At 50.2% G+C, this 115,343-nt stretch carries 92 protein-coding genes, 1 tRNA gene, 4 pseudogenes and 1 CRISPR repeat array; of the genes and pseudogenes, 61 read left to right on the forward strand and 36 right to left on the reverse strand.

All coding sequences use genetic code 11. The features are described from left to right. Window positions 1-28: 28 nt before the first annotated feature. A complete protein-coding gene (locus tag EKM84_RS06415; protein WP_125764882.1) occupies window positions 29-388 on the forward strand; it encodes a hypothetical protein in 360 nt (119 codons plus the stop codon). A 500-nt stretch (window positions 389-888) separates the two neighbouring features. On the opposite strand, the gene EKM84_RS06420 is transcribed toward EKM84_RS06415, so the two are convergent. From EKM84_RS06420 to lepB, 4 genes are all read right to left on the reverse strand, one after another. After that, the gene (locus tag EKM84_RS06420; protein WP_125764884.1) at window positions 889-1,527 is read right to left on the reverse strand and encodes an HAD family hydrolase; all 639 of its coding nucleotides are present in this window, start codon (window positions 1,525-1,527) and stop codon (window positions 889-891) included. A gap of 172 nt (window positions 1,528-1,699) precedes the next feature. After that, complete coding sequence (locus EKM84_RS06425; RefSeq protein WP_125764886.1) at window positions 1,700-3,031, reverse strand: C1 family peptidase; 1,332 nt, start codon at window positions 3,029-3,031, stop codon at window positions 1,700-1,702. A 176-nt stretch (window positions 3,032-3,207) separates the two neighbouring features. Then, entirely contained in the window at window positions 3,208-3,666 is a 459-nt protein-coding gene (locus EKM84_RS06430) for a MarR family winged helix-turn-helix transcriptional regulator (protein ID WP_125764888.1), read from the reverse strand. A gap of 173 nt (window positions 3,667-3,839) precedes the next feature. Beyond that, a complete protein-coding gene (gene lepB, locus EKM84_RS06435; RefSeq protein ID WP_125764890.1) occupies window positions 3,840-4,433 on the reverse strand; it encodes a signal peptidase I in 594 nt (197 codons plus the stop codon). 353 nt (window positions 4,434-4,786) lie between these two features. On the opposite strand from lepB, the gene EKM84_RS06440 reads away from it, so the two are divergent. Further along, window positions 4,787-5,983 carry a multidrug effflux MFS transporter gene (locus tag EKM84_RS06440; protein WP_225418160.1) on the forward strand — a complete coding sequence of 399 codons (1,197 nt, stop codon included), beginning with the start codon at window positions 4,787-4,789 and terminating at the stop codon, window positions 5,981-5,983. An 838-nt stretch (window positions 5,984-6,821) separates the two neighbouring features. On the opposite strand, the gene EKM84_RS06445 is transcribed toward EKM84_RS06440, so the two are convergent. After that, window positions 6,822-8,063 carry a hypothetical protein gene (locus EKM84_RS06445; RefSeq protein WP_125764892.1) on the reverse strand — a complete coding sequence of 414 codons (1,242 nt, stop codon included), beginning with the start codon at window positions 8,061-8,063 and terminating at the stop codon, window positions 6,822-6,824. Window positions 8,064-8,326: 263 nt separating this feature from the next. Here EKM84_RS06445 and EKM84_RS06450 point away from each other — a divergent pair, with 263 nt between their 5' ends. Beyond that, window positions 8,327-8,839, forward strand: coding sequence for an acyl-CoA thioesterase (locus tag EKM84_RS06450; RefSeq protein WP_125765054.1), 513 nt, complete (start codon window positions 8,327-8,329; stop codon window positions 8,837-8,839). Between the two features lie 149 nt (window positions 8,840-8,988). Here EKM84_RS06450 and EKM84_RS06455 read toward each other — a convergent pair whose 3' ends face one another. After that, window positions 8,989-9,546: a GNAT family N-acetyltransferase gene (locus EKM84_RS06455; protein ID WP_125764894.1), complete on the reverse strand. Its 558-nt coding sequence runs from the start codon at window positions 9,544-9,546 to the stop codon at window positions 8,989-8,991. Between the two features lie 108 nt (window positions 9,547-9,654). On the opposite strand from EKM84_RS06455, the gene EKM84_RS06460 reads away from it, so the two are divergent. The 4 genes from EKM84_RS06460 to EKM84_RS06475 all read left to right on the forward strand — a co-directional run bounded on the left by EKM84_RS06460 (window position 9,655) and on the right by EKM84_RS06475 (window position 12,982). Next, window positions 9,655-10,302 carry an NAD(P)-dependent oxidoreductase gene (locus EKM84_RS06460; RefSeq protein WP_125764896.1) on the forward strand — a complete coding sequence of 216 codons (648 nt, stop codon included), beginning with the start codon at window positions 9,655-9,657 and terminating at the stop codon, window positions 10,300-10,302. Between the two features lie 111 nt (window positions 10,303-10,413). Further along, window positions 10,414-11,730, forward strand: coding sequence for a branched-chain amino acid transport system II carrier protein (gene brnQ, locus EKM84_RS06465; RefSeq protein WP_404819570.1), 1,317 nt, complete (start codon window positions 10,414-10,416; stop codon window positions 11,728-11,730). A 109-nt stretch (window positions 11,731-11,839) separates the two neighbouring features. Next, window positions 11,840-12,106, forward strand: a complete 267-nt coding sequence (locus EKM84_RS06470) for a hypothetical protein (RefSeq protein WP_125764900.1) — start codon at window positions 11,840-11,842, stop codon at window positions 12,104-12,106. Window positions 12,107-12,298: 192 nt separating this feature from the next. Then, complete coding sequence (locus EKM84_RS06475) at window positions 12,299-12,982, forward strand: YjjG family noncanonical pyrimidine nucleotidase (protein WP_125764902.1); 684 nt, start codon at window positions 12,299-12,301, stop codon at window positions 12,980-12,982. Here EKM84_RS06475 and EKM84_RS06480 read toward each other — a convergent pair. The 8 genes from EKM84_RS06480 to rpmH all read right to left on the reverse strand — a co-directional run bounded on the left by EKM84_RS06480 (window position 12,979) and on the right by rpmH (window position 20,477). Next, on the reverse strand, window positions 12,979-13,242 hold the full coding sequence (locus tag EKM84_RS06480) for a type II toxin-antitoxin system Phd/YefM family antitoxin (protein WP_191988070.1): 264 nt from the start codon (window positions 13,240-13,242) through the stop codon (window positions 12,979-12,981). The genes EKM84_RS06475 and EKM84_RS06480 overlap by 4 nt on opposite strands. A gap of 80 nt (window positions 13,243-13,322) precedes the next feature. Continuing rightward, entirely contained in the window at window positions 13,323-13,709 is a 387-nt protein-coding gene (locus tag EKM84_RS06485; RefSeq protein WP_125764904.1) for a hypothetical protein, read from the reverse strand. Window positions 13,710-14,091: 382 nt separating this feature from the next. Then, window positions 14,092-16,002: a tRNA uridine-5-carboxymethylaminomethyl(34) synthesis enzyme MnmG gene (mnmG, locus tag EKM84_RS06490; RefSeq protein WP_125764906.1), complete on the reverse strand. Its 1,911-nt coding sequence runs from the start codon at window positions 16,000-16,002 to the stop codon at window positions 14,092-14,094. Between the two features lie 62 nt (window positions 16,003-16,064). After that, window positions 16,065-17,459, reverse strand: a complete 1,395-nt coding sequence (gene mnmE / locus EKM84_RS06495; protein WP_125764908.1) for a tRNA uridine-5-carboxymethylaminomethyl(34) synthesis GTPase MnmE — start codon at window positions 17,457-17,459, stop codon at window positions 16,065-16,067. A gap of 305 nt (window positions 17,460-17,764) precedes the next feature. Further along, window positions 17,765-18,556 (reverse strand): RNA-binding cell elongation regulator Jag/EloR, encoded by a 792-nt coding sequence (jag, locus tag EKM84_RS06500; RefSeq protein WP_125764910.1) that lies wholly within the window; start codon window positions 18,554-18,556, stop codon window positions 17,765-17,767. Window positions 18,557-19,045: 489 nt separating this feature from the next. Beyond that, the gene (gene yidC / locus EKM84_RS06505) at window positions 19,046-19,879 is read right to left on the reverse strand and encodes a membrane protein insertase YidC (RefSeq protein ID WP_203640147.1); all 834 of its coding nucleotides are present in this window, start codon (window positions 19,877-19,879) and stop codon (window positions 19,046-19,048) included. Window positions 19,880-19,890: 11 nt separating this feature from the next. Next, window positions 19,891-20,247, reverse strand: a complete 357-nt coding sequence (gene rnpA, locus EKM84_RS06510) for a ribonuclease P protein component (protein ID WP_125583415.1) — start codon at window positions 20,245-20,247, stop codon at window positions 19,891-19,893. Window positions 20,248-20,342: 95 nt separating this feature from the next. Continuing rightward, window positions 20,343-20,477: a 50S ribosomal protein L34 gene (rpmH, locus tag EKM84_RS06515; RefSeq protein ID WP_081624573.1), complete on the reverse strand. Its 135-nt coding sequence runs from the start codon at window positions 20,475-20,477 to the stop codon at window positions 20,343-20,345. 535 nt (window positions 20,478-21,012) lie between these two features. Here rpmH and dnaA point away from each other — a divergent pair. The 11 genes from dnaA (at window position 21,013) to EKM84_RS06570 (ending at window position 34,453) form a co-directional block, all read left to right on the forward strand. Then, window positions 21,013-22,371 carry a chromosomal replication initiator protein DnaA gene (dnaA, locus tag EKM84_RS06520; protein WP_125764912.1) on the forward strand — a complete coding sequence of 453 codons (1,359 nt, stop codon included), beginning with the start codon at window positions 21,013-21,015 and terminating at the stop codon, window positions 22,369-22,371. Window positions 22,372-22,640: 269 nt separating this feature from the next. Continuing rightward, window positions 22,641-23,780 (forward strand): DNA polymerase III subunit beta, encoded by a 1,140-nt coding sequence (gene dnaN / locus EKM84_RS06525; RefSeq protein ID WP_125764914.1) that lies wholly within the window; start codon window positions 22,641-22,643, stop codon window positions 23,778-23,780. Between the two features lie 632 nt (window positions 23,781-24,412). Then, a complete protein-coding gene (yaaA, locus tag EKM84_RS06530) occupies window positions 24,413-24,640 on the forward strand; it encodes a S4 domain-containing protein YaaA (protein WP_125764917.1) in 228 nt (75 codons plus the stop codon). Beyond that, window positions 24,640-25,791: a DNA replication/repair protein RecF gene (gene recF / locus EKM84_RS06535; protein ID WP_125764919.1), complete on the forward strand. Its 1,152-nt coding sequence runs from the start codon at window positions 24,640-24,642 to the stop codon at window positions 25,789-25,791. Before yaaA ends, recF begins: the two co-directional genes overlap by 1 nt. A gap of 3 nt (window positions 25,792-25,794) precedes the next feature. After that, the gene (gyrB, locus tag EKM84_RS06540; RefSeq protein ID WP_125764921.1) at window positions 25,795-27,741 is read left to right on the forward strand and encodes a DNA topoisomerase (ATP-hydrolyzing) subunit B; all 1,947 of its coding nucleotides are present in this window, start codon (window positions 25,795-25,797) and stop codon (window positions 27,739-27,741) included. A gap of 88 nt (window positions 27,742-27,829) precedes the next feature. After that, the gene (gene gyrA, locus EKM84_RS06545; protein ID WP_125765056.1) at window positions 27,830-30,352 is read left to right on the forward strand and encodes a DNA gyrase subunit A; all 2,523 of its coding nucleotides are present in this window, start codon (window positions 27,830-27,832) and stop codon (window positions 30,350-30,352) included. A 292-nt stretch (window positions 30,353-30,644) separates the two neighbouring features. Then, complete coding sequence (locus EKM84_RS06550; protein WP_125764922.1) at window positions 30,645-31,424, forward strand: helix-turn-helix domain-containing protein; 780 nt, start codon at window positions 30,645-30,647, stop codon at window positions 31,422-31,424. A gap of 302 nt (window positions 31,425-31,726) precedes the next feature. Next, entirely contained in the window at window positions 31,727-32,023 is a 297-nt protein-coding gene (gene rpsF / locus EKM84_RS06555) for a 30S ribosomal protein S6 (RefSeq protein WP_125764924.1), read from the forward strand. A gap of 35 nt (window positions 32,024-32,058) precedes the next feature. Then, window positions 32,059-32,625, forward strand: coding sequence for a single-stranded DNA-binding protein (ssb, locus tag EKM84_RS06560; protein WP_125764926.1), 567 nt, complete (start codon window positions 32,059-32,061; stop codon window positions 32,623-32,625). Between the two features lie 28 nt (window positions 32,626-32,653). Then, window positions 32,654-32,893 carry a 30S ribosomal protein S18 gene (gene rpsR, locus EKM84_RS06565; RefSeq protein WP_048733694.1) on the forward strand — a complete coding sequence of 80 codons (240 nt, stop codon included), beginning with the start codon at window positions 32,654-32,656 and terminating at the stop codon, window positions 32,891-32,893. Window positions 32,894-33,622: 729 nt separating this feature from the next. Continuing rightward, window positions 33,623-34,453: a hypothetical protein gene (locus tag EKM84_RS06570; RefSeq protein ID WP_125764928.1), complete on the forward strand. Its 831-nt coding sequence runs from the start codon at window positions 33,623-33,625 to the stop codon at window positions 34,451-34,453. Window positions 34,454-34,519: 66 nt separating this feature from the next. Here EKM84_RS06570 and EKM84_RS06575 read toward each other — a convergent pair whose 3' ends face one another. The 4 genes from EKM84_RS06575 to EKM84_RS06590 all read right to left on the reverse strand — a co-directional run bounded on the left by EKM84_RS06575 (window position 34,520) and on the right by EKM84_RS06590 (window position 41,024). Beyond that, on the reverse strand, window positions 34,520-35,707 hold the full coding sequence (locus tag EKM84_RS06575; RefSeq protein ID WP_125764930.1) for a metal-dependent hydrolase family protein: 1,188 nt from the start codon (window positions 35,705-35,707) through the stop codon (window positions 34,520-34,522). 115 nt (window positions 35,708-35,822) lie between these two features. Further along, entirely contained in the window at window positions 35,823-37,430 is a 1,608-nt protein-coding gene (locus EKM84_RS06580) for a peptide ABC transporter substrate-binding protein (protein ID WP_125764932.1), read from the reverse strand. Between the two features lie 466 nt (window positions 37,431-37,896). Then, window positions 37,897-38,931: a metal-dependent hydrolase family protein gene (locus tag EKM84_RS06585; protein WP_125764935.1), complete on the reverse strand. Its 1,035-nt coding sequence runs from the start codon at window positions 38,929-38,931 to the stop codon at window positions 37,897-37,899. A gap of 518 nt (window positions 38,932-39,449) precedes the next feature. Then, window positions 39,450-41,024 carry a peptide ABC transporter substrate-binding protein gene (locus EKM84_RS06590; RefSeq protein WP_404819571.1) on the reverse strand — a complete coding sequence of 525 codons (1,575 nt, stop codon included), beginning with the start codon at window positions 41,022-41,024 and terminating at the stop codon, window positions 39,450-39,452. A gap of 618 nt (window positions 41,025-41,642) precedes the next feature. On the opposite strand from EKM84_RS06590, the gene EKM84_RS06595 reads away from it, so the two are divergent. Next, complete coding sequence (locus EKM84_RS06595; protein ID WP_125764939.1) at window positions 41,643-42,107, forward strand: VOC family protein; 465 nt, start codon at window positions 41,643-41,645, stop codon at window positions 42,105-42,107. A gap of 52 nt (window positions 42,108-42,159) precedes the next feature. On the opposite strand, the gene EKM84_RS06600 is transcribed toward EKM84_RS06595, so the two are convergent. From EKM84_RS06600 to EKM84_RS06610, 3 genes are all read right to left on the reverse strand, one after another. Further along, window positions 42,160-42,540 (reverse strand): type II toxin-antitoxin system HicB family antitoxin, encoded by a 381-nt coding sequence (locus tag EKM84_RS06600; protein WP_125764941.1) that lies wholly within the window; start codon window positions 42,538-42,540, stop codon window positions 42,160-42,162. Window positions 42,541-42,567: 27 nt separating this feature from the next. Then, window positions 42,568-43,329, reverse strand: a complete 762-nt coding sequence (locus tag EKM84_RS06605; protein ID WP_125764942.1) for a MerR family transcriptional regulator — start codon at window positions 43,327-43,329, stop codon at window positions 42,568-42,570. Between the two features lie 72 nt (window positions 43,330-43,401). Beyond that, entirely contained in the window at window positions 43,402-45,282 is a 1,881-nt protein-coding gene (locus EKM84_RS06610; RefSeq protein ID WP_125764944.1) for a DUF5776 domain-containing protein, read from the reverse strand. A gap of 597 nt (window positions 45,283-45,879) precedes the next feature. On the opposite strand from EKM84_RS06610, the gene EKM84_RS06615 reads away from it, so the two are divergent. From EKM84_RS06615 to dnaB, 5 genes are all read left to right on the forward strand, one after another. Then, entirely contained in the window at window positions 45,880-47,895 is a 2,016-nt protein-coding gene (locus tag EKM84_RS06615; protein ID WP_125764946.1) for a DHH family phosphoesterase, read from the forward strand. 69 nt (window positions 47,896-47,964) lie between these two features. After that, window positions 47,965-48,423, forward strand: coding sequence for a 50S ribosomal protein L9 (rplI, locus tag EKM84_RS06620; RefSeq protein ID WP_125764948.1), 459 nt, complete (start codon window positions 47,965-47,967; stop codon window positions 48,421-48,423). 110 nt (window positions 48,424-48,533) lie between these two features. Continuing rightward, a complete protein-coding gene (locus tag EKM84_RS06625; RefSeq protein WP_125764950.1) occupies window positions 48,534-48,887 on the forward strand; it encodes a hypothetical protein in 354 nt (117 codons plus the stop codon). Window positions 48,888-48,894: 7 nt separating this feature from the next. Continuing rightward, the gene (locus tag EKM84_RS06630; RefSeq protein ID WP_125764952.1) at window positions 48,895-49,254 is read left to right on the forward strand and encodes a hypothetical protein; all 360 of its coding nucleotides are present in this window, start codon (window positions 48,895-48,897) and stop codon (window positions 49,252-49,254) included. A gap of 109 nt (window positions 49,255-49,363) precedes the next feature. Next, entirely contained in the window at window positions 49,364-50,755 is a 1,392-nt protein-coding gene (gene dnaB / locus EKM84_RS06635; protein ID WP_125764954.1) for a replicative DNA helicase, read from the forward strand. Between the two features lie 870 nt (window positions 50,756-51,625). Here dnaB and EKM84_RS06640 read toward each other — a convergent pair. Beyond that, window positions 51,626-52,162 (reverse strand): flavodoxin family protein, encoded by a 537-nt coding sequence (locus tag EKM84_RS06640; RefSeq protein ID WP_125764956.1) that lies wholly within the window; start codon window positions 52,160-52,162, stop codon window positions 51,626-51,628. Window positions 52,163-52,600: 438 nt separating this feature from the next. Between EKM84_RS06640 and EKM84_RS06645 the strand changes: the two genes are divergently transcribed. The 4 genes from EKM84_RS06645 (at window position 52,601) to EKM84_RS06660 (ending at window position 56,846) form a co-directional block, all read left to right on the forward strand. Then, window positions 52,601-53,776: an MDR family MFS transporter gene (locus EKM84_RS06645; protein WP_125764958.1), complete on the forward strand. Its 1,176-nt coding sequence runs from the start codon at window positions 52,601-52,603 to the stop codon at window positions 53,774-53,776. Window positions 53,777-53,849: 73 nt separating this feature from the next. Further along, window positions 53,850-54,119 carry a hypothetical protein gene (locus EKM84_RS06650; protein WP_125764960.1) on the forward strand — a complete coding sequence of 90 codons (270 nt, stop codon included), beginning with the start codon at window positions 53,850-53,852 and terminating at the stop codon, window positions 54,117-54,119. Window positions 54,120-54,568: 449 nt separating this feature from the next. Continuing rightward, window positions 54,569-56,188, forward strand: a complete 1,620-nt coding sequence (locus tag EKM84_RS06655) for a peptide ABC transporter substrate-binding protein (RefSeq protein WP_125764962.1) — start codon at window positions 54,569-54,571, stop codon at window positions 56,186-56,188. A gap of 418 nt (window positions 56,189-56,606) precedes the next feature. After that, window positions 56,607-56,846 carry a hypothetical protein gene (locus EKM84_RS06660; RefSeq protein ID WP_125764964.1) on the forward strand — a complete coding sequence of 80 codons (240 nt, stop codon included), beginning with the start codon at window positions 56,607-56,609 and terminating at the stop codon, window positions 56,844-56,846. A gap of 60 nt (window positions 56,847-56,906) precedes the next feature. Here EKM84_RS06660 and EKM84_RS06665 read toward each other — a convergent pair whose 3' ends face one another. From EKM84_RS06665 to EKM84_RS06680, 4 genes are all read right to left on the reverse strand, one after another. After that, window positions 56,907-57,908 (reverse strand): matrixin family metalloprotease, encoded by a 1,002-nt coding sequence (locus EKM84_RS06665; RefSeq protein ID WP_225418162.1) that lies wholly within the window; start codon window positions 57,906-57,908, stop codon window positions 56,907-56,909. 437 nt (window positions 57,909-58,345) lie between these two features. Continuing rightward, window positions 58,346-58,657, reverse strand: a complete 312-nt coding sequence (locus EKM84_RS06670; RefSeq protein WP_125764966.1) for a hypothetical protein — start codon at window positions 58,655-58,657, stop codon at window positions 58,346-58,348. A gap of 158 nt (window positions 58,658-58,815) precedes the next feature. After that, a complete protein-coding gene (locus tag EKM84_RS06675) occupies window positions 58,816-59,487 on the reverse strand; it encodes a hypothetical protein (protein ID WP_225418163.1) in 672 nt (223 codons plus the stop codon). Window positions 59,488-59,656: 169 nt separating this feature from the next. Then, window positions 59,657-59,729, reverse strand: a tRNA-Lys gene (locus EKM84_RS06680). 1,040 nt (window positions 59,730-60,769) lie between these two features. Here EKM84_RS06680 and yycF point away from each other — a divergent pair. From yycF to rlmH, 7 genes are all read left to right on the forward strand, one after another. Continuing rightward, window positions 60,770-61,486, forward strand: coding sequence for a response regulator YycF (gene yycF, locus EKM84_RS06685; RefSeq protein ID WP_125764968.1), 717 nt, complete (start codon window positions 60,770-60,772; stop codon window positions 61,484-61,486). A gap of 39 nt (window positions 61,487-61,525) precedes the next feature. Next, complete coding sequence (gene walK / locus EKM84_RS06690; protein WP_125764971.1) at window positions 61,526-63,382, forward strand: cell wall metabolism sensor histidine kinase WalK; 1,857 nt, start codon at window positions 61,526-61,528, stop codon at window positions 63,380-63,382. Next, window positions 63,369-64,667, forward strand: a complete 1,299-nt coding sequence (locus EKM84_RS06695) for a YycH family regulatory protein (protein ID WP_125764973.1) — start codon at window positions 63,369-63,371, stop codon at window positions 64,665-64,667. Before walK ends, EKM84_RS06695 begins: the two co-directional genes overlap by 14 nt. Window positions 64,668-64,695: 28 nt before the next feature. Then, window positions 64,696-65,553 carry a two-component system regulatory protein YycI gene (locus EKM84_RS06700; RefSeq protein WP_125764975.1) on the forward strand — a complete coding sequence of 286 codons (858 nt, stop codon included), beginning with the start codon at window positions 64,696-64,698 and terminating at the stop codon, window positions 65,551-65,553. A gap of 673 nt (window positions 65,554-66,226) precedes the next feature. After that, window positions 66,227-67,054 (forward strand): MBL fold metallo-hydrolase, encoded by an 828-nt coding sequence (locus tag EKM84_RS06705; protein WP_125764977.1) that lies wholly within the window; start codon window positions 66,227-66,229, stop codon window positions 67,052-67,054. A gap of 567 nt (window positions 67,055-67,621) precedes the next feature. After that, entirely contained in the window at window positions 67,622-68,968 is a 1,347-nt protein-coding gene (locus EKM84_RS06710; RefSeq protein ID WP_164511338.1) for a S1C family serine protease, read from the forward strand. A 541-nt stretch (window positions 68,969-69,509) separates the two neighbouring features. Continuing rightward, a complete protein-coding gene (gene rlmH / locus EKM84_RS06715) occupies window positions 69,510-69,989 on the forward strand; it encodes a 23S rRNA (pseudouridine(1915)-N(3))-methyltransferase RlmH (protein ID WP_125764980.1) in 480 nt (159 codons plus the stop codon). 226 nt (window positions 69,990-70,215) lie between these two features. Here rlmH and EKM84_RS06720 read toward each other — a convergent pair whose 3' ends face one another. The 3 genes from EKM84_RS06720 to EKM84_RS06730 all read right to left on the reverse strand — a co-directional run bounded on the left by EKM84_RS06720 (window position 70,216) and on the right by EKM84_RS06730 (window position 75,489). Then, entirely contained in the window at window positions 70,216-70,680 is a 465-nt protein-coding gene (locus EKM84_RS06720; RefSeq protein ID WP_125764982.1) for a hypothetical protein, read from the reverse strand. Between the two features lie 361 nt (window positions 70,681-71,041). Then, entirely contained in the window at window positions 71,042-74,641 is a 3,600-nt protein-coding gene (locus EKM84_RS06725; RefSeq protein WP_164511339.1) for an SEC10/PgrA surface exclusion domain-containing protein, read from the reverse strand. Between the two features lie 467 nt (window positions 74,642-75,108). Further along, window positions 75,109-75,489: a MerR family transcriptional regulator gene (locus tag EKM84_RS06730; RefSeq protein WP_164511340.1), complete on the reverse strand. Its 381-nt coding sequence runs from the start codon at window positions 75,487-75,489 to the stop codon at window positions 75,109-75,111. A 70-nt stretch (window positions 75,490-75,559) separates the two neighbouring features. Here EKM84_RS06730 and EKM84_RS14480 point away from each other — a divergent pair. Then, a pseudogene (locus tag EKM84_RS14480) lies at window positions 75,560-76,269 on the forward strand (SDR family NAD(P)-dependent oxidoreductase). A 213-nt stretch (window positions 76,270-76,482) separates the two neighbouring features. Then, complete coding sequence (locus EKM84_RS06740; protein WP_125764987.1) at window positions 76,483-77,022, forward strand: plasmid pRiA4b ORF-3 family protein; 540 nt, start codon at window positions 76,483-76,485, stop codon at window positions 77,020-77,022. Between the two features lie 187 nt (window positions 77,023-77,209). Here the strand turns inward: EKM84_RS06740 and EKM84_RS06745 are convergent, their stop codons facing one another. After that, entirely contained in the window at window positions 77,210-79,096 is a 1,887-nt protein-coding gene (locus tag EKM84_RS06745) for a hypothetical protein (protein ID WP_125764989.1), read from the reverse strand. A gap of 618 nt (window positions 79,097-79,714) precedes the next feature. On the opposite strand from EKM84_RS06745, the gene EKM84_RS06750 reads away from it, so the two are divergent. From EKM84_RS06750 to EKM84_RS06775, 6 genes and pseudogenes are all read left to right on the forward strand, one after another. Continuing rightward, on the forward strand, window positions 79,715-82,261 hold the full coding sequence (locus EKM84_RS06750) for a BspA family leucine-rich repeat surface protein (protein ID WP_164511341.1): 2,547 nt from the start codon (window positions 79,715-79,717) through the stop codon (window positions 82,259-82,261). A 291-nt stretch (window positions 82,262-82,552) separates the two neighbouring features. Continuing rightward, window positions 82,553-85,219 (forward strand): SpaA isopeptide-forming pilin-related protein, encoded by a 2,667-nt coding sequence (locus EKM84_RS06755; RefSeq protein WP_164511342.1) that lies wholly within the window; start codon window positions 82,553-82,555, stop codon window positions 85,217-85,219. A gap of 2 nt (window positions 85,220-85,221) precedes the next feature. Beyond that, window positions 85,222-86,664, forward strand: a complete 1,443-nt coding sequence (locus EKM84_RS06760) for a SpaA isopeptide-forming pilin-related protein (RefSeq protein ID WP_125764995.1) — start codon at window positions 85,222-85,224, stop codon at window positions 86,662-86,664. Window positions 86,665-86,708: 44 nt separating this feature from the next. Beyond that, window positions 86,709-87,491 (forward strand): class C sortase, encoded by a 783-nt coding sequence (locus tag EKM84_RS06765; RefSeq protein WP_125764997.1) that lies wholly within the window; start codon window positions 86,709-86,711, stop codon window positions 87,489-87,491. Beyond that, window positions 87,492-88,184, forward strand: coding sequence for a class A sortase (locus EKM84_RS06770; RefSeq protein ID WP_125764999.1), 693 nt, complete (start codon window positions 87,492-87,494; stop codon window positions 88,182-88,184). 167 nt (window positions 88,185-88,351) lie between these two features. After that, window positions 88,352-89,670 (forward strand): annotated as a pseudogene (locus EKM84_RS06775) (replication-associated recombination protein A). Window positions 89,671-89,716: 46 nt separating this feature from the next. Here the strand turns inward: EKM84_RS06775 and EKM84_RS06780 are convergent. Then, a complete protein-coding gene (locus EKM84_RS06780) occupies window positions 89,717-90,145 on the reverse strand; it encodes a DUF4440 domain-containing protein (protein WP_125765001.1) in 429 nt (142 codons plus the stop codon). Between the two features lie 165 nt (window positions 90,146-90,310). On the opposite strand from EKM84_RS06780, the gene EKM84_RS14175 reads away from it, so the two are divergent. The 3 genes and pseudogenes from EKM84_RS14175 to EKM84_RS14520 all read left to right on the forward strand — a co-directional run. After that, window positions 90,311-90,475: a hypothetical protein gene (locus tag EKM84_RS14175; protein WP_164511343.1), complete on the forward strand. Its 165-nt coding sequence runs from the start codon at window positions 90,311-90,313 to the stop codon at window positions 90,473-90,475. A 291-nt stretch (window positions 90,476-90,766) separates the two neighbouring features. Then, entirely contained in the window at window positions 90,767-92,392 is a 1,626-nt protein-coding gene (locus EKM84_RS06785) for a MucBP domain-containing protein (RefSeq protein WP_125765003.1), read from the forward strand. 31 nt (window positions 92,393-92,423) lie between these two features. Continuing rightward, window positions 92,424-92,624 (forward strand): annotated as a pseudogene (locus EKM84_RS14520) (DUF5776 domain-containing protein); the annotation flags it as partial. Window positions 92,625-92,705: 81 nt separating this feature from the next. Here EKM84_RS14520 and EKM84_RS06790 read toward each other — a convergent pair. Then, window positions 92,706-93,875, reverse strand: a complete 1,170-nt coding sequence (locus EKM84_RS06790) for a DUF2075 domain-containing protein (protein WP_125765006.1) — start codon at window positions 93,873-93,875, stop codon at window positions 92,706-92,708. Between the two features lie 506 nt (window positions 93,876-94,381). Continuing rightward, window positions 94,382-95,233 carry a hypothetical protein gene (locus EKM84_RS06795; protein WP_125765008.1) on the reverse strand — a complete coding sequence of 284 codons (852 nt, stop codon included), beginning with the start codon at window positions 95,231-95,233 and terminating at the stop codon, window positions 94,382-94,384. Between the two features lie 235 nt (window positions 95,234-95,468). After that, window positions 95,469-95,740: direct repeats of the CRISPR family, unit length 28 nt; unit sequence GTATTCCCCGCGGATGCGGGGGTGATCC. 227 nt (window positions 95,741-95,967) lie between these two features. Between EKM84_RS06795 and EKM84_RS06800 the strand changes: the two genes are divergently transcribed. From EKM84_RS06800 to EKM84_RS06810, 3 genes are all read left to right on the forward strand, one after another. Then, window positions 95,968-96,399 (forward strand): hypothetical protein, encoded by a 432-nt coding sequence (locus EKM84_RS06800; RefSeq protein WP_164511344.1) that lies wholly within the window; start codon window positions 95,968-95,970, stop codon window positions 96,397-96,399. A 36-nt stretch (window positions 96,400-96,435) separates the two neighbouring features. Then, window positions 96,436-96,918: a hypothetical protein gene (locus EKM84_RS06805; protein WP_125765012.1), complete on the forward strand. Its 483-nt coding sequence runs from the start codon at window positions 96,436-96,438 to the stop codon at window positions 96,916-96,918. Window positions 96,919-97,299: 381 nt separating this feature from the next. Next, window positions 97,300-98,166 carry a hypothetical protein gene (locus EKM84_RS06810; RefSeq protein ID WP_164511345.1) on the forward strand — a complete coding sequence of 289 codons (867 nt, stop codon included), beginning with the start codon at window positions 97,300-97,302 and terminating at the stop codon, window positions 98,164-98,166. Between the two features lie 323 nt (window positions 98,167-98,489). Here EKM84_RS06810 and EKM84_RS06815 read toward each other — a convergent pair whose 3' ends face one another. Further along, entirely contained in the window at window positions 98,490-99,500 is a 1,011-nt protein-coding gene (locus EKM84_RS06815; protein ID WP_125765016.1) for an NADP-dependent oxidoreductase, read from the reverse strand. A 164-nt stretch (window positions 99,501-99,664) separates the two neighbouring features. On the opposite strand from EKM84_RS06815, the gene EKM84_RS06820 reads away from it, so the two are divergent. Then, complete coding sequence (locus EKM84_RS06820) at window positions 99,665-100,003, forward strand: ArsR/SmtB family transcription factor (protein ID WP_125765018.1); 339 nt, start codon at window positions 99,665-99,667, stop codon at window positions 100,001-100,003. After that, the gene (locus EKM84_RS06825) at window positions 100,000-100,683 is read left to right on the forward strand and encodes a type 1 glutamine amidotransferase domain-containing protein (RefSeq protein ID WP_125765059.1); all 684 of its coding nucleotides are present in this window, start codon (window positions 100,000-100,002) and stop codon (window positions 100,681-100,683) included. Before EKM84_RS06820 ends, EKM84_RS06825 begins: the two co-directional genes overlap by 4 nt. 40 nt (window positions 100,684-100,723) lie before the next feature. On the opposite strand, the gene EKM84_RS06830 is transcribed toward EKM84_RS06825, so the two are convergent. After that, entirely contained in the window at window positions 100,724-101,206 is a 483-nt protein-coding gene (locus tag EKM84_RS06830; protein WP_225418167.1) for a MerR family transcriptional regulator, read from the reverse strand. Here EKM84_RS06830 and EKM84_RS06835 point away from each other — a divergent pair. From EKM84_RS06835 to EKM84_RS06855, 5 genes and pseudogenes are all read left to right on the forward strand, one after another. Further along, window positions 101,090-101,374 (forward strand): annotated as a pseudogene (locus EKM84_RS06835) (SDR family oxidoreductase); the annotation flags it as partial. The gene EKM84_RS06830 and the pseudogene EKM84_RS06835 overlap by 117 nt on opposite strands. 125 nt (window positions 101,375-101,499) lie before the next feature. Beyond that, window positions 101,500-102,117, forward strand: coding sequence for a sugar O-acetyltransferase (locus EKM84_RS06840; protein ID WP_125765020.1), 618 nt, complete (start codon window positions 101,500-101,502; stop codon window positions 102,115-102,117). A gap of 138 nt (window positions 102,118-102,255) precedes the next feature. Further along, window positions 102,256-102,753 (forward strand): hypothetical protein, encoded by a 498-nt coding sequence (locus EKM84_RS06845; RefSeq protein ID WP_125765022.1) that lies wholly within the window; start codon window positions 102,256-102,258, stop codon window positions 102,751-102,753. A gap of 217 nt (window positions 102,754-102,970) precedes the next feature. After that, the gene (locus tag EKM84_RS06850) at window positions 102,971-104,398 is read left to right on the forward strand and encodes a carboxylesterase family protein (protein WP_125765024.1); all 1,428 of its coding nucleotides are present in this window, start codon (window positions 102,971-102,973) and stop codon (window positions 104,396-104,398) included. A 75-nt stretch (window positions 104,399-104,473) separates the two neighbouring features. Next, entirely contained in the window at window positions 104,474-105,640 is a 1,167-nt protein-coding gene (locus EKM84_RS06855; protein ID WP_125765061.1) for an MFS transporter, read from the forward strand. 99 nt (window positions 105,641-105,739) lie between these two features. Here the strand turns inward: EKM84_RS06855 and EKM84_RS06860 are convergent, their stop codons facing one another. Next, window positions 105,740-107,107 carry an FAD-dependent oxidoreductase gene (locus EKM84_RS06860; protein WP_225418165.1) on the reverse strand — a complete coding sequence of 456 codons (1,368 nt, stop codon included), beginning with the start codon at window positions 107,105-107,107 and terminating at the stop codon, window positions 105,740-105,742. An 86-nt stretch (window positions 107,108-107,193) separates the two neighbouring features. Between EKM84_RS06860 and EKM84_RS06865 the strand changes: the two genes are divergently transcribed. The 5 genes from EKM84_RS06865 (at window position 107,194) to EKM84_RS06885 (ending at window position 115,029) form a co-directional block, all read left to right on the forward strand. Further along, the gene (locus EKM84_RS06865; protein WP_125765026.1) at window positions 107,194-107,889 is read left to right on the forward strand and encodes an EAL domain-containing protein; all 696 of its coding nucleotides are present in this window, start codon (window positions 107,194-107,196) and stop codon (window positions 107,887-107,889) included. Between the two features lie 615 nt (window positions 107,890-108,504). Next, complete coding sequence (locus EKM84_RS06870) at window positions 108,505-110,499, forward strand: Ig-like domain-containing protein (RefSeq protein WP_125765028.1); 1,995 nt, start codon at window positions 108,505-108,507, stop codon at window positions 110,497-110,499. Between the two features lie 484 nt (window positions 110,500-110,983). Continuing rightward, window positions 110,984-112,915 carry an Ig-like domain-containing protein gene (locus EKM84_RS14320; protein ID WP_125765030.1) on the forward strand — a complete coding sequence of 644 codons (1,932 nt, stop codon included), beginning with the start codon at window positions 110,984-110,986 and terminating at the stop codon, window positions 112,913-112,915. 140 nt (window positions 112,916-113,055) lie between these two features. Further along, on the forward strand, window positions 113,056-114,105 hold the full coding sequence (locus EKM84_RS06880; protein WP_125765032.1) for a hypothetical protein: 1,050 nt from the start codon (window positions 113,056-113,058) through the stop codon (window positions 114,103-114,105). Window positions 114,106-114,123: 18 nt separating this feature from the next. Continuing rightward, the gene (locus EKM84_RS06885; RefSeq protein WP_125765034.1) at window positions 114,124-115,029 is read left to right on the forward strand and encodes a hypothetical protein; all 906 of its coding nucleotides are present in this window, start codon (window positions 114,124-114,126) and stop codon (window positions 115,027-115,029) included. Window positions 115,030-115,343: the final 314 nt, after the last annotated feature.

Below are 115,343 nucleotides of genomic sequence, written 5' to 3' on the forward strand. Positions count from 1 at the left end.
ATGATAGGGCCAAAGGAGTGTGATACTGATGATGAAACACAAGTTTACCATGGACACTATGGACCCCGCAGAATTCAAGGAACACCGTGATCGCTTCAGCGCACTAATTGCTAAGAACCCCTGGCTGATTCCAACGGTCATTTCCCTAGAGATCATCCCAGTGACCACCATGCTGCACGGCTTCTGGAAGAATCGCCAACTCAAGAAACAACTCCAAATCGCACGTGAACAAACCAAGCAACTCCAGTTAGGTGGCGGCTGCCACCACGGCAAATGCTGCGGTAAGGGTGGCAAATGTCACCATCATCCAGACGGCAAGCCCCAAATGTTAGCGGATGACACCCCTGAACACGCACCCATGGGCCATTGCCATCACCACATGGATTAATCTAAGGAACGAAGGTAAAAATCACTTCCAGCTCACGGGCGGGAAGTGATTTTTTGATCTCTTAGTAAAATTTTATCGAAATGTAACATATATATAAAATTATGAATACAATTAGGTTTATGTATTTTAAGCAAATAAGTGGCGTCAAATTCTGCGAAATCACACAAAAATAGTGTGTAAACTATTAGTTAAAAGTAATCCAACCCCCTTTTAATCCCTAAAACGTCACTATTACGCCATCCATTTAGTAATATCTAATGAATTGCATTACTAATCGATAAATTCTCTTCACACTTTCTTCACAATTACCAGTTAGGATACAAGCATACCAATAAAAACCTATTAACCAACCTTTTTTCATTTTATTAATCAATAAAATGATCCACTTACCCTAACCAAGTATGTGGCCTGACCGTCCTCTAACCAGGGACGGTTTTTTGTTTTCTCGGGAACTAAAAAAGGAACATCCCGCCATCACTGACGAACGTTCCCAGCTAACATTAAATCGTTAATAATTCTGCCGGGGTACTTAACAAGTACGTCGGCTTTTCGGCCTTCACAGAGGCTGGGTCGGCGGCACCCCACATGGCTGCGGCGGTGGCGACACCGGCGTTATTTCCCATCTGCATGTCATACTTGGCATCCCCGATCATGACGCTCTCATCAGCCGCCAAGCCAAACCGGTCCAGCAAGCTTAAGATACCATCGGGCGCCGGCTTGTAATGGCTCACCGTGTCGGAGCCACTGATGGCTTCAAACGTTTGGCCCAAGCCGAGTTGGTCAAGGTTACGTTGCAGCGGCACCGAGTGCTTACTGGAAACCACGTATAAATGGTCTCCCCGCTGCTTCAAGGCCGTTAGCGTGTCCGCAATCCCATCAAATAAGGTGATACCGAGCTTTTCAGCCTCGTGATACTGGGCGCGAAATTCCGTGTAGAGTTCGGCCAATTCCGGCTCGCTGAGCGTCTCGGTCGCCATTTTTGCAAAGGATACCTCAATCGGCACCCCCATGTAGCTCACGACCGCCTCACGACTGGGCTGCGTCAGGCCCTTAGCGGCGTATGCCTGCTGGGTCGCCAGCACGGCCACGTCACGGGTATCGGCCAGCGTACTATCAAAATCAAACAAAAAATTGTGCATCAGATCACCTCATCAATTTGTCTTGCCAACGTCTCTCTTATTCTACGCGTTGCGGGTGCCTACTGGCTAGCGTTAACGCCTATCTTTTGAAAAAAGCCGCTGACCGATGTTTCATGTGAAACATTCTGACCACAAAAAAACAGTCGCCAAGGTGCACGACTGTTTTTAACGTTTATGATAAGGAATCCCAAGGAGCCAAAGCCTGTGGTGTCGTGGCTAAGACGGCTTGTTGTTCTGGCGTTAAGAAGCGCTTGTGCACGACCACTTCGTAGACGAAATCATCCATCCAGTCGTCGGTCATGACAAAGTACCCCTTGTCGCCGTTCTTCTCGCCCCAACTGTTTTCAACCTTCCAGCGGTTGGGTTCGTCATTAACCAGGTTGACCCCGGTCAGCGTCATGGCGTGAGACACACTAGCCTCACCCGTGGCGAGCCGTTGCGCCTTGGTCAAGCTCAGGTCAACGCCAAATAGGTCGCTGACTTGGAACAAGTGGCTGTCTAAGAAGCCGCGTTCCCGGCTCATTTGTTGCAAGACGTCGTTACCGAACCAGACCGATTCACCACTCTCAAGTTGGGCGATCGCGGCCTGCTTCATGTCGGCCAATGGTAAGTTGAGGAAGCTGATGTGCTTGCCACCGACGATGTTATCTTGGCTTGGCAGACTGTAGTGTTGGTTAAACGCCTTGTCTGGCGAATTGGCAATGACAACATAGTCATCGAGATCCACATCAAAGTAATCGTGGAAGAAGCCTTGGGGCGTTAACCCTTCGGCCCGGTGAACCTTTTGCTTGTCGTCCTTGAATTCCAGGTCAAACGTGGTCGGTGGTTCGCCGAAGGCATAGGCGGCCATCCGGTAAACTTCCTTTAAGGCTTGAGCGCGCGTTTCCGCGATGGCGTCCTCGTCCGCCCCGTCCGCGACCAATTGGCGCAGTGCCAGTGCATCCTTACGCAATTTCAGATTCAACGCGGCGCCGATACCGGTCGTATCATTGCTGTTGAATGATTCTGGCATGGCACTCACTGGCACGACCCCGTACTTCTGCACGAGTGCCGCCCCCATGGCCCATTGACCACCATCATTGTCGGGATGGCCCAGGTAGTAAGCGACTTCGCGGTCATCAAGTGGCTGATTGGCCGTACGTAAAATGTTGTCGAAGAACATGTTGGCCCGCTCCACGCGGTCCCAGAAGAACAGGTAGCTTTGAGACAATTCAAAGTCCTTCACGTCATACTTCGCCGCAAATTGATGGCGAATCGTGTTCAACGTGGCAAACAGCCAGCAACGGCCGGAATGCTTCTGGTTGGAGACCTTCCCCGTCGGTAATTCCACGGAGAACGTGCGGTTCAACCGCACGGCGGCTTGCGGATCTTCAGACGCTGCGAGGACCCCGTTTTTGATGACGGCCCGACTCACAACGTTGTGGGCGGGTTGTTTTTGTAAATCAGCACGTAAATCCGCCGTCTCAGCAGCGGTTAATTCATGATTGGTCTTGGTTTCTGGCATAGAACGAACTCCTCTCGCGATGACTTCATGAGAACTCTCATGAAAATCTCATAATTTACATAGATTCATTCTAGCCCTTTCGCTTTAGAAAGGCAATTAATTTTTGGTACGAAAAAACGTGATCAGGCCCACTCGCCTAACCACGTCAATCAACCTATGTATGCTGCTAACCGCCACTATGCCTGATCAGCCGGCCCAGTCTCATTACCCACGGCCCGCAACGCCAACTGCCGAATCTGCGCCACCAACGCATCATGCTGGTCTGCCGGCACGTCTGCGAGCAAGCTGTCGGCCACTTCCTGCCGCAACTGAACAATATCGGGATACAACGCTTCGCCCCGCTTGGTCAACGACAGCTCGTAAACGCGCTTGTCCGCCTTGGACTGACGCTTGCGGACGTAACCCAGATTGACCAGCTGATTGACCGCCCGGGTCACGTTGCTGGGGTTCAAGTAAGTTAAGCTGATCAACTTATCCTGCGTCAACCGCGGTTGTTCGTGAATCCGTAAAATATAGTAATACATGCTGGCGTTTAACCGGTACGGTTGGAGGCGCCGGTCAAGCGCGATACGCGTATAACGGTTGGCAATCGACAACCACTTTAAAATGTCGGGATCATTGCTACTGGTGACCATAAGCCGCCTCCTTCTCTAAAATTACGTGCGCAAGCATATACTAAATCGTGTAAATTGTCAAGCAAACACGCCAGTCCCCCGCCTTCGTGGAACCCGAAGGACAGCGGCCACGACACCGCCTGCAGGCAGTAAAAAAGCGTGGTCCCCATAACGGTCCCACGCTCTCATTTTAACTAGTAAGCTAAGCTATTCACATTAGCCCGGCGCGTCTTGCTAGACGTCCAGAATGGCACTTTAACGACCCCTAAGACCTTGTCCTTATCGACGAAGCCCCAGTACCGACTGTCGTTAGAAACGCTCCGGTGGTCCCCCAGCACGAAGTACTTGCCCTTAGGCACGACCGTGGTGATCTTCTTGCCATCATTCCACTTCTGCGTCTTCTGCAGGCTAGCCAGCGTCCAGTTCCCGGTCCCAGCAGTCCGTTCGCTGGTGGAAATGAAGCCCTGGTCAACCTTTTTCTTGTTGACGTAGATGTACCCGTTCTTGCTGGTCACCGTATCGCCAGGCAGGCCAATGACCCGCTTCACGTAGTTGGTGTTGGGCTTTGCGGAAGGATCCTCACCATGGGCATCAAAGACGATGACGCTCAGATGCTTGACGCTAGCCTGTTTCCAAGCAAAAACCTTTTCGTTGTTTTGGAGGTTCGGTTCCATGGATGGCCCGTCGACCCGCACCCGGGTGAAGACGAACGATTTAATCGCAAATGCGATGGCTAACCCAATGATCACAGGGATAATCCAACTCATGACTTCCTTTAATGCTTTCATGATTGAGCTCCTTATTTTCAGATATTAATATATTTTTATCATACACCCCGACTGCCCTTAGGAAAACTTTTTCTATCAGTGAGGGTCAAGTATCATCTTACCATTTACTGACTGAAAGTCCCACGTTTTCCCGTAATTTAATCCGCGTGTAACGTTTTTGTTGGCTGAAGGGGGCTAACAACCCGAATATTTTTCAAATGCCGCTTGCAAATTTACCCATTTCCAGCAATAATAAGGAAACGAACTTACGTCAACAAATGATGTTCTGGACCGCCATTCTGCCCGGCAGAGTAGCGGTCCAGTAGTGTTTCTAGCGCTAATTATTCTATTATTTATGAAAGGGCTGACTGTTTTTGAATCCTACGCTTTCTCGACGTCGTCAAATTTGGCTGACGCTGCTCCTGGGGACCGTGAGTGCGACCGGACCCCTGGCCATTGACCTTTACTTACCGGCCCTCCCCCAAATGAAAATTCAATTTGCCACCAGCGCCTCACTGATGCAATTGAGCATCACGGCCTGCCTGATTGGGCTGGCGCTGGGCCAATTGATTGCCGGCCCGCTATCCGACCAGTATGGCCGCCACAAGCCGCTGGTGCTGGGCTTCGTGATCTTCGGCTTAGTTTCCCTGGCCATGGCCTTCATCCATTCGATCACGCTACTGATCATCCTGCGGTTCATTCAGGGACTGGCGGGGGCGACCGGTCAGGTGTTGGCCCGAGCCGTGGCACGGGACCTCTTTTCCGGTAAAAAACTGACGCGTTTCTACGCGCTACTGAATACCGTCAACGGGGTCTTCCCCATCATCGCGCCCATTATTGGGGGCTTCATGATTCACTACGTCGACTGGCAAGCCATCTTCATCCTGCTGGCCATCATTGGGTGGGTGATTGCCTTGGCCGTGGCGTTTGGCCTCCACGAATCGCTACCGGTCAACCAACGGCAAACGGGGGGCTTTACCGCTTCTCTGGCAACCATGGGCAAATTGGTGGTCCAACCCGCCTTCTGGCCGCTGATTTTGGCCACGGGACTGGTCTACGGTGGGCTCTTCAGCTACATTTCCGCCTCGACCTTCGTCTTCCAAACGGGCTTTGGCCTGGCACCCCAAACGTTTAGCCTGCTCTACGCCTTCAACGGCCTGGGCATTGTGGTCGGGAGTAACTTGCCCGGCCAACTCGCCAGTCGCTTCACCAACCGCCAACAGGTCACCAGCCTCCTGACGTTGGCGGCCGGGGTCAGCGCCGTCTTACTGCTGACGCTCCTATTCCCAGCCAACGTCTGGGTCGTCAGCGTGCTGGTCTTGGCGCTGGTCATCCTGATTGGTGCACTACTCACACTGACAGTCACCATCATCATGGATCAAGCCACCAGCAACGCCGGCGGGGCTTCGGCCGTCATCGGTCTGGCGCAAAACGCTTGCGGTGGCCTGGCATCCCCACTGGTTGGCCTTTCCGGTAGTTCCTACGCCGCTATGGCTACCATGTTGCTGGTCTGCAACGTGGGCGCCCTGGGCCTGGTCCGCTACCAAGCCAAAACCGCGGTGGCTAAATAGGACGTGCTAAGCCAATCGTTCCCGGCGGTGGGCTCAAGGTCCCCTGCTGTGGTCACTGACGTTGATTTAACTGGTGCAATTTAGCTTGAATTAGCGTTAACACTATAATCCATACTAAAAGCTTTCAATAACCATCTGACAACTAGCCACATAATTGATACAAAGGGTCCAACCAAATCTGCGGTTGAGCCCTTTTTAATTACCGATAGTTAATCCCAACCTCGGCCCTATCGCCGTCAAACACCTCACCAGTAAGCTAACCACCAAACCACTGGGCTAAACCAGTGTCAGCCGCAGGGACGGTGAAAATGAACCAGTCGTGGTAGTGACCAGAGGCGAGCCAAGGCGACCAGCTGTGTCGGTGGTCTTAGTAGAGCGATTTTCTCTACTTAGAGCACGGGACGACCTTTGAGACCGCACTTCGGCTCAAAGTCGAGGTGCAAGCCCGCCCCTCAGGCTGAAACCGGCCCCACAGCAGGGCGGCTTGAGCTCGCCGCCGGGAACGGACACGACGAAGGTCATTTTCACCGGCCCGGAGGCGCAACCGCCGTTTAACCCGTTGGTTAGGTGATTAGGTTAACTGTGGGTGTTTTTTAGCCACTTCGGTCACTCTGGGTCACATCCAAGTCGCCCGCCACCAGCCAACCAGCGACCTATGCTACACTGCAAGTGAAACAACGTATTAAGGCCGTCCACTAAAAATGCAGATCACGCCAGTTAACGAATCGCACTCCCCCCAAAGGACGTGGCGTTACTAGCGGCACTCACCTTAATTGGATTGACAAAAGGGGCTGTGACAACCGTCACAGCCCCTTTTTCGTGCCTGCATAACCGCTAACTAGCCTTCATCAGCTAGCCGGCATTTATCCGGCACATCTTCACGTGCCCACTGTGTCAGCTGGGCGACGACGTTCTTTAAAATTTTAATGCCTAATTGATAGTCCGGCTCGGACCCCAGCATGCGGAAAGCCAGCGTCCAAGCGTCGTGGTACACGCTCACGGTCAGTTGGAAATGTGGCATCGTGCGGTAGGCTCCGGCAAAGTAAATCTGCGTGACTGCCACGCCGCCGAAATCCAAGCGCGTGTGATCGATATGACCGAAGTTAGCAAACGAAATCGCTGCTTGGGGCCGGTGCTTCTCGGCTAATCGCCGCACTAATTTTGGCGGTAGCGCCCGACTCATCCGGTTCAATTCGACTAGCGGCGGCAGGTAGGCCAACTCGTCACGTAGCTGACTGATGGTCGCTTGCGTGTGTTGGATCACGTCCCCCAGCCGATCGCCATCTTCAACCGTAATCGGGATGGGCATTTCGCTGGTCAGGTTGGCGACCTGAACCACGTTAGAAGCCGCCACTGGTCCGTGTAGCCGTAAATCGACTTGATAGGGAATAACCAGCTGCTTTTCACCGGTCAAGGCAAACAGCGACAACGCGTACGCCGACAAGAGCATGGCATTCATCGTCACATTTTCCGTCTGAGTCCGTTGCCGTAGCCGCCGACTCACTACCCGGGGAATGGTGGCCTCGCCACGGTGATGGTGCACATCGCCGTGGAGGCTCGGAAAGGTCTCATCCGAGTTGCCATTCAGCGTTGGTAGCGCCCGATGGGAATGGCGCAGGTGGGCTAAAATCTTGTGCACGCTGCGCTCATTGGTAAAGTTGGCCAGATCCTCGCCATCGTAGGCCGCGGCCAACAGATACAGGTAATGCTTGAAGCCCTCGCCATCCGTTAGCAGGCGGCTCATTGACAGGCGCAGGGCGTCGTAAGCCGGATGGTGAATGACCTGAATTTTTAATTGGGGCCCGGTCAAAACGTCCAGGTTGCCCCGCCCCGGGTCGTGAATCGCCGGGATTTCTTCAATCACTTGTTCCAGGGAATCCGCCGCATCTTCAAAGCGGTTCCAGCGTAAGTTATAGCGGCTCAACACTTGGGGGACCACTGTTTGGGTGGTCGCAACGGCTGTCTTTAGCCGCGCAACGTCAATGGGGTGCGTCAGGCTCAGTGTGCACTCGAGTAACGGGTACGTTTCCGCCAAATCCAGCGTTGGCATCAAGTCCAACGGTTCACCATGATAGATCATGCAAACACCCCTCCTTACTAATTTACGTTCAGTATAGCAAGCCGACCGACGTCATTCGCTTATTTCACATAGATATTGATAAAAATTAATAAAGCTGTAACTTGCGGCCCCTATCGCCGTTTACAGCCCACTCTGTTAGAATGGAGGAAGTGCAACGCCATTTGGCTGGGCGGTTAACCATAATCCACGAACACCGACTTCGCTCGCCGGGACCCAGCCAAAGGGTTATTCTATTAATGAGGTGAATCAATTTGACTAATGCAATGACACCCGTTTCCTGTAATGCCACGCTCATCGTGACCAGCCACCGGGTCTTCCAACCGGATTTAAACGAACACGAATCCGTCTTCGGCGGTAAAATTTTGTCGCTGGTAGATGATAGCGCTTCCGTGGCGGCTGTTCGTCTCACCCACAAGACCGTCGTGACCGCTTCCTTTGACCATGTCAGCTTCCTCAAACCGTTCCATTTGGACGACTCCATGTGCCTGGAAGCCTACGTTAGTGGCACCGGGACCCGTTCGCTAGAGGTCTTCGTGAAAATCATCGGCGAGAACCTGACGACTGGCAAACGCTTCGTTGGCTTTACCTGCTTCATCACCTACGTGATTGAGGATCCGACATCCACCAATCCACTACCACCAATGACGCCCGTGACTGATGAACAACGCTACATCTGTGGCGGCTATGCAAAACGAAATGCCCAACGGAAGGAACGGCGGAGTGAGCAGACGGACCTGAACGCCCACGTCTCCATCGAGTCCCCGTGGCCCATCTAAACATGTTCCACATGAAACATCCTATACTCTGACGTTTTAACCAAATGTCAGGAGCATCACCCAATTCAACAGCAGTCAGCCCCATTCTAACCACAAAACAAATGGTCGACATCCCCGTAATCCCGGGACTGTCGACCATTTTTCAATGCCTATTCTTCTGTTTCACGTGAAACATCCTGCCACTCACTGGCGAGGATCCCGTACGAATACAGGTCCAGCCAACGGCCATCCTGGTAGACGCCTTCGCGATTGATGCCTTCGCGTACGAAACCGACCGCCTGATAGGCGTGGATTGCCGGCACGTTATTGGCATTGACCTCTAACGTAACCTTGTGCAAGCCTAACTCGTTGAACGCAAAGGCTAACACCGTGTTCAGCGTGTCTTCGCCGAACCCCTGACCGCGATCACTGGCGACCGGCAGCGCGATGCCTAACGTTGCCCGCCGATTTTTGAAATACACATCATCTAACATGACCCAGCCCAACAAGCCGTCGTCTGCATTGGCCCGCACCATGAAAAAGAAGCGCTCATTGTTGTCTGGTTCCGCGGCCAGTTCACTGTATTCCGCCGCCGTAAACGGGTGAAAGGCGTCCGCCGACAAGTTACGTAGCAGGCCGGGCTCCCACTGCGTATCCTGAAGCCATTCGGCATCCCCGTCCCGCATTTCTGTTAAGTGTACCAAGCTACCTTGTACCACGTCCTTCATGGTCGTGACCCCCTCTGTTTTCTTTTACTCTACCACAGGTTAAAATCGTTGTCGCTACCAGTCAACTAGCCTATACTAAACGCAACGAAAAAAGGAGGATTCTCATCTATGAAAATTACTGTTATTGGTGCCACCGGGATGGCCGGCTCCGCCATTGTTGCCGAAGCCTTAAAACGTGGTCACAGTGTCACGGCCTTGGCTCGCTCAGAAGAAAAATTAGCGAAACTTCCCGCCAACGCCAACCTGACGACGCGCACGCAAGACGCCTTTCAACTGACGACCGCTGACCTCACCGCCAGTGACGTGGTGGTTGATGCGTTTGCGACCGCCCCCGCTCAGGCTTACCTACACGTGGACCTGGCCACTCATCTGGTCAGTCAGTTACGAGAAACCACAACGCCCCGCTTAGCCTTCATCTTAGGCGCAGGTAGCCTGTTGACCGGTGACGACCATCATTTATTCGTACACGACTTGGAACAGGCGCCTGAGGCCGCTAGTTTCATTAGTGTTCCCCAGAACCAGTTGAAGGAATTAACTTTCTTACGCGACGTCGACAACGTCAACTGGTTTGGCGTCTCCCCTGCCGCCAACTTCCATCCCGGTGAGGCCACAGCAGCTAAATTAGGCACCGACGAGCTGTTGGCCAACGACCAAGGCGAATCTGGGACTAGTGCCGGCACCATGGCCGTTGCCATCTTAAATGAAATCGAGAATCCTCAACACCACCAGACCCGTTTTACGGTGGCAGATAACTAAACCGCTACGCCGCCATATCATCTGGCGGCGTTTTTTGGTATGCTAGTCTGCGGTAAAACTCTGACATAGAAAGTTGCGATTACTTTGAAAACAAAATTAAATTGGCGGGAAATGTTGTTCATCGGCATGATGCTATTCGGACTGTTCTTCGGTGCCGGCAACTTAATTTTCCCCGTCTTTCTAGGCCAACAGGCTGGTAGTCACGTGGGGGCGGCCATCGTCGGCCTCCTGCTCACGGGGATTGGCCTGCCGCTCCTGGGGGTCGCCGGCATTGGGCTGACCCGTAGTGAGGGCGTCTTCGACCTGGCGACCAAGGTCAACCGGCCGTTTGCCTACACCTTCACCATCCTGCTGTACCTCACCGTAGGCCCGTTCTTTGCGCTGCCCCGACTCGCCACGACCTCCTTTCAAATTGGTCTGGCGCCGTTCGTCGATCCCGCGCAACAGGGCTGGGTGTTGGCGATTTTCTCCGTTCTCTTCTTCCTGGTCGCCTGGGCCCTAGCCCGGAATCCCGGTAAGCTAATGGTCTACATTGGCAAATGGCTCACGCCAACCTTTCTGGTACTGCTGGGCCTCCTGATGCTCGCGGCCTTCATCAAACCCATGGGCGGCTTTCACGCCGCGGCCCGCGGGGCGTACGTGGCCAGTCCCCTAGCAACCGGATTCACGGAGGGCTACAACACGTTAGACGCCCTGGCCTCCCTGGCATTTGGCATCGTCGTCATCGATAGCATTCGCCAACTGGGTATCACTGAGCCCGGCCAGATTGCCAAGGATGTCATCAAGGCCGGCATCATCTGCGTGGTCCTCATGGGCATCATCTACTCGCTGCTAGCCCTGATGGGGACCATGAGTCTCGGCCAGTTTGCCGCAGCGGAAAATGGGGGCATCACCCTCGCCCAGATTGCCGATTACTACTTCGGCACGTTCGGGAATCTCCTACTGGCACTGATCGTCATCATTGCCTGCCTGAAGACGGCGATTGGCTTGATCTCAGCCTTTGGCGACACACTCCATGGCCTGTTTCCCCGGCTATCCTACGTGGGTCTGACCGTCTTTGCCGCGGCGCTTCCCTGTTTATTTGCCAACATTGGTCTGACCAAGCTGATCAGCTATTCGACACCAGTGTTGATGTTCCTCTATCCACTGGCCATCGTCTTAATTATCCTGGCCGTGTGCTCGCCGATTCTGGGCACCAGCCGCTGGCTCTTTGGCCTGGGGATGCTCTTCACCCTGATTCCGGCGATTTTCTCCGCCGTGGCTGCGCTGCCTGCCGCCTGGCAACGGGCCGGTTGGGCCCAAGGAATTCTAGCAGTAAATAGTCGCCTCCCCCTGGCCGCACAAGGGTTTAGCTGGGTGGTTCCCGCACTGATTGGGTGTGTCCTCGGCTGGCTAATGAGCCGCCTCTTTGACCGCCGCGCCAATTAACGAAAAAATTATCGTCGTTTCACTCCCATTAAATGAGAAAATCTGGTAAAATAGACGTAAGTTCTAATCGTATGGCCATATTCTCATTAAGTGAAACGAGGTGTTCCGGATGACTCAAGTACGTTACCCAGCTACCCCACTCAAGATTGGCGTTATGATCCTAACATTGGTGATGCTAGCCGCGATGTTACTCGTTAGCAATCCCATCTTAGCCGCCTTTCTGTGTTTCAGTTCGTTGATTACGGCGATGCTTCACTTCAATGTCTTTGAAAGCACAGCCGATAGCCACTCGCTTAACCGTGTTGACCTCGGCATTCAAATTACGTTTCTGGTTCTCTCCATCGTTAAGGCGTTCGCCCTTGGTGGAGGCGCCTAACCACCAGGTCCCGTCATCCCCACGATGATGAGGCCTTTTTCTTTTGGCACAACAAAAAGACCGCGGGCCAGTCGCCACTACCGAGCTGCTTCAGTAGTCTTGACTGGTCCGCGGTCTTTTAAATTGGCCATTCCTTGCGAATCTCTGAATCTATGCTAAACTCAGAAAAAACGTTTCGAAAGGCGGCTCTTCATGAAAAAATACGCAATCTTTGACCTCGACGACACCCTCCTCGACTTTACGCGTGGCGAAACGGAAGGTGTGACGGCCATTCTCAATCAATACAGTGCTCCCGACGTGTCAGCCGCCATGGACACCTACCTGACCATTAATCACGGCATCTGGCAGCGCATCGAACAGGGCGCCGACCGTGGTCCCTTACTGGACACCCGGTTTGCCCGGACCTTCGCTGCATTTGGCATGACCGTGGACGGCCCCGCCATCGAGGCACAGTATAAGCGCATGCTCAACCACAACTATTACACGCTGCCCGGTGCCACGGCCTTTCTGACGCAGCTGGCCCAGGCCGGCGTGACTTTAATTGCCGGGACTAACGGTACCAAGTCCGTGCAGGAGAGCCGGTTAGCGGGGTCTGGCATTGCCGCGTTCTTTGATCAGATCTACATCTCCGAAGACGTCGGCTATGACAAGCCCGACCAGCGGTTCTTCGCGCCCATCAAGGCCGCCTACCCAGCCATGACGGCGACGAACACGCTTATGGTCGGCGACAGCCTGCGCTCTGACATCCAGGGCGCCATCAATGCCGGCTTGGCCAACGTCTGGTTCAATCCCCACCATACCGCCAATCCAGCAGCGTGCCGGCCCACCTTTGAGGCCGATTCCTACGCCGGGCTCACGCAGCTAATTCTCGCCTAACCCCACTCCATATTCTCCATGTCCACGTGCTCAAAGCGCCGCGGCGTTGGGGTGAGCTTAGGGGTCTTGTCGGTCACGCTGGGTTGTACCAAAAACGCCAGCTCGGCCATTGCTTCCCACTCCCGTTTGGGCAGCAGGACGGCGGCTTGCGTATCATCCCCATCCGTGGGGGTGATCACGACGGTCTCCTGAAGCCGGTGAACGGCGGCCAAAATGACATCTAAATCTTGTTGTGCAGCTAATGGTGTATAGTGTTTCACGAAAACGCCTCCTCTGGGGTAAAAAAGCGCCCGTTAATGTCGGCACTCCAACCCACTAACGGACGGCAATCTCATTTATTTTAGGTGTGGCTTAGCAGCGTTCCCAGCAAAACAGCGGCCAATAGGAGCTGACTGCCCAGGAGGTACCAAGCCTGTTGGTGCCATAATCGACGCGAAGCGGCTGGATAGTGGTGTTGCCGCCGCTGATACCAGCCAATCACGATAGCCACGGCGTTGACGACCGACAGCAGCCCCAGCACCCGGGCATTCAGCCACGTGGGGTGCCAGAGGCCCAGTGCCACGTACAGGACGCCCAGGTACAGCAAACCGTGGTAGATTATATGGTTGCGCGCCGACTGCCCTTTGAGCTGGCTACCACGTTGCTGTAACTGATTCATGACGCGATGATGCTGCCAATGACTGGTTAACGCTAAAATGATGCCGATGATCAACAGACTCGTTTGCATCCAAAACGCCCCTTGTTTGCAACCAGCGGTTCCCCACCGATTGCCCCTAGATGGTGTTGCTCAAGGATTTTTCCAATTTTAGGGGGGCACACAAGCCGAGTCGACCACCCGCATCAGTGCGCCACACTCTTGGTTGTCTCACTACATCCCCCACTTTACCGGACGACTGTTGTATTTCTGCAAAGAATTGGTAAAGGTCTTGTATACTACGCTTTTAATTATCAATATCTATATTTAATAATTAATTATTAATAACAAATAGGACCCGTATTGGCTAAGTCTTTAACCAATACGGGTCCTATTTTTATTTACTAGCGACTCACTCGGGTGACTAGACTTTTACTTAGAAAACCACCCACATCAATCGCTAGTTCCGGGTTAACTAGTCAACTTTGGCAATCTTCCCCTGTTCGATGTATACGCTCAGGATGGCGATATCAGCAGGGTTGACCCCACTGATTCGGCTGGCCTGGGCCAACGTCTCGGGTTGGATCTTCTTCAACTTTTGGTGAGCTTCCGTTGCGAGCCCGTCGATGGCATCGTAGTCGATCTTAGCAGGAATAGCCTTGGCTTCCATCCGCTTTAATTTAACCACGTTATCCTCGGCCTTCTTGATGTAGCCGGCGTACTTCAGGGAAATCTCGATTTCCTCAATGATATGGCGGTCTAACGGCTGTTCTGGTGCCGGAATGAACTGTGCCAGCGTTTGGTAGTCGACGTATGGCCGACGCAGGAAGACAGCTGCGAGAACGCCATCTTGTAACGGCTTGTCGCCATGGCTCTCGATGAAGGCATTGATCTCGGCACTTGGCTTGATACGGATGCTGTTTAACCGGTCCAGCTCAGCCTTTAAGGCGGCCTTCTTGGCTAAGAAATCTGCATAGCGTTCGTCGCTGATCAGGCCTAATTCGTGCCCCTTGGCCGTCAAACGCAGGTCGGCGTTATCGTGCCGCAAAATCAAGCGGTATTCGGCCCGACTCGTCAACAGACGGTAAGGTTCGTTCGTTCCCTTGGTAACCAGGTCATCGACCATGACACCAATGTAGGCGTCAGAGCGCTTCAACGTGAAGCCTGGCTTGCCTAAGGCCCGTAAACCGGCGTTGATGCCGGCTAACAGTCCTTGGCCCGCCGCCTCTTCGTACCCGGACGTCCCGTTGGTCTGACCAGCGGTGAACAGGTTCTTCAAAGGCTTCGTTTCCAGTGTTGGCCGCAATTGGTAGGGCGACACAACATCGTATTCGATGGCGTAGCCCGGCCGCATCATTTGGGCATCCTCCAACCCCTTGATGGAGTGCAAAATCTTCTGTTGCACTTCTTCAGGCATCGAGGTTGACAACCCCTGAACGTACCATTCGTCGGTGTTCCGGCCTTCTGGCTCCAAGAAGAGTTGGTGCCGGGGCTTGTCAGCGAACCGGACGATCTTGTCTTCGATGGATGGGCAGTAACGGGGGCCGACCCCTTCGATCACGCCGGTAAACATTGGGGCGCGGTCCAGGTTGGCCTTGATGATTTCGTGGGTCTTCTGGTTCGTGTAGGTCAGCCAGCAAGACAGCTGATTCTTCAGGTCTAAATAGGCACTGTCTGGCGTAGTGAAGCTAAAGTGGTTCGGCTCCACATCACCCGGCTGTTCCTCGGTTTCATCGTAATGAATCGTGTTCCCATCGACCCGTGGCGGGGTCCCCGTCTTGAATCGTTCCAGGTCAAAGCCGTACTTAGGCAGGTTAGCCGTCAGCTTAGTGGCTGGTTGAGAGTTGTTCGGACCGGAAGAATACATCAGTTCCCCGATGATAATCTTCCCCCGAGCAGCGGTACCGGCCGCAATGACCACGGCCTTGGCGCTGTAGTGGGCCCCGGTGTTGGTGATGACCCCTTTGCAGACGCCATCTTCCACGATTAAATCGTCCACGATTCCCTGACGCAAGGTCAGATTAGGTTCGCGTTCAATGGTGTGCTTCATTTCAGCGTGGTAGGCGTGCTTGTCAGCCTGTGCCCGCAAAGCACGGACGGCTGGGCCTTTACCCGTGTTGAGCATCCGCATTTGGACGTAGGTCTTGTCAATGTTACGGCCCATTTCGCCACCCAGGGCGTCAATTTCACGGACGACGATGCCCTTAGCTGGGCCACCGACGGACGGGTTACATGGCATAAAGGCCACCATGTCCAGGTTGATCGTCATTAACAGGGTCTTGTTGTCCATTCTAGCAGCGGCCAATGCGGCTTCGCTACCAGCGTGGCCGGCACCCACGACGATGACGTCGTAGTCCTGACCGGGATATGCAATTACTTCAGTCATGCTTCTTTCCCTCCAAGCCTAGTCGCTGATGGGAGCGGCCAAGCGGTCTCTTTTATGGTTTTTTATTTGCCTAAACAGAATTGACTAAACAACTGGTCGAGCAACTCGTCTTGGTAACTGTCCCCGGTAATTTCACCGAGCAAGTCCCAAGCCCGCGTCATGTCGATTTGCACCAGGTCGACGGGCATCCCCGCCGCAATGCCGTGTTGGACGTCATCCAGGGCGTCATTGGCCTGATGTAACAGCCCGATGTGCCGCGCGTTGGTGACCATCACAGTATTTTGGCTGGACTCGATGCCTTCATCAAAGAACAGGTGCGCGATAGTGGATTCCAATTGATCCATCCCGGTACTTTGTAAAATGGATGTCTCAATAATCGGGCTATCGCCGGCCGCAGCCTTCACTGCGGTCATATCAAGTTGTTTTGGCAGGTCCGTCTTGTTTAAAATAAGGATACGTTGGGTGTCAGCCGTGGCGGTCAATAGCTCACGGTCTTCGGCAGTCAGCGGTTCGCTGGCGTTCAGCACCAGCATCACCAAATCGGCGGTGTTAATAGCCTTCCGCGAGCGTTCAACCCCGATCTTTTCGACCTTATCCTGGGTATCCCGAATCCCCGCCGTATCGATCAGCTTCAACGGTACACCCTTGACGTTGACGTACTCTTCAATCACGTCACGGGTGGTGCCGGCAACGTCGGTCACAATGGCCTTGTCTTCGTGCAACAGGTGGTTCAACAGGCTACTCTTCCCCACGTTAGGGCGGCCAACGATTGCCGTGGCCAGTCCTTCGCGCAAGACCTTCCCCTGTTTGGCCGTGGACAAGAGCACCTTGATCTGCTTTTGGACCTCTTGGGCCTTCTCTAGCAGCATTTTGGTGGTCATGGTCTCCACGTCATCGTACTCCGGATAGTCGATATTGACCTCGACTTGGGCCAGAGCATCGAGGATGTCTTGCCGCAAATTCCGAATCAGTTTAGACAAATCACCGTCCAGCTGGTCTAAAGCGACCTTCATGGACTTGTCCGTTTTGGCCCGAATCAAGTCCATGACGGACTCGGCCTGGGTCAAATCGATTCGGCCATTTAAGAAGGCTCGCTTGGTGTATTCGCCGGGTTCAGCTAACCGGGCGCCATAGCTCAGGCACAGCTGTAGGATCCGGTTCGTGGCCACGATACCCCCGTGACAGTTGATCTCGATGATATCTTCCTTGGTGTAGGTCTTTGGCGCCCGCATCACGGTGACCATGACCTCATCGACCTCTTCGTTAGTTTCGGGGTCCATGATATGGCCGTAGTGAATCGTATGCGTCCCAACTTTAGTCAAATCGGCGCCCTTAAATAGCTTGCTGGCGACGGCGAAGACCTCTTCCCCACTCAACCGAATGATGGAGATGCCCCCTTCACCAGGCGGGGTAGAAATTGCCGCAATCGTATCAAATTCTGTTGTGGTGACTGCCATGAGCCATCCTCCTTTTTATCTACGGGTCAAGCAGAGTATCTGCTGCCTTGTCGGGCGAGAAAACTCGCCTGGTAGGCTGGCTAACTACCGTCTGACCCGGTTTGATGATCCTTGTATTGGTTACAGTGACTGTTTTCTTACCAAGCGCTAACGCACCGGGCGTATCATTTAACGCCATAAAAAAAAGCACCTACTCCACGCCACCTAACTGTGCGTGGATAAAGTACTTTCACTACTTTATCGTAAACTTGATAAGAATGATTGTCTTCACTATAAGGGCTAACGCCTCATTTGTCAAACAGAAACTAAGCCGGCTCAATCACAACGGCACGGTGGGGTTCCTTCCCCGCCGAATAAGTCGTGACGTAGCGGTTTTTTGCCAGGACGGCGTGAATCTGTTTGCGTTCAAACGAGGGCATCGGGTCCAAATAGATGGGTTTTCCGGTCGCCACAACCTCGCGGGCCGTGTTCTCAGCCAACCGCGACAACGTAATTGTCCGACGTTCGCGGTAACCCGCCACGTCCAACACCGCGTCCACGTGAGCGGCACCATGATGGTTCAGGTACAGTTGCGCCAGGCTCTGCAACGCGTTGATGGTCCGACCGTGTTTCCCAATCAGCAGGCCCTCCTTGTCAGTCGTAAAGGACAAGTGAATCTGCCGGTGCGCGGTGCTTTCGACCTCGAGGGTGGCATCGATTCCCAGCTGTTCAACGATGGTCGCCAAGTAATCCTGGACACCGTCTATGGCCGCCTGACGCTGCTGACGGCGTTTAGCGGGGTCGACCGGTTCCGCTTTAGGGGTAACCGGTTGTGCCGGCTCAGTCGCCGTTTTGGCCGCGACAGGCACCGGTTGACGCTTGGGTTCGGCGGCCGCTGACCGTGGCGCGGCTTTTACTGGCGCGGTCTTTTCTGCGGCTATTTCCTTGGCAACGGGCTTCAACGTCACGTCAACCATGGCGTCGCGCCGACCAATCCCCAGCCAGCCCTTTCGTGGAGCGGTGACCACCTTGGTTACGACTTGGTCGCGACTCGTATTCAAGGCGGTCAGTCCCGCCGCAATCGCTGCCTCTTCCGTTTTCCCCGTGTAGATCGTCATCGTCCATTCCTCCATGTCTTTTTTCGCTAAGCACTAGTATACCATAACGCGTCAGGTCCCCGTTACTCGGATGTTCGCTGCAGAGAGACACACACCTCACTGAAAGGAGGTGAAGGTGATTTTGTTAAGGCGAAGACGTGATGCCGAAAGGAAGGCTGTGACAAGCCCTATCAGTGCCAGCCACAACATTAGTGAAACTGGGTCCACCCACTCATTGTTAGTGACCAGAGGCGAATCAAAGTACCCTGCTGTGTCGATGGTCTTAGTAGAGCGAATTTCTCTACTTAGAGCACGGGACGACCTTTGAGACCGCCCTTTGGCTCAAAGTCGAGGTGGGAAGCCCGCTCCTCAGGCTGGAACCGGCCCCACAGCTGGGCACTTTGAATCCGCCGTCGGGAACGAATGATCTCTACCCGTTTTCACTCACGACGACAAAAAAGCCGCCCCAGCAACTTGCCAGGACGACTCAGAAATGCATTTTCATTGGTTTTACTTACGTTTACTTTGCTTGGCCCGCCGAACAGCTTTCTTAACGGCGCGGTCATGCTTGGACTTTTCTCTTTCTTTCTCATCGCGTTCCGCTTGAATCTTCCACGGATTTTGAATGAGTAAGGTTTGGCCCACTTGGAAAATGTAGGAAACCGTCCAGTACAGGGACAGTGACGAAGCCACGTTTAAGGCGGTGAAGAAGACCACCACGGGCATCCCGACGACCATCATCATGTTCATGGAGTTGGTTTCCGGTGCTGACTTGGTGGTTAACCACGAACTTGCGAACGTCGCTAAGGCCGCCAAGATTGGCAAAATGAAGTACGGGTCCTTGTGGCCCAATTGTAACCACAGGAAGGTCCCGGACCGCAGAACGGCCGTCCGCCAAATGGCCTGGTACAAAGCCCAGATGATTGGCAGTTGAACCAAGGCTGGCAAACACCCCATCACTGGGTTGATGCCGGCTTCCGAATACAACTTCTGTTGTTCGGACTGCAACTTAGCCATGGTTTCCCGGTCTTTAGACGAATATTTCTTTTGGAGGGCCTTCAGTTGCGGTTGAACCTCTTGGGTCTTCCGCATGCTGCGCGTTTGGAAGATCATCAGTGGTAACAAGATCACCCGAATGATAATGGTGAAGACGATGATCCCGACACCGTAACTGCCGCCGAACAAGTTGGCCAACCAGATAATCGCCCGCGAGAAGTTTAAGACGATTAAACCGTCCCAAATCCCGGTACTTTGATTGGTGATTGGCTTGTTGCTACAAGCGGAGAGGATAAAGACCAAACTCACAATGCCCAGCATAAGTAGGGTACGTTTGTACTTTTTCACGTTTTTCACGTTTATTCCTCGCTATAGTTGGAATCCAGTAGTTTCGCTAACTTTAACACGTGAATCATGCTGCTTTTCGCATCGGGCATACTGATACCGTCCGCTCGGGGCCGCGCAATCACGAGGAAGTCCACATCCTGTTTCAGGTATGGCTTCAACTCGAGAAGGCTCTGCCGGATCCGGCGCTTCACCCAGTTACGGTGAACGGCGTTACCAATCTTTTTCCCGACGGAAATGCCGACCCGAAAGTGCTTCTGGTTAGGTTTTTCCATTGAGTAGACCACGAATTGCCGGTTTGCGACTGAATTCCTGGTTTCAAAGACCTGCTGAAATTCCGCTTCTTTCTTAATGCGGTAAGATTTTCGCATGTGCATCTCCAAAATTCTCGATTTACAGTCCGCGCGGGATTGGTGTTCCAGTCTCCCCGCAGATAAAATAAAAAGACCACTGAAGCTTCAGCGGCCTATGCAGACAATACTTTACGTCCCTTTTGACGGCGACGTGCTAATACTTGACGGCCATTGCTAGTGCTCATGCGCTTGCGGAAGCCGTGGACACGGGAACGGTGACGTTTCTTTGGTTGGAAAGTGCGCTTCATCGTAAAATCTCCTCTCTTATCTATGACTATTTTTTATCTGGTGTTGCCAGACAAATACTAAATGCATTTCCTGAACATAATAGCATAAAGAAAGGAGAAATGAAACAGCAACTTGGCATTTCATAAAAAAAGTTGTTCCCAGCAAAATTTGTTTCATGCACTTTGCTTGTGGATAACTTGGATTTTTCGAAAAAGTTATTCCGGACTTGCCAACCGAGTTATCCACCGTTCCACAGCCTGTTTATTTCTAAAAATTAGGATTTGTGAATTCTGTGGATAACTTGTGAAACACTTATTGCTATCGTGTTTTAAGTCCACAGATAGGTGTGCATAACTATATCACATGGATTTTATCCACAGATTCTCACAACCCTGTGGATAACTCTATTCACTTCCTGTGAAACAATTATGCACACCCCAGAATACCCTGTGGAAAACTTTTTTTCTTCATGCTACACTGGACTTACGTTTTCGTTTGGTCGGAGTCCGTCCAAACGTCAAATGAGCATCTAAACTAAAATAGGGGGATACATCAGTGCCAGATATGTTAACTTTGTGGGCTGACATCAAAAAGCTGTTTAAAGAAAACAGTCAGACGACAGCCTACGCGACTTGGATTGAAACAGCCAAGCCGATTGCCCTGAACGGCAACAAATTAACGTTGGAACTCCCATCACCCCTGCATCGTGATTACTGGACCCATCAACACCTGGACCAGCAATTGGTAGAATACGCATACCAAGCCGCTCACGAAGATATTCAGCCCGTTCTTATTTTGGAAGGGGAGCGTCAGCAACAAGCAACGCTCAAGGCCAAGACCGCAACCCCCGGGGAAGCTGTCCCAACCGAACCCACGCCAACCTTTATGAAGGAAACGGCGCTGAACTCCCGCTACACGTTTGACACTTTCGTCATCGGAAAAGGCAACCAAATGGCCCATGCTGCGGCCTTGGTCGTCTCCGAAGAACCCGGCGTGATGTACAATCCGCTGTTCTTTTATGGTGGCGTTGGGTTGGGCAAGACCCACTTGATGCACGCGATTGGCAACAAAATGCTAGAAGATCGCCCAGACACCAAGGTCAAATACGTGACTAGCGAGGCTTTCACGAATGACTTTATTAATGCGATTCAAACCCGGACGCAGGAGCAGTTCCGTCAGGAGTACCGTAACGTTGATCTGCTACTGGTCGATGATATTCAGTTCTTCGCTAATAAGGAAGGAACGCAAGAAGAGTTCTTCCATACATTCAATGCCCTCTACGACGACGGCAAGCAAATCGTGCTGACGTCTGACCGCTTACCCAACGAAATTCCTAAGCTGCAAGACCGCCTCGTTTCGCGGTTTGCCTGGGGATTATCCGTGGATATCACGCCGCCAGACTTGGAAACGCGAATCGCTATCTTACGGAATAAGGCCGATGCCGATCAAATTGACATCCCCGATGACACGCTCAGCTACATTGCTGGGCAAATCGATTCCAACGTCCGTGAATTAGAGGGTGCGCTGGCCCGCGTTCAGGCTTATTCGCAGTTGATGCACCAGCCAATTACCACTGACTTGGCCGCAGAAGCGCTGAAGAGTTTGAACCTAGCCAATGCCAGTGATGCCATCACGATTCCCGTGATTCAAGACCGCGTGGCCGACTACTTTAACGTTTCCCTCAAGGATTTAAAGGGGAAGAAACGCAAGAAAGCCATCGTGATGCCCCGGCAAATCGCCATGTACCTATCTCGTGAGCTGACCGAGGCGTCACTGCCCCGCATCGGCAACGAGTTTGGCGGCAAGGACCACACCACGGTCATCCACGCTTACGATAAAATTACCGAATCGTTGAAGACCGACGCCGAGCTTCAAAAAGATATTGATAGTCTCAAAGATGAACTGCGGCGCTAGGACGGATCGTCCCGGGTCACCCAATTTTGGCAGACTCGCGACGGTCTTTTTGTGACCAACTGCGGTATGATTAATTAGGTCGCACCCAACACGGTGTGGATAAGAATCTAAAAACATCAAAGTTATCCACAAGTTATCCACAGGTGGAAAGACTAGTAACACAGGATGTTCCTCAAAGTTATCCACAGAATACACCGCTCTACTACGGCTACTATTTTTTTCTTTTAATTAAGTTAAACTACTCGCACCACGAAAAGGAGTGTCAGTTTATGAAATTCACCATCAACCGGGCTGCGTTCATTAAGGAACTGAACAACGTCTCCCGTGCCATCTCATCAAAGACCACGATTCCCATTTTGACGGGGTTAAAAATTGTTGCGAGTGACGCAGGGTTACTTTTAACTGGGTCCAATGCCGATATCTCTATTGAAACCCTAATTCGGGCCGATGATCCAGATATTGGTTTAAGTATTGATGAACCTGGTTCCATCGTCTTAACTGCCCGGTTCTTCAGTGAAATCGTCAAGCGGTTGCCTGAAAAGGAAATGACCGTGGCGGTTAAAGATGGTTTCCAAACAGAAATTACTTCTGGTGCCGCAGCCTTTAACATCAACGGCCAAGACGCCAACAACTATCCCCATTTGCCAGAAATTGATGCGGCTGATTCCGTCGTCCTGTCTGGCGCCGTCTTCAAGGAATTGATTGGCCAAACGGTTATTGCCGTTTCCAACCAAGAAAGTCGGCCGATCCTGACCGGGGTGCATTTCGTCTTATCTGAAGACCAGTTCCTAGCCGTCGCCACGGACAGTCACCGGTTGAGCCAACGTCAAATTGCATTGCCAACACACAGTGACGCCACCTTTGACGTGATTATTCCGGGGAAGAGTCTGACCGAATTGTCCCGGATGATCGGGGATGACAAGGCTGACGTGAAGATGCAATTCTCAGAAAACCAAGTCCTCTTCCTGTTGGGTGACACGTCGTTCTACTCACGTTTACTGGAAGGTAATTACCCGGACACGTCGCGGTTGATTCCCAAGGAAGCCTCCACGACCGTTGAATTCGAAGCACCAGAATTGTTGTCCGCCGTTGAACGGGCCTCTCTGTTGTCTCACGAATCCCGGAACAACGTGGTTAAGCTAACGTTGACACCCGCCGATAACCAGGTAACCATCTTCAGTAACTCGCCTGATGTCGGGAACGTTGAAGAAGAGTTGGCACCTAAGGCTCTTGACGGGGAAGATCTCGAAATTTCCTTCAACCCTGATTACATGAAGGATGCGCTGCGGTCATTTGGCCAAAGCACGATTCGCGTGGCCTTCACCTCAGCGTTGCGGCCATTCACGCTGGTCCCAACTGAAGATACCAGCAACTTCATTCAGTTGATCACGCCAGTGCGGACGTTCTAAAATTTCACAAGCAGTTTCACAAGCCAATTCACAAGCGCTGTTTTCCTTCGGGGAGACGGCGCTTTTTCTGTACGATGTTCGTGATAAGGGGAAGATATGGTCGAGCCGACGGGTATCCGAGACAAGACAGACTGAAGCAAGCGGGAAGAGGTTCTGCTAGGACGAATTTTGTTGGCCACAGTCTGTGGTTTTCAAAAATGCCGACCATTGCTTCTAAAATTTGCGGCCCACGGTCTGGTGGCTGGTTAGGAGACTTGCACATAAAATTTGTTCTCCGTGAGTTGATCGGAGCATTTCACGCGGGACCGTCTGACAATCAGGCAGGTAGACTTGCCAATTTTTGGCAGGGTACTCGTGAAACCAAGCTAAATTCGCGGCAAAAATAGCCCATTGCGTGCGCATTTGACCGGAGTCAGACGTTACATAACGATTTTTATTGAATTTAAAGCTAAAAATTATGGGATTTCGGCCATAACCGGGCTATTTTTGATTCTGAGCAAAGTTACCGGTTTTTTAGCAAAAATATCAAGAATGGTATAAATCGTCTCAGACGGCAAAAATAAGGTTGTTCATCTGTACCTTTTCGTTAAAAAGCGGTATAATATAAGAGAAGAAAATTAAGGGGTGAAATTGTGAAAAAAGAAGTTTTCATTGAGACGCCCTACATGACTTTGGGCCAGATGCTCAAAGAAGAATCCGTTATCAGTACGGGCGGCCAAGCCAAATGGTATTTGCGGGAAAACACCGTAAACGTTAATGACGAGCCAGATAATCGGCGGGGCCGCAAGCTGTATCCAGGCGATACGGTGGAAGTACCTGAGGTAGGATTATTTTTTATACGCTCAAAGCAGGGTGAATAATGTATTTGCAAGAGTTGCAGTTGCAGCATTTTCGCAACTACCCGACTGCTGATCTGCAGCTGGGCAAGGGCATCAACGTTTTGTTGGGAGAAAATGCGCAGGGCAAGACCAATCTATTAGAGGCCATTTACGTGTTGGCGCTGACGCGCAGCCACCGGACGGCTAACGACCATGATTTGGTCAACTGGCAAGCCAAAACGGCGAAGGTCAGTGGCCGCGTGGTCAAAGCTGCCGGGTCGGTACCGTTGGAGCTGACTTTTTCGCGACAGGGAAAACGCGCCAAGGTAAATCACCTGGAGCAGGCCCGCTTGTCCCAGTACGTGGGTCAGCTCAACGTGATTCTATTTGCGCCGGAAGACCTGGCCATTGTTAAGGGGGCGCCATCCGTGCGTCGCCGGTTCATGGACATGGAATTCGGTCAAATGAATCCCCGTTACCTCTACAACTTGAGTCAGTACCGCACGTTGTTAAAACAACGAAATCGCTACCTAAAGGATCTCCAGCACAAGCAAAAAAAGGACCTCCTTTTTTTGTCGGTGTTATCGGATCAATTGGCGGCGTATGGGGCTGAAATCATCGCGCAACGCTTGACCATGCTGCACAAGTTGGAGCATTGGGCCCAGGCGATTCATGCGGAGATTTCACAGCAACGTGAGGAATTGACGTTTCATTACGCCACACAGGTACCTGACGACCAGTTAACGGACGCCAAGACCATCTGTGCCGCGTTAACGGCACTTTACGCTAAGCAACGCGATAAGGAGCTTTACCAGGGGACAACGCTGGTGGGGCCGCATCGTGATGACTTGCATTTTCAGGTCAACGGCAAGAACGTTCAAACGTTCGGGTCGCAGGGCCAGCAGCGCACCACTGCGCTTAGTGTCAAGCTCGCTGAGATTGATTTGATGAAGGAAGAGACCGGGGAATACCCCGTGTTGCTTCTGGATGATGTGCTCTCTGAACTAGATGATGCCCGGCAGACCCACTTGCTGACGGCAATTCAGGATAAAGTCCAAACGTTTATTACCACCACCAGTTTGAGCGGTATCACCCGCCAACTGATTAAGGACCCAACCATTTTTCACGTGGCTGATGGGACCGTGGTGGCCGACGCGTCGCCAGATAACGACGCAGCAACAAAGGAGGATTAGGCAGTGGCTGATTACGAACATGAAACCAAAGCAGAACAGGCGAAGGAATACGATGCCAGCCAAATTCAAGTCTTAGAGGGCTTGGAAGCGGTTCGTAAGCGTCCCGGGATGTACATTGGCTCGACCAGCGCCCAAGGCCTGCACCATTTGGTCTGGGAAATTGTGGATAACGGGATTGATGAAGCCTTAGCGGGCTTTGCCAACGAAATCCACGTGACGGTCAACAAGGACAACAGTATTACCGTGACCGATAATGGCCGGGGGATTCCAATCGATATTCAAAAAAAGACCGGGAAACCAGCGTTAGAAACGGTTTTCACTATCTTGCATGCCGGTGGTAAATTCGGCGGTGGCGGGTACAAGGTCTCCGGTGGTCTGCATGGGGTCGGGGCTTCCGTCGTGAACGCCCTGTCAACTGAACTGGATGCCCAAGTTATTCGTGGCGGCAAGAAGTACGGGATGACCTTTAACCGGGGCCACGTGGTCTCTCCAATGAAGGTGCTCGAAGAGGGCTTGCCCGAAGAACAACACGGCACGATCGTTCACTTCCTGCCAGACCCAGATATCTTCCGGGAAACGACGACGTTTGATATCAAGACGTTGCGGACCCGGATCCGGGAACTGGCTTTCTTAAACAAGGGCTTACGCATCACCATCCGTGATGAACGTCCGGAAACGCCAACCGAAGACGATTTCCTCTATGAAGGTGGGATTCGCCACTACGTTGACTATTTAAACGAAAACAAAGAAACCCTGTTCGAACCCCCAATTTACGTTGAAGGGGAAGAAAACGGGATTACGGTTGAAGTGGCCTTACAATACACTGATGATTACCACAACAACCTGTTAACCTTTACCAACAACATCCACACCTACGAAGGTGGGACCCATGAAGAAGGGTTCAAGCGTGCTTTGACGCGGGTCGTGAACGATTACGCCCGGCAAAACAAGCTGATGAAGGACAACGAACCTAACCTGACCGGGGATGACGTCCGGGAAGGCTTGACCGCCGTGGTTTCCGTGAAACATCCGGATCCCCAATTTGAAGGTCAAACCAAGACCAAGTTAGGGAACTCAGATGCCCGGACCGCCGTGGATCACACGTTTGCTGACCACTTCATGCGTTTCTTAATGGAACACCCTGACGTGGCCCGCAAGGTCGTGGACAAGGGGACGCTGGCGTCTAAAGCCCGCGTTGCCGCTAAGCGTGCTCGAGAAGTTACCCGGAAGAAGAGTGGGTTGGAAATTTCTAACTTGCCTGGGAAATTGGCCGATAACACGTCCAAGGACCCGTCTATTTCCGAACTGTTCATTGTCGAAGGGGATTCCGCCGGTGGTTCTGCTAAGCAGGGTCGTTCGCGGTTGACTCAAGCTATCCTGCCAATTCGGGGGAAGATTTTGAACGTGGAAAAGGCCTCAATGGACCGGATTCTGGCTAACGAAGAAATTCGTTCGCTGTTTACCGCCATGGGGACCGGCTTTGGTAACGATTTTGACGTGTCTAAAGCAAACTATCACAAACTAATTCTCATGACCGATGCCGATGTCGATGGCGCCCATATCCGGACGCTCCTGCTGACGCTGGTCTACCGCTACATGCGGCCATTGCTGGATGCCGGTTACGTTTACATTGCTTGTCCACCGCTATACCGGGTGCGTCAAGGGAAGATGCAGCGTTACCTGGACAGCGACGATGAATTGAAAGAATTGCTGGGGCAGTTACCACCAGCACCAAAGCCTCAAATTCAACGGTACAAAGGGTTAGGGGAAATGGATGCCGAACAACTTTGGGATACCACGATGAACCCTGACAACCGACGGCTCTTGCGGGTTGACGCCGATGACGCCATCAACGCAGACCAAGTCTTTAGCATGCTGATGGGGGACAAGGTTGCTCCCCGGCGTGAATTCATTGAAGACAATGCCACCTTTGCTGAGTTGGATGTTTAGGCAGTGTTAGGCAAGAACGGAGGGTAAAAATTTGGCTGATGATCAAGATTATTTAGGTCGGATTACCGACGTTGACCTTTCACAAACCATGCGAACATCCTTCTTGGATTACGCAATGAGTGTGATTGTTCAACGGGCGTTACCGGACGTGCGGGATGGCTTGAAGCCAGTCCACCGCCGGATTTTATACGATATGCATGAACTGGGGATTACGCCCGACAAGCCATTCCGGAAATCTGCCCGGATGGTCGGGGATGTCCTTGGGAAATACCATCCACATGGTGATTCCGCCGTGTACGAATCCATGGTCCGGATGGCGCAGGACTTCTCATACCGGTACATGTTAGTCGATGGGCATGGGAACTTTGGGTCTGTCGATGGTGATGGGGCCGCTGCCATGCGGTATACCGAAGCACGCCTGAGCAAAATTGCGATGGAAATGCTGCGGGACATCAACAAGGATACGATTGACTTTCAAGATAACTACGATGGGTCCGAACGGGAACCCGTTGTCTTACCATCACGGTTTCCAAACCTCTTAGTTAACGGGGCTTCTGGGATCGCCGTGGGGATGGCAACGAACATTCCGCCGCACAACCTGACCGAAGTTATTAGTGCCCTGCACATTTTGATGGACAACCCAGATGCCAGCTTGGCTGACTTGATGGAGGCCTTACCTGGTCCCGATTTCCCAACTGGTGGGATTGTGATGGGGAAAGCTGCCATTCGCCGGGCTTACGAGACCGGGAAGGGCACCATTACGCTGCGGGCCAAGGTCGATATCGAAGAAGAAAAGAACGGCAAGCAACGGATCGTGGCCACGGAAATTCCGTACATGGTCAACAAGGCTAAGCTGATTGAACGAATCGCTGAATTGGCCCGGGACAAGCGAATCGAAGGCATCACGGATGTCAACGATGAAACCGACCGGACTGGGATGCGTATCGTGATTGATGTTCGCCGCGATGCCAGTGCTGAAGTCATTTTGAACAACCTGTACAAGATGACCTTGATGCAGACCTCATTTGGAATCAACATGCTGGCCATTGTTAACGGGGCACCCAAGGTATTGGGCCTAAAGGCTATTTTGCAATACTACTTGGAATTCCAACTGGAAGTTATTCGGCGGCGGACGCAGTTTGAGCTGCGCAAAGCTGAGGCCCGGGCCCACATCCTGGAAGGGTTGCGGATCGCCCTGGACCACATCGATGCCATCATCACGATCATTCGGCAATCACAAACGGCCGAGGTCGCTAAGAATGAATTGATGACGCGTTACAGCCTGTCAGATAAGCAATCACAAGCCATTTTGGACATGCGGTTGGTTCGTCTGACCGGTTTGGAACGAGAAAAGGTCGAGAAGGAATACAATGATGTCATGGCAGCTATCAAGGACGACAAGGAAATCTTGGCCTCCAAGGAACGCCAACAAGCCATCATTTACCAAGAATTACTCGATATTCAAAACAAGTTTGGGGATGCTCGTCGGACTGAATTAATGGTCGGTGAAGTCCTTAGCTTGGAAGACGAAGACTTGATTGCTGAAGAGGACGTCGTGGTTTCTTTGACCCACAACGGCTACATCAAGCGTCTGCCAACGTCTGAATTCAAGGCCCAAAACCGTGGAGGTAAAGGGGTTCAAGGCATGGGCGTGCACGATGATGATTTCATCGAGCACTTAGTCGCAACGTCGACCCACGACATGCTGTTGTTCTTTACCAACACCGGGAAGGTCTACCGGATGAAGGGGTACGAAATCCCTGAATACGGGCGGACAGCCAAGGGGATTCCGGTCATCAACCTGCTCGGCATCAACACCGACGAGCACGTTCAGGCCGTGATCAACGTGGCTAACCCTGGGAACAACGGCCAACGCGACCTGTTCTTTACCACTGTGCAAGGAACGGTTAAGCGGACGCCAGTTGATGAATTTGCCAACATCCGCAGCAATGGGCTGAAGGCCATCAACTTAAAGGAAAACGATGAACTGATCGACGTCGACATCATTGATGCCGCAGCCAACATGATCATCGGGACCCATTTGGGTTATGCTGTCAGCTTTGCCGCGCAGGACGTCCGTTCCATGGGGCGTTCCGCTACCGGGGTTCGCGGGATTCGTTTACGCGAGAACGATTACGTTATTGGTGCCAGCGTCCTCAAGCCGGACAGCCACGTGTTTGTCATTTCCGAAAAGGGTTATGGGAAGCAAACGGCCGCCAGCGAATACCCAATCAAGGGTCGGGGCGGTAAAGGAATCAAGACCGTGAACGTGACCGCCAAGAACGGTCCGTTAGCCGGGTTGACCACCTTGGATGGTGACGAAGACCTGATGTTAGTGACCAACAAGGGCGTCATGATCCGCTTTAGCGGGGCTGACGTTTCTGAAACGGGTCGGGCAACCTTAGGGGTTCACCTGATTCGCTTGGCCGATGACACGGCCGTTGCGACCATGGCGAAGGTTGCCAAGGAAGACGAGTCGACTGACGATGATGCCACGACTGCCGGCGAGACCACTGCACCAGCTGAGGATTCAGCTAGTGACGCGGCCACTACGCCAGTTACAGGCGATGGTCAGGCAACGACGCCGGATTCCGACGCACCAGAAGCCTAATTAAAGTGTTTTTTAGAGAGCTCTGCCAATTTGGTGGAGCTTTTTTTGTCGTTATGGCTTGCGGGTAATTCGAGTTGGCTATTTGTATGCATCTAACCAATTGTTAGCAGAAGTAGTTAATCTATTTAGTTAGTATCTATAGAAAATAAAAGGCTTAACTATCGCTTATATATCAGCAATCTGATATTAAATATTTAAATAATTGTATATGGTTTAATCTGTTTACTTTCTCTTGCCGATTTGGTATCTTAGCCTTAACGAAACTTGACGGAAATTAGACTGGAGGAGAATCATGACGTTTGAAATGGTTGGGAGCTACTTACAAAGATGTCGGCAACAACGGGGACTGGCGTTGACCGCCCTGGCGACGCGACTGTGTCCGTTAAATGTGTTGGCAGCCATCGAACAGGGGCAGCAAACCCCAAGTGTGGCGCAGCTGACGCAACTCTACCGGCAACTGGGTATCGTGCGTAATCAGCCGTTGCCACAGAGCTACCCCATTCAGCGTCTGCCGACGTTTAGTCAGCAACTGCAGTCTTGGTGGCAAAACCAGAAATACAGCGAGCTGGTCGCTAATATCGCCGCTGGTGACGTGCTCCACCGCTTGACGACGGATACGGATCGGCAGGCCGTGCTGTATTACTACGGCCGGTCACTAGCCATCATTGGGGATGTCGAGGCGGCCGAGCTCCATTTGCGCGCGGGCTTGATGTTCATGACGCCCCAGCACCCTAAGCAATACCGTTCATTAGACTTGTTGTTGATGGCTGCGGAAAATGCAGTGAGCGTGCAGATCAGTCAGACGCCCAATTTTGATGGATTCGAACGGGCGTGGACCATCATGCAACAGAAACGGGTACTGGACAATCCGGCTAATTTGCCAGCCGTTTATTATCAGTATGCCCAGAGTCTGTTACAGTGCAACGCACCCGCTGAGGCCAGTCGCGTGCTCCGGGAAGGTATTCAGTGGAGTCAGGAGCAGCGACTAGCTTATTTGCTGCCGGACAGCTACTTGCTGTTGGCGTTGGCTTTGAAGATGGTGCCTGGTCGAGTGGAAGCGGAATTATCATAGGCTGAGCGCAACGGGATGGTTACGCCGAGTGAGGTAAACGTCCCATTGCTGGTGCATGCGAGACGTTCCGTCCTGGCAGTTGCAAATTAATTGAAAAAATTTCAAAAATAAAAAAACATTTGGTCTTCTTTTACGGAGTTAACCTATGTAACGTAAGCAACCACCCATCGGTCGGCCCCGATTTGCTTAAGATTGCATTCTATGCTATACTACTAGCTTGTGAGTATCTGGCTTACGCTAGTGTCTCTCCTTGCTCCCACATTGCAGTGGGGGCCTGAAGTCCATAAGGAGGTGTAACATTCATGGAAACTACTAAATACGAAATCACCTACATCATTCGTCCAGATCTTGACGATGCCGCTAAAACCGCTCTGGTTGAACGCTTCGACAAGTTACTGACTGACAACGGTGCAGAATTGATCAACTCGAAAGACTGGTCAAAGCGTCGGTTCGCATACGAAATTGGTGGCTTTAACGAAGGTATCTACCACGTTATCACGTTAAACGCTACTGATGACGCAGCTTTAAACGAATTCGACCGTTTAGCTAAGATCAACGACAGCATCTTACGTCACATGATCGTTAAGCGCGAAGATTAATTTAAACTTTAACTATTGAGAGGAGTTATTCAGCAATGATCAACCGAGTAGTACTTACTGGCCGACTGACACGGGATGTTGACTTACGTTATACCCAAGGCGGTGCTGCTGTTGCCACCTTTACGCTGGCTGTTGATCGGCGGTTCACCAACAAATCTGGTGAACGGGAAGCTGATTTCGTAAGTTGCGTCATCTGGCGCAAGTCCGCGGAAAACTTTGCTAACTTCTTCCACAAGGGTTCCCTTGTCGGAATTGAAGGGCGCATCCAGACCCGGAATTACGAAAATCAACAAGGCCAACGTGTTTACGTGACTGAAGTTGTTGTCGAGGACTTTTCATTCCTTGAACCGCGTTCTCGTAACGCCAACAACGACGGTGGTAACTACAATGGTGGTTCTGCGAATAATGCTCCTCAGCAAAATCAGAATCAAAATGCCAACCCGTACACGAGTGGGAACACAGCTCCGGCTGCCCCAACTCAAAATACGAACCCGAACCCGGTTAACAACAATCAGGGGAACGCTGGGAACAATAACTCAGCCGATCCGTTTGCGAACTCCGGCGATTCAATTGACATTTCTGATGATGATTTACCGTTCTAAACACTAATTATCGAGGAGGGAATTCCACATGGCAGGACAACGTCGTGGCGGCCGTCGCCGTCGGAAGGTTGACTTTATTGCAGCCAACCACATCGAATACATTGATTACAAAGACACTGACTTATTACGTCGGTTTATCTCCGAACGAGGCAAGATTTTACCTCGTCGGGTTACTGGCACTAGTGCCAAGAACCAACGTAAGTTAACCATCGCTATCAAGCGTTCACGGATTATGGGCTTAATGCCTTTCGTCAGTGAAGAAGGTTAATTAAAACCGAAATGAGACTAACTACAGAGATGTGGTTGGTCTTTTTTTTAACTAATTTAGGTTGAGAAGCAAAGCTACAGTCTCTAGGATAGATAATTAAATCACGGAAAGTCGCAAAATGAGCCTCATACTTTAATAGTCGTTGAATAGGGCGTGGAGAAAGCCTATAATCATTAATTGTTTCAGGGGATAAACGATTAGTTGAAATGGGACGAATATTAAAAGAAGCTAGGCAGGGGATAGAGTGAAAAGAGTATGGGCACATGTGGGTAAGCTGAACGCAATTACCCGCGAGCAATTTAAGGATTATACCAAGTGGTTTAGGGCTTTGTCATATATTTCTGGACCGGTTACAACAATCGCCATCTTGTCATTTCTCATGCCTTTTCCGTTCAATGACATGTTCTTTGTATTAATGACAATCTACTATATTCTTTTCGTCGGAACCTTTTTCGTTGAGAGTATCATTCATGGAATCAGGTACTGTTACAATCAGCGAGGGCATAAGTAGACTGAAAATCATGCACAGCGGAACGGGATGAATCTGATTCCGCTACTGGGGCATGATTTTTTGTTGAGGAACACCTTTTATGCGAAAGGTTTCTTTTCGGCGTCCAGGCGTTACTTAATCTTTATGTCTAACAGGTAAAAGTTACAATGTAAATAGGTAACAATCTGCCCAATCCTGCTAATTCATGCTAAAATGGCGGGTATGAGGAGATGATGTACATGAAACAACGGGGATTTAAATTAGGTGTGAGTTTGGCATTAGTCGGGTTAGGCATCAGTCAGCCGGCCACGGCCCACGCGAAGAGTTGGTTAAGTGGGACCACAACGCATCAGTTACTGACGCAGCCCAATGGGGACGCCAATTCACCGAGTCTGTATGCGACCAGTGTGACGACGAAAAAAGCCTATATGTGGAATTTAAAACACACGAAGAAAATTCATAATCTGAACAACTATCCGAAGACGTCTTGGTATTTGGTTGGCAAGGTTACCAAACCGGGGAAGGGCGTTTACTACCAGGTTACGACCTATGACAAGAAGATTAAGGGGCTGGTTTGGAACAAGTACCTGACGGCCTATAGCCAGAAGACACCACGGAACTTCAAGAGCGCTGCGGCGTATACGAAATTCATTCAGACCGATCCGTCACAAAAACTCACGCGAGCGATTCTGAAAGTCTTTCCCAACGTTCCGTTAGATTTCCAGTTGTCTAAGTACACGGCAACGCGCTTTGATTCATTCCCAACCAGCATTAGTGGCTACAAGAATATTGTACCCGTTAGCACGTTCTCGCTGGATCCAAGTGACTTCAAGAACATTCAAGGGTATACCGATGAGTTTAACCTAGAATTTAGTAACAAGCTGTACTGGTACTGGCAAGTTACCTACGGCCAACCGGTCGCGGGTCGCGTTGCGAAACTGCAAGAGGCCTTAGCCAGTCAGGGGTGGACCGCCGAAAAAATCGCCAGCCTTGATAGTAGTTGGCGACTAGGCGTTTGCCTCGTTGAAAATGGTCAGATTGCGTTAGTTTTGGCACAAACGACTAAATAAAATCAAAAAAGCAATGCCTCAGCGTGAGGGGTCGAATCCTTCGCTGAGGCATTGCTTTTCTGTTGCCTAAAATTCCCGATGGCCGCCTAAGTAGACTTGTTTGTCGGCTTGTTTGACGTTGGCCGTGTCCGCCAGTGGATCAGCTTTTAAGACCTGGAAATCAGCAAACTTGCCCACTTCTAGTGTGCCGTATTCCTGGTCGACGCCCAGCAGTGCCGCCGAGTTCAAACTCGAGCACTGGTAGGCCTGCGCTGGGGTCATGCCCACGCGCGTTAACAGGCCAAACTCGTCTGGTGTTAGGTCAAAACCATTGAAGGGGGTGCCGGCGTCGGTCCCACAGGTGAATTTGACACCGAGCTCGAAGGCCCGTTTCAAATTCACGTAGGTATCGTCCAAGGCGTCGGCACATTTCTTCACTTCCCAGTCCGGAAGCACGCCCTTACCGAAGGCGGGAATCGTCCATTCGGCAATGAGGGTGGGCGTGAGGTAGGTGCCCTGCTTAATCATTTGCCGAGCCTCATCCGCCGTCACGTAGAAACCGTGCTCGATGGAATCGACGCCGGCGTCCAGGGCGTTTTGAATCCCCGGGTTGCCTTCCGCGTGGGCAGCAACTAACCGGCGCTTGTGATGCGCCTCTTCAACGGCCGCGTGCATTTCCGCCACGGAGAGTTGGGGATCCTCCATGAAGTCATTGGGCGTCATAACACCGCCAGTCGCCATGACCTTGACCGTTTCCGCACCGGCCTTGAAGGCTTGACGGACAGCCTTGCGCATTTCATCGGGAGAATCGACTAGGTAGGCGGCGTGGGGCGCATCCCCGTGGCCCCCGGTCATAGAGAAGGCGCGGCCGGATGTCAACATGTGCGGGGTATGTGGCAGGAGTCCCTGTTGTTGCAGGCGCTTGAGCTTGACGTCGGAGTCGTAGGTCGTCCCACACTGCCGCACGTAGGTGACCCCAGACTTGAGGAGCGTTTGTAAATTTTCGTAGGCGAAGACGGCGACCTCGGACTCGGAGTGACCGAACTGGCCACTGAAGGAGTCGGGGCTCAGGGTCACGTGGGTGTGGACGTTGAAGAAGCCGGGCATCACGTATTGGCCGCCCAAGTCGACCTGGTCATCAGCGGCAGCCGGTGTACCTTGGCCGCGGTCGACTAATTTGTGCGTGTCATTATCAACGGTGAACCAGGCATCAGGCACGTTATGGTCGTTGGTACCGTCGAATAGGGTGAAGTTGTGGAAAGTAGTTTTGGTCATAGAAATTCCTCCTGAGATTTAAAGTACGTTTGTTGTGGGTTACATAGCTGTTTACCTAATTAGAAAAATAAGATTACGGGTTAAGCCAGTATCGGCCCCGGAAACAGGGCTAACCCTATTTCCAGTAAGCATATTGGTATTGCGCCTCGTTTAGCAGCGAGTAGTGGAGTCCACCGACTTTACTGCTGATCAGCTTGGCCTCGGATGGCTGGTAGAGAGGCAGGTAGCCCTTGACGCTCATTAAGTATTTGTCGGCCTTCATCAGCGACTTGTAGCGTGCCAGACCAGTTTGACCATCGGCGGTTGCGAGCAGCTGGTTGTAGGTGCTATCGTTCCAGTTGGTGAAGTTGACGGTATTACCTTTGGCTGCCAAATTGAGGTAGTCGGAAGCGTCCAGCCAGTTGGTCGACCAGCCGGTGAGGTTAAGCTCAAAGGTCCCGGCAAAGTCGCGCGCCACGTGTTGGGCGTGGGGGATGGCGGTCGTGGTGACGGTCAAGCCTTTCAGGTTCTTCTCCATTTCAGATTGGAGGTAGGTGCCGACCTTCTTATCGTCGTCGGTATCATCCGTCAAAAGATTCAGCGTGACCTTGGTCTTACCGGTCTCCTTCAGGTATTTCGCCCAGTAAGTCTTGGCTTGGGCCACGTCGTGGGGTAACAGGTTGCCGACTTCCTTGGCCATGTCCTGCCCAGTCTTCGGGTTCGCCTGGTCGCCTTGTGGCACGGCACTCAGCGCTGGCTTAGACCCATCCTGGAGCACCTTATTCGTTAATTGCTGGCGGTCGATGACCGCGGAGATGGCTTGGCGTAGGTTCTCGGAGTTCGTCGCGGCCTTGCGGCTATTGACATACAGGTAGTTCAAGCGGCCAGTTAAATGGGTGTGCAGACTCGCGTCATTGCTGTTCGCCCGTACGTATTCACCAGTGACCGTGGTCTCCTGAACCTTGTCGCTCTTAAATAGGTTAGCGGCGGTGTTCACGTCCTTGGTGACGGCCACCTTGACGCGCTTGATCTGAACCTCTTTGGCGTTCCAGTAGTGGGGGTTCTTGACGTAATGCCAGGTGGCGTTACTACCGGTCCAACCGACCAGCTTGTAGGGTCCATTACCAACAGATTTTGCGGCGCTGGTCCCGTATTTCTGGCCATATTTCTTGACGGTGGCCGTGTTCAGCGGGTAATACTTGCTGGCAACCAGATCATTGAAGTAGGGGACGGCCTTGCTCAGTTGAAATTGGAGTTTGGTCGTGCTCAGCGCCTTAACGCCTAACTTAGAGGCCGGTAGGGTGCCCTTTTGGACGGCAGCGTAGTTCTTAAATGCCGAGAGGACACTGGCGTACTGGGCCTTGGTCTTGGGGTCGGCCATTCGTTGAAGGGAAGTCACGAAGTCCTGGGCGGTGACGCGTTGTCCGTTGGCCCATTTGGCATTCTTCTTCAGGGTGAAGGTGTAGGTCTTGCCATGATTAGTTGGGGTGACGACCTTCGTCGCGACGCCGGCCACGATTTTATTGGCTTTGTTATAGGTGTAGAGGCCTTCCATCGTCTGGTAGATGACGCTGGCACTGTTGGTGTCGGTGTCCTTGTTAGGGTCGGCGGTGGCGGGCTCACTAGCCAGCGTCACGTTGAGCGTGCGGTTCTTATTGGTCGTGTGACCAGCCGCGCTGCCGCAACCGGCTAAGGATAAGACAGTGAGTAAAGCTAGTGGTGCAGTCCAAACAAAATGTTTCATGTGAAACACCCTCCTAGAATTCAATTGATTAGAACATTAGCAGCGGTGGACAAACAAAAAGCACCCCTACAGAAAATACTTCTCTGTAAGGGTGCTTGCGCACGGTACCACCTTATTTTTGCGACGCGAAAACGCATCGTCTTGACTATGAACGGCGGGCTTCCTAGGAGTCGAGGCCCAAGGGCTAGGATCGATTGAAGCCGCGACTACTCCCGCGATTCACTGCATTGATAACGGATGCTCCCGGTTGACACTTACTTGGATTTCAGCTAACTGCTCCGAAGGGATGTTCACGGCGACTGGCTTGACCCGCTCTCACTTTACCGGGCTCGCTGACAAGGATGGTCGCTGCTACTGGACTTCATCATCACATTTTCATTTTCTAATCAATTGTTAATAATTGCTAGTTTAGCACCGAAAAATTATTTGTCAACGTGAAAATTGAAATTAATTTTGCCGAGGGCCATTAGAATTGTTGGATGCCACCCACGTAAACGCCTTTATCCGCCTGTTTGACGGCGGCCGTATCGGCTAATGGATCGGCCCGGAGAACTTGGAAATCGGCGTGCTTGCCAACTTCAAGGGTGCCGTAGTCGTCGGCAACCCCTAAAAGTGTGGCCGAGTTGATGCTGGAACATTGGTAGGCCTGTGCGGGGGTCATCCCCACCTTAGTGAGCAGGCCAAACTCGTCGGGGGTCCGGTCAAAGCCGTTGAAGGGGGTGCCGGCATCGGTGCCACAGGTAAATTTCACCCCAATTTCAAACGCACGCTTCAGGTTGTGGTAGGTATCATCGATGGCGTCGACGCCGGCATCGAGGGCGTTTTGAATCCCGGGATTGCCTTCCGCGTGGGCGGCGACGATGCGCCGTTTGTGATGGGCTTCCTCAACGGCCACGTGCATCTCGGGCACGGAGAGTTGCGGGTCCTCCATGAAGTCGTTGGGCGTCATGACCCCACCGGTCGCCATGACCTTGATGCATTCGGCGCCGGCCTTAAAGGCTTGCCGCACGCCCTTGCGCATTTCGTCGGGGGAGTCGACCAGGTAGGCCGAGTTGCGGCCATCCCCGTGGCCCCCGGTCATTGAAAATGCGCGACCGGATGCCATGATGTGTGGGGTGTGCGGCAGGATTCCATCGCGTTGAAGCCGCTTGAGTTTAATATCGACGTCGTAAGTCGCACCACACTGGCGAATGTAGGTAACGCCTGACTTGAGGAGCTTCTGAAGATTCTCGTAGCCAAAGACCGCGGACTCTGATTCGGACGCACCGAAGCTCCCGCTGAAGGAGTCGGGATTGCTGGTGATGTGGGTATGCACGTTAATGAAGCCAGGCATGACGTATTGGCCGTGAAGGTCGACTTGTTCATCGGCAGTATCGGGGTGACCCGTGCCGCAGGCCGTGATCTTACCGGTGTCGGTATCCACGGTAAACCAAGCGTCCGGCGTGTTTTGGTCGCCAGCGCCGTCAAATAGGGTGAAGTTGTAGAATGTTTTTTTCGTCATGGATGAGTCCTCCTGAGTTTGGTGTTTTTTAACTTTGATAATGGATTGATGGAGATTGTTGGGATTGGTGCTGGCGCCTGTCGTGTCTTAGGTCGTTACCCGTGTTCTGCGCGTGCCTATCCGGAAACCCGCAGCCTCTGAAACGTGCTCCGAGAGCCAGACTCCTGCGCTTAACCCCGGTTCAGCAATGTCCCCTTAGTAGTCATTGTGCTTATTTTGCTTTAGGTCGTTACCTGTGTTCTACGCGTGTCTATCCGGAAACTTGCGACCTCGGAAACGTGCTACACAAGGCAGACCCCTGCGCTTAGAAAGTCCAAGCACTCCTGGTCGTTTAAGGCTACAGTGTCTTAAATCATTTGACTTGTTCTGCGGATGTCTATCCGAAAACCCGCGGCCTCTGAAACGTGCTCCGAGAGCCAGACTCCTGCGCTTAACCCCGGTTCAGTAATGTCCCCAAAGACCGGGGGCATCACTGAACCGACGTTAATGCTCAGAGTCTAAGCGGCTCTCTCCGCACTCTACTTCCAGTAAGCATACTGATACTGGGCGTCGTTGATCAATGAGTACGTCAAGCCGCCGACCTTGTCGCTGATTAGTTTGGCCTCTGACGGTTGGTACAGAGGGACGTAACCCTTGACGCGCATCAGGTATTTGTTGGCGGTGACCAAACCGTCGTAACGGGCCTGGCCCGTTTTATTTTCAGCGGTCGTGAGGAGCTGGTTGTAGGTTGGGTCATTCCAGTGGGTGAAGTTGACGGAGTTGTCCTTGGCTGCCAAGTCCAGGTAGTCCGACGCGTCCAGCCAATTGGTCGACCAGCCAATCAGGTTGATGTCAAAGTCGCCGGAGAAGTCGCGGGCCACGTGTTGGGCGTGGGGCAGCGCAGTCGTTTTCACGGTCAGGCCCTTGAAGTGTTTCTCCATCACGGATTGCAGGTAGGTGCCAATCTTCTTATCGTCATCACTGTCGTCGGTCAAAATGCTAATGGTGGCGGTGGACTTGCCGGTCTCCTTCAGGTATTTCTGCCAGTAGTCCTTGGCCTTGGCAATGTCGTGGGGAAGCAGGTTACCGGTTTCGGTGGCCATATCGCCGCCCGTCTTAGGATTGATTTGGTCGCCGCGTGGAATGGCACTCAACGCTGGCTTGGACCCGTCCTGGAGCACCTGGCTGGTCAACTGATTGCGGTCGACGATGTAGGAAACGGCCTGGCGCAAATTTTCGGAGTCGGTGACGGACTTTTTGTGGTTGAAATACAACAGATTCATGCGGCCCAACAGGTGGGTGTGGAGCTGCTTTTCGTTACTATTGGCCCGAACGTATTCGCCACTGACCGTGGTTTCCTGGACCTTGCCAGCCTTGAATAGGTTAGCGGCCGTCGTTTCGTCCTTGGTCACGGCGACCTTAACGCGCTTGATTTTAACGTTCTTGGCGTTCCAGTAGTGGGGATTCTTTACGTAGTGCCAGGTCGAATTGCTCCCAGTCCAGCCGACCAGCTTGTAAGGGCCATTGGCGACGGCCGTGGTGGCGCTGGTTCCGTACTTACTGCCGTATTTGGTCACGGCGGCGGTGTTCAGCGGATAGTACTTGCTGGCAAGCAGGTCGTTAAAGTAGGGAACGGCCTTGGTTAACTGAATGCGCAGCTTGGTTTTGCTGAGGGCGGTGATTCCCAGCTTGGATGGGGCGACCTGGCTGTGTTGAATGGCGGTGTAATTTTTAAATGCCGACAAGACACTGGCGTACTGGGCCTTGGTCTTGGGGTCGGCCATGCGCTGGAGCGAGGTCACAAAGTCCTGGGCGGTGACGGGCTGGCCATTGGCCCATTTGGCATTTTTCTTCAGGGTAAACGTATAAGTCTTGCCGTGATTCGTGGGCGTGACGACCTTGGTGGCCACCCCGGGGATGATCTTATTGTTGCGGCTATAGGTGTAGAGGCCTTCCATCGTTTGAAAGATGACGCTGGCACTGTTGGTGTCGGTATCCTTGTTAGGGTCGACGGTGGCCGGTTCATCGGCTAAGGTGACGTTCAAGGTTTGGTTTTTATTGATTTGACCCCCGGCACTGTTGCCACAGGCACTCAAGGTAATGGCCACCAGCATGGTGACAGGAATTAGCGCTGCAAAATGTTTCACGTGGAACACCCTCCTAGATTCAATTGGTTAGAAATCGTGGTGGACACAAAAAGCGCCCCTACGGAAAGAACTTCTCCGTAAGGGCGCTGTCGCACGGTACCACCTTAATTTTTTACTCGAATGTGAACGGCGACACTCCTAGAGGCTGGTGACCATCAGCTAGGTCCGGTGGGCCAGCCAGGTCGCGATTCACTGCAGGGATAACGGTTGCCACCGGTCGGGCTTACTAAATTTCAGCTGACAGTTCAGAAGGGAGTTCGCGTCGTCAGCCTTGACCCGCTTACACTTAACCGGGCTCGCTAACAAGAACCAATGACGTTACTAGTCTTCATCATCACTTTTTAATTTTCTAATCAATTGTTAATGATTGCTAGTTTAGCAGGAATTTGAAGAATGTCAACGGAAAGTTGGCAAAAAGTTGCGGCGGAGACAATCGATTTCTGCGGGTATCTATAGAAATAACAGCTTCAAAAAAATGTGGCCGAACACCGGTCGTGCTGTCACCCAATAATCAAGCCTAATCACTACCGGTTTCCGCCGGTGATTGGTACACTTAAGCTATCTAAATTGAGGAGATGGTTATCCATGCAATCCCGTTTGATTCCCAGCTTTGCGTTTGAAAATGCCAAGGAGGCGTTGGCCTATTACCAAGACGTGTTCGGTGCGACCGACGTGTACCGATTCAGCCCCCAACCCGAGCAGGCGACCCAATTTCACCTGCCGGCAGATGCTGATCTAGATGATATGACCATCCATGGTGGCTTTACCGTCTTGGGCATGAGCTTTCAAGTGGCGGATAGTTTCCGTGGCCCGGTCCAGTCGTCCAATCAGGTCGATATGATTTTAGATATCGATGGGGACGATGCGGCCAGCGTTCAGGCGGCTGAGGACTTTTACCAACACCTACAGGCCAGCGATCAGGTCACCATTGATATGCCGTTTGCCGAGCAATTCTGGGGTGGCAAAATGGGCCATTTCACGGATAAGTACGGGATTTCTTGGATGCTGCACGTGATGAAGTGGAGCCAGATCAAGGACCCCAATAAGTAAGCAAAAACGACTGATACCAGCCCTTTGGTGGGTGGTGTCAGTCGTTTTGAGTTTAGGCATCTAGCCGGAGATGTAGCGCTTCGGTTAACAGTTTTGAGAAATTAATGCCTCGTTCAATGCCAAGGTCATTTAAATAGTCCGGAATCGAAACGTGCTTGCGAACCATTACGGGGTGCTGCCGGCAGAAAAGTTCCAGGTCAATTGAAACGAGGGCCTTCATGTCTGGGGCAGATACCTCGATTTGATCGAACGGTGTGGCTGGCGGCACGGTATCCTCACCAGCTAAGGCCGTGCCAATCAAGTCTTGAGCCATTGCTAATGCATCGGCCGGGTCATCACCCTGAGTCCAACCGATGTCCGGGACCTCGACGCTGAAGCCGCCGACAGTTTCTTTGTGCAGAATGACGGGATAAACCAGTAAGCTTGGCAGCATGAAATTCCTCCTTGAAAATGGGACTCGTTATTTGGCGTATCGAGTAATCACGGCAACCAGTGTCTGCGCAGCGTCGGGCAACCCAACGTGGTCGTTATAGTAGTCCGCAAACCGGCTATCGGCGGTGTACATCTGGGCCAGGCCCCGGTGAGCTTCTGCGGTGTAATTGTTCCACGTGAAACACAACCATTGCCGGTGTAGTTGAAAGACTTGTTGGGCGGTGTCACTAGCTAAGTCACCACTGCGGGTCACCGTGCGGAGCGCTTCAAAGAGTGCTTGTTCGGTGGCCTGCATTTGCTGGTAATCGGCCTCGCTCAGCTTGGCAAATTTCTGTTGGCTGGCGGCAAAGCTCTCCGCGCCATAACGTTGCCGAACCTCCGTGCCAAATTGCTGGTCGTTCTGGTCTAATTGTTCTTGCTTGAATGCGCTAAACTTTTCTGAATCGGTCATTTGGGGACCTCCATTTCTAGCCGCTAGGGTGCGGTCTAGGGTATTTAGCAAGGTCGTCAGGTGGTCGCGTTCAGCCGCTAATCGCTGACGTTGATTGGCTAAAGCGGCTGTTTGTACCGCTTTAGGCTGGGCCAATAAGTCTTGAATCGCGGTGAGCTGAAAGCCAAACGTTTGGAAATAGCGAATCATTTGTAGCTGATCCACGGCGGTACCTGGATATTCGCGGTACCCATTCGTGGGATTGCGTTGGGCGGGTAGTAGGCCAATTTGATCGTAGTAGCGTAGCGTGCGCGGACTCACGCCGGCGAGCTGGCTGAGGGCTTGGACACTGTAGGTCATGCGACCACCTCCTTCTTGCTTAAAACCTACTATAGAGGTTGCCGTTACGTCAAGGTCAAGCACTTGTTTACGCTAATCAATCACCCGCACCGCTCGTGGATTCGCGGTCACGTAGCCACCTGGGACGCGGTAGCGCTGTGGACTAGGCTGACTTAGGTCGTGGGGGTGCGCGTAGGCCCAGCCCAGCACCCTTAACCGTCGTCCCGGTCGGTAGGTTTGACGCCGCGCCGTGAGGTTAACCGTGCCGTAACGGGTCACCCGGGTCTTGGTCTGAACATAGGTTGGTGAAACCAGCTTCCCGGCCCGAATGAGTTGCCGGTTGGCCGTTATGTAGGTGCCATTGGTGAGTTGGAAGCGAGTTGTGAGGTGGCGATGCTGGATGGCGACCACCTTGAGGACGCTGCCTTGCGCGTAGTGGGTGACCGGATTGGCGGTCGTCAGATGGGGTTGCGAGTGCGCATCGACCCCGACCGGATCAATCACCGTAATCTGGCGGGGCGCCGTTCGATAGTAAGCTGCCGTCACGTAGCCAGTGCTGGCCGTGATGTACCCCGTTTGCCCGTCCGTACGACTCTCATGGTTGATGTCCCGCACGCGATAACGGCGACGGCCGGCGTGAGATTTAGCTTCACCAATAATGATAAATAGCGGCCGATTAGCCCGCGGCTGTTGGGCGTACTTGGCTTGGCGTTCTTTGACTTGAAAGGTCGCGTGGCGGTAGAGGTAGAGCGGCCTAATGGCGTAGACGACCCTGGGGTGGAAATGCTGGGGAGGTTGCTTGGCGGATTCTTTCCGTGGTGGCTGAGGGTGACTGGTCGCGTGGGGACGTGGCGTTGGGGTGGGCTTGGCAGTCGGCGCCGGTGTAGGTGCTGGCTTCGTGGCCGGTTTGGCCGGTACCGGAGCCTTCGCCCATTTCAGCCGGTAATACTGGAGACTGTCGGTCAGGAGAGTGCTGCCATCGGGGTAGTCGATTGGGGTCGCTTCGGAATAATTGGCATAGGTATGCTTAGGCATGATGATGAGCCATTTAGTCCCGGGATAGATGCCGCTCACCAGGGCATCCGTGCCGTCCAGGGTCAAGGTTTTGGAGACATTGTTGAAAACCTTCGTGCTATTTTGCACGGGTTCGCCGTCAAGGCCCTGGACCCGCGCCGGTAGACGGACGGTCGTGTCAGAGGTGAAGGTGGCGGGATCAATGTAGGTGACTTTCTGTTTGAAGTCGACGTATTGGCCGATACCCAGGACATTGACCTTGCCAAATTTTCTGAAATAGGAGAAGTCAGTTACTCGTTGATTACTAATGGTCAGGTTCGTCCGGCCGTCTTGATTGTGATATTTTAGACTGCTAAATTTGCTAAGAAGGGGGTTCAGTAGATGAATGTCCGTGTCGGTCAGTCCGGCATAGTTCATATAGCCGCTAATCCCGGTGAGACACAGTTGACGGGGGAAGGTCGACGGGTCCTCTAAAATATTTACCTGATTGAGGGCAGTGAAGTCGGTATTGTGCATGCCATCCTGAAAAACCGTCAGACTACCCGAGACCGGCACCCCGGCCAGCGGCGCCCAGGAGACTCGTTTAGCAACATCGAACTGAATGGTAACGCCAATGCCGGTGGGGAGTTCGCGTAGACTCTCAAGCCCTGCTAGCGAGGTAGCGACTAGAGAATTCGTGTAGTCACTGATATCCGGTTGAACACCGCGGTAGTGGCGGATATCCCCGTACGTGACGGGACGGCCCCCAGTGCCGAAGGCTTTGGCAACTAATGCTTCTAAATTAGGGTCCGCGAAGGCCACGGAATCCTGATCGGCGTGGCTGGGATTAGGAACCGTTACGGTTGGGTGCGTCTCAGCGGCTAGCACGGGACTGGGGAAGATGACTGGCATTCCGCAGAGTAGGGTGAGGGTCGTGAGACTTGCCCAGAATAAGTGTTGGTAATGAACAGGCGTTGCCATGACAATCTCCCCCCAACCAATCTAATTAGCTGATCCGTCACTCGTGGTAAGTATAGCATGTTGACAAGCGGTTTCCTAAAGAAAATCGCACAAATGATTTAATGTGTGTGACTGAATTTATTGATGATAAATTTAGCGAATGGCTCGTGATAAGGATTTTAATTCTAATATAAATATGCTTGTACAACGGGGATGTGATGGACAATAATAGAGTTACCATGATCGAAAACTCAAGAAGTTGTTAGGTGAGATAGTCTCTTATATAAAGCTAAAATCACTGCGCCAATAAATACCTAATCCCAGTTATCTTCAGACAATTTGGTACAGGGTTAACGTCCCTGTTCCCAGAAACACCGCATTCCCCACGCCCAATCAGCCATACGCCCCGCTTCCCATGAAACACCAAGCCCAGAACAGCTTTTCACCATCCCTAAGAATCCGAACCCAACGCCGCCATGCCGGGGTTTCATCCAAGACCGTTGTTTTGTACTGACCCCGAAGTGTGATAAAATAAGGGTATTATTTGTAACTTTCTGACCCCGTCAAAATGATGCGGGTAACCATAACTTTTTAAGATGAAACAGATGAGGAGCAAGTATGAATAAAATATTTTCACGAGACAACGTGCCCGAGTTTTTGCAGAATCGGCGCCTACGGGGAATCGCGGTACTAACGGCGGTTTTGGCCATTCTGGGTATCGTGCTGTCGTTCCTGTTGAACTGGATCTTCGGGATCGTGATTCTGGTGCTGGTGGGGGTGGCCACACTATTTCTGTTCAATACCATGGCAGAGATCGGCGCGGACACCACCCAGTACATATCCGACCTGTCGTTTCGGATTCAACAGGGCGAGCAGGAGGCGCTGATTCGGATGCCACCTGGTGTCATGATTCTGGGTGACACGGATCAGATTGAGTGGGTCAACCCGTATCTGCAGCACTACTTTGGCGATACGGATGTGTTGAACCGCACGTTAAGTGATGTGGACGCGGATCTGGCTAAACTCGTGGCGACGACGCCACCGCAGACCATGACCACCGTGAGCTGGCGTGACTACCGCTTTACGCTGTACGTCCAACCGGATTTTCACGCGGTCTACCTCTACGACATCACCCATTATCAGTTGATTCAGGAACAGTACGACGACGAGAAAATTGCCATCGGCCAAGTCTTCTTGGACAACTATGATGAAGTGACGCAATCAATGACCGACCAAGACATTTCCAACCTGCGAAATTACGTGACCAATGAGTTGTCGGCCTGGGTTCAACAGTTTGACATGTACCTCAAGCAGCTGGACGACGACCACTACTTCGTGTTGGCCTACGCCAAGTCGCTGGCGGCCATCGAAGCGGATAAATTTAAAATTCTCGATACCATTCGGGAGAGCACGTCCAAGCAAAACTTCCCCCTGACCCTAAGTATGGGGATTGCGTACGGCGATGCCAACCTGAATAAGCTGGCTGACCAAGCCCAGAGTAACCTGGACCTGGCGCTCGGCCGGGGGGGCGACCAAGTTGTCGTCAAGGCTGCCGACCAAGAAGCCCGCTACTATGGTGGGAAGACCAACCCGATGGAGAAACGGACGCGGGTCCGGGCGCGGATGATTTCACAAGCCCTGCAAGAGCTGATGAACGAATCCGACCAGATCTTCGTTCAAGGCCATACCCAACCGGATATGGATTCGCTGGGGGCCTGCCTGGGGATTCGGCGGATTGCCAAGATGAACAACAAGACCTGTTGGATCGTCCTCGACAAGGAAACCGTCCATTCCGACGTGCAACGTCTGCTAGATAATTTGAAAGCCTATCCGGACGTGGATGCGGCCATCATTTCACCAGAAGAGGCGCTGGAGAAGGCGACCGACCAGAGCATGCTCTTGATGGTCGACCACTCCAAGCCGTCCATTTCCATCACGGCTGACCTGTACAAGCGCCTGGAGAACCGCGTGATGATCATTGACCATCACCGGCGGGGCGAAGAATTTCCCGAGAACCCCTTGCTGGTCTACATTGAACCGTATGCCAGCTCGACTTGTGAGTTGATCACCGAAATGTTTGAGTATCAATCACAAGAGGGGGAACCCATCAACAAGCTGGAAGCCACAGCGATGTTGACTGGAATCTTCGTTGACACCAAGCACTTCTCACTACGGACCGGGACCCGGACGTTTGACGCCGCCAGTTACTTGCGGTCTGCCGGGGCTGACGCCATTGAGATGCAACAATATATGAAGGAAAACGTTGACAGTTATCTCCAACGCAATCATTTGATCGAAATGGTTGAGTTCGTGAACGAGGACATGGCCCTGATCACGGGGGAGGAGGATCAAACCTACGATCCCGTTACCGCGGCCCAAGCAGCGGATGACCTGCTGAACATGTCCGGCGTGGATGCCTCGTTCGTGATTACTCGTCGTGCAGACGGTCGCGTGGGGATTTCTGCCCGTTCGTTGGGTGAAATCAACGTGCAGCTGACCATGGAAGCCATGGGCGGTGGCGGTCATTTGTCCAATGCGGCGACCCAAATCGCTGACAAGACGGTGGCCGAGGTTAAGCAACAACTGTTAGATATCCTGACTCATGCCGATGAACCCGAGCCAGCAACGACTTAGTTAATTGCTTCTCGCCAGTAGGTAGCGTAGGATAATTATTAGATATGTAATAAGTGAGGAGTGAACGACGTGAAAGTTATTTTTGTCAAAGACGTTCGCGGTAAAGGTAAGCGCGGGGAAATCAAGAATGTTCCCGATGGCTATGCCCAAAACTTCCTGATCAAGCGGGGGCTGGCTAAGGAAGCCAACCAATCCGCCATGAGTCAGTTAAGTGCCGAACGTAAAGCGGAACAACGCCGTGAGGCCGAAGATTTGGCCGAGGCGCGCGACTTGCAAAAGCGGTTAGAGGCCGACAAGACGGTCGTTGAAATCGTGGCGAAGGCTGGGGAAGACGACCGGTTATTCGGGTCAATTCCTAGCAAGCAAATTGTGCAAGCCTTGCAAAAGCAATTTGATTTAAAGATTGATAAGCGTAAAGTTGAACTCCCAGAACCGATTCGGACGCTGGGCTTCACCAACGTGCCCGTTAAGCTGCACAGCGATGTGACGGCTAAGATTCGGGTTCACGTGGTCGCTAAGCAAAAATAAGCGACTGTCTACTAATTGAAAGTCGATGAAAGGTCACCTGATTGGGTGGCCTTTTTTTCAGGAATGGAATCGGTGGATTGCTAGCCGATTCGGAGAAGGAAGTCGTTAGTATGCTCAGAAAAATAGTCACTAGTCTCATTGGTGTTTATGGCATTTTATTTACGGCGTATTTAGCTTTTTATTTTGCATGGAATGCGCAAGCCATTGATTTTCACGATAGCCCCGCTATCAGCAATGTGCCGCTGGGATTTTGGGTGGTCGGCGCGCTGGTGGTGACCGTTAGCTTGGTGTCCCGCAAGTTAAAAATTTTCGGGTTGGTTGCGGCAGTCGTCGGAATCATTGCGATGATGGTGTTTGATCATTGGTTCGATGACTTCGGGGTGATTGGCATCAACTACCTAGTTTTGGTGGCGCTGACGGCGGCCGTCACGTGGCTACCGCGCCGCTCGTCTACGAAGGGGTGAGGGCCAGATGCTCACGAAATTAAAAGCGCATTGGTATAAAATTGGACTCGCTCGAAAAATAATCGAGGTTGTGGTGACGGTCATGCTGTTGCTGTCGACCAGTCCCGGCTTGGCGGTTCGATTTGCCATTTTGACCGACGCGGAACCAGCCGTGGCGGTGTCGTGCCACCCTAAGTATGACCCGGATAGTGCGACCATTTTACCGGGAACGGCTATTGGCAAATGGGTCTTTCCGACCTATACCATTTACCCACAGCGTTACTCGGGTTTCTTCCATGAGGACACCGGGACGTCGATCGTGGATTTTCAAATTTACCGGATTTTAATTTTTAACGTGGCGTTGCCGCAGGTGTCTCCGGGTCCATAGATTGTCGCCGAAAAAAGCCGCGCTAAAATCCACCGACTTCTGTCATTCCATGGTAAAATGGAACTCTAGTTTATGGCGGGGATTTTCTTTAAAGAGGTAAATACTAAGCATGGATAATAACGTTCTAACAGATCACACACCACCACAGAACCTCGAAGCCGAAAAGGCCGTCCTCGGGGCGATCTTTTTGAGTGCCGACGCGTTGGTGGATGCGCTGGAATACCTGGCCCCAGAGGACTTTTACCGCCGGGAACACCAGATTATTTTCCAAGCGATGATGGATTTAAACGACCGGGACGAGGCCATTGATGTGGTCACGATTACCGATCGGTTAACGTCTAAAAATGAGCTGGATGACGTCGGTGGCGTGACCTACATTGCCGAACTGGCAGGGTCCGTGCCGACCGCAGCCAACGCGACCTACTACGCGAAGATTGTTCAGGAAAAGGCCATCGTGCGCCGCCTGATTCAAACGGCCACGAATATTGTCACCCAGGGTTACCAGCAGGACGAAGACGTTGCCGACATGTTAGACAACGCCGAAAAGGACATCATGAGTGTGGCGGAGACCCGGAATCAAACGGGATTCAAGCCAATTCGTGACGTGCTGAACAGTTCCTTTGAAGAGATTAACAAATTGTCCGAGCAGGGGGATGTCATCACGGGTCTCTCGACCGGCTATGCCGAGCTGGACAAGATGACGACCGGTCTGCACGACGATGAACTGATGATTCTCGCCGCCCGGCCAGCCGTCGGGAAGACCGCCTTTGCCCTGAACATTGCGCAAAACGTGGGGACGAAGACCGACAAGACCGTCGCCATTTTCAGTTTGGAAATGAGTGCCGAATCGTTGGTCAACCGGATGCTCTGTGCGGAAGGTTCTATTGACGCCAACCACCTGCGGACGGGGCAACTGTCCGAAGAGGAATGGCAAAATTTGATTGTTGCGATGGGAAGCTTGGCTAAGGCCAGCATTTACATCGACGATACCGCCGGGAATAAGATTACGGAAATTCGGGCCAAGTGTCGACGGCTAGCTAAGGAAAAAGGAAACCTGGGCTTGATTGTGATCGATTACCTCCAACTGATTGAAGGGACCAACCACGAAAGCCGGCAACAAGAAGTTTCCGATATTTCACGGCAACTGAAGAAGCTGGCCAAGGAATTGCACGTGCCCGTCATTGCGTTGTCCCAGCTCTCGCGGGGGGTGGAACAGCGGCAAGACAAGCGGCCCGTGCTGTCCGATATCCGTGAATCCGGGTCAATCGAACAAGATGCCGATATCGTTTCGTTCCTGTATCGTGATGACTATTACGAGCGGGACGGCGATGAAGACGGTGGCGGCAACGACAGTGATCCTCGTGACGAGGGTGACCAAGATGTCGGGGAAGTTGAAGTCATTATTGAAAAGAACCGGTCGGGTCCGCGGGGAACCGTTAAACTGTTATTCGTGAAGTCGTTTAACAAGTTCTCGTCAGTGGCGTACACGCCGGATCAATAGAAATAGCGGTTAAATTAAGGTTGCGGACAGTCGTGTCTGTGGCCTTTTTTTGCGCTCTTAATGAATAAATACAAAAATATATGTATAAACGACAAAATTCGTCCCCCACGGAACGTGGTATTCGTGAAAAATGCCAAAAGTAGTTAACCGACAAACCCCTTGCGCCCCTAAGGGTTCACCCAGTAACATCGTCAAGTCGGTTAAAATTCATAAGAGTGTGCCAGAAAGTTCACAGTTTCATCATATTTTCCCATTAGTATATGAAGCATAGAAGTTAACCAATCGGTTGCTTCTACCAAAGATTAACAATCTTTTTTCATGTACTCCTCCTCCCCTGGAATAATGAAAAAATAGTTAACGTCATTCTTATAATAGTGACGTTACCCCTACTCCGATGACCATCGCTTTCCCCGAGCGGTGGTTTTTTTGTGCGCTGTTTTATGCCGCCTCCGGGCTGGTGAAAATGGGCCGTGACGCTGTGGGCGCACGTCCGAAGCCTGGGAGGCGGTCTTCGGACTTACTTTGAGACTCTGAGAAGCGAGTCTCAAAGATAGCAGTTGCCTAAGCGGGAAACCCGCTAAGGCAACTCCCAAGGCTGAGCCCATTTTCACCAGCCCTGCGGCTGACACTGGTTCGGGGAAACCACTGCTCGGGGAATGGGCTGTTGTTGGTAATTTATATTGAAGGTAACCAGTGGGGAAGTCATCTAATTCGTGTTGATTGTGGATGAGGATTACACCGTTTGAATTCTAAAAAAAATCCCGATATACCAGCTATTGATGGTGGTATATCGGGATTTTTGTCGTTAGTTCAGTTTTAGAATGTTTCACATGAAACATTGTTAAAATTGCGTCGGATCAGAATTAACCATTACGCGTTTTCGTTAGCGCGAAGTCGGCCGCCGAGTTGCCAGAAGCTACTGGGCATGTCCGTCATGTTCCGGACATCATCGGGACCATCCGCCGTTACGGTGGCCGTGCCTTCGAAGCTCATCTTCAACCATTCGCAGGAATGCTGAACGGCTTGGGTGATGCCCAGCGCCTTGGTTTGTGGTTCGTCGGCGCCCACGACGAGGAGGTAAACGTGCTTATGACTGAAATCAAAGTCATTGGTATAGCTGTCAAACCAGCGGTCCATGAAGACCTTGAGCTGGCCGGTCATGCCGTACCAGTAAACCGGCGTGCCTAAGACAATGTCGTCGGCCTGGGCAAAGGTGGCCATCAGTTGCTCGTAATCATCGGTTAAATCCTGTTGCGGTTGATTGGTGTCCCGCTGGTCGTGGACAAAGTTCAGCTGATGTTCGGCAAGATTTAAGGTGTCGTGGGGAATATCCTGTAAAAAGCGTTCGCCTAGCGCCACAGTATTGCCGTGTAGTCGGGGACTCCCATTGATAAACAAAACGGTCATGTCGGATCACTCCTTTGCATTCAGTGTACGAGAAACGCTGGCGAAAAACAATTAATTGGCGAGCGGGCTAAACACATGTCAGCCGCAGGGATGGTGAAAAGGGGTGGTCAATGTCAGTGACCAGAGGTGGGCCAAGATGGCCAGCTGTGTCGGTGGTCTTAACTGAGTGATTTTCTCAGTTTAGAGCACGGGACGACCTTGGAAACTCGCGAACTTCAGCGAGGTTTCAAGGCGAGGTGGCGGACCGCTTCTCAGGCCGGAACCGGTCCCCACAGCAGGTTATCTTGAGCCCACCGGCGGGAACGAACGTTGTCACCATGTTTTCACCATCCTGGAGGCGGGGGTAACAACCAGTTTAACCCGTGCCAGCTTCATTTTCTGCAAAGCGTATGCTAGAATTAATCTAATTGAATTTTAATCTTTGAAAGAAGGCGGCTTATGCGCGAGATTCGCTTGCGGTGGTTACTGTTGGGGGCCTTATGCAGCAGTATCGGTATGAGTTTTATTTGGCCGTTGACCACGATTTACATGCACAACCGACTGGGGGCGTCGCTGACCGAGGTCGGAATTATTTTACTGCTCTACTCTTCCGCGAACGTGGTGGGGAGTGTGATTGGGGGCCGGTTGTTTGACCGACTGAATCCGTATTACCTCACGCTAGGGGGCATCAGCGTGTCACTGGTCACCCTGGGAACGCTGATCTTCAGCCATGGCTGGCCGGCGTTTCCAATTGCGCTGGTCTTCTTGGGCCTGGCTTCCGGCTGGACGCTGACGATGGTCAACTCCCTGGGGACCACGATTCACAGCCGCGACGGGCGCTACATCTTCAACATGCTCTACTTCGCGCAAAACCTGGGGGTCGTGCTAGGGACGGCGCTGGTTGGCTTCGTCTATAGCACCAGTGTGACGCTGCTCTTCGTGATTGCGTTTAGTCTGTTTGTCTGCTTCTTCACGGTCGTACTGACCTGCTACCACGCGCCGGCCGTGATGCAACGGCAGGTGGTGGCCAAGCAAGCTCAGGACGTCACCATTGCCTTGCCTAACCGGCGCATCATGGCGACATTTTTTATCTCCTTGATCATTATCTGGGTGATGTATGAGCAGTGGGTGTCCAACCTGTCCGTCTACATGACGGGGATGGGCATTCCGATGCGTGAGTACAGCCTGTTGTGGACGATTAACGCCGGCCTGATTGTGGTTTTTCAGGCGCTGCTAAATTGGCTCGCCAACTTCTTCAGTAATCTCTATCTCCAGGTCTACGCCGGAATTTTCTTCGTGGCGTTGTCGTTTGTCACACTCATCTTTGCCAAGGACTATCTGCACTTTGTAATTGCCATGGTTATCCTGACGATGGGCGAGGCCACGGCGTTTCCGGCCATTCCAGCGATTGTCAACGGGTTAACGCCCCACGCGGTCAAGGGAAAATACCAAGGAATGGCCAATGCGTGGGCCAACGTTGGGAAGGCGTTTGGCCCACTCTTTGGCGGTCTGGTGATCGACCACGGGTCCTACACGCTCCTATTTATCATCGCGGCGGTCGCCAATCTGTTGATTCTGGGGCTAAATGGGGTCGTGATTCACGCCAACCAACAGAATGTGGAAACTTATAAGTAAACTGCTTGACCTTTTGGTGTATAATTAACGCAGAGGAAGTTATCTGTACTAAAGGGAAATCAGGGGAAAGCACATGACAAAAAAATTCAGGGGAATCAGCGGTCTTATGCTGGGCCTGGTTGCTGGGGGCTTGCTCTTCAGTCAGGTTCCGCAAAACAGCTCAACTGTGACGGATTCGGTCGTTCAACCAACGTCTGGCCAAACTGCGGTACAACTCGACACAACGGGTAAGGGGCACGTTGCGGTCAAGACGCAGACAACGACCAGCCAAGCGGGGAAGACCGTTAGCCGCCAAACGACGACGGTTTCACAAGGCCATCGGCAACAGGATATGAATAAATAAAAAGTTTATCAGTAAAATAACGGTTTCTTAACCGGAATATACAAAAGGGCCAACCTACGGCGACGTGGGTTTGCTCTTTTTTTTGCCAATTATCCAGAAAATATGCAAAGAAATGAATGTTTATAAAAGAATTGACATTTAAAATGGATGATGATAGATTTAATATCAATCAAGAAGACGTTGCCCAGAAGAGTAGCCCTTCACCGTTTGTTCAGCGAGTCCGGGTCGATGCAAGCCGGATCAAACGGTCGGGGTGAAGCGCATCTGGAAGTCGGCGCGGTGAATCAAGTAGCCATGCCTGGGTCGTGCCCATTACCGCACGGGTGTGAAATGCACTATGAGAGATAAAACAAGGTGGTACCGCGAATCGTTCGCCCTTGTTAGCCAGAGGTGGCTGACGAGGACGGGCGATTTTTTCGTTCAGACAAAGAAAATGAGGGGTCGATTATATGAAGAAATTAATGGGATTAGGTTTTGGGTTATTGGCAGTTGCGGCGTTGGCCGGGTGTGGGTCAACCGCAGCCCAGACGAGTGCGGACAAGGCGAATAAGGCGTTGAGCGTCACCATGGTCGGGAATCCCGCCACGGCCGACCCCGCCATTTCGGGTGACAGTAACAGTTCTAGTTTGATTGCGCAGACGGAAGAAGGCCTGTACACGTTGGACAAGAACGGCAAGGTCATCGCCGGGATTGCTGAAAAAGTGGTTAAGCCCACGAAAAATGGCACCGTTTATACGTTTAAGATCAAAAAAACTGCCAAATGGGCGAATGGCGATCCGGTGACGGCACAAGACTTTGTGACCTCCTTTGATTGGCAGGTCAATCCCAAGTCCAAGTCCCAGGTGGCCAACAAGCTCAAATACTTAAAGAATTATGATGCCGTTCAGGCCGGGAAGAAGGCCCCATCCGCTTTAGGTGCCAAGGCCTTGGACAAGAGCACGTTACAGTTGACGCTATCCAAGCCACAACCCTGGTTGCCAGATATCTTAGCCACGGCGGCGTATCCTATGAAGACCAGTCTTTTCAATAAATATGGTAGTAAGTACGGGACCAGCGCTGAGAAGACGCTCTCCGAAGGGCCTTACAAGCTGGTTGGCTGGAGTGGCGCGGCTGACAGCTGGTCTTACGTTAAGAACCCGCATTACTGGAATGCCAAGAACGTGAAAATCTCCAAGGTCAACGTGCAGGTTGTTAAGGATCCGGGCACGTCGGCTAGCCTGTTCAAGTCTGGCAAGGTTCAAGAGACCGTGCTTTCCGGGCAATACATCAAGCAAAATGCCAACAATCCAGAAATGAACACGACGCTGAACAGTTCGATGCGGTTCCTGGAATTTAACGATAAGAAGACCGTGACCCACAATACCAAGGTTCGTCAAGCCTTTTCCTACGTGGTCGACCGGAACGCGCTGACGAAGAACGTCCTGCAAGATGGTTCCGCAGCCGCTAAGAGCCTGATTCCTTCCGGCGATGGGAATGACCCAACAACGGGCAAGGACTTCTCCGAAGACGTGGGCAACCTCTTGAGTTACAACCCTAAAAAGGCCACTGAATTGTGGAACCAAGCGAAGAAGGAACTCGGCATCAAGAAGGCCAATTTGGAACTCCTGACCGCCGATACGGATGAACAAAAGCACGTGGCCCAATACCTGCAACAACAGGCGCAGAAGTACCTGCCAGGCCTGAGCATCACCATCAAGTCGATGCCATTGGCCCAACAGATTGCCAAGGGTGCGGCCGGTAACTTTGATATCGACCTCGACGGGTGGACCACGGATTGGCGGGACCCAGCCGACTTCTTACAAATGGCTGATGGGACCAGTTCCGTGAACTTTACCAAATGGGATAACGCCCACTTCACTAATTTAATGAAGCAAGTCGACGATACGGCCAGCCACACCACGCAACAACGGTGGGACCTGTTGAAGCAAGCTGACACCTACGTGACCAAGCAGGCCGGCTTAGTCCCTCTGTACCAACAAGCCAAGGCGCACCTGGTTTCCAAGTCCGTTGGCGGGTTGAAGTACACCATGATGAGCGATGCGCAATACAAGTACGCTTACTGGAAATAACGGATTAAACTGGTTTCTGGCAGCGCCTCCGAGCTGGTGAAAATGGGCCGTGACGCTGTGGGCGCCCGTCTGAAGCCTGAGAGGCGGTCTTCGGCTCCGGGTGTTCGCCCACAGCGTTCCGACTCGTTTTCCTCGCCCCGGAGGCGAAAGCCAACACTGTTTTAAACAAACTAATCAGTGAGTGCTTGCCCCGTGAGACAGGGCTCACCGACTAACCTCAAATTTTCGACCTCTAGAAAAGCAGTCGCTCCGCACTTTAGCGGACCGGCTGCTTTTTGTTTTGCCGAAAGGGTGGCGTTCACTATTTAAACTGTCGTATGATGAGTGGCAAGAACTATTCCACCACTTAACTTTGGGGAGACGCTGTTGGCGTGAAGTTGGGGGGTGGTGGTTGGTCATTGTCGGAGGAGGTACGGGGATGCATTTTCACAAGTTATTTATGGACCAAGTCGCACAGACGGTGGATCTATTCGAGATATTTTTGTTTCTATTGATACCGGTCTTTCTGGTCAAGGGAGCCGTTGACCTGGTGACGCTAGGGGAACTGTTCTGGGTCGATTATGGTCGGTTCTTCCTGGAGGCCATCGTGGGCTTCATTATTTTGTTTGCCGTGATCGACCTGATTGAGGCTGGGTTGCGGTACTTCCATCGTGAGTAAATTTTTTGTACATAAAAGCCGTCGTCTCGAGCATTGTGCTGGGGACGACGGCTTTGCTGACTAATGCAGCATATCTTCGGTATAAATGGTGTGGTCGGAGACGTGTTCGAACAGCTCGTGACCATTGCTGGTGTGGGTGTCGATGAACATGCCCTGCCCATCATTAATGACGTAATAGTTACCAGCCGCGTTCTTGGCCAGCATGACCACGACCTCCTCACCCTGATGGAGCACCTCACTGTCGGTAACGGCCATTTTGGTGGTGCCACCCTGGGTAAAGGTGACGGACTTGCCGCTGAGACCCTTGAAATGTTCATCAATCTTTAGTGTTTGGGTGGTGTAGTAGTTCTTGGGCGCCTTGTGGTGAGCGACACTTTTGGTAATTGTGCCCTCCACGATGGTGCCGGCGTCTTTACGAATGGCTTCAACCCCATAGATGCCATTGGAGTAATCCTTGAGGTGGTCGACGGTCAGTGTCGGCTTGGCTGAGGATGCCAGCACTTTTTTCGTACTGAGCGGGGTCGCGTAGACCTTTTTGGCACCACGGATATCGACGTTGCGCAGGGGATGTACCCGGTTGGCCGGATTCATCACACTGATGGAGCCGGACTGATTGTGGCTCAACCCCAGCGCGTGGCCCATTTCGTGGATGGCGACGTTGGTGCGTTGCTTCTTATTGTATTTGTATTTTTTTAAAACAGTGCGGTTGAGATACATGGCCGCACCAGTCTGGTGACCGGTTTTGTCATAAGACATGCCATTGTAGGCCATCCCGGTAGCGTTGGTCCAGATGCCGGAGTTCTTGGCCACAGTCGTGGTAAACGTGCGCGACTTTTTATTCTTGGTGGTCGACCATTTGAAGGCCTTAGAGTTATTCCAAGACTTTCGGGCCGCCGTCCAGATGGAACGGTAGTAGGCACTGGTTGATTTATTGTAATAGGACGCCTTCTTAGCGGCGTAGCGGTACTTATTCGCCGGCGTAGGGTTCTTGGTGGCCGCACTGGCAGAAACGCCGCCAAGGAGCGCTAAGCAGGTCGTTAGCAAGATGACTGATTTTTGCAAACGAAACGACTCCTCTCCAAATTAGTTGGGGATGGAACCAGTCGCTAAAATGCCTTGTTACTAAACTGTCCAACCCGCTTATTACCTAAGCTTAGTCCCGTAGTCAGCGCTTGTCCAGACTGAATTAGGGTGCGATGGCGGCCGTTTCCGGCAGTGGGCTCAAAGTACCCTGCTGTGTGGCCGGTTCCAGCCTGAGAAAGCGGCTTCCACCTCAACTTTGAGCCTGAGGGGCGGTCTCAAAGGTTGTCCCATGCTCTAAGCAGAGAAGAGCGCTCTACTAAGACCATCGACATAGCAGGGCACTTTGGCCCGCCTCTGGTCACTGACGTTAAGCTTGTGGTTCAAAGTTCTGTTTGTTCCGCGCTGAAGCCCGGTGTTATGCGATTTAGCGGGTGAGTAATTGGCTGATTTTTGATGTGTTTCTCCCTATATGTAATCTAGATAAAATTCAGCCCATGATAACGCTCCTCGTGCTTCCAGGCGGCGACGAGGTCTTGGGCGATGAAGAAGTAGTCGGCAGCGGTCATGCTGGGACGAATTTCGTGTAATTTTTGGGCAACATCCTGCGTGGATAGGGCCTGCTGACCGAAGGCGTGGTCAAATAAGTAGGTATCTAGGGCTTGCAATTGCGAATCTGTGAAATGGAAATTCAGGAGTATTAGGGCGCTGGGCTTGATCTTGGTCTTGGCACAGATGGCGTTTAGGACCTCTAGCAATAGAAATTCGTGAGTCAGCGTGGCATCGTTCATGTGTGATTTCCCCCTTGTCCTGTTAGAATACGGGAAAGTGGCGGCAATAGCTAGTAAATTGTCTTATAAATAAACTTGATAAATTATTTAGTATGCGTCATTAAATGATTTGTCAAAAAAACCGCCAATCAGGTGTGATTGACGGCGCGAATTTAACGTTAATGGGAAACGCGAAAATTGTGGTACAGGTGCGGCATGATGTGTTTGTCAGACGCCGCGATGATTACCCCGTTGAAGAGGATGGAGTAAAGCGTCCCCACGTTCACGGAGTAAATCTGCCGGGTAAACGCGTAGCAGACCGCAATCATGATGATTGGTGGGATGAAGTCAACGAACTGTGAGGCCGTTGCGCGACCACCCAGATACATGAAGCGCAGGATGTTAGAGGTGTCATCGTTGGGATGCATAATTAGATTGGCTCGCTGGTAAATGGAAATCGAGCAGGCAAAGATGGTGACCCCTAAGATGCTCAGCAGCATGCGCCAGGCTAAGTTCAGGTCGGGGATTCCCCATTTGGTAAACATCGCCACAAATAAATCAATGAAGTAGCTGAAACAGGAAATGAAGACGACCTCACCAACAAAGCGGGGGATGTCGACCTGGTGAATCAGAAATTGGTTCAACAGGGCACTGCAGATCCCGACAATCAGGAGGATGACCCCCACGTTGCCGTGAATCCAGTAGGCGATGTTGACGGCCGCCGCGGTCCAAATCCCGCTACCGGCATTGGCAGCGACGCTCAGGGCGTTGCCAAAGGCGTTCAGGACCAGCCCGATGATGAGGGCGACGACGCGATAAGACATGTGATTCTTCTTCTCTTGCTGTTGCAAAACGACTCACCTCGACATAGTTTCCGTAGCGTTTTCTCCTATAGATAGCGACGCGAAAAGTCGAGTGGCGTTATGCATAGATATTAAATGTAGCGGATATTTATTACCTAATGATACAAAAAAATCAGCAACCACGAAGTTAACCTCGTGAAAGCTGATTAGTAAGTGATGGGCAGTCAGGGGATCGAACCCTGGACCCACGGATTAAGAGTCCGTTGCTCTGCCAGCTGAGCTAACTGCCCATGTGATTGATTTGTTGCTGTTGTATGTCTTCCATATCAACGAGAACTATCATATCATGCGGGTGCAGGGTGCGCAACCCCTTTTCCGAAAAAAGTTGATTTTTATTCAAAAAAACTGGGTATTTTATCAAACGTGAGGAAAACTTATCCCCGGTTTAACGCGGATTATAGGTATTTTTATTTCGAGAAAAAGTTTTTTGGCTTTTTTGGTATTTTTTTCAAAATCAGGGCAAATCGCGGACAAGTAAGTCGGTTTACGTGGTAAAAAAAGGTGAAATTTTTTTATTTTTTTTTAAAAAGGCTGATTTTTGCGAAAATCTCCGTGTTTTTGACTGAGGTAGGTTGGGGCAGTATTTTGTGGTACTCGGCATTTCAGAAATAATTAGCGGTCGCTATCATCATCGGCGGCTTCAAGATCAGTTGCTTGAAGGAGATGACGGATTGGTGGGTGACGGCGTTTTTCACCAAGGAACAATTACTGAGGGAACCTAATTATTTTAGTTGGCTCACTGGAGTAGTTGGTCAATCGGTGATCACGAAAACACAACGGGTTATCTCGCCAAAGCTAAGTGTTAAAGCAGAAAGGTCGCTGGCCAACCCGTAATCGATTTGACCTGAAAATGTAAAGAACCGCCTACTTCCCCGGCATAGGACGGGGCTTTCAATTGTTTTTCATGGATTTAGCAGACAAAAGCGCACGTTTTGTCTACTAAATTATCGTATTTCCCGGGAAATACCAGATTAAAACCACCTTAAATCCTTGATACACTGGGACTGAAAGAAACTTCATGATGTGTTATAATTCAGTTAGCGTTGCTCTCAACGACACCGGAACCTTATCGGGTCGGGTAACGCCCCTTAAAAACACCAGGCGTTCAACAAAGGAGCGCCTACATTCCTTGACTTTAAACGATGAAAAAACTGAAAATAAACTGCTGTGGCCCCGTTGTCGGTGGTATTTTGACACCCAATGGCCGGCCTGCCGGTAATCCTGCAATTACCGGATCGCTCGTATTTCCCTTAAGGAGGAAATTTTTACTATGCCTAAGAAAATTCTCGTTGTCGATGATGAAAAACCAATTACTGATATTATGAAGTTTAATTTGGAAAAAGAAGGTTACGAAGTGGACGTCGCCTATGATGGCGAAGCCGCTGTCCAACAGGTCGAAGAGGGGAATCCCGACCTGGTTATTTTGGATTTGATGTTGCCTAAGCTTGATGGCTTGGAAGTTGCCAAGTCTATCCGGAAAAAGCATGATATGCCAATCATCATGGTCACGGCCAAGGATTCCGAACTGGACAAGGTCGTGGGACTAGAAGTTGGGGCCGATGATTACGTCACCAAGCCATTCTCTAACCGGGAATTGGTGGCACGAGTCAAGGCGAACCTACGGCGGCAAAGTGCTGCGGCACACGCCCAACCCGAAGAACCCGAAAACCAAGACATTGAGATCGGTGATTTAACCATTCATCCCGAAGCTTACTCTGTCTCCAAGCGCGGCGCCAATATTGATCTGACGCACCGTGAGTTTGAGTTGCTGCACTACCTGGCCCAACACATTGGCCAAGTCATGACCCGGGAACACTTACTGCAAACGGTCTGGGGCTACGATTACTTTGGTGATGTCCGGACCGTGGACGTGACGGTTCGGCGGCTCCGTGAAAAGATTGAAGATGCCCCTAGCCACCCAACTTGGCTGGTCACACGGCGGGGTGTCGGGTACTACCTGCGCAACCCAGATTCCGACCAAGCCTAGCGGTAACGCTAAATCTCGCATTGAGGAGTATGTGACTTCGTGAATAGTAAAATAAAATTTTTCCAGTCGATTCATTTTAAAATCGCGCTGGTCTTCGCGCTACTCCTACTTTTAACGCTGGAGATCGTTGGCGCTGTGTTTGTCCGTCAGTTGGAACGCCAGAACTTAAACACGTTCAAGGCCCAACAGGTGGTGCAGACCTACATTGGCAATCGGCTGTCTGACGAATTGACCACGACGAGTGCCGCCAAGAGTGACAAGCAAATCAAGTCGACGCTGTCGGAAATCAACAATACCAATAACGCTCAGATTCGGGTCATCGACAACAAGGGGACCATCCGTGGGACCAATGAAGTCGATAACCAAGGAATCGTGGGCCAGAAAACCACTGATAATAACATTAAGAATGCCATCTACAACAACCGCGACGTGGTACGGACGACCTATAATTCACAGAATAATAGTCGGTACTACACCACGATTACGCGGTTGATTCGGACCCAGGGAAATAACAGCGAGTTAGTCGGGGTTATTTACATGCGGTCCAGCCTGGACTCGGTCTATCAAAATATCAATCAAATCACGCTGATCTACGTATCGGCAACGTTTGTGGCGATTATTTTGGGGCTGGTCATGGCGATAATTATTTCCCGGGCTATAACCCGGCCAATCGATGAAATGAAGAAACAAACGTTGCGGATCGCTCGAGGGGACTACTCTGGCCACGTGCACGTGTATGGGAATGATGAACTGGGCCAACTGGCCAGCGCCGTCAATAACCTGTCCGTGCGGGTGGAAGAGGCCCAAGAGTCGACCGAGTCCGAACGGCGGCGACTCGACTCCGTCATGGCCCACATGACCGATGGGGTGATTGCCACCGATCGGCGCGGTAACGTGACCATCATTAACGAGACTGCTAGCAGCTTCCTGGACCACGACCCCGATGATGCCGTGGGTAAATCCATCTTGGACTTACTGGATATTCGTGACGACTATACGTTGCGCGAACTGCTAGAAGATCCCGATGATTTAGTATTGGATTTTTCCACTAAAGAACATGATTTGATCTTGCAAGCCTACTTCTCCTTGATTCAACGGGAGTCTGGCTTCATTTCCGGATTAGTTTGTGTGCTCCATGATGTCACCGAACAACAGAAGATCGACCAGGACCGGAAGGAATTCGTTTCCAACGTGTCCCATGAGTTGCGGACGCCGTTAACCTCCGTGCGGGCCTACATCGAGTCCCTGTCCGAAGGGGCTTGGAAGGATCCCGAGGTGGCGCCACGCTTCTTGAAGGTCACCCAGGAAGAAACTGACCGGATGATCCGGATGATCAACGACCTGTTGACGCTGTCGCGAATGGACTCCGGAACCCAAAAGGTCGACCTGGAAATGGTCAACTTGAACGAACTATTTAACTACGTGCTCGACCGCTTTGACATGATGTTGAAGCAGGATGATAAGCCCGAAAAGACTTACACCATCAAGCGCGACTTCACCAAGCGGGACCTCTGGGTCGAAATCGACACGGACCGCTTCACGCAGGTGCTGGACAACCTGATGAACAACGCTATCAAGTACTCACCTGATGGCGGTATCGTCACGGCCCGCCTGCTGGAGACGCACAACAACGTGATTTTAAGCGTGTCTGACCAAGGGTTAGGGATTCCACGGGCAGATATTCCGCGGATCTTTGACCGGTTCTACCGGGTAGATAAGGCCCGTTCACGGGCACAAGGCGGAACTGGACTGGGCCTTGCGATTTCCAAGGAAGTCGTCCAAATGCTGGGCGGCCGAATCTGGGTCGACAGTCGCGAAGGCCGGGGATCCACGTTCTATATTTCCTTGCCTTACAAGCCGTACGATGAGGAGGATCTCTGGGATGAAGATAACTAAAGCATTTCTACCACTGGGATTGACCTTAGCCGTGGCAGTCAGTGTGACGTTATCCGCCATGATTTGGACGAATCCCGCGCAGTATGAGCGCAGTCGCCAGCGCAGCTCCAATACGCCGACGACCGAGCTGAATACTCGGCCGCAAAAGGATATTTATCTGCCGACCGAGGTGGTGTACACCAACGCCAGCGGTAAGCAAGAACTGCTGAACAACCGGAAAGTTAACCTGACTACGGAGATTCGCGAGGCCCTGTCGAAATGGGACCTGGGGAGTATCCGCCGGGAACGGCCGGGTTCACGTTCAGCGTACATGCATTATTTAACCACTAAGAGTAGTTTACTGATGTCCTATTCGGCACCGGTTAATATTAAAATGTTTAACACAATCTTTGGCAGTAAGCTCGTCCGGACCTCCGCGGAATTTTCCCGGATCATGGTGCCGCTAAACGATGCCAAACACCTGTATTTACTGGACGACAAGGATCAAGAAGTCTATCGGATCAGCGTGCGCAAGAGTGATCTCGCCGCGCTACAGAAGATTTTAAAGGAAAACTTGTTCCGTATCGACGTTCAGATGAAATGGTTCACCAAGTCGGCGATTCCGTACGTCACGAACAGTGTGACGGTTCAGTCGTATAGCTATTTGGTCAACCAACAGTCGACGGATTACTTTACCACCCGCTTGCTCAACAAGGGGGAGTCGACCAACGTTTCGGCTAAGAAGAATAAGGATAATACGATTTATAGCGACGGGGCCTCGCGCCAGCTGACCGTTTACAACAAGAGCGGGACGGCATTGTACGAGGACTACAGCGCGCTACAATCGTCATTCAACTTCAGCCAGGCGCTCAGTGCCAGCTATAGCGCGGTCAAGTCCATCGGGATTCCCATGGAAAACCTGCGTTATTACGGCTACAATTCTGGGAAGTCGACCGTGACCTACCGGAGTTTCGTTGAAGGATTCCCGATTTTTAACCAGAGTAACTACGGGGCGGCGCGGATTCAAATGCTATCACAGGGCGTTCGGCGCTACAATTTCTCACTGTACAGCCTGCAAGTTCCTGTCCCTAACGATAAGAAAGCCGAGTCACTGCCTAGCACGCAAAGCGTCATTGACCGACTGGTAGCGGCCGGGTATAGTAAGAAACAAATGACGGCGTTGCAGTTGGGTTACCAGTGGTTGGCCTCGTCCTCATCGGATAAGGTCGTCAATTTGACGCCAACCTGGTACGTGTTCTACAACGGAAGCTGGAAAACTTACGACCAGATGCTAAAGCAGTCATAAACCGGTCAAAAAAGGAGGGCGGTCCGGCATGGATTTTCGCCGCATCGAGTGGTTATTCTTAGTCGCGTTCATTGTTATTGATATCTTCTTGTTCGCCGCCTTTCAGCGCGATACGTCCGGGGAGACCGATACCACGTCCAGCCGCTCGGCCGATAGTGACACGACAATCATTAAGGAAATGCGCTCTGACGATATTACGTTTGACACGCCATCGAAGAAGAGTGGCGAGGGCTACTACATTTCCACAACCAACGACGATAGCATCAAGAGTAGCCTGACCAGTCTGAGCGACCAGACCGTGCGTTACGAAACGGACGGGACGATTGCCTCGACGTTTAAGACGGCCGTCACCGGCGTCGACCCTAAGCATCCGGATAAAACGCTGGATACCGTGGTCAACAACGGCGCGCTCATTTTAAATGGCACGAATTACTTCTATAACAAACAGTTGTCGAGCCGGAACACCGTGGTCTACACGCAACACGTGACGGACGGGCAGATTTATTCGCGCTACGGAGAGATCCGGTTCAGCCTGACCAACGACGGCCAGGTGACCGGCTACACCCAAGGGTATCTGACGGACGTCGCCACCTTGCGGGAAAAGACCGAGACCATTTCGGAACGCAAGGCGCTGATCTGGTTGTATCAGTACAATCAGATTGCCAATAACACCAAAATCGTCTGGACCAAGCTGGCGTACACGCGCTACTTTACGTTGAAGAATAGCAGCGTCTACATTCCAACTTGGGTCATCGCGGTCAAGGCCAACAGCGGCAACAACGCCGGCGTTCTCCAGCTGAAGCACGTCAACGCGTTCACCGGGGCCATTCTGACCAACGATAGCAACGTGAAGACGGTCAGCGGGACCTCGACTACCAGCAACTAAGCCACGTTAAATGAAAATGACGAAAGGCGGCCGCGAGCCGCCTTTTTTGCTGGGGTGAAAAGTTTTCTGCGATGGTTGTTTCCGGCGGCGGGCCAGGTGTCCTGCTAGTGGGGACCGGTTCCAGCCTGGGAAGCGGTCTTCCACCTCGCTTTTAAGCCTGGAAGCCCGCCAGTCTCAAAAGTCGTCCCATGGCCTAAGCTGAGGAAATCGCTCAGCTAAAGCCATCGACACAGCTGGGCACCTAGCCCCGCCTCTGGTCGCTGTTGATGGTGGAAAATTAATATGATTATAGTGAGGTTATTTTTAAGTGAGTTGTTAATCGTGATTACACCCCAAGAACTGTCGACGGGGATGGAAAAATGAAACACTGGTTGCGGGTCAACCCAGTCTAAGCCGCAGGGTGGGTGAAAATGAGCTCAGCCGTGGGAGTTATCTTAGCGACGGGCTTTGCCGCTTAGATAACTGCTATCTTTGAGACGTGGTCTTCGGCTCAAAGTAAGTTCGGAGACCGCCCTGTGGCTCCGGACGGGCGCCCACCGCGTCACGGCTCAATTTTCACCCGCCCGGAGGCGGAGGTTAACCCGCAAACGCAGTGTATAATCCAATTAATATTAGTTACAAGGAAGCTGAAATGCGGTATGATTACGGTATTGAATTTTAAGGAGAGGTCGAATTGAATTTGCGAACGGATACAGCAGTAGCAGATGACCTGCGCATCAGCATTTTATCTAGTGGTAGCACGGGTAATGTGGCCTACGTGGAGAGCCCCAACGAACGCATCATGATTGATGCCGGGTTGAGTGGCAAGAAGATTGAAAAGTTGATGGGCGATATCAACCGGAACATGAACGACGTGAACGCGTTGTTGGTCACCCATGAACACTCGGATCACCGGCAGGCTGTGGGCATTTTGGCGCGGCGGTACGAGCAGCTGAACGTGTACGCCAACAAGGGCACTTGGGACGCTATGGATAGCAAAATTGGCAAGGTCGAATTGGCCCAAAAGCATTTGTTTGCGCCGGATACGGTCCAGACGTTCGGGGACATTGACGTGGAGAGTTTCTCCGTGTCCCACGATGCCGCCGAACCCCAATTCTACGCGATTCACTACCACGGGAAGACGTTTGTCATTTTGACGGATACCGGCTACGTTTCCGAGCACGTGGAAGGTGTGATCAAGGACGCCGACGCCTACCTGCTGGAGTGCAACCATGACGTGGAAATGCTGCGGATGGGCGAGTACTCGTGGCCACTGAAGCAGCGGATCCTGGGCGACAAGGGGCACTTGTCAAACGAAGAGGGCGCTGACGCGTTGATGGACGTGCTGGGCAACCGGACCAAGAAAATCTACCTCGGCCACCGGAGCCTGCACAATAACATGCAGTCACTGTGTCACCTGACCGTGGCCTCCATGATGGAAAACCGCGATTTCGGCGTCGGCCATGACTTCCAGCTGATCGATACCAATCCAGAAGAAGCTACGCCACTGGTTGCGTTGTAGGCGAAATTGGTGAGTGGCAGATTGTTGGTTGGGATTAACTGAATCGAGTAAGAATAACCAGACAGATTAACAGCAAGGCTACGCAATGTCACAACCTGCGTAAAGTCGAGCAGGCCCAACCAGTAAGTCACAAAACAAAACCAACAACCAAACAAGTAACCACCTAATTTACCAAACAACGACGAACCAGGGCTAAGCCAGTGTTAGCCGATAGGGCGGGCAAAATGGACTCAGCCGTGGGAATGCTCTTAGTGGCAGGTCTTGCCGCTTAGAGCATTGGTATCTTTGAGACTCGGGTTGTGAGGCTCAAAGTAAGCTGGAAGACCGCACTTTGGCTTCCGGCGTCTGCCCACAGCGTCACGGTCCATTTTGACCGCCCGGCAAGGCGACCCAACACGTCTTACCCCAGGTTCTTCGTAAGATTTGGTAAACTTTAGGACTTCAGCACCGAATCGTCGAAAAAAATTCATACTCACTCGTTAAGATGAATATAATTAAAAAACGACGGCCGGAGCGGCAACGCCCCTGGCCGATAAATGAGGAGGGTTCGCGCGTTAGCGCAATGTGATGGATAACAATAACAACAATAATCAATTTGAAAATAATGATCAAAACCAAGCAACTCCAACGCCCACTCCGGAGCCACGAAAGCGGCAACGGGGCGGCCTGACCTTGACCAAGGTGGCCGTGACGGCACTGGTCGCCGGGCTGTTAGGTGGGGGTGCCGCTTACGGCGGAATCACCTACCTGAATAATAGTGGTATCAATGATACAGCGGTGCCCGCCGGCAGTAATAAGAGCGGCAACGCATCGACGTCTAACGTGACGGTCAACGTGTCTAGCCAGTCCACCAAGGCCTTTAACCAGGTCAAGGGGGCCATGGTCTCCGTGATTAATTTACAAAAGCAAAACAGTAGTAGCAGTACGCTGGGGCAACTGTTTGGCGCCGAATCTTCTGGCTCGAATTCCAAGTCGAAATCCGAACTGGAGGAAGCGTCCGAAGGGTCCGGGGTCGTTTACAAGAAGGACGGCAATACCGCCTACATCGTGACGAACAATCACGTGGTGTCCGGGTCGTCCGCTCTGCGCGTGGTGACCAGCTCGGGTAAGCAGCTGCAAGCGAAATTAGTCGGGAAGGATTCCGTCACCGACTTGGCTGTCTTGAAGGTCAACGGGTCTGATTTGAAGACCGTTGCGTCGTTCGGGAATTCCGATAAGGTCAAGGTCGGTGAAACCGCCTTGGCTATCGGGTCACCACTGGGTAGCCAGTATGCGACGTCACTAACGGAAGGGATCATTTCCGCTAAGAAACGGACGATTGAAACCACGAACTCATCCGGGACTCAGACGGGGAACGCCACGGTTATCCAAACCGACGCTGCCATCAACCCGGGGAACTCGGGTGGTGCGCTGATCAACGTCGGCGGCCAAGTCGTCGGGATCACCTCTTCCAAGATTGCTAGCGATGCTGAAGGGACCAGCGTTGAGGGGATGGGTTTTGCCATTCCATCAAACGAAGTTGTCAACATCATCAATCAATTGGTCAAGAAGGGGAAAGTTGTGCGGCCAGCGTTAGCGATTACCTACGTGGACCTCGCCAACGTTTCCAGTGCCCAACAGAAGTCGATCTTGAAGCTGCCATCTAATGTGGAGAGCGGGGTCGTTGTGATGAGCGCCAGCGCCGGATCACCAGCGAAGAAGGCTGGGCTGACCAAGTACGACGTCATCACGGCCATGGGCGGTCACCAGATTTCCGACCAGTCCACGCTGCGTGACATCCTGTACACTTACAAGTTGAATGATACGGTCTCGATGACCTACTATCACAATGGCAAGAAGAAGACGGCCAACGTCAAATTGACCGAGACGTCTTCTCAGTTGAGCTCCTCAACGTCAGCCAACTCAGAAAGCTAATTGAATCTGAAATGAAAGCGACCACCGGAATTTTCTGGTGGTCGCTTTTTGCGATGATAATAAAATTAATGAAAAACCGAATTTTCCGACTGGCTTGGGGGAAATGAAAACGTGTCCGCTGGTCGGGAGCCCGAACGAAATGGGCGGAACGCCGGGAAGTAATTCAGGGGCAAAAATAAGCCTGTGGACAACTGTGGATAACTGAGGGGATAAATGGCATAATAGAACAGTGGAAAAGTTATGAACAGGGTCAGACCGGCGATGAAACCGGTGCAAAAGTTATCCACAGGCTCGGTGAGAGCCTGTGGATAGAAAAAGTTATTTGACCATTTAGCAGTGATAAACCCAGTAGCCATGCAGTTTGTAAGCGGATAGCCCGAACGGACGTTTCGTCTTAAAACGGTGGATAACTTATTTGATATTGACTTTTTAACAAAAAATAAATATGGGGGGTCTTCAAGCAGAACCCCCCAATATCTAGGAAAACGGGTTGTGCACCTGTGGATAACTTTGTGGACAACCTGTGTACAGGAGGCTAATTATGAACATCAAATTTGTCGTTGTCGGTAAACTCAAAGAAAAGTATTTTAAACAGGGAATCGCGGAATACGCGAAGCGGTTATCACGGTTCTGTAAATTTTCAATCGTCGAGGTGCCCGATGAAAAGGCGCCAGAAAATCTATCTCAGGCGGAAATGGACCAGGTCATGGCTGCGGAGGGTGAACGCATCCTGAGTAAGATCAAGGACCGCGAATACGTCTACGCGCTGGCCATCCTGGGCAAGGAACGCTCGTCGGAGGAGTTTGCCAAAGAACTGAAGGATTTGACCACCTACGGCCACTCAGACATCACGTTCGTCATCGGGGGCTCACTGGGCCTCACACCGGCCGTTCTGAAGCGCGCAGATACCCAGATTTCATTCGGGCGGTTCACGTTGCCCCACCAGCTGATGCGGTTGGTGTTGACGGAGCAGGTTTACCGGGCGTTTATGATTAATGAAGGGTCTCCGTATCATAAATGATGCGGGTTAATATATTATATCGATTACAGATAAAAGAGTTTGGAACCAAAAGTCTCTAAATTTCAGTAATTAAAAATGGTTCTAGAAACCACAAAACGATTTCTAGAACCATTTTTTCAATTCCCTTTCTATTTCCAACCTACGTTGTTAACAGATGTTCCAGTGAATAACTGATCTGCACGCTTTAAGTCACATACCTTAATCATTGTTGCTAGAATCAGTTACTTTATTTATAACGGTAAAGATATGCGCCAGGGCTTTTGATAATTGCACCAGGATAAGTGGCATGTAAGGCTGTCTTGCCGTGGTGCTTAACCCGTGTCCAAACAGCCCAATCATTTTGGTAAGATCCATAACTGGGCGAGACACGGTACCCCTTGCCAACTTTTTTAATCAATAGATCACTATTCCAGTTGTTGGATTTCGTCGCATATTTAAATGAGCGTCCTGACAAGACGAACCAATTCGTTTTAGTTCCTGGAATAATGTTTTTTGATTCCCATTTTGTAAAAATCTGTTTATCATATCGGTGGAAAGACTTATTGTAAATTCGCCAATGCCCCCTCAGTTTTTTAGGCACTGTTGTGTAGTGCCTTTGCGCGGCTTGGGCGGGAACTGGTGTGGCAGTACTCAGCATGGTAGCACTAGTCACCGTTAGAATCAGTGTTGCTGTTAACCAAAACTTCTTCATATGAATTCGATACCTACTTTCTATTAATGATGGTTATACGATTGTCTCCCTCCGATTTCGACGACGACACATGATGACGTATGGTCCAACAAAGGTTGCGGCAGTTAACAAGACAGAGTAGCGGCAATCGTGATGAATGGATTACTGTTATCCTGCTTACTAGATGACTGATTGGCCTTTTGGTGAAGCAGTCTGCTCGATAGTGTTGGTTGACGCGAGCTACTGAGCTACCGTTTCAGCAGTGCCACTTTTTAGGACGAGAATTCCTCTAAAAAGCAGCCAAAAGAGTTTGGTACTAAAAGATCCTGAATTCCGGTATTTAAAAATAGTTGTCACGCGAGCGTAACGGCATGATACTTAACTAGTCCTTGCGACGACGGCGAAATCCGAAGAACCACAAGAAGGCAGCTGCCACAATGACTGCCACACCACCTACGAGGTAGAGCTGATGCTTATTGTCTTTATTCGCAGTGGATGACTGATTCTTTGTTGCAGAAGCTTGCTGCGTTGTTTGACCGGTCGTTGACTTAGAACTAGTTGTCTTATTAGACTTTTCCTTGCTCTTGGAAGAAGCACTTTTAGCGTTCTTCTTAGCAGTGTCAGTCTTGTTGGACTTCTTAGATGAGGCGTCAGTGACAGCGGCTTGCGCAACAGTTTCACCAGTGACTTGGTCAAAAGCACGGGTGACGGCTGGAATAATAGCGGTCAAGGTACCTTGGTTGTGATTTCCGGCAAAGGTTAGAACAGAAGTCCCTTTATAATTTCCTGAACGAGAAGTGGTTAGCGCAGATTGATGTCTAGCGTTCGTTGTCACCGTTCGCTTACTACTTTGTTTAGTAATCTTCTTTGTAGCCTTTTTAGTCGTGTGTTTGGTAGCTTTGGTCTTAGCCTTCTTGACGGTCTTGGCTACCTTCTTTTGGGTAACCGGTTGATTAGTAGGCTCCGTCGTTGAAGGGGTGACGACTGGTTGATCCGTAGAATCTGAAATATTGGCATCAGCAGTGGTCGTTTGGCTAGGAGTCGAGGTTCCAGTTCCACTATTATTTTGAGGGTTCTTTGCGGAAATCAAGGCATCCAAGACGCTTTGACGAACGGTGGCCAGATATTGGTCAGCTGCGACCTTAGCCTGGTTAGCTTGATCAAGGGCCGCTTGAGTAGTATCTAATGTCTTTTGGGCAGTGCTCAAAGTGGTGTTCGCCGCATCACTCATGTTCTTGGCATCCTGGAGAGCTTGCCTAGCCTTAGCGACAGTGCTATCAGCGTCATTGGAAGCACTTGAGGCGGTGTCAAACGCTTTTTGGGCATCACTTGCAGCTTGGCTAGCGTTAGCGGCGGTCAATTGAGCCTTTTGCACGTTAGCTGTCAAATTGGCTTGGTAGTTAGCAGCCAATTGGGCATCACTAGCAGCTGTTGAACTGGCCATTGAGGCATTATCGGCATTTTCTTGGGCGGCGGCAACGTTGGCAACAGCAGTGTTGTAGCCGCTTAGTTTAGCTTTTAAGTCGTTGAGTGTTTGTAAATCGGTTGCCGCTTGGCTCGTTTGAGAGTCCAATGTGCTCTTGGATTGATCCAGGTTAGCTTGTGCAGTTTTAGCAGTACTTTGAGCGGTTGCAAAGGCATTTGTAGCCTTAGTTGATGCATCACTAGCGTCGTTGTAAGCCGTCTTAGCATCGGCAAGTGCACTAGAAGCTGGTGTCAACTTGGAGTTGGCTGTATTGTTAGCGGTTTTTGCTGCGTCAAAGGTCGTTTGCTTGGTCGCGACAGTACTTGAAGCGTCAGCCAGAGCCTTATTCGCTGTGTCAGCAGGTGTCTGTGCGGCGTCAACGGTAGCTTGTGCTGAAGTCTGGATGGTTTTGGCATCAGCTAATGCCTGTTTAGCACTGTCTAAGTTAGTTTCGGCTGTAGTGGCGGCTGTTTTGGCGTCGTTCAGAGTAGTTTGTTCACTAGCAAGTTGGGTAGTCAAATCATCGACTTGTTTTTGAACTGCCGCATAGTCGGTTGCGGTGGTATCAATAACATCCGTAGAAATATCTGCCTTGGTACTATCAGTCACGTTAGCCTTGGTGGCTTGTTCAAAGTGAATTTGACCGAGTGCATCAATTGAAAAGCCAAAGTAGGTTTGATCACTATTAGTGACACCGGACAAAGTGACGGCATCTCTAAATTGCGTTGAAGGATCGTCGGTAAACATCATTTGAACAATCGTGTTATAGATACCGCGTTTAACATCGTCTAATGTCTTGGCGCCACTAAGGGCACTCTTAGAGCCGACAGTGTCGTAATTGTTGTTGGTAGTATCCAATCCATAATTGTTTGCAGCGGGAGTAACGGCTGAGGTATCGTAGATGCTTGAATCTTGTACGTGGGTATCAAAGTCCCAGTTAGCGGTACTGTATTGAGAGGCAACTTCTTGTGCAAATCCCATCATGTTTGTCGTCAGTGTCACAGCAGTTTGACCGAGACTTGTTCGAATCTGATTAATCAAGGACGTCGCAAATTTTGCGAGATCTTGATATTGCGCATCGGTCAGAGCACTCGCAGTCGTATAGGTAACGGATGCATCACTGGCATTAGAGTGGTATTGGTTGGTAGTGATAGTTGTTCCGGGATTGGCTAGAGCTGCTACGGTTGACACGGCTGGATTTACTGTGCTTGTCATAGCCGCTTGTAGAGCGACACCATCATCTTTGAATGTAGATTCGGCAGCTTTAGCGGCGGTTGATGCGGTGGCGTCATTTGGATTGGCTTGACTGGCGGCAACCGCAGCACTCCAGGTAGCCTGGTCCTTTATGTACTGTGCAAGGGTTGGCGCAAAATCACTGTTGACACTGGCCATATTCTTGAGTGCATCAGCAGTTAAGGTAATTGTGTTTGCAGTTTGAATCGCAGCCTGGGCAGAGGATAAGGCGTTTGATGTTGCTGCAAAAGAAGTTTCAGCATTAGTCTGGGCGGCAGTGGCGTCTGCTGCTGTTTTTGCTGCTGTGTCGGCTGCCTCAGTGTCTTTGGTGACATTACCTTGCGCTGTAGTTAAAGCGTCCTGAGCGCTCTTAAGTGTTGCATTGGCGTTGCTAGCTTGAGTGGTTGCGGTAGTTAGAGCGGTATTTGCTTCGGTCAGGGCTGTGCTAGCAGCATCTAGGTCAGTCTTTGTGGTGTCTGCGTTGTTCTGGGCAGTATTGAAGTCTGATTGAGCCTTATCTAAGGCCTCTTTAGCTGCTTGCAACGCAGCAGCTTTCTGGCTGGCTAACGTAGAATCCGTTTTGACTGCATCATTGGCGTTGTTAAGCGCCGTTGTTTGTTTATCAATGGCAGCGGAGGTTGTGTTAACATTTGTATCGTCTTGGTTAACAACACTGGTTTGGTCTGTAATTTGTTTTTGTAAGGCGTCAATATTAGCCGGCGTAGCATCGGTAGCTGCTGATTGTAAGTCAGCAAGTGATTTTGCAGCTGCGGCTGCAGAAGTTGCGGCATCATTGGCTGCTTTTTGGGCAGCAGCCGTGGAGGATAGGTTGGCGGTACTATCCTGGGTAGCCTTATCACTAGCATCAGCAGCTGACTGGGCGTTACTATTAGCAGTATTTAGTGCTTGCTGCGCACCAGCCTTAGTATTAGCGGCAGATGATTGGTTAATGGTGGCATCACTCAACGTCTTTTCAGCAGCGGATACCGCCTGTGATTTTTGACTAGCCGCAGATTTTGCTTGGGTGACGCCTGCAGCGGCAGAATCAGCATTCTGCTTGGCTGTGTCAACAGCTGCACTGGCTTTGTCGTCAGCAGTGCTGGCGGCCAGAACACTCGGATCAGCTTCAACTTGCGAGTTTAAGGCACTCTGGGCATCTTGGTTAACGGTGGTCGTGTCGCTGGTAGTTGGGACGGTAGCAGCGTTTGCGGTGATATTGTTAGTCATAATAGCACCGGCCAGTACTGCGGTAGTTCCAGCGACAATTTGAATTGTTTTTTTCATAAAAGGTAATCTCCCTTGAAAATAAAAGTATATAAAACTAACTAGCATAGAAATGGCAATTGAAAGCAATAGTTGCTTCGACTGATATGACGTTAACAGCAGCGATGAAAACGGTTACAAACGATTATAGCTGACGTTACACGCTCTTAGCGAAAAACGTTGTAGTATAACAATACTTCTAATGATAATTTTAAATCCCAAAATACATGTAACATGTACATTGTTATGTGTAAAATCTATTTTGCTTTCAGTGTACACCTTTTGCCTTGCATAATAAATACTATAGTTTGATAATCATTATATTAAGGATGAAGTAATTGTATATAACACTCATAAAATGGTAATTACAGAATAAATGTTTGTGGGTCACCGTATCATAAGTGGGTAGTTACGGAAGGTCACACCATAAGTACAACACGGCAAACAAACAGGCCTCGAAATCATCGAGGCCTGTTTGCTTATGCCGCTCACATCACCGCACTGTCTCCAGCTAAATACCGCTCAAGCTTATGGTCAATCACTTTCAGCTGTTCCTGCTTATCAGCAATCGCAGCGACGACTTGCTTACGCTGTTCGCGCATTAATTCAATTCGTTGCGGCAAGCTGCTAGTGCCTTCACGTACTAAGGCCGTGTAGTGTTGGAGTTCAACGATTGACATGCCAGCTTCTCGCAAATAATGCAGATTAGTTATCCAGTGTAGGTCCTCATCATTAAAGACCCGTTGATTATTTTCATTGCGTTTTTCTGGTGGTAATAAGCCACACTCTAAGTAATACCGGACTGTTCGAATAGTAACATTAGCGGCTTTCGCAAACGCACCAATCCGCATCAATTTATTATTTGCCATTTCGACTTGACCTCCCGTTACGTTAGGCTGATATAGTAAATCCATCATAACAGAAAAGGAAGCTATGGATATGACTATCAAGACATTAATTACTGGTGCTGATCGCGGGATGGGTTATGAATTAGCCCTGGAACTTGGTTTGAAGGGCCAGTCTATCTATGTTGGTTCGAGGAATTTAGCTCGTGGTCAGGCCGCTGTTGCCCAGCTCGAGGCTGCTGGTGTTCAAGCTCAGGCGGTCCAGTTAGACGTGACCGACCATGAGTCGATTGTTGCCGCGAAAACGAGTATCGCTAATTTAGATATTCTCATCAATAATGCGGTATTGCCGTTGATCATGAGACTAAGCCGTCAGAACTATCACTAGACGCAATTCGGCAAGATTTTAACGTAAATTATTTTGGCTTGATTGACGTCACACAGGTCTTCTTACCACTTTTGAAAGCAGCGCCGGCTGGCCGGATTATCAATATCTCCAGTGCGGTGGGGTCATTGACGCTGGCCAGCGATGCCAGCACCAGCATTCACAAGCTACAAGCATCTGGCTACCAGGCTTCTAAGTCAGCGGTCAATATGTTTACCATCAAACTCGCCGCGGAACTTGAGGGCACGTCTATCACGGTAAATGCCGTCAATCCTGGTTGGGTAGACACCAGTTTTGGCGGTGGTGGCGGTAATCGGACCGTGCAAGTGGGGGTGGCGCGGACCGTGGAATTGGCCACTTCTGATGCGTTAACTGATTCTGGTACGTTTTCGGATATCGATGGTATTGTGCCTTGGTAATCGGCTCAAAGCAAGTACGATAAATTAAGCAGATAAGGTCATCTCTAGAAGAGAAAATCACTATTTTAGACAAGGTAGCTTAACAACTTCAAACCAGAGTCAATTGCCCCTGAATGAGTCCAGAGGCAATTGACTTTCTAGATAGAATGCCATATATTGAAAATTATGGAACGGGTATTAGGTGAATAAACAAAAATTAGGAGACGTGACTACATGTCTGAAATTGCTGCACTAGAAATTTTAGTCAAACTAAAGGACGTTAAACCGGCAGTCTCACGGAAGTTAATCGTTCCCGTGACAATTCGTTATGACCAGCTCCACGTGTTGTTGCAATTGGCCTTTGGCTGGACCAATTCCCATCTGTATAGTTTTCGAGCAAAGCATCAACAAGACCGAGAATACGTGGGTTATGTGGACGATATGGATATCAGCGGCGAGCAAGTTTTAGCCAGCCAAGCCTATGTCTATCCGGATTTACAGCAGAACGAAATTTTATACACGTATGATTTCGGCGAAGACTGGGAGCACGTGATTACCTTAAAGCGTGCTCTAACATTTGATGAAATTCAAGACGTTCAGGTGCCAAGCTGTACCTGGAGTCGGGGAGCCAATCGTGCTGAAGATGGGCAGGACGCAGAGGACGCACTGGAGTTCAATCGTCAAAGTTTGAATCAGGAACTTGCCTTATGGTCTCGTGCGGGTGAACAAATGATCCGGGCAGATGATTTGGGATTGATACCTAAGTTTTATTAGGCGAAATGCGCAATCCGTCATTATAGAAAGCAACAGGGTCGCTCAACAACAGTTGGGGTGGCCCTTTTTATTGTGAAAAAGCCCCTCTAGTCAGACATGCGTTGTTACATGCGTGTCCACCTAGAGGGGCTTTTGTTCACTATAGAACGTTCATTTCAAAATCATCGATTCAACCAATAACGCCAAATCAATCCTCATCATGCCGACGACGGCGTTCACCAAAGAACCAAGCGAAGGCACCTGCTGCAACGATAGCGGCACCCCAGAGGTAGAATGGCTGTGTATCGGTCCTCTTATCCGCAATTGAAGTCGTATCAGCCGCGCCTGCTTGTTGCGTAGTTGGGCTGGTGCTGGCTGACTTGGATTGCTTAGCAGACTTAGTTGTGTTTTGAACAGGGGATGTGGCCGCGGTAGTCGCAGCTTGCGCAACGGTGTCACCAGTGACCTGGGTAAAGGCATGCGTGGCAGCTGGAATAACGGCGGTCACTACGCCCAAGGCCGCTTGACCCTGGTTAGTCATAAAGGTCAGGACGGATGCTCCCTGATGATTCCCAGAACGTGAGATCGTCAAGGTTGCGCGGTGCTTGGTTGCCGACGAGGAGTTAGTCGTCGTTACCGCTGCTGGGGTCGACGTTGTAGTTGCTTGATTAGCTGATTTTTCAACCGTTGTGGTAGTTTCAGGCGAAGGCTCGTCAGCTGTCACGGTGGTCGCGCCAGCATTAGTTTCCGAGGCTGCCACTTGGGCAGGCGTCGTGGTGCCAGGCTGACTACCGATACTGTGCGTATCGCCTGTGGTGATCACGGTATCCAGTGCCTTTTGACGAGCGGTAGCTAGCGCTTGGTCAGCCGCGGTCTTAGTCTTATTAGCCTGATTGAGGGTGTCTTGCGCCGCACTTAATTTCGCTTGGACATCGCTCAGATTCTGGTTAGCCGTGTCACTGGCGGCTTGGGCGTCCTGAAGCGCCTTCTTGGCTGTAGTGACAGCGGTATCCGCAACACTAGCCGCGCTTGACGCGGTGTTAAATGTTTCTTGAGCGGCACTCGCGGCTTGGTTAGCGTTCGAAGCCGCCGCTTGGGTTTTGGTAACGGTGGCAGCGAGACTCGGCTGGCTGGCCGTGGCTGATTGCGCGGCGGAAGCGGCTGTGGAGCTATCGGCAGCGGTACTGTCGGCGGCAGTTTGGTATGCCAGCAGGGCTGCGTACGCTTCATAGTTAGCTAGGGCCTGAGCTGATCTTGGGACTTCAATTGCGACTAGGTCTTGTAGGTCTTTGCGGATGATTTGTGCGGTGTCAAGATCAGTCGTGTGTAACTCGGTTTGGAGATCATACGTATTTCCTGAAGCAATCGCATCATTTTCTCTTTGTAAATGGGCGCTGTCGTCGTGGACAACTTCTGCCCAGTCTTCAGAACGCTGTTTCAAGTCAATGAGTACGGTTTGTTCTAAGACACTAGTGTCTTGGCTGAGGTCTATTTTCTTAGGTAAGTATGCAGTTATTTTAAGTAAATAAGCAGCATTGGATGACGTCGCTGCGGAAAGGTCTGATTGATGCGCGGCGAGGGCTGCTTGAGCCTCTGCCGCAGCGTTGGCGGCCTTTTGAGCGGCGGTGATGGAAACTTGAGCCGCTGAACTATTGGAGACAGCCTGGCTATTGGCGGCGTTGGCCGTTTGGGCGGTCTGGTTAGCGGTGTCTAGCGCTGACTGGGCCGCTGATTTAGAACTCGCGGCTGAACTTTGGGTAGTGGTCGCGTCACTAAGCGTCTTTTGGGCACCGGATACGGCCTGTGACTGTTGATTAGCCGTGGCCGCAGCTGCAGTAGCCGCTGAAGAAGCGGCGACAACGTTATTTTTGGCCGTCTCAGCGGCTGCGTCAGCCGTAGCGGCGGCACTGCTGGCAGTTTGAACATCGGCTGAGGTCTCGACTTGCGGGTTTAAATCGTCCTGTGAGGCTTGATTAACAGTAGCGGTATTGTTGGTGGTTGGCGTTGTGGCGGCGTTTGCAAGCACATTATTGGTCATAATGGTACCGGCAAGCACCGCGGTTGTTCCAGCGACAAGTTGAATGGCTTTTTTCATAAAGATGATCTCCCTTGGAAATAAAAGAATTCGAAATTTACGAATAGGACGAGTGGTTATCGTCCCGACCAGAAGTGATTTCTAAATTTACGTGGCAACGGTTATAAAAAATACATAGAAGTCAGCTAACGACCCTAATGCGGTGACGCCCCCGATTTACTTAAATACATGAAGGTGGTTAGTTAGGGTGACTATCGGCGGTGTACTAGTCATAATGCTGCGGTAGCCAGTGTGATATTGTTCTGCCTAAGGTTGAAAACAAAGAAAATTTTTCCTGCGTGGCAAGTCTGTCTAGTCTTATTTGCCTCCAGTGTACACCTGTTGCCCTTAATAGATGCATACTAAGTTTTTTAACCGGTGGAATCATCTATATTGGGGTTAGGTTGATAGATAAAGTGCATACAAAAAAACTGATATGACGAGCGTTAATTCCGTTTGCTCAAGTAAATATTGAACCTGCTTGAAGGAATGGTATTGGCTTGTTGCCACTGCCAATAACGGAATGATGCGAACCGTGTATATTACATAAAGTTAATATTCAGAATGCGCTTTCATATTCCTGATGATATAATTAACAAAGACAGTAAACTAATATAAATCTGAGTAGGAGGCTACATGATGTTGTGGAGAAGGCTAGCGGTGTTGCTGGTGAGCTTAGCGATTGGCATCAGTGTACCGATTGGACTGACAGAAACGTCGGTAACAGGCGATACGACGGTTGCGCGGGCTGCAAATACGGATTACAGTGGCACCCTGGGAACCTGTACGTGGCAATTAACGGCAGATGGGAAGACGTTAACGATTGATGGTGGTAGTGGTGGAATTTTGCCAGAGGGTGGCCCAGGAGAAGGGGGCGGCAGTAAAGATGGCATTATTCAACAGGCTATTGGTAAACAATTGCAGCTTAAGGGTGCTATTTTTGATATAGCTAAATTGCGCAATCTAGAAACTGTTAATTTGACTGGTAAAATTAAAACTGGTAAGAGTGCAGAAAGACTGTTCGCAGATTTCCCGTCAGTCAGTAATCAAGAAGTAATGCTTAATGGTTTAGAGAATCTAGATACGAGTGATACCACCAACATGGCTGGCATGTTTAACGACACGCAGTTTAAGTCTTTAGACTTATCGAAATTCAATACCAAAAGTGTTACGGACATGTCAGATATGTTTACGAATTCTTGGTTCCTAACGACACTTGACCTTTCTAGTTTTGATACAGAAAATGTTACCAATATGGCGAGGATGTTTTCAACCTGTCCTGGAATTCAGGCACTGGATTTATCTAGTCTCAACACGGGAAAGGTTACAGATATGTCAGGAATGTTTCTGGAAGATAGTTCGTTACAGGTGTTGAATCTATCAAGTTTTAATACTGAAAATGTGACGACTATGTGGGAGATGTTTGCTGGGCTTAGTGGCTTAAATCAAAGTAACAGTCTAGTCTTGGGTGATGAATTTGATACGCATAACGTTACTAATATGAGACAAATGTTTTCAGGAGCTGGCATGCCAGCGCTGAACCTAGAGAAGTTTGACACTTCAAATGTGACTGACATGAGTAGCACGTTTAGTGGTATGCATAATTTGACTCAAATAGATGTGTCTAAACTCAACACATCAAAGGTTATACTTATGGATGATATGTTTTCTAACGAAGATAATCTAGCAAGTATCAAATTTGGTGGAAAATTCGATAGCAGTCACGTCCAGTCCATGTCGGGGATGTTTAGTGACACTAAAAAGTTAAATAATTTAGATCTTAGTGGACTCAATACTCGTGGTGTGACTAACATGCGTGCTATGTTCCAAAGGGCAACGGGTCTTGTTACGCAAGATCTGTCCACACTTGATACATCTAAGGTTACTGACTTTAGTTTTATGTTTGACGGAGATACTAATTTACAAGGCATAAACGTTTCTTCGTTTGACACCAGAAACGGTACAGATTTCAATCAGATGTTTCAAGAATGTACGAGCCTAAAAAAACTTGATTTATCGAGCTTCGATACAGCAAATGCTGTCAGAACTTATGGTGACATGGAGGACTACACGAATGGACTCTATCTCATGTTTAATAGTGATACAAGTCTAACCAGCCTAGATATTTCCGGATTTACCATGACGTATGATCAAGCAAGTGATCGATATACGGAAACTGACGGTATGTTTTCTGAGAACAACCACCTCTCGCGGTTGGTGTTAGGGCCTAACGTGCGTTTTGTTAAGATACGTGAATATTCTTCGGGCCCACAACTGCCTAACATAACTGCGAATAAGGTCTACACAGGCAAATGGGAGGCTGTCGGCGCTGGTACGGAGGAAAATCCCAAGGGGAAAACTTACGCAACCAGTGACGATTTGGTCAATGCCTACATGGGGGATGCACGGCCAACTGGGAAACAAGTCTATGTCTGGGAGCCAGTCAAACGGCCAGTGACACCACCAGCACCGTCGTTACCTGGTACTGGAACGGTAACCCCTAATCCTATCCCCGATAAAGTCTTCAAGGGCAGTAGCCTCGATGCGATTAAGAAAATTGGGCTTTACCGGCGGCCGACATTTACCAAGAGGAATCGGATTACCTGGTATGATAAGGCACCGCGAACGCGGCAACCGCAGTTTGTGGTCGTTGGTAAAGCGACTTCAAAACACGGTGTTGCGCGGTATCAGGTCCGAGACGTTAACCATCATTCAAAGACCTATCGACTGACAGGGTACGTGACGACACGGTCAGAGTATGTGACGCCGACTTATTTATCGCAGACTAGCAGTAAAGACGTGATTACAGTCATCAATCCGCAAGGCGTAAATGGGTATCAGCAGGCCAATTTGACCCAGAAACGTAAGCATTATCGGCAGGGTCAGCAGTTGAAAGTCAAACGGATTGTCACGCACAATTTAACGACACGTTTCCAATTGACGAATGGCCAATATGTGACGGCTAATCGGCAATGGGTGCAGAACGGCCAGCGACGTTATCCGCGAAAAATTACCACGAAGCACACGATTTGGCGTTACCAGGATGTGAATTTCAAAAAGGCAACGCATCACTATCGTCGCCATCAGCAATTAAAAGTTCACGGTTGGGACTACTCTGATCATGGGACTTTGCGTTACCGCGTGGCTGGCGGGTATGTGACGGCGAATGCGCGGTTCATTAAATAAGAATGCGTAGAAGGCAGCAAAGTCAGTGAATTTGGCTTTGCTGTTTTTTGTTTAATAAGCTAGTCAGAGATTCTAAGTATGGGGCGAACTATGATTGTGATAACAATGGAGATAGCAGTTAAAACAGTTTAGCAATCACCACAACACTTTCATTGTGTAACATAGCAATGGTATTAATAATATAATAAAATACATATGATGTTCATAAGTTATTCACAAATCACTGATATTCTGAAATCACTCGAAAAAAGAAAACAGCTCGCGACTCACAGGGATAGGGAGGATTGCCTCATGAAGAAGCTATTAGCAATTATTGCAGTGCTAGGATGTGTCCTAGGTTTGACCTCATACCTACGCATTCAAGCGCAAGACCGAAATGACGTTATTGAAAAGGCAACCCTCCAAGACCAGACGGGGCGAGTTGTTAAAAAATTGACTAGTCACCAGGCACAGGACCTGCAAGTGGCGCTGACCGTCAAGCTTCCCGCTGGGGAGACGATGGTGACGTTAGCTGACCAGGACAATGCCAAACTGATGACTGGAGAAATCACTGTAGATTCAAACCAGGAAGTTACAGCAATGGTTGACCAGAAGCGTCAATTGATTTTCAAGAATGACCAAAGCCAGGATCAGACGGTAGATTTAGTTGTACCGGTGAAGGTCACGCCGGCGCCACTCAGTAAAGACTTACAGTTGAAATTAAACGTTGCTGACCCGGAGCAAGAATATGAATTAGAGAAAATTGCGGTTGTTTCTAAAGAAGCCGAAACGGAAACTAAAGCAGAAACAGGTGAAGCGGACGCAAAACTAGCAAAGGAAAAGAATGACGACACCAAAAAGGCTGCAGACGAAACGTCAGACACGAAAACGGAAAAGAAGTCCGACACGAAAACGAAGAAGAAATCAGTTAAACAATCAACAAAGAAAGCGACAACGTCAAACGACAGTAAGACTACCAAGGATGCGCGGTCAAATCAGCAAACTACTGGTAAGACGCAATCACAGAAGTCAGCGACGACTGACAGTGAAGAAGATGTGATAGAAGCTGAGGAAGATGAAGCAGTTCAGGCACGGATGGCAACTACGAACCAGACGCAAGAACTGCCGAATATGCCCACTGAGTCGGTTAAGATTAGTCGTGGCCAAGTTCAAATGGAACAATGGTCAGATAAATTGCTTATCGGTGGAACACTTTTAGAAAAAAAGGATAATACACAACTTATAACGAAAGTAATGGGACAGGATGGTATTTCCTCCGGCGGATATTATGGTGGGGACCCCATCAAAGAATTTAACTATTTTGAAACTCGCTACCACTCCTCTTACCAGAAGAGGGGGACGGGAACCCAAAATGGAGAAATCGCTTATGCTGTGGCTATTGACAACCAAAACATGGCAAATCCAAGTAGTGAAGACACCATCGTTGTTTACTATGACAATGTGGGGATGTACACGACGTCAACTGAAGATGACTCTTTGAAGTATCCGATGGGAGTCATTGTTGAGATTTCAGATATTAAATACCATACGGATCTCGATACGCCACTGAGTTATGGTAAAAGCTACATTGATTTTTCAAATAACTTTTACTCTGGACTGGTCTACAAAGGAATTGAGTCTTTCAATATCGACATGACGTTTACCAACTCGGATTGGAGTCAGGCACTTGAATTTCCTAAGGCAGTTAATGACAAGTATAAGAACTACTTTACGTTTGGTTCGTTAAACGGTAGAGCAGATAAGAAAAATGAATGGGCTGGGACCAGGTCTGAGTTAAAGGGAGAATTGTCGCCCAACTCAAAAGTTGAATATCGTGATCATGGCTGGTACGAAGGTATTGGTATCGGGCTTCCGAAAGATGATCCTGATTACAAAGACGCCGATTGGGGCGATTACCTGGGTTCTGCTGATTATGAACGCGGCGCGGTTTCATTCCCAATGGTTGGGACAACGCAGCTGTTCAAGCTGAAAAGTCAGTTTGGATTCACGTGGCAGTCCTTCTCTAGTGGCTTCTTATTGCCACTGGAACAGCCAGAACCACACAAGACAGTTCACTCGAACGAAGAAATTGATCCAAAGAATAACGACCGGGATGGTGTGACAATCGACCGGGACAAAGACGACACCGACTTCCTGTACTACACGATCTATCAACCCACTTACAATATTCCGAATGACTCTATTGCTAAACCCAACGCGATTACGATGTGGGATCAATTGCCTGCCGGCGTGACAGTTGAAGAAAAAAATATTAACCTTTTCAATACTGATGGCACTCCGGTTAAGGCAAAACGTGGTGAAATTACCATTGTTAATGGCAAGGTCACCTATAAGTTATCCAAGGAAGAAATTGAAGAACTGATCTTTGATGGTAACTCGTTTGCCATTCAAATGATGGTGAAACTTGATTCTGACTTTGTTGGGACGTTGGAAAATGAGGCTGAAATCGAATTTGATTCTGGGACCAATCTCAAGTGGCCGAAGAAGACGAATAAAGTAATCACACACTACTTCAAGGGCGTTTACCAGTTCGAAAAGATTGATAGCACCACCAAGAAGTTACTCACCGGAGCTGAGTTTATCATTCAAGATAAAGCCGGTAACTACCTGAAGTTTGATACGAATGGTAAACGGACGGGCGAGGTTGCGGACAAAAATGAGGCAACCGTACTGAAGGGCGACGACAACGGAAACTTTAAGATTACAGGTCTCAAGACTGGCACGTACACGTTGATTGAAACTAAGGCGCCAGATGGTTACACGATTGGCGAACCTACTGAATTTACAATTTCAAAGGATAAACAGACTGGGCCGATTGAATCCAAGCAAGTTGAAAATGACCCAGAATACAGCTTACCCATCACTGGGGGCCAAGGCATCATCTGGTTCATCATTGTTGGGCTCATGCTCACCCTATCGGCACTCGCCATTTGGCGCACACACCCTAGAGGAGAATAACTATGAAAATCACAAAATTACGAAAACTGGTGCTCGCGGCGGTTGCCGTTTGTGGCTTGGCGCTGGGCGGACAAACAATTGCCCACGCTGCCGAGTCCAATGTGCCGGAAAAAGTGACGATAAAATTGCACAAGATGGACAATGAAGCGGAAAAGGAAATTGAAAACACTGGGGATGACTTGGGCGTTATGGAGGGGGTTAATCCCTATGATGCCAAGCGGTTTGGCTCAGTGACCTATCGAATCTATGATATGACCGAATATCTTGCGAATGAAAATATTGTTAATGGTAAAACGAGTCACGAAGATTTTGAAAAAGCGCGGCAAGAGTTAGTCGACAAAATTACTGGTAAGCAGACAGATCCAGCTGCTGTGCTCAAGGCGCAACGAGCCTTCGTAAAGGAGCACAATCTGCAGAGCATTGCGAAACAAACGTTAAGTGACAACAGTGGCATCCTAACGTTTTCAGAAATCGAAAATAGTGGGTTCTACCTGATTATGGAAACGTGGGCACCCGTTAAGAATCTGACGAAAATTTCAGCACCTATGCTCATCAGTTTACCCCTGAACGATAAGGACCCCGTTCACCTATACCCTAAGAACCTGATTGCTCGGAACGTTGACCCACTGATTCACAAAATTGGACTCGACCCAAAGAATCCAACCGGAAATACGTACGTACCATTAGGTAAGGTTAAGTTTACGTTGAAAGAGGTAGGGGAAAATAAGGAAACGCGGATTCTAGTAACCGATAAAAATGGTGACATTGAATTCGGAAATCTATCCGTAGGAACCCAATATGAGCTGAAGGAAGTTTCAAACCGGAAACAACCGTGGTATAAGCAGACAAACACCAAGGATACGGTTCTTTCTTTAATCTTTGAGGTTGATAAGAATGGTAATATCATTAAAGTAGAAGCTCAGCCAGATGACACCCACTTTAATATTGACAAGGATAAGATCGGCATCAAAAATGACCTGATTTTAGGCGGCGCTGAATTTCAAAAAATTGACGCTAATAGCGAAAAAGGTTTGAAAGGTGCTAAGTTTAAGGTCCAGAAGATTGATAAGAAAGGCAGAACTTTCTGGGCCGTGTTCAAAGATCAAACGTTTGTAAAATGGGTAACCAATAAAGACAAGGCTACTGAATTAACGTCCGGCGAAGAAGGAAAATTCAGTTTCACCGGCGTCCCTTACGTCTATGACCAGCGAAATGGCGACGTGACTTACAACCTGGTCGAAACGCAAGCCCCCGCTGGTTACGCGCTACTAAAGTCTGCAACCGAATTTAAGATTGGTGAGGACACAGGAATCCAGCAAGTTAAGAACGAAAGCTACGCGCTGCCAACGACTGGTGGCATGGGCATCTGGCTCTTCCTGCTCATTGGGGCCCTCCTGATGGGTGGCGCCGGCTACCTGTACTACCGGCAAAAGCGTTCAGCATAGATTGATTAACCATTTAGACAATTAAAGAAGGGAGGAACCCCCTCATGCGTAAATGGCTCATGATTTTACTATTCTGCGTTGGCCTGGGCCTGATTGGCTACCCAGCCGTCCGGAACCAAGTGACCGTTTGGCGTCAGCAGGGGGTTCTGGTGGCGTATAAGCGCCAGTTACGGACGGCGAGTAAGACGCAGCGCAAAGTCCTCAAACAGGCCTTACAGCGGCAGGCAACGGACAATCAGACGACCGCCTATGACCCGTTCAAGGATGAAAATGACCGCTTCATTGACACGACACCCCTAGCGCTGGTGGCAATTCCTAAGATTGACGTGGAACTGCCGGTGTTTTCCGGGACCAGCGACCCCATTTTACAGAAGTATGCCGGGCTGGTTCACGGCACGGATATCCCGCAAGGCAAGCGCAATCAGCATAGTCTGATCACAGCGCACCGGGGATTGACCAGCGCGAAACTCTTCACCGATTTGCCTCGGCTCCAACGCGGTGACCGGTTCTATTTGAAAAATGCCTACGGGCTGATGACGTATGAGGTCGCGACCATTCGGACCGTGAAGGCGGCCACCCGCCAACCGATTCTGCGGACGGCGAACCAGAATCAAGTCACGCTGATGACCTGCACGCCGTACATGATCAACACCCATCGGCTCCTGGTCACCGGCCAGCGGATTCCAAACGAGACCCAGACGATTCCGCAAGGGAAAACGGTGTGGGACTGGTACAAAATTGTTTTACTGATTCTGGCGGCAACACTCGTCATTGGCGGCGCGTGGCTGGGTTACCGCCGCTACCGCCAAGCAAGGGAGGGAAGCTAAATGGCCACACGAAAACGACGTTCCAAGAAGGGCGCCCTCTGGTTGCTGGCGATGTTTGTGATTGGGGCTGGGCTGATCCTGTTGGCCCTGACGCAGACCTTCTCGGTGGAGCAGCTGGGTGACGCGGCGAAACGGGAAATGACGGTCGCAAGCATCCAGCGCGCGACCCAGAAATCCAAGCAACAACCGGACGCGTTTAACTACGCGAAGACAGCACAGCTGAATCCCCTCACGGTAGGTGGCTACGGCTTGCGTGAGCTGACCGGTAGAAGCTCATACGGTGCGGTGGGCCAGGTGCGGGTTCCCGCGGTGGGACTGGACTTACCAATCGGCATCGGCGTGAGTAATTCGGTCCTGGTCCGAGGCGCGGGAACGCTGAAGGCAGACCAACGCATGGGTCAGGGAAATTATGCCTTGGCCGGACACTACATGACGCCCCGGCGCCTTCTGTTCTCGCCTCTCGAGGGCGTACGCAAGGGCAACGCCGTCTACCTGACGGATAAGCGCCAGGTCTACCACTACCGCGTGACTCGGGTCCGGATGATCGACCGCCACCAGGTGAGCGTCATCAACGATGTCCCTGGGCAGAAATTAGTGACGCTGGTGACCTGCGCCTCAGCGAAACGCGGCGAACCCAAGCGGCTGGTGGTGCAAGGGGAACTGCAGTCGGTGAGACCGGCGACGACGGCTTGAGTGATGTTAATTGGATACAGTAAAGGCCCGGCATGTGCCGGGCCTTTTAGGGTCCACAACTTTTTTGCTAAAAAATCCATCTAATTCATTGACTGTCACGTAACGTCATAGTTTAGTATGGCAGATAGTGAGTCAGTTATTGGGTTTGAAAGTGGGGTGGATGTGCTATGAAACAAGAATCACTTTTTGCCGGTCGACCGGAGAATACGCCGTTGGCGAGTCGCGTGCGGCCCAAGGACTTGGACCAGTTCGTGGGGCAACAGCATTTACTGGGATCGGGCAAGATTTTACGTGAAATTATTGAAAATGACCAAGTGTCGTCCATGATTTTCTGGGGGCCGCCGGGTGTGGGGAAGACGACCCTGGCAGAAATCATTGCCCGCAAGACGAAGTCCAGTTTTCTGAGCTTCAGTGCGGTCGACAGTAGCATCAGTAAGATTAAAAAGATTATGAAACAGGCCGAACTGGACCGCGAGATTGGTCAGCAGACCATGGTCTTTGTGGACGAAATCCACCGGTTTAACAAGGCCCAGCAGGATGCTTTTTTGCCGTACGTCGAACGCGGGAGCATCATCCTGATTGGTGCGACCACGGAGAACCCGTCGTTTGAAATCAACTCGGCCCTGCTCTCGCGCTGCAAGGTGTTTGTGCTCAAGGCATTGAAGCAGGCCGACATCGTCACACTGATTGAAAATGCGCTCCACAATCCTGAAGGCTTTGGCAAGCAGACCATTAAGATTGGTGACGACGAGATTCAGGCCATTGCTAATTTTGCGGACGGGGATGCCCGCATGGCGCTGAACGTCTTGGAAATGGCCATTTTAAACGGTGACAAGGGCGAGCAGGCCACGACGGTCACCATGGCCGACCTGAGTCAATTGATCACGAAAAAGTTCGTGCTCTACGACAAAAATGGCGAAGAGCACTACAACATCATTTCCGCGCTGCACAAGTCGATGCGTAACAGCGATACCGACGCGGCCATTTACTGGTTGTCGCGGATGCTGGAGGGCGGCGAAGACCCGTTGTACATTGCGCGGCGGCTGGTGCGGTTTGCCAGCGAGGACGTTGGGTTGGCGGATACCAATGCGCTCAACGTGGCCATCAATGTGTTCCAGGCCTGCCAGTTTCTGGGGATGCCCGAGTGTGACATCCACCTGGTGGAGGCGGTGACCTACCTGTCACTGGCCCCGAAGTCCAACGCCATTTACAAGGCGCGGCTCACGGCGGCCAAGGACGTGAAGCAGACGGCCAACGATCCCGTGCCGCTCCAGATTCGCAACGCCCCAACTAAGCTGATGAAAGGCTTAGGGTATGGCAAGGGCTATGAGCTGGCGCATACGCCAAGGACAAATTGACGACGATGAAGACCATGCCGCCTTCCTTGGAGGGACATGAATATTATTTGCCAACGAGTGAAGGTCATGAGCAACGGTTCAAGGACCGGTTGGCGCAGATTAAAGCCTGGCATCAACAGAATGGATAAACGAAAAGGGCGTTGCAGGATTTTCTGCAACGCCCTTTGTGATGGTTTAGACTAAAGTTTTCGTTTGACCAAAGTTCATATCCATTGGCCGGATGAAGGCCCAAGTGGAGTGGATGACTTTCCAGTCGGCACCCTCGCGTTCGTAAACTTCGATGCAGTTGTAGCGCATGTCGTTCAGCGAGGTCTTGGCGTACAGCTGGTAGGTCAGGACGGCCATATCGCCGTTGATCTGCACCCGGGGGTCCTCGAAGTCGTAGGAGTCAGCGAAGAGCTTACCCTCAACATTAGCCAGGACAAACTGCTTGATTTCGGCATAGGTATCGACACGGTGCGGCTTAGAGCTGTCAAAGTAGGAAAAGTTAGTCGGTGACCATAGGGTGAGGTAACCAGAGGTATCCCCCTTGAACCATTTGTCCAAGGCACCCTTTTCCAGAGCGATAATTTCAGCGGTTAAGGTATCGGTTTCGTTTGTCATGAGCGTTCTCCTTTGTTTGTTCAAGATAGACTCAGTCTAAACTATGCCGTAACGTTACAGTCAAGGGCGAGGTAATCGAAATTGGAAAAATTAACGATTGATAATTGGTAAATAGGTGTACAATTTGAAACAATAATAGATTGAATAAAAAGGGGGGAGTCGCCCATGATGTTTGTCGTGGTACTTGTACTGATTCTGCTAGTTCTTGCTATCGTCTATGGCGTTCGTCACCGGCAGTGGTGGCTGGTTATTCTGGCAGTGGTGGTCTTGCTGGCAATCGTTGTTTTTGAGATTGCGATGGAGATTGTGATTGTTGTCTTGGATGAATGAGCTTGGCGAAATATGAAAAGCTGCTTAGAAAGAGTGTGCGATAACCTTGGATGGGTTAGTTAGCGCATGCTTTTTAATAGTCACTCACCATTAGAATCGAACGTCCATATCATGATTAAAAGTATTTGTGAAAATGGGTTCAAACAATTTAGCCTATCCTAAATTATTTGGCGTATTATTTGTTATACTGGACGTGTATATAGGGTGTTTGCGCAGGTAAATATTTCGATGTGTGGAAATGAATTAGGTAGTAATTAAGACCTTAATTATATTTCAAGGGGGCTGTACGATATGAAACATGGAGTAGTTGGGATTGTTTTAACAGCAGCCATCGTTTTTGGTGGTGCTCAGGTTCTGGGAAATCTATCGGGTATAGCAAGTAGTCCGACGGTAGTAGTCGCACACGCGGATGCAACTGCAACGCAAAGTGGTGTTATGGGAGATGGTGCTGACGCTTGCCACTGGCAGGTATCATCTGATGGTGTCTTACATGTTGGCACAGGCACACTGCCAGAGGCATCGAAGACAGAAGTTGAAAGACCAATAGGAACTCAGACGTATTGGTGGTCACCTTTCTATGATCTTATTTCAAACTTGAAAGACAGCGGTTTAACGATAAAGACGATTTCATTGGACGGAAAAGTTAAAGCACCAGTCAATGCTTCGTATTTATTTGCGCAACTTAATGCGTTCGAACCGACTGAGAATGGAACTGGTCCTCAAATTAAAAATTTAGGGAATTTAGATGTCAGCCAATCAACGAATCTGTCGTATATGTTTTTGGATGCTGATCAAGAAGTTATTGATGTGTCTAACTTTGACACTAGCCATGTAGATAATATGCGGGCCATGTTTTGCGGTAATGAGCGAGTCAAAAAGTTTGTAGGACTTGATAAGCTAGATACCAGTCAGGTTAATGACATGGGCCAAATGTTTGATGATGTTGGTGTTCAAGGTCAACCACTCACATTGGATTTATCCCACTTAAACGTTAGTAATGTCGGTATATCCAGCGATGAAGAAAATAATCATGATGTTAAGGAAACTGGATTTGATGATATGATTGGTGCACCAGGTAGCTGTCGTTTAACGGTTAATATCTCAGGTTGGCAGCCTAAGATACCATTAGATAATTTGTTTGACAACTACTATGAGAACTTGAAGATTGTTAAGCTAACGTTAGGGCCTAATCAGGACTTAACGAATGCAGATTTACCTGATATCTGGTCGATCGATCCGAATAATAATGAGAAGACGCCATATACAGGAAAATGGGAAAATGTCAAAGACCTGTACTCTACAGATACCAGTAAAGTACGTTATTCGCCTGCTCAGCTTATGGCACTGTATGGAAAAGATAGTGCGAAGAATCCACAGAATATCGAGACCTATGTTTGGGAGCCAGATAAAACGCCGGGAAATCCAGTGAAAGTTCACTTCGTCGATCAAGCGGGAAATACGATACAAACAGATCAATCAGTTCCAGGTGACATGGGAGCAGACTACACCATAACACCGCAAAAAATTCAAGGTTATCAATTTGTGAAGGCCATCAACGGCTCGCTGTCGGGAACTTTTACGTCAGATGCACAGGAAGTTACGCTGGTTTATAAAACAGTACCAGTTGCACCAGCTAACTCGAGTGTTGTATCCGGTAAGGATGAAACCAGTAGTAACGACAGTACTAGTAGTGAACCGAATACGGCGAATACAACGGCTTCACTGAGTAAGAAAGATCGAGCAGTGACTGCTGTTAAGAAGCTGGGTTTGTATGAGTCGCCTAACTTTACGAAACGTGCGCGAAAGTTCTACTATCCTCGTCAATCACGACTAAAGCGTGCTCAGTTTGTGATTACAGGCATGGCTCAGTCAAGTAACGGAACGCCGCGGTCAGACTGGCTATGTTACGGCCAATGAGAAATTCTGGGTTCATACCTACTATCAAACGACACCCAAGACGGTTAAAGTGATTGCCACTAAGGGCGTTGATGCATATAAGAAAATGAGTTTGACAGGCGACGTTAAGCATTATCGGCAGGGTAAGGTATTGCGCGTTAAGCAAATCAAACGTTATCATTTAACGACACGATTAGTCTTGCGTAATGGTTGGTACATTACTGCTAATAAGAATTATGTCGTTGAAAGATAAGTGGTCTTTAAGATTAGACTAGTAATCAAATAGCCCCACTGCGTAGAAAAAACGCAGTGGGGCTATTCGTTTAACTGTGAATTACTTGGTCTCTTGTCCCAATTCCAACAGTCGTTGACGCAGGTCGTCATCGTAGGCCGTCAAGTACAGGCCGTACTTCCCGCGCTTCATCAACACGTTGAGGACGTTAGCGATGAAGTCCTTGTACTCGTCGCGTGAGAATTTCATATCCTTGCGCTTCTTGAAAATTTCCTTGTGAGAATATTTTTCGGGGATAATGGTCATGGTGTCGGTCGCTTTGTCGTAACCGAACGAGGGGCCGATGATCATGCCGACGTAGTTCAGGTCGAAGCCTTGCAGCGTGTAGATTGTGCCGACCTGGGTGATGGAGCCTTCCCGCTTGGCCCAGTGGGTCCGTTGCGGGTCCCATTCGTCCCAAGGCAGGCTGAACGAATCCATTTCCACGTTGTGGCGTCCATCGATTCGAGGGAAACCAGAGGTGGCAACGACCCGGCTCATGCCGACTTCCTTGTTGCGCTTCTTGATATTTTCAAACAGCTCGCCAGCAGTATCGAACATTTTAAATTCGAAGTCGCTGTTGTCAGGGAAGGGCTTCAGGGGCTTTTCGGCCGTCAAATCGTCCATCCAGTCGACCTGTTCGTCGCTGGCGACCATCCGGTACTGGAAGTTCATGTTAAATTGCTTGTGGGGATGATTGCCAATGGTCTTGTCGAGCAGTGGCCGGTCCCAGTACATCTTGGACTGGAAGACCTGGTCGAAATCGTAAACGACCACGACGACCTTGGCCAAAGCCATCAAGTCGGTTAACTGGTTTTGCCCGCGGTAGTGCGCGTAGGGTTCTGATTTGGAGTAAAGCAGATGGGCTTCATCCACGAAGATGATGTCGTATTTTTTGTGATTCTTTTGCGCGTAGTTGATCAAAGAGGTTGGCCGGCGAATCTCACTGGCCTTCATGTTGGGGATGGATTCGGCCAGGTCCCGGTAGGCCTTGTACAGCTCGGGATGGTTGACCACCAGTGACGTCCGGTAGTGGCGGTCGGTCATGTACTGACGGACCAATTCCATCAAAACGACGGACTTCCCGGTCCCAGCCGCGCCTTCGATGACGGCAACGGAAGCCGTGTCGCCGTTCAGGCCTTGCTTGATGTAGTCGTTGATATTGGTGATAACAGTCTTCTGGTCGTCGGAAAGGTCATCGACGAAGAACTGTTCTTGTAAAATTTTATTCATACTGGAACTCCTTATGCCGTTATGGAATTTGAAAGACAGTTATTAGTATAGCAGTTATGGGGATGGGTGCTGTTAAAATTGTTGGGAAGCTGTCGAAAATAGGGAAATCGCGGGCTGGAAAAATATATCGCTATAGCGGCAAAGAAATTGATTGTGGTTGGGGGAGGGCTGCTGTATGCTTAGGACACAAGTTAATTGAAAACCGGGTTTTGGTGATTTTCAAAGTGCGATGTGACGGCGTTTGCTTAGCGTATTCCCCGCGGATGCGGGGGTGATCCTGAGGACAATCCCGAAATTCAGTTAGGAGCCAGGTATTCCCCGCGGATGCGGGGGTGATCCCCAGGTATAAGTCGGATAGGTTTTAAGATTGTAGTATTCCCCGCGGATGCAGGGGTGATCCCGACACGTGGGATGAAGATGCTCCCGAATCCATGTATTCCCCACAGGTGTGGGAGCGAATCAAAAGGCCAGTTCTCTGCGTGAGAACTGGCCTTTTACAAATAAGATTAGTTGGCTTGAGGGTAGAAAATAGCAGTCGGCATGTAGTAATGCGTGCCGTTTACCAGATAGCCGCAAGAGACTCGGATGCTGCTGGTTACGTCCTTATTACGCTCAGGGGCGTAAGTTGTCGTATAAGTTGTATACTGACGCTTAATTACTGTTAGATACTGAGCGCTACCAGACTTGCTGACACGCTTACCAATTGCGCTAGGAACGGCTTGCTTGGTGTAGAGGTAGGTTTTTCCACTGCCTGAAGGGAGTGCGGCTTTGGTAACTTTGATGGAAGTCGTGGGTTTGGGGTCGACGCCTACGCTAAAGACAGCAGTGTTAGCGTAGTACTCGAGATAGCCATCACTGCTGACGTGAATGCGAGCGGCTTTAGCCGTGCTTTCGTTGCTGGCGTCTGGATACTTCAGTCCAGCAAAGAGGTTGCCATCCTGAGTCGCATTTAATCCAATGTTTTCTGGATAGGATTTTTGTGTACTGTAGTACCGGAGATACTGGGGGACTGAGACTTTTTTAAAATCAGTTTTTTTCATAACGATATCTCGCGTCGAGGTCTCGTTTTTTCCAACATAGCTCTTTCGCAAATGGTAACTGAGTGTATCCATTTGAATATCCATGATGCGTTTTCCTTTAAGTGTGGTGACACCGCTGATTTGGACGATGGTACCTTTGGGGATAGTGAAGGCCTTTTTGTACTTGGTTTTAGCAAGAACAATTTTTTTCTTAGCTATCAAAAAATTGCCAGATTTGGCGTTGACATAGCTGGTACTAGCCGCTGCTGTGACGCCACCGGTTAGGGCTAATCCGAGTCCAATTGCACCTATAGTAACTAAAATGTTCTTAAGTTTCATATGTAGCTCCTCCTAAAAATGGTACCTTAACTACTCTAAGTATACGCTGCTAGGGTAAAAAAATCTGAGGTTAAGCGCTGGGAATTGATGTTGGTGTAAAGTGGTTAAGGTTTTCGCTATAGCGGCAAAAAAATTGATTGTGGCTGGGGGAGGGCTGCTGTATGCTTAGGTAGAAGTTAATTGAAAACCGGGATTTTGTGATTTTCAAAGTGCGGTGTGGCGGCGTTTGTTTAGTGTATTCCCCGCGGATGCGGGGGTGATCCCAATCGTTGATCCCTTGGTGTTCTTCTTGAACGGTATTCCCCGCGGATGCGGGGGTGATCCTTGGCTTGCCGGCCTTACGTGCCTTACGGAGTTGTATTCCCCGCGGATGCGGGGGTGATCCTGAAGATGGGCTACTCACAGTCATATATCAGTAGTATTCCCCGCGGATGCGGGGGTGATCCTTCTTTTTAAAGGTGTAAGTCCATCTAACCTTAGTATTCCCCACGGATGTGGGGGCGATTAATTGTAAGTTCATTTTTTGAATTAATGTGCCATTCAAAAGTAAGAAAGCTAAGTATTTCTCTATTTGTAGAATATGAGTACGAAAATATTTTTACATTTCGACAGTTAACGTTGTGCTATAATTATGGCGTGAGTTGGTAAGTAACAATCATTTCTAGATGGAGGGATATACAATGAAAATTAAACATCTTGTAGCTGCTGTCGCAGTATGTTTTGGTGTTGCGGGGATGGCTACGACTATATCAGCCGCACAGCCAGCGAGTGCCGTGACCACTAGTAATAAAAATTTTCGTAAATATAAAACTATGCCGAAAGCTTTGCGTGGTACTTGGCAAACCAAGGGATACACTAAATATCGTAAGGGAATCAAGTCCAATGCTACATATCAATTTAATAAGAACTCATATACCCTAATCATGAAGTTTAAAGGTGGTAGTGTGAAGTCTAAGACCATCCACTTCCCAAAGAATCAAATCGGTGGTATGTGGTATGAGAAGCAAAGAAAGGTTTACGACGTTTTTCCAGGCGGGAAGATGTCCGATGCCAAGAAGGCCTACGCATCATACTTAACGCTAAAGCCAGTCCGTCGTAATGGGAAACGAGCTCTGGCCCTTTACCCAATTGGCGGCACCAAGATGACTTATTTCTACCGGAAGTAGATTCTATCTATTAAGTAACCCATTGGAGGGGAAATCATGAAAATCAAGCATTTAGTACTAGCAGTAGTCTTAAGCCTAGGACTAGTTGGAGCTGTGACTTCAGTCTCTCAACCAGCCAGCGCCGCTACTAATAATGCCAAGAACTACAAGACGTACAAGTCCATTCCTAAGCCATTGTGGGGGACGTGGCGGACTAAGGGATATACCGAGTACAATGGCGAGAGTAATAAAAAGGTGCGCTGGAGCTACTCGTTCAAAAAGCATACGTATTCACAGAAAGTGGATTTTCAAGGGAAGCGGAAGTCCAAGACCATTCACTTTCTAAAGAAAGAAATTCGTGACATTGACTACCGCTACAAGACCAAGCGATACGAGATTTATCCAACGGCAGTCAAGACGAAGAGTAAGCTTGCATATGCCTCTATCCTCTACTTGAAGCTAGTTCGTCATAATGGGAAAAAGGCGTTAGAGATGTATCCGCGAGTTGATAACCACACGACTTATCTCTATAAGCGATAGCAATTTTGACCAAATAAAGGCCCAATTCATCTGCGTGGATTGGGCCTTTGATGTACTATTAGGAGAATAGCGTACGTGTTTTTAGGTGCTAATTTCACTAGAATCAAGATAACTAAAGTAGAGTGAATGTTTCATGTGGAACATTCGAGTGGAGAAATAGTATGCTAAAATTAGAAATTTATCAAAATAATGAAAAAGATCGGGCAAAATGCGGTTAAAGATGGGGAGCTAAATGTCTTCAAAGTTGTGAGAAAAGTGAGTATTGGTAGGATGAATGACACGATTTACTGGTTATGCTGGTTGGTAAATGGGTCACTTATATGAAAATAAGTGGTACCATTAATTGATGATACATTTAGTTCTAGGGAGGAACATAACCAAATGAAAAAACAGATGATACGTTGGGTATTGGGATTTATTGCATTTGCGATGATCAGCATTGGCGGGATGACAGCTCAAGCTGCTACGTCAACGGTTAAAATCGGTGGCGTGAGTGTCGAACGCTCATTTCTCAATATTGGTACCTATTATCAGGCCAAGCGAGCAGCTAAAGCGACTGTTACATATTACAAGACAAGCAAGCCTGATACACAGTATACGAAAGTTATTACGTTGCCCAAAGGGACGATTATGTCGGGATGGATTATCCCTAAGCATAAGTTAGCGAAGGGGCAATGGGGGAATGAGCTCGCATTAGTCGGTGGAAACCTGAACTATGGGTTGGTGAATGTGGGCGCCAAGAAGGGCTATTTAGCTTCTGGAGTCGTTTCGTATGCGTTAAAGAAATTCAAAAAGGTCAAGGCGCCAGCCTATATGCCAACCTATAGTTATGGTGATCTGTACTTGGGTGGTGCTAAAGCTACTCGAGAAAGTGATAGTCAGGTGAAACAAATCGTGCGCATCACAAGCAATGGGTACGTTGAGTTGATTCACCAAAATAAACGAACGAATAGCGATGGGGCTTTCGGTGGTAAGCCTAGCAGTCAAGCAAAAATCGTAAAGACCAAGGTTAAGGGAGCTACGCGCTATCTTTATTTGAACACGAAGATGAAGGGCGTTAAGACTACCCGTGTTGGGAAGAAAGGTGCGTATCAGTACCGCCTGGCATTGAAGAACTTACATCAGCCACAGAACTTAAGTGGTTATGATGATGATCGTGGCGAAATTTACGTCTTTGACAGTTTGTACGCAGTTGGTGGTGTGACGTACTATACGTTGATTTGCAATGGCAGTGACATTGAAGATTAATTTATTTGCATTGTGATCTAAGCAGTCCGGTGTCTATGGGGTGGGTAAGCACTGTCTACCGCTATCGGCAATAAAATTTCTAAACACATATAAGGCCCAATTCATGTAGATGGATTGGGCCTTTGTCACGTAATTTTTAGGGTGATGTGAGTCTTACAATAATCATAAGATGACTCGAATGTTTCATGTAACCGCTTAGTATTCAACGGAAGCTTGGTGGCTAACTTGATCATAAAATTTACTGCCTGTTTTTTTAGTGAAATTAAGACCCTAATCTCGCCTGAAAAGTAGCACGGTTGGCGCCGACAACAACGATAATCCCGTCAAGCCATCGTTACCACAATCTTGCCGCGCGCATGTCCCTGATGTGAGTAGGCTAACGCTTCAGGCAGTTCAGTCAGCGGAAAGGTTCGATCGATAATGGGGCGCAGGCGTTCTTGCGCAATCAGGTCCGTGAGAATCGTTAATTGGGCGTGGCTGGGTTTCATGAATAGAAAATGATACGAGACGTGAGCACGCCTAGCCGTTTGGGTTAGCCGGTGACTTGCCAACTGGATGAGCTGGCGTTTCCACCATGGCAATCCGTACGACCGGGCAAATTTAGCATCCGGCAGGCCTGAAATACTGACGACACGGCCACCCGGTTTCACGATTTGGAAGGCCCGCAACAGGTTGGGTCCCCCCAGCGTGTCGAACACCGCGTCGTAACCTGACAAGGTGGTTGCGAAGTCCTCATGATGGTAGTCAATGATCTTGTCAGCCCCCAGTGATTTGACAAACGCCGTGTTTTTCTGACTAGTCGTGGTCGTGACCTTGGCGCCTAGTGTTTTGGCCAACTGAATTGCCACCGTCCCAATACCACCGGCGCCGGCTTGAATCAGGACGCGCTGTCCCGGTCGCAGGTGCAACAGGTCGTGAAGTGCTTGATAGCTGGTCAGTCCCACCAGGGGAATCGCTGCGGCTTCGGTAAAACTGAGGTTGTGGGGTTTCAATGCGATATCAGCCTGGTCAACAGCTAGATATTCGGCAAAGGTTCCAATGCGGTGCTTACGGGGACGGCCGTAAACAGCATCGCCGACTTGAAAGTCAGTCACATGGGTACCGACTGCGACCACAATTCCGGCAAAATCGCTGCCGATAATCAGTGGCACTTGATAAGGCAACAAGAATTTGAGCCCGCCGGCCATCGTTTTTAAATCAATCGGATTGATGCTAGCAGCCCTGATTTGGACCAGGACATCGTTGGCGTTTGGTGTGGGTATGGGGACGCGCTGAATGACCGGCGCGGCCTGACGGTAATGGGTAATTAGAGCGGCACGCATAGTTTTTGTCATGAAAATAGCCTCTTTTATGGTTTATATTTTTAAACGGATAAAAGGCATTATAGAATATTGGTTTAAAAATATCAACCTTTTAATTGGTGAATACATTCAGTTGACAAGCGGATTGATACATGCTTTAATGGTTTAAAATAATAAACTAAAGAAGGCGATTCACTTTGCCAAGTTTGATAAAATTAAAGCATGAATTTACCCAATCCAGCGATTTTCTCGTGGCATTGGGTGATCAAAAGCGGCAAACCATTATCATTGCCTTGTTGGACGAAAAAGTGGTTCATCAGGGTCTACAGGTTACTGATTTAGTGGGAGTCACTGGGTTGTCCCGGCCAGCAGTTTCCCACCATTTAAAAATTTTACGGGACGCAAAATTGGTGGATTATCGCCGTGAAGGGACGAAAAATTTCTACTACCTGACGCACGATACCACTGCCATTGATCAATTGAAGACGCTCTTGGACCACGTAATGGAGATTATGACATGCAACCAACAACTATGAAGAAAATTCTAATCGTTGTAACGAATACGTTACACTACGGCCAAACGGATGATCCAACCGGCTTGTGGCTAGGTGAGGCAACCGAGTTTGCCCAGATTTTGGAGCAGGCTGGTTATGTGGTCGACTACGTGAGTCCGCGTGGTGGGTTTGTCCCGTTGGATCCGCGGAGTATGAAATATACCGACGCCGAAATCATGGAAATGTACGCCACACCTGACTTTCAGCGCAAAGCACTCACGACGTCGCTGGCACCAGAACAGATTGATCCGGCGGACTATGCAGCTATTTATTATGCCGGCGGTCATGGGGTGATGTGGGACTTCCCCGACAACCAACCGCTGCAGGACATAGCTGCCAGCATTTACGCCAATGGGGGCTACGTCACGTCCGTTTGTCACGGAATTGCTGGCCTATTGAACATTAAGACGGCGGCTGGCGATTATCTGATTGCTGATCATCAAGTGACGGGCTTCACCAAGGCAGAAGAAATTCTGGCTGGCAAGCAGCGCGTTGTGCCATTTTTTAATCAGATTGAGGCGGAGAAGCGGGGGGCACATTTCCTGAAACGCCGGGCCTACCGCGAATATGCCGTACAGGATGACCGGCTGATCACTGGACAAAATCCGTTCTCGGCTAAGGCCGTTGGTCGATTGTTAGTGCAGAATTTACAAGCTAAATAAAAGCACCTGTTACTCTGAAAAAATGGGTAACAGGTGTTTTTTACAGTGCCCCCAAATCCTTTGGCTGCGTCCTATTTGCCACCAGTCGGTTGAACGCAGCGTGGAGGACTGGGTCGACGTGGTTGGTGCCGGGGAGGTAGTGAATGCTCTCGGTACCGGTCTGAAGCGCCGTTTTGTAATACCACTTTTTCCAGCGCAAAAAGTCGAGGGGATGTTGGGGTCGCGCCATTTTGGCTTCCAACTGAGCCTCGTGCTCTGCCAGAAAATCATAGCGGTCGTGTAACGTGCTGTCGCCAGTCATGCCCAGATCGATGAAGTGGCCAGTCTGTTTAACGGCGACGCCGGCTTCCTTGAGGCAGACGATGCCCTCCAGAAAATTAAAATCGTTATCTTTAAACCGGCGCCGGCCAGCAAGTTCGGTGTCCACGGCCTGTCCGAAACGATTCGCCAGGAAGTCGCCGGCGATAACGTCCGGATTTCGTTGGTAGCCCCCGGTGCCGGGGAGACAGAACTGTTGACTCACGTGACCGATGCTGCGGCGTTAAAGGATTACGAAGCCTGGAAGCAGACCATGGGTGGCTTGACGTTGGATGCCAAATACGTGGCGCAGACCGTGAAGTTCATCTACGATATGCCGCAAGCGGTTAACATCCGTGAAATTGATTTGGCAGCGACCCGCCAAGATAGCTAATGTTCCACGTGAAACACGATGATTAATGAGCGCTCGACCACACGGCTTTTGCTTGTGGTCGGGCGTTTTTGTCGGGCAAGGGAATATGGTATGATAGCGGTATCAAATCTGAAAGGATGACCCTGATGACTAACCGTGACAAGATGCATACTGGTGACCTGTACCTGCCAGACGACCCCGCCATTGAAGTGGAACAGAAGCGCTACCTTGACCGGCTCTATGACTACAATCATACCCGGCCGAGCGAGCCAGCGAAGCAGCAACAGATTCTCCATGAGCTGTTTGCCGACCTGGGGGAAAATTGCTACGTGGAACCGCCATTTCACGCCAACTTTGGTGGGCATCACGTTCATTTTGGCGCCAACGTCTACGCCAATTTCAACCTGACCATGGTCGATGACACCCACATCTACGTCGGCGACCACACCATGATTGGGCCCAACGTGACGCTGGCCACGGCCGGCCATCCCATCAACGCCGAGCTACGTTCCCGGAACTATCAGTACAACATGCCGATTCACATTGGCCGCAACTGTTGGCTGGGCGCCGGGGTCATCGTGCTCCCGGGCATCACGATTGGCGATAACGTGGTCGTGGGGGCGGGGAGCATCGTCACCAAGGACTTGCCGGACAACGTGGTAGCGGTGGGCAACCCGTGCCACGTGCTCCGGCCAGTCAGTGCGCATGACCATGAGTTTTACTTTAAGGACCGGCGAATCAATCCGGCATTATTTGAAAAATAGACATGACGTCAGCTTCAGGCGAGTGCCGGAGCTGGCGTTTTTTAATGAAATGCAGGTAATTTTTTCAAACGACATCATGTGTCATGCCAGAGGTGTACGCTAATCCTGTAACGATTACATAAACTGGAGGAGAGAAAAATGAAATTAACCCAAGCACTAGCCCTCATCACGGTCACCACTGGATTGGGAATCGCCGGAGTCGTCACGTTGCCCGGCAATACCACGCAGGCAGCGGCTAAGTCGACCCTGAAGACCTTTCCCAAGGCCTTTCGGCATAACTGGTATACGTCAGCAGGAAAGCGTGGTAATGCCATGAAAATCAAGGCTAAAAAGGTGGCTATGCGCTATGACACTAATACAAGCTTTGCTCATTTCACATTGCACGCGCACAAGCTGCCATTCCCCAATAACAAGAATAAATACAACGGCTTATGGATCTACGCCAAAAAGCAGCACGGTACGATTCACATTGGGTTGTGGAATAAGAGTGTGACACTGCCATTAGAAGGTAGCTACCGGGTTAGAAACAAGACTTACAGGAACCGGAAGATTAAAGTGCTTCAAGAAGTTTCTGGCGGACACGTTGACAGCACGTACTACACCACGAAGAAACTAGCAGCTCACTTTAACAAGTAATGGTCGAATCAAAAACTAGGGATAACGTTGTTCAGCAAGGACGGCGTTATCCCTAGTTTTTTAGGCATCACCAGTGATAATAACCAAGAAGAACCCAACACAGACGGCCGGTCATCGTCATTTTAGAAACTTCCCCTTGACTGTAACGTTACGGGACAGTTTACAATGAAAACATACCGAATTAGAGCAACGAAAAATGCGGAAGAAGGAATTTGACATGTCACATCCTAACTCAAAAAACGATAACGTTCAGGAATGGCTTGGCGTCCCCTATGGTACGGCCGACCGGTTCCAAAAGGCCCAACTGGTGCCATTTGACCCCAACCATGACTATAGCCAAAGCGGCCCAGTGTCACTGCAGTTAACGGATCCGGCCTTTTTAAATGCCGACAAGGGTGAAAGTGAAGATTGCTTAAACCTGAATATCTGGGCGCCAGATAATGTGCAAGAAAAACTGCCAGTCGTGGTTTATATCCATGGTGGGGGCTGGACGTACGGTGCTAACTCCCAGGACACGTCAGATGTATCGGGCCTAGTTGCTAGTGGCAAGGTGATTGGCGTTTCCATTAATTACCGCCTGGGACCCCTTGGCTGGCTCGAGCTGTCCCAATATGGTGGGAAATTTAAGGACGCCAGTAACCTAGGCTTGCAAGACATCGTCCTCGCCCTAAAGTGGATTCAACAATACATTGGGGACTTTGGTGGTGACGCCAGCCAGGTAACGCTTACGGGTCATAGTGCCGGCTCATTTTCACTGTTGACGCTCTTAGCGGTCCCTGAGGCAGACGGCTTGTACAAGAGATTAGCCGCATTTTCTGGTTATGCCGCCCGTTATATTCCAGCTTGGTGGGCGGAAGAATTGGCGGATAAGGTGTTAAAAACGTTAAAGCTAACGTCACCAGAACAACTATTAACGGTTGAGCCTAAATCCTTGATGAATGCTGTTAATCAAGTCTTACCAACGGACGTTTTGAAACGCGGTAATTTAAATACCCTGTCAATCGGTATCGTCGATGATGAATTTTTACCAAATGGCGTGTTAAAAGCACACCCTGCTGATGTAATTAAAAGTGGGGAGCATAAGGATGTTGATCTAATCCTCACGTCGACCACGGCCGAAGCAAGTTGGTATGCCGCTAACATGCCAGACAATGTCGACCCCAAAACGATTGAGGCCGTCATTGATGAAATGGTTTACGATTGCCACATTCCACGCAAACAAGCTGAGGCCATCGCCTTACATTGCGGTGCCGGCAAAGCGTCACCCCTTAAGGTTCGGACCCGCTTCTTTACGGATTATAATTTCACCTTACCGGCTATTCGGGAAGCTCACGATCATGCGCAAGCAGGTGGGAGCGTTTATCAATTAAGTGTGGGGCCGGCCGAAGGGTCACCCGCTTATCATGGGACTGATATGTATGGCATCGTCGGCCAAGCTGCCCCTGATGCTAGTCAGGAACAACTTGATCGTGATAATTTTATTAGTCAAACGTTACTCGACTTTGCGACTGACCAGCCTGAAAAGCTATGGTCACCGGTGAAGGCAGACCAATTAAATATCAAAGATATTGGTCAGCGACCTTATCAAGGTAACGAACATGCTCAAACCGTGCTACAGCTGTTTAAAGGCATTGCGCGGCCATAAGTGTGCGTTAAAAAGGCGGTTAAAAATCGCCTTTTTTGTTTGGCTGAATGGGATTTCAACAGAGAGGATCAGATTTTGACCAAGAAATTTTCGTTTTTTTCCAGAGACATTATTTGCGTCATGTTAGCAACCTTCTTTTATCAATTCAGTATTCAGGCAGTTAATCCACTAATGAATGGGCACGCGCGTAATTTAGGGATTAATAGTGCCTTTGCCGGTATCATTGTGGGGGTTATGAGTCTCACGTCAATGGTATTAAGACCCTTTGCGGGAAACCTAACCGATCGCATTTCTAAATACCGGCTAGCCCTAATTGGGGGGAGTTTGTGTGCGGTCAGTGATTTTGGCTACCTGTTTGCTGCCAACGTCTCTTGGCTATTAACCTTTAGAATCGTCAATGGTGTCGGCTTCGTCCTGTGTACCATTTGCCTAGCGACTTGGATGGCCTTCTTAGTGCCACGCGAACATCTGGGCGCAGCGATGGGGTATTACGGTCTATTAAACGCGTTGGCCATGGCGATTGCACCGGCCCTAGCCATCAGCCTCTATCAACTGCTCGGCTATCAATTCATTCTCAACCTGGCCGCCGTGAGTGCCGTGGCGATGGTCGTTGCCATCCAATTCATTGATAATCGTGCCAAACCAATCGTTGACGCAAAAGATCACCATTTCAAAATTATTCAACGAGATGCTTTGCCAGTGGCCATTATTTTTTCGCTACTGTCGATTCCCTACTTCGTTACCCAAGCGGATATTGTCATGTACGTCCAAGAACGCCATTTGAACGTTACCGTGAGCCTGTTCTTCTTGTGCTACTCACTGGCATTGATTGTGATTCGGATGCTACTGAAAAATTATTTCGATACGATTTCATTTGGCGTTTGGTTTTCCATCTGTATCATGGCCACAATCGGGTATATCATCCTACTTACCATCATGCAAAATAACTTTGAGATGATTGTGGCAGCCGGCTTAATGGCAGTCGGGTTTGGGGTGATGGTGTCGGTTTCCCAGTCAACGTCGCTCTTGTTAGCGCCCATAGAAGAGCAGGGGCTGGCAAACGCGACTTACTATTTGGGCAGCGACGTTGGGATGTCCCTTGGCCCCATCATTGGGGGAATTCTCCCAACCGTTTTCCCACTTAAATTCTTTTACCCAGTGATGTTGGTGATTGTTCCGTTAACGGCCATTCCTTATCTGTGTAATCGGGGTAAACTTAATTCGGCCGTGCAGTATAATTAACGTGACTTTGATTTGAAATGTTAAAAAGGTCCGCTACTAGCTAGAGTTAGCCTCTAGTAGTAACGGATCTTTTTTAGTTTGATGCAGTATAGTTGTGATTTAGCTCCGCCAGTAGCCATTCTCCTGTTCCACGGCCATTTGTCCCGCCAAGTTTAGGTAGTTGAACGGCTCGTTGAAATTAGGCGAGAACAGCATGTCCAGCAAGGCTAGTTGATCGATGGTCCCGCCATTTTGAATCAGCGCGGACACCGTGTTGGCTGCCTGGGAAACGTCGTGCTTGCAGAGAAGTTGAGCGCCCAGAATTTTCCGGTTATTGCGGTCGTACAGCAGTTCCACCGTGATGGGGTGGGAGTCCGGCATGAAGTCTGGCCGGTAGGTGCCGGTGTACTCGACGTGGCCGACGTTCAGTTCCGCCGCGTGCGCTTGTGCCAGGGTCAGCCCGGTGCAGGCCATGGTGTTATCGAAAATCTGCATGCCCGTGGTGACCTGGGTGCCGAGTGTCCGTAAACGCCGGTCGCCGACGTTGATGCCGGCGACGGTACCTTGTCGGACGGCGCTGGAAACCAGTGGGGCGTAAGTGACGCCGGTCGACGGATTATTGCGACTGAGCACCGCATCGCCGGCCGCAAAAATATCGGGGTCGGAGGTCTGCAGGTAGTCGTCGACCAAAATTGCGCCGTTCTTAGCCATTTTAACTTGGCCGGCCAACAGCTCCGTTTGGGGAATCATGCCGGCGCTAATGGCAGCCATGTCAACGTGGTAGCTGTCGTGATTGGTTTCAATCAATAGCTGATTATTTTCGGCATCTTGAAAAGAGGTGACGACCGTATTTGTTAAGATGCGGACGCCCTTGGCCGTTAAGAGCGCAGTGATTTTGTCCGCGATGGCTGGTTCAACGTAAGTGTTGAGCAAGTGCGCTGGTTTCTGGATCAGCAGGACTTGGTAACCAGCGGTCGCGTAGCCTTCGGCGAGTTCAACGCCGACGTAGCCCGCGCCAACGATGGCGACGCTCTGCTGACCGGCGGCGTAGGTGCACAGGTCGTGGGCCTCGTCGTAGGTCTTGCACAGCAGGACTTTGGGATTCTCCACGCCGGAAATGGCGGGGATGGCTGTGACGGAGCCGGTGGCCATGATGAGCTTGTCATAGGTGTCACGTTCGATTTTTTTGGTAATTAAATCCTGGACTAACAAACAGTGGGTCTTTGCGTTGATGCGAATGACATCGTGGTTGGTGGCCATGTTCACGCCTTGCTTGATGAAGTCTGCGGGTTCGGCGTAACGGGCGTCGGCAAGGGCTTCCACGGTGCCCTCAATATGTAAATACGTGGCACAGGACAGGTACGAAATCGCGTTTTGCCGTTCATAAACGGTGATTTCAGCGTCGGGATAATAAGTTAAAATTTGTTTGACCGCAGCAATACCTGCGTGGGTACAGCCGATGACGACGACTTTCATAAGATTAATCATTTCTTTCTATTACTAATTGACTTCATTATAGTATACTGTTCAGTAAGGTAAAGCAATGCAAATTGTTCATGAGGGGGTAGTATTATTTGGAACCAATCTATCGGTATTTTGTGCAACCACAGATTAATACGGAAACGAAAACAATTTTTGGTTATGAACTCTTGATGAAGCAATTGACCCCTGACGGTTGGCGTTTACCGGAATCTTTTTCCGCTATCGACCCACAGATCGTGGCAGACTTGCTCGTGGCAACCACGAAAGTTCTGTCGCCAAAGGTTCGGTATTGTTCAGTAAATGTTAACCGTGAGCAATTAATGACGACGTCAATTGCGTCCGCTATCACAAAAAGCCAGGAACAGATTTATCCGACGCGTTTAGTCGTTGAGCTCACCGAAGATGATGGACCACAAAAGTATGCGGTCCAAGACCTGATTCCCCAGCTGAAAAAATTCATTGATCAGGGGATGGAACTGTCGCTAGATGACGTTGGCACGGGTGATAATTATTTCACAGATATCCAAGATTTATTGCCGCTGGCGTCCGAAGTTAAATTTGCGTTACAAAACTTCAATCAAGGTTTCAGCGATCCCCAGATTCAGAAGCAGGTTCATTTCTGGCGCGCCATAACGGCAGAGTATGGGTTGCGCTTGGTGCTGGAAGGCATCGAGAATCACGAGGACAGCGTGCTGAGCAAGCGGTTAGGTATTCGGCTGAAGCAAGGCTACTACTTCAGCAAGCCGCGCCTGCTCAAGCTTCCCGGCGACTCATTTGACGCGGGTTAAACGAGTTGTTACTTACGCCTCCGGGCTGGTGAAAATGGGCCGTGACGCTGTGGGCGCCCGCCCGAAGCCTGAGGGGCGGTCTTCGGGCTTACTTTGAGCCGAAAAGCGCGTCTCAAAGATAGCAATTACCTAAGCGGGAGACCCGCTAAGGTAATTCCCACGGCTGAGCCCATTTTCACCAGCCCTGCGGCTGACACTGATTTAGCCTGTAAAACGCATCGTCACCTAAGTCTTTTGGCTTAGGTGATACCTTGAGTTTACTCCAGGGGTTCGGTGGTTGCTAATAACTTGACCCCGAACTTTCAAAGCAACTGGCATAAGCTTCAAAATAACAAAATTAACTGATGCAACGTGTATTGTCTCTGGGTACGCGTTTTTTCTGTGCAGTAAAACGGTTAATTGTAGATAATAAAAATATTTTATACCTGACGGTGGTATTTAATGATTACTGTAACTATAATGGGGCTAGATAAGTTGACTACTGGTAACTATTGCAAAAATAATAATGGGCGACTAACCATTAAATCGGGATAAAGTGGTCAACAATATTTACTTATAATCCAGCAAAATAATGGATTCATTAAAAATCGATTTGGGGAGAAAGGGCGACGATGGATGACAAGGAAACAATGGCAGGAGTTGCTGGTGGCGGCATTATTGGTGGTGTTGGCAATCGGAGTCTTACGTCGTCCACGTTCTCGGGTGCAAGCGGAAGCGGCGACTACGACCGTGCCGGGGAAGGGGACGCCCAGTGCTGCACCGTTTGGGTTGTTTGGGTTTTATTTGAATACGGGATTTAGTTTACAACCGGAGGACCGCTATACCTATGTCAATAACGCTAAGCTGTTGACGACTGATACGGCGCACTCGATGTGGGCAATATTTAATTTGACAGCCAAGGATCATTTTCAGTGGTATCAGTCGGTTGATGGCGGGAAAAACTGGACTAAAGCGCAGGATGGCAATAAAGCCTCTGATAAGTATGGGACAACGCCGGATTTAATTGTGACACCTTCTCAAGAGGGTACCGTTTATTACCAAGCCACATTTCAGTATTATACGGTCCTGCCAATCTGGCCAGTGACGAGCACCTATTTCTCTAGAGTCGCAGCGGTGACAACCTTACCAGCGCCAATCGATGCCAGTGGGATCAAAGTTTCAATTGATGATGATTACCTGTATAACAACCAGGATGCGGCGGCCTCGACGTTCGTTCACGGCCAACCGACCCCAGCGAACGCAACGGGAAATATCACCTGGACCAGTAGTGATCCAACAATCGCGGCGGTGGACGCTAAGACGGGGAAGGTCACGGCAAATAAATCAGGCAAAGACGGCCAGGTAACTATCACAGGGACCGTCCAAAATGATGGCCTCGTCGACGTGAGTGATTCGGTCACACTGACTGTGGGTGGTGGATTGGCAGATCAAACAGTTACGGAAGGGCAATCGGCTGACTTCCGTGTGCTGGGGAATATTGATCAGAAGCCGGACAACGTCGCTTGGCACCGGGTTGACGCTAATGGTCAGAATAAAGTTGTGGCCAACACGCAGAGCCTGAATTACCAGACCCCTGCGACCACGCTTCAGGACGACGGTGCCCTGTATTACGCTGAGGTCACGGTTACTATGCTAGATGAACAGGAAAAACCACAGACGCAGACGATTAAGACGCGTCAGGCTAAACTGACGGTCAATCCAGACACGGCGCCTCGAGTCACCATCACCAGTGAGATGAAGAATTCAACGGCCTCGTCGGAAGCGGCCACCACTGCACAACAACTGTCTGGGACCGTTAATCCAATTCGAAATGATGATACTGCTCATAATCTGACCAACATCGTGCAGGGTGATGAATGCCAAATTACAGGGACCATCACGGATGCCAATTGGCTTAATTCGACAATGGCTAGCGGGGAATTGACGTTTGAACTGCCTAGTAGCCTAAGTAATCAGGTGAAGTTTATACTCAATAATGTGCCACAGGCAGTTGCTAAACAAACAGTCGGATCAGAGACGATATTTTCGGTTAGTGGGCTTGATTTCAGCCAGGTGATTTTTGGGAGTTATGACTACGAAATTGACTTCACCTCACCTATCACGACTAACCAGCTCTACACCACCGGCGTGCGGTTGCGGGGAAGTGACAAGAACAATCAACTACTGGGGACTTACAGCGGACCCAGTCTCAGGCTGAACTTTACCGATGGTGTGATCGACGCAACGGCCCATCCCATTACCTTTGGGACCCTAGATAAAACCAGCTTGGGGCAAACGGTGGCGGGCCAAGTCGTGGATGGTGGGAACCTGCTCGACGTTAGGGACAATCGGCGCCGGCGCGACCAGGTGGCCGTCCAACTTCAACAGAGCACCCCCTTTTACAGTGGGGACCGGCCCTTAGCGGCGGATTTATTCTACGATAGTGGCTCGTTGTCCTATCCGCTATCGAACGTTGCCCAAACCGTCATTAACGCGGGGGCTGGCATAGCGGTTCAGTCGATTGGGGCTAAGGGTGAGCACCTGAATCTGAAGCTGCTATATGCCGCTTACCAGGCCGGCCACTACACCTCGACGTTGAACTGGACGTTTGCAGCAGTGCCTAGTGTGTAAATGTTTCACGTGAAACAACGTTAGCCATGCTGATTAAAGAGACGGCCAGTCCTACCACGCGTAGGGCTGACCGCTTTTTGTCAAGCAATAACTGCTATTTTGCGCTTAAATCGTTAAAATATTTTACGATTAAAATGGTATTTGTTAAAAATAAAAAGTATAATAAAATCAGACAGAGTTGTTAATTTGTAACACCAGAAATGGCTGATTAACGAAATCTCACATAGACATCAGATGTTTGCTAAAAACTAGGTTGGTAAACGAATGATCGTCAGGACTTATTGGATAATGGACTAGGCATTAATGACCGAAAAGTGTGACGGTTTTAACCACTATTTGGTTGAACTTTTTATCATAGTAATTTTAGGTTGAGAATTAAATTGATGGAGTCAATTGAGATAGTGGGTACACGGAAACGTCAAGGCAGCTAGTTCAGGAAAAGGCTGCCAGGGCACTCTTCGCGTGTGTAAAGGGAGACGATGCTATGACAAAGAAAAAATTAGGACGGGTGTTGCTGATGTTAGCAGCATTGTTCGTTGCTGGCGGATTTTTCAATGGCACAAAGCGTGCGCCGGTTGCGGAAGCCGCGGTCACTGGCTACGGCACACCAACACCAGATATTAGTAGTTTTTTATTTTGGTACACGGGCACAGGATTTCGGCTGCAGCCACAAGATGAGTATACGGCGGCGGGGACGTCTAAGACGTTAACGACTGGGGTTGGGTATTCGTTTATGGATACCTGGTTTAATGCCTTGGCGTATAATCATTTTCAGTGGTACCAGTCAACTGATTCAGGGGCGAGTTGGCAATCAATCAAAGGGGCAACGAGTTCTAGCTTAACAGTTACGCCAACTACGCCAGGAACGACGTATTATCAAGAACGGTTTGGGTACTACCTCTTCATCCCACCATTTACACAGAGCATGTATTACTATTCGCGGGTTGCTTCGGTTACGGCTTTAGGCGATCCCGTCAATGCGACAAGTTTGTCGGTTAAGGCGGATGACAATTACCTTTACAATAATCAAGATAATGCCGCGACAACCAATGTGCATGCGACACCAACGCCAGCTAATGCGACTGGGAGTGTAACTTGGAGTAGTAGTAATCCAAGCTTGGCTTCAGTTGATAAGGATGATGGGACCGTGACGGCCAATAAAGACGGTAAGTCTGGAACAGTGACCATCACCGGGACCATTAAAAACGACGATGGCACGACTAAGAGTGGTTCCGTTGATATTAAAATTGGTGGTGGGTTGGATGACCAAACTGTCGATGTTGGGAAGACCGCGACCTTCAAGGTCCAAGGGACATTCCCATCAGCACCTAAGTCTGTTGTTTGGTACCGTAAGGCTCCTGGCAGCAGTACCGCAACTAAGGTTGCCAGTGGAACCAGCCTGACGTACACGACGCCAACGACGACCTCAGCGGACGATGGTGCGAGCTACTACGCTGAAGTGACGATTGCTTCGGACTCTAATTCAAAGACGATTACCACGAACACAGCTAATCTTAACGTGATGTTCAGTACATCTCCTAAGGTGTCAATTACCAGTAAAATTACGGATTTGACGGATAATACTGGGAACACCGACACTTACTTGAGTAACATTGTTGCTGGTGACAACGTTGAAGTTTCAGGGACCATTACGGATTCTAACCCGGACTCCACGCTGCAAGGTGGTGTCCTGAAGATTAAGGTACCTGAAAATATTGGCAGCACGTTCTTCTACATTGACGATAAGTTAGTCAATAATACGGCAAAGCCCGAAGATAATGGTTCTGGCGGTTATGATTACTATTTGGTCCAAGGGACTGCATTAAAATCAGATCGAATCGATTTTAGTAGCCAACAAACACATAAGTACAAAATTGATTTTCAATCACTAGAGACAACGAACACAGATTTTACAACTAATGTGAAAGTAGACGGCTACGATGATACAACAGGTGGTACCATGCTGGACACCTACCAAAGTCAAAACCTAAGCATGAACTTCTCAGCGAATACGCTGACGGCGAAGGCCGGGAATGTCTCTTTTGGATCACTCTCCTATGTCAACGTCAATCAAGACATTGAAGGTCAAGTTGAAGGTGGCGGCGACCTGTTGGCCATTTCCGACGATCGGCGGACCAAGACGGGGACAACAATCACGCTGAGTCAAGCAACGCCGTTTAGAACCAGTGATGGCAGTCACACGTTGGACGCCACCCTGAGTTATTCCAATGGGAGTTCGGCGATGCCGTTAACGGACAAAGCACAAACCGTTCAGTATTCTGGTCCTGGAATCACAGTGGGCTCGCTCAGTTCGGATCACGGGCAGAAATTAATATTGAACATGGCTAGTCAGGCTATCTACACGGGAAGTTATTCCTCGACGCTTGATTGGACGATTACGATGGCACCATCATAGAATGAGTAATATGAAGTGGTCGACAGCGATGTCGGCTATTTTTAATGGCTAATTTTGTAAGGCGCTTAGTGGTCAACTAACGACCAGATGATATACTGAGCATATGTGACACTAGTCTTTTATAAGTGGTGATAAGAGAAATGATAAGTTTAGCAGAAGTCCAAACAATTTGGCCTGAGTTCAGAGTGTCAGCAGTCTACGAAAAACTGGTGACCGTTTCAGAGAAGCGTGGATTTGATACGGTGGTGTATATTTTTCAAGCGATGTCCGTGCTAGGAGCTCAGCAGATGGCGGATTGGTCTAGTGATAAGCTGCAGCAATTTGTTGATAGCGTGACGGCAATTTCTGTGGGAGACGCGGCTGAGCAGCCGGGAGTTGTGGCCGACAAGGTAACGGTGCAGGTGCTCGCAGCGCTGCTGGTGTTTGGTGTAGACACTAAGCGTCTTAAAATTTCGGATGAAGAACTAGTTGCTCTCTTATTTAGTCTCAATTTGGAAGATGTCGGTAGTCTTCTAGATATCCAGCGAATGCTTGGATTGCCGGCGGAGAACTTACCATTTAGCGATGACGAGCTTCCAAAGGGACAACCGGATAAAACGGAGACAGCGTTGCTAAATGATTTAGCCAAGGTTGTTGCGCACCCAGAACAGATGGTAGCGGTTGCGAAGATTTACGACCCAGACCCAGAAGAGGGCTATCTTCAGCGGCATGTCAAACGAATTGGTACTCGTAAATGGCAGAAGCACACAGCGCGGCAAGTTCATCGATTGGCCGTCCGGACAGGACTACAACTTTGGCTTTCGCGGCAAAAGTATCCGCTGGCACCGTCAGCGACGGCAGGGCAAACGCTGGAGGATGTGATGTCGATGATCGATGCCATTTACGCCAAGACGTTAGAGACACCACAGGCTTGGTCGGATTTAGGCTGGCAAGATGTTTATGACTGGATTCAGGACGATCTTGATGACGAAAAGGTGCAGCAGAATCTGATACTGACTCTTACGAGCACGGTACATCTGTTGATGGATCAAGGCGAGCTGAATGTGCCTCAGGCGACAAGCATTTCAGCTATTTTACAAGGAGAATTTACGGCTGAAAAAGTAAAACCACCAGTTCGTAATCGGCATTCCGGAGGTCAGGGATTATCGCTGGCTGCAGCTAAGAAATTGCGGCGGAAGAAGCGCCATTGATCGTGGAGGCATCAAGAAATGACAGAAACAACAATAGAAGAGCTGTGGCAGGCATTTAAATTGTCAGCGCAGTATGGCGATGTCCAAAAGTATCCAGAAGAGGTCTGTCATGAAGCAATTCGATTCATAGGGATGGCAATGACCTTGCAAGGGGTTACGGGAACAGACTGGCAACTCAGCAACCTGCAAGCGGCATTAGAGATTCTAGTTAGAGTGACGCCCAAGCAGCCAGAGGTTCGGATGGTTGTGACGGACATTTTACAGGGGTTAGTACACTTTATGGTAGTTAGCCATTTAGTAAAATTAGCAGCCAAGGATTTTGCAGACCTGTTGACTGCGTTTCGGCAATATCACTTGCCCGAACCACAAGTTCTGTTTTCAGGAGTGCCTAGTAAATGGCCGTTTGGGATGTCAATTGCGTCCCTACCGATGCCTTTGCAACGAATGACGGATCAAATCGCGTCGGAGACCAGCGAATGGCAAAATTCCTATCTGGCTAGTCCCCAATGGTCGGAGCGACCAGCAGGTGTCTCAGCTGAGTTTATGAAATTAGTTGTGGGGAGTTTTACCAAGATAGCTTACCAGGACTATCGGAAGACGCCGCTATCATGGGCTGGGCGCACAGTAACGGGGGTGTTGACCAATTACTTTGTTACGCAATTGGTTTTGCCTGGTGAGGCGTATTCGTTGGTCGTGCCAACACTACACCAAATGTTTAGCTTCCTAGGAGAAACCGAGCGCTTGACGCAACAACGAGTCAAGAAGTACCAGCGGCTTATTAAAGCGGCTGAGCCAAAAATGTTGGCGCATGTGACAGCATGGGAAAATCTGCCAGCGACTGATCAGTTGGTTCGGGGTATTCAGACAGCGGGTATCGACCTGTCAGCGAATGGGATTATTGGTCGGTATGTGATTCAGGGATGAAGGCGGCTGGTACCCAGAAATGTTATTCCTCAACGCGTAATTGGACGATTACGACAGCACCATCATAAACCGAATAATATGAAATGGTCGACAGTGATGCCGGCTATTTTTTATGGCGTTTTGTGGCTGATAGGGCTAATAGTTCGCCAATCAAAAACGCAATAAAGTCCTACCCAGCCGACACCAAATGTCGACCAGCGTATCCGCCACAAACTCCCGAACGATAAGCGTTGACCGCCAAAATTTGAAAGCGTATTCTGAAACTAAGCGTGACCTCCACAACTAGCCAGAGTTAGTTAAGGGGCACATTTAAT

The organism is Levilactobacillus mulengensis, assembly GCF_003946045.1.
Classification (GTDB): Bacteria; Bacillota; Bacilli; order Lactobacillales; family Lactobacillaceae; genus Levilactobacillus; species Levilactobacillus mulengensis.

What these genes read in the sequence shown, in the direction of transcription:
- EKM84_RS06415 (WP_125764882.1), top strand. Translation starts at nt 29, where the DNA reads ATGATGAAACACAAGTTTACCATGGACACTATGGACCCCGCAGAATTC.
- EKM84_RS06420 (WP_125764884.1), bottom strand. Translation starts at nt 1,527, where the DNA reads ATGCACAATTTTTTGTTTGATTTTGATAGTACGCTGGCCGATACCCGT.
- EKM84_RS06425 (WP_125764886.1), bottom strand. Translation starts at nt 3,031, where the DNA reads ATGCCAGAAACCAAGACCAATCATGAATTAACCGCTGCTGAGACGGCG.
- EKM84_RS06430 (WP_125764888.1), bottom strand. Translation starts at nt 3,666, where the DNA reads ATGGTCACCAGTAGCAATGATCCCGACATTTTAAAGTGGTTGTCGATT.
- lepB (WP_125764890.1), bottom strand. Translation starts at nt 4,433, where the DNA reads ATGAAAGCATTAAAGGAAGTCATGAGTTGGATTATCCCTGTGATCATT.
- EKM84_RS06445 (WP_125764892.1), bottom strand. Translation starts at nt 8,063, where the DNA reads ATGATCTATCATGGTGAACCGTTGGACTTGATGCCAACGCTGGATTTG.
- EKM84_RS06450 (WP_125765054.1), top strand. Translation starts at nt 8,327, where the DNA reads ATGACACCCGTTTCCTGTAATGCCACGCTCATCGTGACCAGCCACCGG.
- EKM84_RS06455 (WP_125764894.1), bottom strand. Translation starts at nt 9,546, where the DNA reads ATGAAGGACGTGGTACAAGGTAGCTTGGTACACTTAACAGAAATGCGG.
- EKM84_RS06460 (WP_125764896.1), top strand. Translation starts at nt 9,655, where the DNA reads ATGAAAATTACTGTTATTGGTGCCACCGGGATGGCCGGCTCCGCCATT.
- brnQ (WP_404819570.1), top strand. Translation starts at nt 10,414, where the DNA reads ATGTTGTTCATCGGCATGATGCTATTCGGACTGTTCTTCGGTGCCGGC.
- EKM84_RS06470 (WP_125764900.1), top strand. Translation starts at nt 11,840, where the DNA reads ATGACTCAAGTACGTTACCCAGCTACCCCACTCAAGATTGGCGTTATG.
- EKM84_RS06475 (WP_125764902.1), top strand. Translation starts at nt 12,299, where the DNA reads ATGAAAAAATACGCAATCTTTGACCTCGACGACACCCTCCTCGACTTT.
- EKM84_RS06485 (WP_125764904.1), bottom strand. Translation starts at nt 13,709, where the DNA reads ATGCAAACGAGTCTGTTGATCATCGGCATCATTTTAGCGTTAACCAGT.
- mnmG (WP_125764906.1), bottom strand. Translation starts at nt 16,002, where the DNA reads ATGACTGAAGTAATTGCATATCCCGGTCAGGACTACGACGTCATCGTC.
- mnmE (WP_125764908.1), bottom strand. Translation starts at nt 17,459, where the DNA reads ATGGCAGTCACCACAACAGAATTTGATACGATTGCGGCAATTTCTACC.
- jag (WP_125764910.1), bottom strand. Translation starts at nt 18,556, where the DNA reads ATGACGATCTACACGGGGAAAACGGAAGAGGCAGCGATTGCGGCGGGA.
- rnpA (WP_125583415.1), bottom strand. Translation starts at nt 20,247, where the DNA reads ATGCGAAAATCTTACCGCATTAAGAAAGAAGCGGAATTTCAGCAGGTC.
- rpmH (WP_081624573.1), bottom strand. Translation starts at nt 20,477, where the DNA reads ATGAAGCGCACTTTCCAACCAAAGAAACGTCACCGTTCCCGTGTCCAC.
- dnaN (WP_125764914.1), top strand. Translation starts at nt 22,641, where the DNA reads ATGAAATTCACCATCAACCGGGCTGCGTTCATTAAGGAACTGAACAAC.
- recF (WP_125764919.1), top strand. Translation starts at nt 24,640, where the DNA reads ATGTATTTGCAAGAGTTGCAGTTGCAGCATTTTCGCAACTACCCGACT.
- gyrA (WP_125765056.1), top strand. Translation starts at nt 27,830, where the DNA reads ATGCGAACATCCTTCTTGGATTACGCAATGAGTGTGATTGTTCAACGG.
- EKM84_RS06550 (WP_125764922.1), top strand. Translation starts at nt 30,645, where the DNA reads ATGACGTTTGAAATGGTTGGGAGCTACTTACAAAGATGTCGGCAACAA.
- rpsF (WP_125764924.1), top strand. Translation starts at nt 31,727, where the DNA reads ATGGAAACTACTAAATACGAAATCACCTACATCATTCGTCCAGATCTT.
- ssb (WP_125764926.1), top strand. Translation starts at nt 32,059, where the DNA reads ATGATCAACCGAGTAGTACTTACTGGCCGACTGACACGGGATGTTGAC.
- rpsR (WP_048733694.1), top strand. Translation starts at nt 32,654, where the DNA reads ATGGCAGGACAACGTCGTGGCGGCCGTCGCCGTCGGAAGGTTGACTTT.
- EKM84_RS06570 (WP_125764928.1), top strand. Translation starts at nt 33,623, where the DNA reads ATGAAACAACGGGGATTTAAATTAGGTGTGAGTTTGGCATTAGTCGGG.
- EKM84_RS06575 (WP_125764930.1), bottom strand. Translation starts at nt 35,707, where the DNA reads ATGACCAAAACTACTTTCCACAACTTCACCCTATTCGACGGTACCAAC.
- EKM84_RS06580 (WP_125764932.1), bottom strand. Translation starts at nt 37,430, where the DNA reads ATGAAACATTTTGTTTGGACTGCACCACTAGCTTTACTCACTGTCTTA.
- EKM84_RS06585 (WP_125764935.1), bottom strand. Translation starts at nt 38,931, where the DNA reads ATGACGAAAAAAACATTCTACAACTTCACCCTATTTGACGGCGCTGGC.
- EKM84_RS06590 (WP_404819571.1), bottom strand. Translation starts at nt 41,024, where the DNA reads ATGCTGGTGGCCATTACCTTGAGTGCCTGTGGCAACAGTGCCGGGGGT.
- EKM84_RS06595 (WP_125764939.1), top strand. Translation starts at nt 41,643, where the DNA reads ATGCAATCCCGTTTGATTCCCAGCTTTGCGTTTGAAAATGCCAAGGAG.
- EKM84_RS06600 (WP_125764941.1), bottom strand. Translation starts at nt 42,540, where the DNA reads ATGCTGCCAAGCTTACTGGTTTATCCCGTCATTCTGCACAAAGAAACT.
- EKM84_RS06605 (WP_125764942.1), bottom strand. Translation starts at nt 43,329, where the DNA reads ATGACCTACAGTGTCCAAGCCCTCAGCCAGCTCGCCGGCGTGAGTCCG.
- EKM84_RS06610 (WP_125764944.1), bottom strand. Translation starts at nt 45,282, where the DNA reads ATGGCAACGCCTGTTCATTACCAACACTTATTCTGGGCAAGTCTCACG.
- EKM84_RS06615 (WP_125764946.1), top strand. Translation starts at nt 45,880, where the DNA reads ATGAATAAAATATTTTCACGAGACAACGTGCCCGAGTTTTTGCAGAAT.
- EKM84_RS06625 (WP_125764950.1), top strand. Translation starts at nt 48,534, where the DNA reads ATGCTCAGAAAAATAGTCACTAGTCTCATTGGTGTTTATGGCATTTTA.
- EKM84_RS06630 (WP_125764952.1), top strand. Translation starts at nt 48,895, where the DNA reads ATGCTCACGAAATTAAAAGCGCATTGGTATAAAATTGGACTCGCTCGA.
- dnaB (WP_125764954.1), top strand. Translation starts at nt 49,364, where the DNA reads ATGGATAATAACGTTCTAACAGATCACACACCACCACAGAACCTCGAA.
- EKM84_RS06640 (WP_125764956.1), bottom strand. Translation starts at nt 52,162, where the DNA reads ATGACCGTTTTGTTTATCAATGGGAGTCCCCGACTACACGGCAATACT.
- EKM84_RS06645 (WP_125764958.1), top strand. Translation starts at nt 52,601, where the DNA reads ATGCGCGAGATTCGCTTGCGGTGGTTACTGTTGGGGGCCTTATGCAGC.
- EKM84_RS06650 (WP_125764960.1), top strand. Translation starts at nt 53,850, where the DNA reads ATGACAAAAAAATTCAGGGGAATCAGCGGTCTTATGCTGGGCCTGGTT.
- EKM84_RS06655 (WP_125764962.1), top strand. Translation starts at nt 54,569, where the DNA reads ATGAAGAAATTAATGGGATTAGGTTTTGGGTTATTGGCAGTTGCGGCG.
- EKM84_RS06660 (WP_125764964.1), top strand. Translation starts at nt 56,607, where the DNA reads ATGCATTTTCACAAGTTATTTATGGACCAAGTCGCACAGACGGTGGAT.
- EKM84_RS06670 (WP_125764966.1), bottom strand. Translation starts at nt 58,657, where the DNA reads ATGAACGATGCCACGCTGACTCACGAATTTCTATTGCTAGAGGTCCTA.
- yycF (WP_125764968.1), top strand. Translation starts at nt 60,770, where the DNA reads ATGCCTAAGAAAATTCTCGTTGTCGATGATGAAAAACCAATTACTGAT.
- EKM84_RS06695 (WP_125764973.1), top strand. Translation starts at nt 63,369, where the DNA reads ATGAAGATAACTAAAGCATTTCTACCACTGGGATTGACCTTAGCCGTG.
- EKM84_RS06700 (WP_125764975.1), top strand. Translation starts at nt 64,696, where the DNA reads ATGGATTTTCGCCGCATCGAGTGGTTATTCTTAGTCGCGTTCATTGTT.
- EKM84_RS06710 (WP_164511338.1), top strand. Translation starts at nt 67,622, where the DNA reads ATGGATAACAATAACAACAATAATCAATTTGAAAATAATGATCAAAAC.
- rlmH (WP_125764980.1), top strand. Translation starts at nt 69,510, where the DNA reads ATGAACATCAAATTTGTCGTTGTCGGTAAACTCAAAGAAAAGTATTTT.
- EKM84_RS06720 (WP_125764982.1), bottom strand. Translation starts at nt 70,680, where the DNA reads ATGAAGAAGTTTTGGTTAACAGCAACACTGATTCTAACGGTGACTAGT.
- EKM84_RS06725 (WP_164511339.1), bottom strand. Translation starts at nt 74,641, where the DNA reads ATGAAAAAAACAATTCAAATTGTCGCTGGAACTACCGCAGTACTGGCC.
- EKM84_RS06730 (WP_164511340.1), bottom strand. Translation starts at nt 75,489, where the DNA reads ATGGCAAATAATAAATTGATGCGGATTGGTGCGTTTGCGAAAGCCGCT.
- EKM84_RS06740 (WP_125764987.1), top strand. Translation starts at nt 76,483, where the DNA reads ATGTCTGAAATTGCTGCACTAGAAATTTTAGTCAAACTAAAGGACGTT.
- EKM84_RS06745 (WP_125764989.1), bottom strand. Translation starts at nt 79,096, where the DNA reads ATGAAAAAAGCCATTCAACTTGTCGCTGGAACAACCGCGGTGCTTGCC.
- EKM84_RS06750 (WP_164511341.1), top strand. Translation starts at nt 79,715, where the DNA reads ATGTTGTGGAGAAGGCTAGCGGTGTTGCTGGTGAGCTTAGCGATTGGC.
- EKM84_RS06755 (WP_164511342.1), top strand. Translation starts at nt 82,553, where the DNA reads ATGAAGAAGCTATTAGCAATTATTGCAGTGCTAGGATGTGTCCTAGGT.
- EKM84_RS06760 (WP_125764995.1), top strand. Translation starts at nt 85,222, where the DNA reads ATGAAAATCACAAAATTACGAAAACTGGTGCTCGCGGCGGTTGCCGTT.
- EKM84_RS06765 (WP_125764997.1), top strand. Translation starts at nt 86,709, where the DNA reads ATGCGTAAATGGCTCATGATTTTACTATTCTGCGTTGGCCTGGGCCTG.
- EKM84_RS06770 (WP_125764999.1), top strand. Translation starts at nt 87,492, where the DNA reads ATGGCCACACGAAAACGACGTTCCAAGAAGGGCGCCCTCTGGTTGCTG.
- EKM84_RS06780 (WP_125765001.1), bottom strand. Translation starts at nt 90,145, where the DNA reads ATGACAAACGAAACCGATACCTTAACCGCTGAAATTATCGCTCTGGAA.
- EKM84_RS14175 (WP_164511343.1), top strand. Translation starts at nt 90,311, where the DNA reads ATGATGTTTGTCGTGGTACTTGTACTGATTCTGCTAGTTCTTGCTATC.
- EKM84_RS06785 (WP_125765003.1), top strand. Translation starts at nt 90,767, where the DNA reads ATGAAACATGGAGTAGTTGGGATTGTTTTAACAGCAGCCATCGTTTTT.
- EKM84_RS06790 (WP_125765006.1), bottom strand. Translation starts at nt 93,875, where the DNA reads ATGAATAAAATTTTACAAGAACAGTTCTTCGTCGATGACCTTTCCGAC.
- EKM84_RS06795 (WP_125765008.1), bottom strand. Translation starts at nt 95,233, where the DNA reads ATGAAACTTAAGAACATTTTAGTTACTATAGGTGCAATTGGACTCGGA.
- EKM84_RS06800 (WP_164511344.1), top strand. Translation starts at nt 95,968, where the DNA reads ATGGCTACGACTATATCAGCCGCACAGCCAGCGAGTGCCGTGACCACT.
- EKM84_RS06805 (WP_125765012.1), top strand. Translation starts at nt 96,436, where the DNA reads ATGAAAATCAAGCATTTAGTACTAGCAGTAGTCTTAAGCCTAGGACTA.
- EKM84_RS06810 (WP_164511345.1), top strand. Translation starts at nt 97,300, where the DNA reads ATGAAAAAACAGATGATACGTTGGGTATTGGGATTTATTGCATTTGCG.
- EKM84_RS06815 (WP_125765016.1), bottom strand. Translation starts at nt 99,500, where the DNA reads ATGACAAAAACTATGCGTGCCGCTCTAATTACCCATTACCGTCAGGCC.
- EKM84_RS06825 (WP_125765059.1), top strand. Translation starts at nt 100,000, where the DNA reads ATGAAGAAAATTCTAATCGTTGTAACGAATACGTTACACTACGGCCAA.
- EKM84_RS06840 (WP_125765020.1), top strand. Translation starts at nt 101,500, where the DNA reads ATGACTAACCGTGACAAGATGCATACTGGTGACCTGTACCTGCCAGAC.
- EKM84_RS06845 (WP_125765022.1), top strand. Translation starts at nt 102,256, where the DNA reads ATGAAATTAACCCAAGCACTAGCCCTCATCACGGTCACCACTGGATTG.
- EKM84_RS06850 (WP_125765024.1), top strand. Translation starts at nt 102,971, where the DNA reads ATGTCACATCCTAACTCAAAAAACGATAACGTTCAGGAATGGCTTGGC.
- EKM84_RS06860 (WP_225418165.1), bottom strand. Translation starts at nt 107,107, where the DNA reads ATGATTAATCTTATGAAAGTCGTCGTCATCGGCTGTACCCACGCAGGT.
- EKM84_RS06870 (WP_125765028.1), top strand. Translation starts at nt 108,505, where the DNA reads ATGACAAGGAAACAATGGCAGGAGTTGCTGGTGGCGGCATTATTGGTG.
- EKM84_RS14320 (WP_125765030.1), top strand. Translation starts at nt 110,984, where the DNA reads ATGACAAAGAAAAAATTAGGACGGGTGTTGCTGATGTTAGCAGCATTG.
- EKM84_RS06880 (WP_125765032.1), top strand. Translation starts at nt 113,056, where the DNA reads ATGATAAGTTTAGCAGAAGTCCAAACAATTTGGCCTGAGTTCAGAGTG.
- EKM84_RS06885 (WP_125765034.1), top strand. Translation starts at nt 114,124, where the DNA reads ATGACAGAAACAACAATAGAAGAGCTGTGGCAGGCATTTAAATTGTCA.